The sequence below is a fragment of the Fontibacillus forbon genome (genome assembly GCF_046559655.1).
In the GTDB taxonomy this organism is placed as follows: Bacteria; Bacillota; Bacilli; order Paenibacillales; family Paenibacillaceae; genus Fontibacillus.
Map to the genome: position 1 here is coordinate 1 of NZ_JBKGFV010000008.1, position 92,416 is coordinate 92,416.

Genomic DNA, 92,416 nt, shown 5'->3' on the forward strand with positions numbered 1-92,416 from the left:
CCGTTCACCCTCTCAGGTCGGCTACGCATCGTCGCCTTGGTGAGCCGTTACCCCACCAACTAGCTAATGCGCCGCAGGCCCATCCGTAAGTGACAGATTGCTCCGCCTTTCATTATCCCGCCATGCGACAAGATAAATTATCCGGTATTAGCTACCGTTTCCGGTAGTTATCCCAGTCTTACGGGCAGGTTGCCTACGTGTTACTCACCCGTCCGCCGCTAACCAACGGATTCCCGAAGGAATCCATTGGTCCGCTCGACTTGCATGTATTAGGCACGCCGCCAGCGTTCGTCCTGAGCCAGGATCAAACTCTCCAATAAAGTGTTTGACTTGCTCATTTTGAAACTGACGAGAAAATTAATTCTCTATTAATACTCACTCGTTGTTCAGTTTTCAAAGATCAACTTCGTTTTTCATTACCGCCTCATCAGCGGCAACTTTTATAGTATACAACATCCAGCGCAGTTTAGCAAGTATTATTTTTTCGAGTCATTTCTGATCCGTCTTTAATAAAACTTGTTACTGGCGACCGGATTTATAATATATCACGTATGCTCATACAATGCAACCTTTATATTAAGTAAATTGAAATGAAAAACAGACCCCGCACATAGCAGGGTCTGCAATCAGTTAACTCACTCGACGGTATTACGCATATGCGGGAATAGCAGAACGTCCCGGATTGAAGCGGCATCGGTCAACAACATCACGAGACGGTCGATCCCGATACCCAAACCGCCGGTTGGCGGCATACCGTATTCCAAAGCGCGAATGAAGTCGTCGTCCATTTCATGCGCTTCATCATTACCATGCTCACGCTCAAGCAGTTGAGCCTCAAAACGCTGGCGTTGATCAATAGGGTCATTAAGCTCGGAAAATGCGTTCGCGTGCTCACGAGCTACAATAAACAACTCGAAGCGATCGGTGAAGCGCGGATCTTCCTCATTCTTTTTGGCCAGCGGTGAGATTTCTACCGGATGTCCGAATACAAAGGTCGGCTGAATCAGGGTTTCCTCAACAAACTGCTCGAAGAAAGCATTCAAAATATGTCCGAAGGTCATATGCGGTTCAACAGGTACTTTATGTTCCTTGGCCAACCGATGGGCTTCTTCATTACTCATTTGAACGCCGAAGTCCACGCCGGTTACTTCTTTAACCGCATCCACCATAGACACGCGGCGCCATTGCGGAGTCAGGTCGACCTCCTGCCCTTGGTAATGCAAGATTTGTGTGCCCAGCACTTCTTGGGCGATATGAGCGATCATATTTTCAGTCAAGGCCATAATGTCCTTGTAATCGGCATAAGCTTCGTACAATTCGATCATTGTAAATTCCGGGTTATGACGCGTGGAAATCCCTTCATTCCGGTATACCCGTCCGATCTCATAAACTTTCTCTAATCCGCCAACAATCAGGCGTTTCAGATGAAGTTCAATAGCGATCCGCATGTACAGTTCCATGTCCAGCGCATTATGATGCGTAACAAAAGGACGTGCGGCCGCGCCTCCTGCGATACTGTGCAAAGTCGGCGTTTCGACTTCCAGATAGCCGAGGGAATCCAAATAACGTCGCATGGATTGAATGATCCGGGAGCGTTTGATGAACGTTTGCTGTACTTCCGGATTTACGATCAAGTCGACGTAACGTTGACGATAGCGCAGTTCGACGTCCTTAAGGCCATGATACTTGTCGGGAAGCGGATATAGCGATTTGGACAAAACAACCAGGTTTTCGGCTTTAATCGTAGTTTCGCCGGTTTTGGTCTTAAACACTTCGCCGGTCACCCCAACGATGTCCCCGAGATCAAGCACGCCGAAGGCCGCGTATTCCACTTCAGGCACGCTGTCCTGACGCACGTAAATCTGGATTTTGCCCGACAGATCCTGAATATGAGCAAAGCTGGCTTTGCCCATGACCCGTTTGGCCATAATCCGGCCTGCGACCGAAACCTTCAACTGCTTCTCCTCAAGTTCTTCTTTGGTCAATCCGTCGTACTGCTTCAAAATGTCCCCCGCCATCGCGGTACGTTCATACTTGCCGCCAAAAGGGTCTACACCCAATCCGCGCAGCTCGTCCAATTTGTCGCGACGGACTTGCAGCAGTTCACTAATCTCAACGATTTCCTGGTTATTTTGTTCCTCGCTCAATTCGTTCCACTCCTTACAACTTGTATTTAAAACAGTGAAAGAAGCTTCCGCCGGGGAAGCTTCTTGGGACGCTAGTTCAGCCTTATTTCTTGATATCGATTATTTTATATTGAATGACGCCTGCCGGTACCGTCACATCGACTACAGCACCTTTTTTCTTACCGAGAATAGCTTTGCCGACAGGGCTTTCGTTCGATATTTTATTCTGCAGCGGATCGGATTCTGCCGTACCGACAATCGCATATTCCATCGTATCGCCATACTCCAAATCCTGAACCGTAACCGTTGAACCGATGCTTACCGTATCCGTATCGATCTCATCATTGTTGATGATCCGGGCATTGCGCAGCATTTTTTCCAGAGTGATAATACGCCCTTCGATAAATGCCTGTTCGTTCTTAGCGTCTTCATATTCAGAGTTCTCACTGATATCGCCGTATCCAATGGCGGTTTTAATCCGCTCGGCCACCTCGCGGCGTCTTACAGACTTCAGATTCTCCAATTCTTCTTCCAGTCTCTTAAGACCGTCCTGTGTAAGAATTACTTCTTTATCGCTCATCTCAACCGATTCTCCTGTCATGGAAATAATATTCGCACTGTGCGGCGGACTGCCGGGCAGCTTCAAACAAGGGCGCCTTCCCCAAAAAATGGAGGAAATGGGCTGTGATCTCCCTAAGAAGTTCCGTAATTTCCGCCTGACAACGGCCGTGAAAACTCACGCTTCATTGAGAATATCATATGCAATCGCATGGAGGTCAGACCATCCATGTTGTGGAAGTTATCTCCTGAGGCGAATTTATACTGTGAAATTATAGGATAACCGTTCTGAAATGTCAATGACACCCCAATCTGCAAATGAAAACGCTTCATAAGAGTTGGGTTCTCCCGAAGTGGAAAATCACTGGCTAAACAGCGCTACTTATGCGGACTCGGCCGTATCGCTTTCCGTACCCATCTCAGCGACAAAATTTTCGAGGATCCGTACCATTTCGTCGCGTTTGGTTTCCTCCATAATAACGTCTTTGACCCGGGAAGCGCCCTTGAGGCCTTTCAGATACCAGGCCATGTGCTTGCGCATTTCCCGAACGGCGACGCTCTCGCCCTTGAGGGCGGCCAAACGGTCCATATGCAAAATCGCGATCCGGATTTTCTCCGCGGCTTCCGGCTCAGGCAGCAGAATTCCCGTTTTAAGATACTCAACCGTACGGTATAACATCCATGGATTGCCCAATGCACCCCGGCCGATCATGACTCCGTCGCAGCCGGTTTGATCCAGCATGCGCTTGGCATCTTCCGGAGTAGCCACGTCCCCATTGCCGATAACCGGAATAGACACGGCTTCTTTGACCTGTCTTATAAATTCCCAGTCCGCCTTGCCGGTATACAATTGTTCCCGGGTACGGCCGTGAACGCTGACCGCTTTGCCGCCCGCCTGTTCGACGGCCTTGGCATTATCGATGACGTAAATATGCTCGGCATCCCAGCCGATCCGCATTTTTACCGTCACCGGCTTGCTTACGGCATCCACAACAGCGGATACCATTTCGAAAATCTTGTTCGGATCCAGCAGCCAACGCGCGCCGGCATCGCATTTCGTCACTTTGGGCACAGGGCAGCCCATATTGATGTCGATAATATCCGCGTTCGTCTCTTGATCGACCACTTTGGCCGCCTCGACGAGAGATTCGCGATCCCCGCCGAAAATTTGCAGACTTAGCGGTTTCTCCCGCTCATCTACGAACAGCATTTCTTTAGTCCGCTTGTTGCCGTGAAGGATGGCCTTATCGCTAACCATCTCTGCGCAGACAAGTCCGGTGCCGAACTCTTTGGCTATTAACCGAAAGGCCGGATTGCACACTCCCGCCATCGGGGCTAGCACAACCTGATTCTTCATTTCGATATCGCCGATCTTCAGCATGATGGTCCCTCCTAAAAGTTTTGTGAGCTATGCTTCCTGGATATCTTCGTACTAAACTAGCTTCGGAAGCTAAGACTTAGTTTTCCAGACTCCCCTACTCCGTCTGCTTCAACTCGGCTACAGTCACTCCGATAACATCTGCAATTTTATTTAAAATTTGATCTTCTGCACGGCGGTTTCCCCGTTCTATAGCCCCTAAGACAGCCAGCGATACGCCGGACTCGTCGGCAAGCTGCTGCTGCGTATATCCCTTCAGTTTTCGGAATGCGCGGATGCGCTGGGCCAGATGCCTGTTTTCCAAAACCGTACTCCTTCCTTTCCGTCCATGAGGTTCAGCGCCGTATGCGCCTGCTCGTAAAGTCCCGTAGAATCATCTTCGGGAACAATGTCGCAAAGCGGAACCAGCACAAAAGACCTCTCCAGCATTCGCGGATGGGGTAAGGTCAGGAATGGCGTATCGATGATTTGACCCTCCATCCATAACAGGTCCAAATCAACCGTCCGCGGGCCCCAGCGGATTTTTCGCTCCCGCCCGAGAGCAAGCTCGGTTTCCAGCATGACCTTCAACAGTGCCTCGGGAGTTAGCGTAGTCCGAAGCGCCAATGTCATATTGACAAAATTAGGCTGATCAACGTACCCGACAGGATCCGTCTCATATAAATTCGAACTGCGAAGCACCGTAATATCCGGGTGCCCGTCCAGCAAAGCTGCCGCTTGTATTAAAGTGGATTCGCGATCCCCCAAATTAGCCCCTAATGCAATATAAGCCTCTGATCCGTCAGAGGTGGAATGTTTAGTCATGAATCCTTCTCACTTTCTGGATCGGTGCAATTCGACCGTCACACCTTCGAAATGAATGTCAAAAGGCGGATGCGGCTTTGTCACGCCGACCGTTAAGGCATCTACCATAGTATAAGTGTCCAAAACCGAGGATGCAATATGCTCAGCAAGCGCCTCGATCAGTTTAAAGCTCTTTTGCTCGACAATTGCCTTCACAAGTTCATGAACTTCGGCATAATTTACCGTTTCGGCAAGATCATCGTTTTGCCCCGCCCGCCGCAAATCAAGTTCAAGCGTAAGGTCTACGTAGAAACGCTGGCCCAATTTCTGTTCTTCGTCAAAAACACCATGGTAGCCGAAATATTCCATCCGGCGAATGATCATTTTATCCATAATTTATATCCCCCTGCCTTGTAGATGATGCATATAAAATGGCGTCGCACATTTGCGCAGTACGCTTGATCTCCTTAACATCGTGAACGCGAACGATCTGGCACCCCTGCGCAATGCCGAAAGCGACGGTAGCCGCCGTTCCAAGCACGACCTCATCAGCCTCCAGGTCCAGCGCGGTGCGGATGAATTTTTTGCGGGAAGTCCCTAAAAGCATAGGAAATCCAAGCTCCATAAGCTGATCCAGCGACTTCATCACCTGCAAATTTTCATTATAATCTTTAGCAAACCCGATTCCCGGATCCAGAATAATCTGCTCATCCCTAACTCCGGCCTCCCTCGCAATACGGACGCATTCCATCAGATCGTCAGACACATCCTGTAGCAAATCCTTGTAATTCCGATCATGACGGTTATGCATCAAAATCGCGGGACATCCGAATTCGGCGGCCACACCCGCCATTTGTGGATCGCCCTTGAACCCCCAAATATCATTTATGATGTGGGCGCCCGCTTTGAGCGACTCCCGGGCCACCATCGCTTTATACGTATCCACGGATAAAGGAATTTGCGGCATTTCGCGGTGAAGGGCTTCCACCACCGGAATTACGCGTTCCAGCTCCTCCTGCTCGCTTACCGGCTTATGTCCGGGACGCGTTGATTCTCCTCCGAGGTCAATCAGGTCGGCCCCATCCTCAACCATCTGCATGGCATGGCGAACCGCCCGGTCAACATCATTATAACGCCCGCCGTCCGAGAATGAATCGGGAGTCACGTTCAGGATCCCCATAATGAGAGTCCGCTCCCCTAGCTTCAGCGTTGTTTCCCCGCAAGGATAACTTCTTTTGTACAACTTATTGCGCATGCTGTCTCCCCACACTCTCTCTGTAAAAATATAATAGTTGCCTGGTTATCATGCCGATTTCCCCGTCGCCTACAACCACACGCTTTCCGTCCGGTTCGGCTAGCAAGGTCACCGGTACCAGTTCCTGTACCGAGTTGGTCACAAACACTTCCTCCGCCCGCGTGAGCTTGTCCCAGGTATATTTTCCTTCTTCCACAACCAATCCGCACCGAGCGGCATGCTCCATCACAACCGTCCGGGTAATTCCCGGCAGGATGCCCGTTCCGATCTCTGGCGTATATAGTTTGCCTTTTTCCATAAAAAATAAATTGCTGGCTATCCCTTCGGCCAAATGCCCCTCGGCCGTGAGCAGCATTCCTTCGGCGAGAAGCGAGTGCGGGCTTAAAGATGGAGATGCGCCTAGCGCGACGTCCAAGTTCGGCGTTGCTGCCGCCTCTTGCGCCTCATAGACCGCCAATTCGCGCCTTGCCAGCAAATTGTTCATATAATGGAGCGACTTCAAGCGGACCTCGCTCTCCGGCGTGTTGCGCCGGGTGCAAAGCAGCCATAGTTGTTTACCGCGCGTATACAGAACAGGATTCAATGGAGGCAACGGCTTTGCGTATATAATAACTGAAGGTTTTGAGTACTTTTCCGTGGTCAGGCCGAGAGGCCCCTCTCCTGCCGAAACGGTCAGGCGGATGTAGGCTTCGCTTAGGCTGTTTAAGGCCATGAGTTCGCCGATCTCCGTCTGCATCTTCGTGGCATCAGCCTCATAGGGAATGCCGAGAACGCTACAGCCCTCGTTTAGCCTCTTCAGGTGCCGGTCCAACAGACAAGGCACTCCGTCATACGTCCTCAACGTCTCGAATAGCCCCATCCCGTACATGAAGCCGTGATCCATTACGGAAATCACGGCTTCGTCCGATGGGGTGGGTACTCCATTCACCCCGATGTATTTCATACTCTCGCTTCCGACTTCCGGTTCAGGAAGTTGCGGAGAATTTGATGCCCATGATCGGTGATGATCGATTCGGGATGAAACTGGACGCCTTCCACAGCATATTGCTTATGGCGCAGCCCCATAATCTCGCCTTCCTCCGTCTCTGCCGTAATTTCCAGGCAATCCGGGAGGCTCTCCCGCTCCACGATCAGGGAATGATAGCGCGTTGCCGTAAACGGCGACGGCAGTCCGGTAAATACAGCTTCGCCCTTGTGGTGAATCGGCGAGGTCTTCCCGTGCATCAGCCGCTCGGCACGGATCACGTTCCCGCCAAAAGCCTGGCCGATCGCCTGATGGCCGAGACACACGCCGAAGATCGGAATCGATTCTTTAAAACGTTCGATGACATCCAGCGTGACTCCCGCCTCGTTCGGCGTGCAGGGTCCCGGGGAAAGCAAAATGTGATCTGGCCGTAGTTCTTCAATCCCTTCCAGATCTATTTCGTCATTGCGCCGGACTGTTACCTCTTCTCCCAGTTCCCCCAAATACTGAACCAGGTTATACGTAAAAGAATCGTAGTTGTCGATGACCAGTATCATTCCTTCATCCCCTGTCCTTCGCCTGAGCGGCGGCGTTTATTTCGCTCTTTTGGAGCGCCACGGCAACAGCCTTGGCTTTATTGCGGCTTTCCCTGTACTCGCGGTAGGGTATGGAATCAATCACGATGCCCGCCCCCGCCTGAATATATCCAAATCCGTCCTTAACGACCAGCGTACGTATAATAATATTTAATTCCATATTCCCGTTATAGTCAATCCATCCCATGGAGCCGGTATAAGGCCCGCGGGTGACCGGTTCCAACTCCTCGATGATCTCCATCGTCCGGACTTTCGGCGCGCCGGTAATCGTTCCTCCGGGGAATATGGCGGCGATCGCATCAAATGCGGTTTTCCCGGGCGGCAGGGTCCCTTCCACCTCGGACACCAAATGCATCACATGCGAATAACGCTCGATGCAGAACAGTTCGCTCACGCCGACCGAGCCGTACTCGGCCACACGCCCCAAGTCGTTCCGCAACAGGTCGACCAGCATGATATGTTCCGCACGCTCTTTCTCGCTTTGAGTCAGCTCAGCCTCCATAAAAGCGTCCTCTTCCTCCGTCAGGCCGCGCCTCCGGGTCCCCGCAATCGGGCGGGTGCTCATCCGACCGTTCTCCAGCTTCACCAGCAGTTCCGGTGACGCGGAAACAAGCTGAAAATCCGGAAACCGCAGCAGGCCCATATAAGGAGAAGGATTGATCAACCGCAGCCACTCATAGACCGCTTCCGGCGAAGCGGACATTTTGAAGGCTTGTCTGAGCGATAAATTGACCTGAAACACATCGCCGGCCGCGATGTATTCCTGTATGCGGCTCACGGCAGCCTCGAATTCCTGCCTGGACATGGAGGCGGCTGTATTTTCAATGGCATCATAATCATTGATGTCCCCGGGTTCGAGTCCTCCCGACTCATTCGTATCGGTTGCTCCGGCGGCGCAAATCCTTTCCCATTGTCCGATCATGGAGATAGCCCGTTCCTCCGCTTGTCTGTACGTTTCCGGCAAGGCTGAGAATTCTTCCGCCCGGCGGTGGACTACCGCATATAGAGCCGCTTCTTCCCGATCCCACACCCAAAGCTCCTCAAACCGCATCCACACGTAGTCGTCGAGCTCCAAATCATCTTTGGCCAACCGGGGTAGCCGCTCCAGCGAACGAACGATATCGTAGCCCAGGAATCCGACCGCACCGCCGCAAAACTTCGGCAAATAGGAAACGGCCGGTGTTTTGAAGGGCTCCATCCATTGCTGCAATAACGCAAGCGGCTTCCCCTCCAATTCCACCGCATTGCCGCAATCACCATCCCGGGCTACAGCCGAGTTACCCTTTCCCCGAATTACCGACGCCGGATTCATTCCCAGAAAAGTATATCTGCCTCCCTTGCCGCTCTCCAGAACAAAAGAGTAAGGTTCAGCCTGTTCCCAGGCTCCCATCCAATTAAGAGGCAAATCCCCGGCAGGCCGGTATTTTACGGCACATGGCAGCAGTGTCCACGCTCCTTCTGATGCCCATGTCTCCCACTGCTTTTGCGTTATCACCGTTTCCATCTGCCGCCGCATCCTCCAGCTTCATTTTTTCGTCGTCTATATCCATGTTTGTCTATATCCATATTCAACTTCGCAAGCTTATTGCTTGCTAGTATACTAAAACGCCGGTACTTTGCAAACACAACAACCCCCGCGGTGTCCTTGAAGGATCAGCCGTGAGGGTCGCAGTCATAAGCCAGCCTGTAAGCATTCAATTCAACTATTTATGAGCGGAAAGAATCAAAAATTCCTTCACAAACGATTAGGCTTCGAAATTATAAAGCGGTGTGCTGAGGTAACGTTCGCCGTTACTTGGAATGACGGCAACAACCCGCTTGCCTTTACCCAATTCTTTAGCCACTTTAAGAGCAGCGAAAACGGCCGCCCCGGAGGAGATTCCGGAGAGAATTCCTTCTTCTTTAGCCACTTTGCGCGCTTGTTCAAAAGCGTCGTCATTTTCCACGTGAATAATTTCATCGTAAATTTCGCGATTCAAAATTTCCGGAATGAAGTTGGCGCCAAGACCTTGGATTTTATGCGGGCCTGGTTTGCCGCCCGCCAAAATCGGGGAAGCCGCCGGTTCAACCGCATAAATTTTCACATCCGGGAAACGGTTCTTGAGCACTTCGCCAGCACCCGAGATCGTTCCGCCTGTACCGATACCCGCTACAAACGCGTCCAGTTGGCCGTCGAGCGATTCGATCGCTTCCACGATTTCCGGTCCCGTCGTTTCACGGTGAATCTTCACGTTGGCCTGGTTTCTGAATTGATCGGCCAGGAAATAATCCGGATTGGCAGCCAGAATTTCTTCGGCTTTCTTCACCGCACCGTTCATGCCTTCCGATCCCGGAGTCAACACCAGCTCAGCACCGTAAGCACGAAGCAGGTTGCGACGCTCCAAGCTCATCGTTTCCGGCATGATAATAACCGCCTTGTAGCCTTTAGCTGCAGCTACGAGCGCCAACCCGATCCCTGTATTTCCGCTTGTGGCTTCTACGATGGTGCCGCCCGGTTTCAGCTTGCCCTCTTTTTCCGCTTCTTCAACAATGCTGATCGCGATCCGGTCCTTTACGCTGGACCCCGGATTTTGGTACTCCAGTTTTACGTAGATTTCCGCGCTGTCTTCCGGAACAATGCGGTTCAGGCGAACCAGCGGCGTACCGCCAATCAAATCCGTTACGTTGTTTACGACTTTTGCCATGATAAAACCCTCCTCATAATATAAAAAAACAATATTGTATAATCGCGTCGATTCTTGCTGTAGTAATCAAGCTCCTGATGTAAAAAACTAGTAGTGGAATTCATTCGCCTTAGAATAAAATCTTATTTCCGAGTAATTAAGTTGGTTTTACTATCTATTATCTTAACAACACCGATCGGAGTTGTCAATAAAGGGCACAAAAAAATACTTTGCTCCCCTAAGTTGAACTTCGGGTGAGCAAAGTATACGTTCGTTCTTTCTCTTCAGCCTATCTTAATTGGTCTTGGCAATTAAGTCGTCCAGCTCTTTTTGCCCAAAAGTATACACCTCATTGCAAAAGTCGCAAACCACTTCGGTTTCCTTGTCCTCGTCGCGGAGCTGGATCAATTCATCTTTGCCTAAACTGATCAGAGTTCGCTCGACGCGTTCCCACGAGCAGTTGCAGGAGAAAATGATATCCATTTCATCCAGCACTTTGACGTCCGGCAAGATCCAGCGCAGCATCTCTTCCAGCTCCAATCCCTGGTCAAGCAGCGAAGTCACCGGCGGAAGCTGGCTGACCGCCCGCTCAATGGCGTCGATCTCAGGATCGCTTAGTCCCGGCAGCAATTGAATGATGAATCCGCCCGCCACAATGACGCTGGAATCCGTATCCACCAGAACGCCAAGCCCCACCGCCGAAGGCGTCTGCTCGGACAAAGCAAAGTAATAAGTGAAGTCCTCTCCGAGTTCCCCCGAAATGATCGGCACGCTTCCGCGATACGGATCTTTAAGACCCAAATCCTTGGTCACATGGATGAAGCCGGTCGTTCCGACGGCTCCCGCTACGTCAAGTTTGCCTTTGCTGTTGCTCGGCAGTTGGACATGCGGATTGGTCACCGTGCCGCGAACCTCACCTTTGGCGTTGGCGTCCGCCACAATCTGGCCGATCGGTCCGTCCCCCTTGACCTGGATGGACAGCCGTTCTTCCCCTTTGAGCATCGCGCCCATCATGGCTGCTGCCGTCACGGTCCGGCCAAGCGCCGCCGTAGTCGTCGGGTAGGTGTCGTGCCGCCGGCGAAGCTCTTCTACCAATTGCGTCGTCCGCACCGCGAAGGCGCGGACTTTTCCGTTCATCGCCGTACCGCGAATCAGACGGTCTTTTTCAGTCTTGTTTTCCACAGATGAAGCCTCCTTTGTAGAGGTTGATAAACTTCCGCTACCTTCTTTATATAAACGTGTTATTGATTTCGCTCGTAAATAAGGCGCAGCCCTTCAAGCGTAAGCCAAGGATTCACTTCCTGGATGGAAGATGCTTCGCTCGCAATCAGCTCGGCGAGTCCGCCGGTGGCTACCACCTTCAGCTCGGTATTCATTTCGCGTCGGATTCGCCCCACAATGCCGTCAACCTGTCCGGCATAACCGAAAATAATCCCCGCCTGCATCGCATGAACGGTATTGCGGCCGATGACCTTCTTCGGTTTCTCCAGTTCGATCCGCGGCAATTTTGATGCCCTTTGGTACAACGCTTCAGTCGAAATCCCGATACCCGGTACAATGGCTCCGCCCAAATAATTACCCTGCGCATCGACGCAGTCAAACGTCGTGGCCGTTCCGAAATCAACCACCACCAGAGGTCCGCCGTATTGTTCGATCGCGGCGACCGCGTTGACGATCCGGTCCGCGCCAACCTCGCGCGGATTCTCGTAGCGCAGATTGAGCCCCGTTTTGATGCCCGGTCCGACGATCAACGGCTTATGATACAAATATTTTTCGCATAACTCTTCAAGCACATGCATTAACGGCGGAACAACCGAAGAAATGATAACCCCTTCGATCTCCTCTACATCAATTTTGGACATTTGAAACAAGTTGTAGATCAGAACCCCGTATTCGTCGACCGTCGATTGCCGGTTCGTGCCGATCCGAAAATGATGAAGCAGCTCACGCCCTCTGTAAACGCCGAGTACGATATTGGTGTTGCCGACATCTACCACAAGAAACATGGCATTTACCCCTCTTTCTTTTCGCCTAAGTCCAGACTGATATCCAGACTCTCAAAAGAATAAGTTAACCTTCCCACCGAAATGACATCCACGCCGCTCTCCGCGATTCCCCGCACCGTTTGCAGATTGACGTTGCCGGAAGCCTCCACCTTGACGTGAGGGGCCTTGGCTTTAATGCGTGCTACCGCTTCCTTCATCAATTCGGGACTCATATTGTCCAACATAATAATATCCGCTCCGGCTGCCAAAGCCTCTTCGACTTGCTCCAGGCTCTCCGTCTCTACCTCGATCGTCATCGTATGGGGAATGTTCGCCCGCGCCCGGCTGACCGCTTGCGCAATGCCGCCGGCCCCTTTGATGTGGTTGTCCTTAATCATAACGGCATCATACAGTCCGAAACGGTGATTGGCGCCGCCGCCGGTACGCACCGCGTATTTCTCCAGCATACGGTGGCCTGGCGTGGTTTTGCGCGTATCGACCAGCCTGACCGGCAGTCCTTCCAGCTCATCCACAAAGGTGCGGGTCCGTGTGGCAATTCCCGACAGCCGCTGCAAAAGATTGAGGGCAAGCCGTTCTCCCGTCAAAATACTGTGCGTGCTGCCTTCCACTTCGGCCAGAACGGTCCCTTTCGCGACGGATTGTCCGTCTTTCACCAACGGTGTGAAGGTGAGCAGGGGATCGACCACCTCGAAGACGAGCTGGGCTACCGGCATTCCGGCAATGACCCCGGATTCTTTGGCATGGATAATCCCTTTCGAAGCATGGCCGCCCGGAATCGTCACGCCGGTAGTCACATCGCCGGACCCTACATCTTCCTTGAGCCATAAGCGGATCGATTCAATCAGGCCTTCGTTATATCCGTTAAACATCATCGCTTAGTTCCTCCAACATTCCGTTTTCCCGGTGACGTAAAAGATGTCTGCGCCACCGTGCGTCGTTTCGTTCCGGGAAATCCTCCCGGTAATGTCCGCCGCGACTCTCTTCTCGCGCCAGAGCGGATTCGGCCAACAGCAGGGCGCAGGTCAACATATTCGCAAATTCAAACTGTTCCCGGGTGTGCAGGGCGGCCCCGAAAATCGGCAGTTGCCGCTGCAGTTCCTCCAGCCCCTTGAGCAAGCCTTCCTTGCTCCGGCGCAGGCCTACCTGACGTACCATGACCTTTTGCAGCTTGAGCCGCCGCTCGACGATCGGCTGCATGACCGCTTCATGGCGGTTCATTTGGCAGGCGATGCGCTGCGGCTCCGTTTGGGCAAGCGGCTCCATCCGCCGGATCTGCTCGACGATCCGCCGTCCGAATACGATCGCTTCCGACAGCGAATTGCTCGCCAGGCGATTCGCGCCATGCACGCCGGTGGACGACACCTCACCGCAAGCGAACAAGCGGTTTACGCTGGTCTCCCCGTAATGGCCCGTTTGCACGCCTCCCATCATATAGTGCGCAGCCGGGGCCACCGGAATCCAATCGGTGGTCATATCGAGGCCGTAGCCAATACAAGTTTCGTAAATCGTCGGAAAGCGATGCTTGATCGTTTCCGGCGTTTCATGGGTAATATCGAGATACACGATACTCGATTTGGTATTCTCCATTTCGCTGACGATCGCCCGGGCTACAATGTCCCGGGGAGCCAGCTCCAACAGTTCATGGTACTTCTCCATGAACCGTTCGCCGTGAATGTTGCGCAAGATGGCACCTTCCCCCCGCACCGCTTCCGAAATCAGGAAGCGCGGTGCGCCGGGGTAGCAGAGCGAAGTCGGATGGAATTGAATAAATTCCATATCCCGGATCACGGCGCCGGCCCGGTAAGCCATCGCCACGCCATCGCCGGTCGCCACTTCAGGATTCGTCGTATAGCGGTAAAGCTGTCCGGCTCCTCCGCTACAAAGAATCGTTGCCTGTCCCCGCAAGAATACCCGCTGCCCGTCGGGACGCTGAACCAAAGCGCCCAGACATACATTATCCTCCGTAATGAGGTCAATTACAAAGTGATCGTTCCAAATATCTATATTAGCATGGCCAGCAACCTGCTCGGATAACGCACGGACGATCTCATATCCGGTCGCATCGCCGTTCGCATGCAAAATCCGGCGATGGCTGTGCGCACCTTCCTTCGTCAAGGCCAGTTCGCCATTTTCCAAGTCAAATGCCGTCCCGAGCGTAATCAGGTCCTTTACACCGCTGGGGCCTTCATTCACTAAAATGTTTACCGATTCCGACGAACATAGTCCGGCTCCGGCAAGCAAGGTATCCTCCCGGTGCGAAGCCGGGGAGTCTTCATCGGAGATGACCGCCGCGATCCCGCCTTGGGCGTATCGCGTATTACTTTCCATCAGCGATTTTTTAGTGATCATGGTAACGCGGAGGTCTTCACTTGCTTTAATGGCCGTAAATAAACCCGCAATCCCCGACCCGATTACAATGACGTCCGTCTCGATCACGGGGAGCTCGCTCAAATCGAAATCAACCAAATATTGTGGAATCAAAGGTAATCGCCTGCCCTTGAACAGAGAGTAGCGCATGCTACTGAACTTGTAGCATGCGCTCTAGTGAGGTTCTGGCCTTATCGGCAATCGCAGGCGGCACGTAGATTTGCGGCTGCATCGTTTCCAGACATTTGACCAGTTTCTTCAGATTATTGACTTTCATATTCGGACAAACCAGAAACTTGGTAGCGAAATGGAACTCTTTCTCCGGGCTGTCTTTCCGGAGCTGGTAGCCGGTTCCGTCCTCCGTGCCGATGATAAACTGTTTAGCGGAGGAGTTCTTGCAGTAATCCAGAATCGCCGTCGTACTTCCTACAAAATCACCCATCGCCACCACTTCGGGCCGGCACTCCGGATGGACGACAAACTCGGCGTTAGGATATTTGGCCTTCATCTCGACCACGTCCTTTACCGTAAGCATATCGTGCGTATTGCAGTACCCTTCCCAAATAATCAGCTTCTTGTCCGTGTGCTGCTGGACGTAATGTCCCAGGTTTTTGTCAGGGACCCATATGATTTCGTCGGCATCCACCGAATTAATGACTTTTACCGCATTGGAGGATGTACAGCAAATATCCGTCTCCGCTTTGATTTCGGCCGAAGAATTGATATAAGTGACAACCTTGGCGTTAGGATGCTGCGCCTTCATTTTGCGTAAACCGTCCACATTGACCATGTCGGCCATCGGGCAACCAGCCCGTTCGTCCGGAATAAGCACCGTTTTATTCGGAGCTAGAATTTTCGCGCTTTCCCCCATAAAATGGACCCCGCAGAAAACGATCGTTTCCGCATCGGTCGAAGCCGCCTTTTGGGCAAGCAAAAACGAGTCGCCGCGAAAATCGGCCACCTCCTGAATTTCATCACGCTGATAATAATGAGCTAAAATAATGGCATTTCGTTCCTTCTTGAGCTGAACCAGCTTCTCCCGAAGTTCGCGGTTCATTTCCGCTTTCCGCTCCAGTGCTAGAGCTTCCACCTGACATCCTCCCCTGCATGCGCCCGCGGCCCGCCGCGCTCTTCTCTCTTGTCCGCATCCCGTTATATTGTGCAAAAATACGCATACTTCCCGGCAAAGTAACCAATTTCACACGGTGTGTTTAAGAACTAATTTACACAAGGGAATTGGGGCTGTCAATCGATCCCTGCCGGATAACTTCAAATTTGAACAAAAAAACCTCTGTCCGTGGCTCGAAAGCTTGCTCATATCCAATTGTACGGGCGCGACTCGATAACTTGATCACGATTAGCGCACGGCGCGATTCGGTAACTTGATCAAGATTAGCGCAAGGCGCGATTCGGTAACTTACTTACCTAGCTTTTCAGACGAAAATACTGCAAAAGTGCATCATTTAAACCTCAATATCAACCAAACGGGAAAAATTCCTGCAACTATACATCATTTTACGCTGTATAGATCATTCTCACTAAGAATAGGCAAAAGATAATGCATATTTGCAGCAATATCCTTATTCCAGCGAAAATTCCGGGGAAATACTGCATTTTTGCAGGATTTAAGCGTGAATGCATGGGGGCGGGGAGCGTCCAAAAAACAAAAAAATCCGGGAAACAAGTTTGTCTCCCGGATTTATATTGATTTCTTTACACTGTAGGCGTGTTGCCTCCGTGTCCGTTTCCTGGCCCGTTGCCATCCTTATCGCCTTGGTCCGGCGTTTGCGGCGCATCACTGACCGTACCTTCAGGTGAATCTACCGTAGGGTCGTTGGTGATGTCATTCGCGGAACTGCCAGGAACCTCGTTCGGGATATCCCCGGTAGGACCTGCAGGTGCCGGATCCTCGGTTTTCCCTTGGATGCGAACGCGTACGTCGCCGACGTTATCGACGATCGGCTCGCCTGGCTCGGAAGAGCTGCCACCGTCATTGCCGCTGTCATTTCCGGCTTCGCTCGGCTCAAGCAATTTACCGGTCTCAATCAATTGCTTGATTTGATCCAGCTCCAGTGTTTCCACCTCAAGCAGCGTTTCGGCGATGAGGCGTACTTCCGCAGCATGCTCGGTCAAGAGCTGCTTACAACGTTCATACGACTCGTTGATAAAGCGCTGCATTTCCTGATCGATCTCGTAAGCGATCTGGTCGCTGTAATTTTGTTCGTGTCCGATATCGCGGCCCAAGAACACTTGGCCTTGCGACGTGCCGAACTGCATCGGTCCGAGCTTCTCGCTCATCCCGTACTCGACGATCATGCTGCGCACGATGCTCGTCGCTTGCTGGAAGTCGCTGTACGCCCCGGTGCCGATTTCGCCGATGAACAGCTCCTCCGCCACGCGGCCGCCCAGCAATCCGGTCACCTTGTCGAGTAGTTCCTGCTTCGTCACCAGCATCCGGTCTTCCTTCGGCAGCATGATTACATATCCGCCGGCGCGGCCGCGCGGAATGATCGTAACCTTGTGCACCATATCGGCATGTTCCAGGAAGTAACCCACAATCGTATGGCCCGCTTCGTGGAATGCCACAATCCGCTTCTCGCGGTCGCTGATCACGCGGCTGCGTTTCTCAGTCCCGACGATTACGCGGTCAATCGCTTCATCTACCTCGCGCATGGAGATATCCTTGCGGTTACGGCGTGCGGCAAGGAGCGCCGCTTCGTTCAGCAGGTTTTCCAGATCGGCGCCGGTAAAGCCGGTCGTCCGTTTCGCGATGACGTCCAGGCGGACGTCTTTGGTCAGCGGCTTGTTGCGCGCATGCACTCTAAGTACCGCTTCGCGGCCCTTCACATCAGGACGGTCAACCGTGATTTGACGGTCAAAACGTCCCGGACGCAGCAAGGCCGGGTCAAGAATATCGGCACGGTTCGTCGCCGCGACGATAATGATTCCTTCATTGCCGCCGAAACCGTCCATCTCAACAAGCAACTGGTTGAGCGTCTGCTCGCGTTCGTCATGCCCGCCGCCGAGTCCGGCGCCGCGCTGACGGCCTACGGCATCGATTTCGTCAATGAAAATGATACATGGTGCGTTCTTCTTCGCATTCTCGAACAAATCCCGTACCCGGGAAGCACCGACACCGACGAACATTTCCACGAAGTCGGAACCCGAGATGCTGAAGAACGGTACGCCAGCTTCCCCGGCTACTGCACGGGCAAGCAATGTTTTACCGGTCCCCGGAGGACCCACGAGCAGAACCCCTTTAGGGATACGCGCTCCCACCGCGGCGAATTTCCGCGGGTCTTTCAGGAATTCAACGACTTCGACAAGCTCTTGCTTCTCTTCGTCCGCTCCGGCCACGTCCTCGAACGTAACCTTCTTCTTCTCCTCATTATAAAGGCGGGCCCGGCTCTTGCCGAAGTTCATCACTTTGCCGCCGCCGCCCTGGGCCTGATTAAACAGGAAGAAGAACAGAATGAACATGATCGCGAGCGGAACGATGGAGGTCAGGAAAGTCAGCCAGATGCTTTCTCCCTGCATCTTTTTCCAGGTCACGTCGAAATTGTTCTTTTCGCTGAGATCCGTAATTTCTTTGAGCACATTCTGGTCATAAGGGATATAGGCGGAGAAGTTCTTTGTTTTCGTCTTGCCGTCTCCAACTTCTACTCTATACTTACCGGTTACCAGATAGGCGTAACCGTCGAATTTCCCGGTTAATTCCTCGACGTTGTTCTCCTTCAATTGCTGCCGCAGTTCGGCATAACTTGGGTTGACGGTTGCCTCATTTCCGCTGTTGAGGAATTGGACGATGCCCACCACGACTAAGAAAAGTATCAAATAAAAACCAGAATTCCGGATGAACCGATTCATCCCCTACCTCCTCTCAAAACCTTAAGTTATTTTAACATAGCCGCTCACGCCTTTCAAAAAAACGGCGGAGTTGGCTCCGGTCTCTCAAGGACCGGCGAAATTAGCTTGTATATACTTCCGGTTTCAGCACTCCGACGAAGGGGAGGTTCCGGTACTTCTCGGCATAGTCCAGCCCGTAGCCGACAACGAATGCGTCGGGAATTACGAAGCCCGACAAATCCGCTTCCAGTTTAACGGTCCGGCGCGCCGGCTTGTCAAACAAGGTTACGATTTTGACGGAATTCACTTTCCGCCGTTCAAGCACATCAATCAGATAGCTCAAGGTAAGGCCGCTGTCGATAATATCTTCCACGATCAGGATGTCCCGGCCTTCGACAGAGGTGTCCAGATCCTTGATAATTTTCACTTCTCCCGAGGAACGGGTAGATGCCCCGTAGCTGGATACCGCCATGAAGTCGAGTTCCAGCGGTACGGTAATTTCTTTAACCAAATCCGCCATAAAAATAAAAGCGCCCTTCAGAATGCAAATGACCAAAGGATTACGGCCTTCATATTCAGCGCTCAACTGGCGGCCCAGTTCCGCAACTTTTTCCTGAATTTGTTCCCGGGTGATGAGAATTTCTTGAATGTCATTTAGCAAGATAAATAAACCTCCTACGTTATACTATGAATGCCTTCACTTGGTTAACCCCAAGGTCGGTTACTTACTTCCCGAATCCAGTGCCATGCGCACAACGGAAGACGTTTGTCGGCCAACCGCCGCAACCGATGAACGTCGAACTCCGGGAATCCATAATATCCGGTCTTTGGCGTCCGTCACCATTGGGATTTGGGAGCGAAGAGAGGGAGGTATTTTCTCATCGATGAAAATATCTTTCACCTTTTTGCTTCCATTTAGTCCCATAACTTTCATTCTGTCTCCCGGAAGCCGGGAACGCACAGTAAGCGGATAAACGAGCTCATCCGCATCAAACGCCGCCTCGTCGTTCCCGTCCGGCATAGACCCCGAAAGGCCGGCACCGGCTTCATAACGGGTAAAGCGCAAGGTTTGCCCCGTGTCCATAATAGACAGTTCCGCCGGAAAATGTTCCACAACATATGTATAATGAGGAATCTGACTTTCCGCTCGGGCAGGTAAAAACCGGATTGTATCGTATTCACGCAAGCAGCGGATTCCTCCGCCAAGATCGAGACTCCATGTGGTGGGCAGGTCCTGGACCACACCCTTCCGGATGGCTTCAATCTTGACAAAATCACTGTCATCCGTGCCCAAAGGCAGATAATTTAATATTAGTTTAATCAACCTCCGTTGTAAAGCGGCATGTAAAGAGGCGAAAGCTTGCGCACCAAAAACCGCTTCCCCGTCCTTCCATGTCACCATTTCAGCGTGAATCCGCCCGGTCTCCAGCGTCATATAATCGTCTTCTTCCCCGGCCACTTCGGCCAGGCGATTTAGCGAATCCGCCAACTGATCATTATATTGCCCCAAAAAAGGCAGTACATCCAGCCGGACAGCATTTCTTGCATACTTGGAGATTAAATTGGAGCTATCAACCACATATGGAATGCCGGATGCATCGCAAGCCGCTACCAGTTGATTCTTGTATATACGGAGTAACGGACGGATAAGTTCCACATTTTTTTCGTGCCGCTTCGGCTTCATGCCACCCAAACCCGTTAATCCGCTGCCGCGCATAATCCGCATCAGTACCGTCTCCGCTTGATCGTCGGCATGGTGAGCAAGGGCGATGGCGGATGCTCCGTGTTTGCCGGCTACGGCGTGCAGAAATTGATATCTTTTCTCCCGGGCGGCCAACTGCCCCCCTTTTCCGGATTCCTTCATATAACCGGGAATGTCAAAAACGCCGAGTTCAAACGGAATTTGAAGCTTATCTGCCAATTCCCGTACAAACTCGGCTTCCCCGTCGGATTCGATACCCCTGAACCCGTGATTGACATGAGCACATACCAGTTTCAAGCCCAGGTCTTGATCACGGGATATTTCATCTAATATATGCAGAAGCAGTACGGAGTCCGGGCCCCCGGAAACCGCCACTACGATACAATCTCCGGCTGACCACATCCCGTGATCGCGCGCGGTCCGGCGCACTTGTTCTAGCAAGCGGTGAAAATCCGGATTCATCATGCGCCTCTTCCTTTCCTTAATATAGAGGTTGTTCAGATATCGTCATTCAAAAGTCCATGTCAAAATCCGAGCGTCAAATAAAGAGCGCATCCCAGCAAGGTTAATGCCAGGGCGAATGCCCCCAGCATCCAGCGGGGAGTTTGGGATCTCGGCTTGCGCCGGCCCAGGGGAGCTATAACAAGCTCTTTCCAACATTGGCATGCCTCCGAGGTGTCGCGAAATTGCCCGGATACCGCCCGCTCCAGCCACCCCCGATAAGGCCCGAGAGCAGGCTCGCTCCGAATAATGGCCGTCAGGTCGCTAAAGCTCCGGGTCTGCGGCAATTGATTTGCCGCCCGCTTCAAGGGTTCTTCCGCAAGCAGGTGAACGCAGACAACCGCGAAAGAAAACCAGTCGTAGGACGGATCGGCCGTTCTTCCTCCGGCACCCCAAAATCCGCGGTCATACCATTCTGTAAACTGTTTTACGCTGCGTCCGATCCCGCTGACTCCCCCGTAATCGATTAGTTCCACTTCCCCATAAGGGGAGACCAATACATTTTCCGGCTTCAAATCGCCGAATACCCAGCCAGCCTCGTGAAGCTGTCGGAGTTGGCGCAATAAATGCAGGCCCGCGATGCTAAGCCATGCCCTGCCTCTCTTGGTAAGGAAAGAACGGAGCGGGTCCCCTTTAACATACCGCATGACATAGAAAGGAATCTCCCTTCCTTGGAGAGAGTAATCATCCACCTCCACCAGATAAGAAAGATCCCGTCCTGCCCCGCCGCGCCGGTGGCTCTGCCGCTGCAACGCCTTCAGCACATTGATTTCCGATTGTATATCCACCGTGTCGAAGCCCATTTTGAGCGCGTATAGCTTGGCGCTGTCCATCTGCTTCACCAAATATACGACCCCGTTCGCTCCCTGTCCGAGCAAGCGCTGAATCATATAGCGCCCGCCCCGCCAGCGGCCGTTCACGATCGTTCCCTGTGCCAGGGTCGATTTAGACGACGTAGTCACCGAGTATCCCTTCTCCTCTGCCTGTTTCCTCCGGCCAGTTCTTGGAATCATGTCCCTTCAGTGTACCATACTGGAAGAATTCCATCACCTTCAGGATCGCCGGACCGGTAGGAGTTGCCCCGCGCATGGTAAGCCTTTGAAAAATCGATCGCACGGTCCCAAGGTCCGTCGTCCAATCGAGATCAAGCACGGCATCCTCGCCGCTGTGCGGTCCGGGAAAATGAAAAACGGCCAACCGGCTGCTTCCCTTTCTGGCACCCAGGCTAAGCATCATATCGCGGATCGCCTCCTCAACGGCCGCCAGCTTCGGCTTCATGCTGGCACTCGCGTCGATTAACAGGGCAATTTCCAGAGAACTGGTCTCGCTTAACTCGTCGATCACCTCAACAACCTGGGAGCGCTTGTCCGGGGGTAAATCCTCCACGGAAGAATCACCCAAAATTTGTCTCAACTCTTTATTAACCGCGTGCTGAATCGTCTGAACCACGGTTTTCCGCGTCATCATCTGCATCGTCTGCGCCAGCTTCTGCGTTCCCGACAGGCGGCTCATTCCGCCTCCCGCCTTGGCGATTTCCGCGATCTCCAGACTGCCAAGCTCTCCGATCGTGCCGTAGTCGACGATCCCGACGACATTGATAATAATCCCTTCCTGCTTGGCCAAAGCCGCAGCCATCACCGGGTTCTCCCCTACATTGGAACAACCGTCCGTAATCAGCATGATTTGCTTCATATGAAATCCCCGCCTTCTTTCATCTATTTCCGCAAGACTCTCTTCTCTATCATTTCCAGTAAAGATAGGATTCAAACCTGAAACTTGGAAGAGTTGCTTGCTATAAATGAAGGGGAGCGATGAAAAATGGAGTGCTTTCCCCGAAGAGACGAGCACTCCATCCATACAGTCTTGCCTATATACAGGTCAATCCCCTTTTTGAAGCTCGATGCAGAATCCGATGTCCCCGGTAGACTCGTCTCTTTTCACATCGAAGAAACACCAATGCTCCGGGACTAAACTTCTAAGTAACTGATAATCCTGTGACATCAAGCTCAAGCCTTCAAAAGTGCTTCCGTCAAAACGATAATCCCGTACCAGTTGCAAAGAGAACCGGATCCGGAGCAAATTTTGAATCCCGCCCGCTGTAATAAAGTTGAATTGATAGCCTTCGAGAATGGCCGTCTTAAGCGTTCCGAAGTTTTCCCTCGCATACTCAAGAAAATCGCCCCAGTTCAGTTCCGGATCGACATGACTCTTTAATTCCTCGCCATTGCCCCGCTCGATGAACGAGACGACTTCAAGGTCGGAGTAACCTTTCGAGCGTATCAATTCCATCCGCAACGCAAACGGTTGCGGCAATTTGGCTTGTGCCAATTCTTCACCCCCATAAATCCGACGCTCACACTTCAAGATGGCAGGCCACGAAGTGGCCTCCGCCGACATCGCGGAATTCCGGCGTCTGCTCCTTGCACTGTGCCATGGCGAAGGGACACCGGGTATGAAATTTGCACCCGGAAGGCGGATTGGCCGGGCTCGGTATGTCTCCTTTCAAAATAATCCGCTCCCGTTTCAAACGGGGAATGGGCACCGGCACGGCCGATAACAGAGCCTTCGTATAAGGATGAAGCGGCCGGAGGAACATTTCATCGCGTGATGCCATTTCCACCATGCTTCCCAAATACATAACCCCAACCCGGGAACATAAATGTTCCACGACGCTTAAATCATGGGAAATGAACAGGTAAGTAAGTCCCGCGGTTTCCTGGAGCTTTCTGAACAGGTTGATGATTTGCGCCTGAATCGAAACGTCCAGCGCCGAAACCGGCTCATCGGCAATGATCAGGTCCGGATTCAGGATCAGCGCGCGGGCTATCCCGATTCGCTGCCGCTGGCCGCCGGAAAACTCATGCGGATACCGGTCGATATGATAGGAGGATAGCCCGCAGGAACCCAGCACCTCGGCCACCCGGTCACGGATTTCATCCTTTGGAACCAGGCCATGGTCCAGCAGGGCTTCGCCGATGGCGTCCCCCACCCGAATACGCGGGTTCAGCGAACTGTAGGGGTCTTGAAAGATCATTTGCATCTTCGGCCGCAGCTTCCGCAGTTCATGGTCATGAAGATCATACAGATTCGTGCCTTTAAATTTGATTTCTCCGTCGGTTTTGTCCGTCAGCCTGACGATCGTGCGGCCCACCGTACTTTTTCCGCTTCCCGACTCCCCGACGAGACCGAAGGTTTCGCCCGGCTGAATCGTAATGCTGATATCGTCCACGGCTTTGATTTGCCCGGTCGTCCGTTGCAACAATCCCGACTTGACCGGAAAATATTTCTTGAGATGGCTCACTTCAAGCAAAGGCTCAGACATGAATGGCGGCCTCCTTATACAACCAGCAAGCTACACTCTGGCCGCCCTCGATTTTGTCCAGACTCGGTTCCTTGGATCTGCAGACTTCCATGCAATGCTCGCAGCGTTCGTGAAAATAACAAGACGGCTGCAAATCAAGCAAGTTAGGCACTTGACCCGGGATCGAATACAGCGAATCCTGCCGCTGACCCAGCACGGGCTTCGATTTCAGCAAACCTTGGGTATAAGGATGCTTCGGGGATTCGAACAGCGCGGTCACTTCGCCTTGCTCCACGATTTTCCCGGCATACATCACGATGACGTAGTCGGCCATTTCGGCCACGACCCCGAGATCGTGCGTAATCAGCAGGATCGACATGCCGGATTCCGCTTTTATTTGCCTCATCGTATCCAGAATTTGTGCCTGGATCGTCACGTCCAGCGCCGTTGTCGGTTCGTCGGCGATAAGCAGCTTCGGATTGCAGGAGATCGCGATGGCGATCATCACCCTTTGCAGCATCCCCCCGCTAAGTTCATGGGGGTAGCTTTTTATAATTTGCTCCGGTCTTGAAATCCCCACCTGCTCTATCAGTTCTATCGCTCTTTTTCGCGCTTCCTTCTTGCTTAACTTCAAGTGTTCGACCAGCGGCTCCATCATTTGTTCGCCGATAGTGAGCACCGGGTTTAAGGAAGACATCGGTTCCTGAAAGATCATCGCGATCTCGTTTCCGCGAATGGCCCGAAGGTGATGGCGGTCCATCGACAGCAGGTCTTCTCCTTCAAAATGAATCTTTCCCCCGATTTCAATCCCGGTCGTTCCTTGAAGCAGGCCCATCACCGACAGGGCGGTCACGCTTTTTCCGCAACCCGATTCCCCGACGATGCAGACGGTTTCGCCCTGCAGCACGCGTAGGCTCACGTCGTCAACCGCCTTGATGGTCCCTTCTTCGGTATGAAAGTAAGTGTTAAGCTGATCTATTTCAAGTAAAGTCGACATATCCGTTGCCACCTATCTCTTCATTTTGGGATCCAAGACGTCGCGAAGACCGTCGCCGAATATATTGATCGCAATTACCGTCGCAAAAATAGAGACGCCCGGCGGAATCCACAACCAGGGATGCTGCTGGAAATCGATCATATTGTTCGCCGCATCGATCATATTCCCCCAAGTAGGCGTGGGAGGCATGACGCCCAACCCGAAAAAGCTGAGTACCGATTCGCTCAAAATGGCTCCGCCGATGTTCAGGGTAGCCATAACAATGATCAGGGGTACCAAATTGGGGATCAGGTGGTGAATCAGCTTGCGCCGGTCTCTTAGTCCAAGCACGACGGCAGCTTGCATAAACTCCCGCTCCCGGAGACTGAGCATTTGCCCGCGGACCATTCTGGCGAGACCCGGCCAATTGACCAGACTGAGCATCAGCATGACGATATACATCCGGTAATCCGTAGGCACTTTCCAGTCCGACAGCAAGGCTCCAAAAATAAACAACAGCGGCAAGCCCGGAATGGTTAGCAGCAGATCGGCGATCCGCATGATGACCTGATCCACGATCCCCCGGTAGTATCCGGCAACGGCACCCAGGAAAGTTCCGAGAAACACGGACAGCACCATGGAGGCAAGGCCGACGGTCAAGGAAATCCGACCGGCTTGCAACACCCGGGTCAGCACATCCCGTCCCAGCCTATCCGTCCCAAGCCAATGCTGCAGACTCGGAGCCCGGTTCATGGCGGCCATATTGATTTTATTGTCCGCGTAGGGAGAAAATACGGGGCCCAGGAAACAGATAACAAACATAAACACGACAACCACCAGTCCGGATACGGCCAGCTTGTTTTTTAACAAACGGCGAAAGGCCTGACTCCAAAGCGAAGGCTTTCGGGCCTTGCGCACCGATTTGCCCGCATCCGTTAGCGTTCTCTCGATAAATGCCATTTCGCGCCCCCCTAATGCAGCCTGACGCGAGGGTCGGCAATATGGTAAAGAAGATCGGATATCAAGGTGCCTATAACCGTTAAAATGGCGATAAGCATCGTAAAGCCCATCAACAAAGGATAATCACGAAGTGAAAAAGAGCTCATATAAAGCTGTCCGATGCCAGGCCAGTTAAAAATCTTCTCAATAATCAGAGATCCCCCGAACAAGGCGGGCAGTTCAAAGCCGACCAGCGTAATCGCCGGCAGCAACGCGTTCCGCAGCGCATGGGAGAATAACACTTTGCTTTCCTTCAGACCTTTGGCTCTCGCGGTGCGAATATAATCCTGTTTTATAACATCGATCATGTTCGTACGGAAGTATCGCGTAAGCGATCCGACTCCCAGAATCGTCATTACGATCACGGGCAAAGTCATATGATGGATGACTTCCTTCACGTAAGCCCAGCCTGTGGCATTGCTTCCCGTGGTTATCATTCCGCCCGGCGGCAGCCATTTCAAATCGACGGCCACGATTTTGATGAGAAATAAGCCGATGAAAAAGGAAGGCAGCGACATTGCGGCAAAAACAATCACCAGCACCAGCGTATCGAACCAGGAATACTGCTTGTAGGCGGAAACGACGCCGACGATGACCGCGATGAACCAGGTCAGAAACGTGGAGGCGGCCGCAAGCAGGAACGAATTCCATATGTAATCGTTAAACAAAGAAAGAACAGGCTTCTGTTGCGCAAGCGAATAACCGAAATCGCCTTGAAAGGCGTTTTTCATCCAGAGAGCATACCGTTCCAGCATCGGCTTGTTCAGACCGTAGATTTCCCTGAGTTCCGCTTTTCTTTCCGGTGTCAGCTTGATATTCCCGCTGATAAAATCCCCGGGAGTCAAAGCATACAAACAGAATATAAGCAGAGAGGCGGCCAGTAAGATCACCGCCATATAAATTAATCTTTTACTGATATATGTGCTCATGATCGGCTCCTTATAAAAGCCGTCCTCCGAGGAGGGACGGCTGTTTCTTTACTCCAAAGTCCAATTAGGCAAGCTGGAGGACAGTCCGTTGAACGGACTGACGGAGAGATTCTGAATCCGCCCGTTGTAGGCGTACACCGTCTTCTTGTAGCTCGTAAAAATAACGGGGAGTTCATCATTCAGCAATTGGAACAATTCCTTGTATACGGCTTTCCGCTGCTCTATGTCGCTGGTGGAGAGCGCCTTCTCATACAATTCCTTCACTTTCGGATTGTCGTATCCTTTAATTTCCCCGTCTACAAACTGGAGAACTCCGTCGGAAGGATCCGTCAGCATCGGTGTCGAGAACGAAGCAATATCATAGTCCCCGCCTTCTACCTTGGATACGAGTGCATTAAAATCCGCGAAAATTTCAGGTTGAAAATCGACGCCGATGGCATCGAAGTTTTCTTTGGCTACCGCGATGAAAATATCCGTTTGGGCGTTCTTGGAGCCCAGGAAGTGTATGGACAGCTTTTTGCCGTCTTTCTCGCGGATTCCGTCCGATCCCTTAGCCCAACCGGCGTCATCCAATAACTGATTCGCCTTCTCCGGGTCGTATTCGTAGGTGTTGATCCCGTCTTCCGTGTAAGCCCAAGAAATCGGCGACGATGGAACATTGGCCACCTGGCCGGCTCCCTGATTCGCATCCACGTAGATGCTTTGGCGATCCAGGCCGTAAGTCAGCGCCTGTCTTACTTCCTTCTCCTTCAACTGATCATGTTCGAGATTCAATTGCAGGTAACCGTAAGTGCTAGGCGTGTAAGGAAGAATGTTGACGAAGCCCATACTCTTTAACTTATCGATGTTTTCTGTCGTTGCACTGAAAGAGGCATAGTCTACTTCGCCGGTCTCCAGGTACTGCCAAACGTCGCCTTCGGAAGTCTTGTAAATAAAATGCTCGGTTTTCGGTTTGCCGGCGTAATAATTTTCGTTAGCCACATATCTTACTTCCTGGCCGGGGATAAACTTCTCCAGTACATAAGGGCCGTTGCCCACCGGCTTTTCATGCAATTTCTTGATATAGTCCAACTGGCCGAACTTGTAATCCTTGCCGTAATAAGCTTTGGACAAAATATCCCCGCCAAGAATAACAAGGGCCGTCGCATTCGGCTTTTCCAGCTTAGCCGTGATGGTCAGCGGGTCAACGACGGTAATTCCCGATATACTGTCGGCCTTGCCTTCTTTATAGGCTTCACCGCCTTCAATTTGGAGCGTCGGGAGCTGTCCGTCCCCGTCATAGGCCTTATCGTGCAGTAACGTCCAAGTAAACGCCACGTCATCGGCCGTCAGCGGAGAGCCGTCGCTGAATTTCAAATCTTTGCGCAGACGGAACGTATACGTAAGCTGATCCTCGGAGATCTCCCAGCTTTCCGCAAGCCCCGCAACCGGCAGGCCTTTATCGTCAACAGTTACCAGAGGAGTATATAACAAGGATGAGACATTGCCGTCATATCCGCTTTGATGAAAATAAGGGGTGAACGCTCCGCTCGGATCGGTCAATCCTACGATGATTGTATCCGTACGCTCTTTCGCCACATTCGGCAGCTTCGACAAATCGCTGGCCGTGATCAGTCCACCGGCATCTGCCGGGGTATTGCCGGCGTTTTCGGCCGCAGGCTGATTGCTCTCCGTAGGAGCGGCCTTCTCTCCGCCATTCTGGGCGGCGCCGTTCGTATTGCCGTTTCCGCAAGCGGACAACACCAGAGAACTAATTAATAACACTGCGGTTAGTACTGTGATCCCATTTTTTTTCAATTTCTTCACTCCAGTCTTTTTAATTCACATTAATTCCGATAAGATAACTATGTAATCCACATGACCATTATAGTTCCGTCATTCTGTTCTGTAAATAGAGAACTGTTTTATTTTTCTTTGTATGCAGAATTTATTATTGCAGAATAAAAAAGCCGGTTCCCGCATAACGCAATGCGTTGGAACCAGCCAGACGTATTTAGAACATTCCATTTTATTTTATTCCTGCAAAATATACTCCATCAGCTTAACATGCAAATGCTCCAGCATTTCCGGCCGCAAACTATACTCGGTCAACGTCTCGCCCTCGAAGTGGGCCCGGATAAACCCGCCGTTCCGAAGCTTGGAGATATGATCATGGGTAATCCCTTTGGATAATTTGAGATGGCGGACAATTTCGGTGAAGCTTCTCGGCCCTTGATGCAGATAACGCAAAATTTTCAACCTGCTGTTTTCCCCCAAAGCCCGTATCATATGATATTCATGCAGCGGAAAAGCCGCAGGATTCTCCGGATAGATTCTTGCGGAGTAATGGCAAAGCGTTAATTTACCAAAGTGCGAAATCACATTAATAGGCTGAAAATGATATTGAGGAACCAAGACTAGCCGCTCCAACCCTTCCTTGGGATTAAACACCAGCCCGTTCGTTGTGCGATCGATGAATTCCCCAAGCTCAAGCTTGCCGGAGGCCATCTCGTCCTTCCTCTGCTTCGTTTCCTCTAGCAGCGAGTCAAGGATCGGGGTATCCATCCGCTTAAAGTACTGGTCGTTCCATTGGGAAAGGACAGACAAGGTACGAGTGCGGAACTGTCCCATATCTTTTGGAAACAATTGACTGTACCCGGCAATCAGCTCATACAAGTCACCGGTCGATTTCCCCTCCAACCAAGCGAGAAAATTCTCCACTTCGGATCCGTCCCTGCACAAATAAACTAACAAATAAGTTAATTTCCAATCATTATCGACTTCCATCTCATCCAATATCGATGCAAATTCAGGCGTTAGGCTTCTCCTGGTTTCCTTAACCCATCCGGGGGCAAGAACAATCTTCTTATGCGACTTACGGCAGATATAGGCATGAAGACTGTTCATAAGTTCATATAGAGGTTTAAATTCGATGTCTACGTGGTATTCCAAAAATGCGCACGCCCCTTCCTGAGAACTATTATAACTGCAAACCAAAAAAAACGGCATCACCCTCCGAACATTCGGGAAGAAGGTGAAGCCGTTGCTTTCGGGCATTCCAATGCCGCAAAGGAAGAAACAGGGGTTATTACAGAATATTAACTTACTCGCGGTTTTTTAGTTCTATAATTTGGAAATGAAATGTGGACGATGTCATCCAACAAATCCCCGACACTCATTAGGAGGCTTTTTAGCATGAAAAAGGTATTAAGCTTATTTATTACGGTACTGATGTTAGTTACTATTCAATCCGTCGTAAGTGCGGATGATGCCACCGCGCAATATCCGGGTAGTTTCCTGGATGACAGCACCCGGATGTTTGCCCTTACTCAGGAGAAAACCCTATTTGTGGATACGATCAATCACCAATTGCAGGTCGTGGATCTTAACACGATGCAAAATGGATGGAGCAAGAAGTTCAAAATTATTTATGATTGCGATGTGTTGGCCAACCCTTCAAAAATCGTTGTTCTAACTAGGGAAAATAATAAGCTTCTAAAAATAACATTATCAAGTGAAGGTAATGTTCTGTCTAAGCAACTTCTCTCAAATTTAAAACTGAAAGACAACCAGAAATTGAGTTATTCCCCGGCTCAAAACCAAGTTAAAGAGCAGATTGCCATGTTGGATCAAGATAAAAACAATTTACAAGTTTATCAGTATCCATGGAAAAAGCCCAGCTATACAGCTTCATTCAGCTTACCCGGGGATGCCGGCTACGAAGCAACTTTAATCCATGACATTCAGTTTCAATACCCTTATGTAGTCATTAAGCTTGATGGGTCCAGTCTAATGCAATCACAAAACTTGTATAGAATCATCAACTTGGCGACTCGGGAAAAGAACACGATTCCAATGGAATGGAATGTGAACTCCGGCTTTACGATTGAGGGGAACGAATTAGTCGTAACTACATCAAGCGTGACCGGCAACCCGCTCGGGATCAATACAAATGCCGAACATAATATATATGCCAGATATAACCTGGAAACCCGCTTGCCTAAGATAAAAATTACGCGTAAATTCACAGCAGTCGATTCCAACTGGAAAGCAAGTTATGGCGACAATCATCTTATCGTATTTGATTCAGAACAAAATACACAGTCGTTGCTCGATATAAATGGCGAGTTGCTTCATGAATCACCTATGACGGCTACGGATTTACATAACAGATTCGTAAGTTATCGTGACGGAAAAATAATCTTCTTGGCTCCGACTGAGAACCATGGCGGGAAAATAATGATTACTCATCTAAACCAATAGAACACATTTGGCGCTAAAAATAAAACGGCATCACCCCACCCGAACATTCGGGAAGAAGGTGATGCCGTTTCTTTTCTACGCTGCTTATTTACTTAAGCACCGGTGCGGGAAAATAACCCACGGCGACGGCGTGACGGACCAGCCGCGCGATGTATTCCTGATCCGGCACCTGACAGGACACCGGGGTTCCCTGCAAATATTCCGTCGTTTGCGGGCAGGCGAACCGGTACGGCGAGTCCTTCGCCCCATCGCCTTCGAGTTGGGCCATGGCCAGTTCCATGCCCGTACGGTCCTTCGGCTCCCCGGCATTTAACAGCCAAGCCTCGTAGTCGGCCCAATCGAGCAAATCAATATGATAACCATACTCCCGGAGGTATTCCACCATCTGCGCATAGGATAGTTGAACCGGATTGCAAATATGGAACAGCCGGCCGGCGGTTTCCTCCTGAAGCGCCAGGGTGGCGATTGCCGCCCCCGCATAATTTACCGGGGTCATATCGACCTGCCAGCTAACACTCGGCGCCTTGCCCAACAATATCATCGCCTTCAGCATCCGGTAAAAGGCGTTATTATCGATATTCCGTTGGAAAGACCCGGTCTCCGAGTGACAGGACAAGTTGCCGACACGGTACACCGTGGCCGGAACGCCTTCCTCCTGACAAGTTTTAACGACAAGCCGTTCCGCATCCAACTTACTGTTGGTATAGACATTGTTAGTCGCAACCGTTGGATCGTAGCCTTCCCGGCTGACGAAACGGTCCCACTCCCCGGCAAACGCCAAATCCTCCGGAATGCCGAGCGTGGAAACATAATGGAAGCGGACATTCTTCCCGCGGGCGAATGCCAGCAACCGATCCGTACTCTCCACGTTTACCCGGTTAAAATACTCGGGATCGCCAAAATGCTTCACTTCGGCTCCGCAATGAACAATGGAATCGATTTTGTCGGAAAGCAAGGTCAGAACGCGATCATTCAGGCCCAGATTGGTTCGTTCCAGGTCGCCTTGAACCGCAAACACCCGCCCTTCCATCAGGGAGGTAATCTCCGAACCGAAATAACCGCGCATCACCTTGCTCAGCCGCTGATAGGGGTCTTCCCCTCCCACGGAACGAACTAAACAATAAATAACGGCTTCCGAAGACTGGAGCAACTCGTGCAGCAGCGAAGAACCGAGATAGCCGGTAGCACCGGTGAGCAAAATATGATTTTGCCGGCTTACGGATTTGCTGGCTGCGATGCCGCCGCCGAAGCTGCGCGGATATTCTTCTAAATCAACGATCTCTCCGTTAAGAACGGCAGGGCCTGCATTTTCGGCCAATGCCTCCGCACCCAGTTCGGTTACCCGATCCGCCAGCTTCGCCACCGTCGGATACGCAAAGAAGTCGTTAATCTTCAGCTTAGGAAAGCTCGGTTTCAGCAGCACGAGCGTCTCCAGTATTTTCAGCGAATGGCCGCCGATTTCAAAGAAGTCATCGTGGATTCCGATGGAACTGCGCCGCAGGACTTTTTCCCATGCAGCGGCTATCTCCTTCTGCAGTTTATTTTCCGGCGCCTCGAAATCCGGGTTATCCTCATCGATGACCGGAAGCTCCAATAATCCGAGACGCTTGCGGTCGATTTTGCCCGTCGGCGATACCGGCATGGCGTCCAGGCATACAAAGTAGCCAGGGACCATGTAGGCAGGCACCTTCGTCTTCAAAAAGGACGTAAGCTCTGCCTTGCCGATGGCAACGCCGGTTTTGGACGTATAGAAAGCGGCCAGCATCTTCTCGCCTGCAGCATCCTCCTTAACGATAATCGCCGTATCTCTGATCTGTTCGTGCTTGGCCAAGTTCTCTTCGATTTCACCGATTTCAATACGGTAACCTCTAATTTTGACCTGCAAATCCTTACGGCCCACATACTCGATCCCGTCTTCCTGCAAGCGAACGAGATCCCCGGAGCGGTAATACTTCTTACCTGAAGCCGGATCTACAGGATCCATAACAAATGCCTCATCGGTTTTCTCAGGCTGATTCAAGTACCCTTTAGCCAATCCGACAGAGTGAATCCATAACTCGCCGACCACGTTTAGCGGGCAGAGCTGCTGCTTCTCATTCACGATCAGCACTTCATAGTTGGCAAGAGGCTTGCCGATGCTGACCGTAGTCAGATCCTTCGATACGGGTCCGCCGATCAAATGCGTAGTCGTTGCCACGGTTGCCTCGGTAGGCCCATAGGCGTTTACGATAACCGGCTGATGCGGCAGTTTTTGTTGCAACAGCCTTACCGAAGCCCCCGGCAAGGCCTCCCCTCCAATCACAAAACTCGAGATCCCCTTATATTTATGACCGTCATCCGGACTTAAATAAGATGATAACTGGTTGAAGAAGACGGTCGGCAATATACCGATTCGCGTCGCCCCGGTTTCTTCGATGGCCAAAGTAAATGAATCTACCGAATAGCGCTGTTCATTGGATAACAAATGCAATCTAGCCCCGCAGCAAAGGGCACTGAAAATATCATAGACCGAAGCATCGAAGCTAAACGTGGAGTACTGAAGAATCACATCCCGTTCACTCATCTGCAGCTGATCTACCGTAGCCAGCGCCAGGTTAACGACCCCGGCATGAGGAATTAATACCCCTTTCGGTCTTCCGGTAGTCCCGGACGTATAAATGACATAAGCTATATCCCCGGAAGCGGCGACAATGCCGATTGGATCAGCGGAAATTCCGTTAAGCTGAGTATCCAGACAGAAGATGGACACGTTCTCCGAACCGGCTGACAACAGGTCGGAAAGCTTCGAAGTATACGATTCCTTCGTGATCACGATCCGGGAACGGGTATCCGCGATGATATAACCATTCCTGTCCTCCGGATGCTCCGGGTCAAGCGGTACATAAGCGCCGCCGGCTTTGACTACTCCGAGCATCCCTATGACGGCATCCAAACTGCGTTCCATAAAGATAGATACGAAATCGCCCTTATGAAGTCCGCGTTCCAGCAGCCCCTGGGCAACCTGGTCCGACAAAGCGTTCAGCTCCGCATAAGTCAGCTTTCGCTCTGCGGAAGACAGGGCAACCCGATCTCCGAAACGCTCCACGGTCCGTTGCAACATTTGCGGAATGCTCTCCGGCAGGTCAGGCCAATCCCGGACCGTATCATTGAGCAGTCTATAGGCTTCTTCATCATCTTCCGTAAGAATGGGAATGCTGCCGATAGACATATTACCATCGGTCATAACCGACTTAACGATGCATTCAAAATGGGATGCAAACTTACGGATAGTACTCTCTTTAAACAAGTTTTTGTCATATTGAATAAATACAAGAACTTCGCCGTCTTTTACGATCACTTGCCAATTCAAGCAGCTTGACTTGTAGGCCGAATCCTCCCCAAAAATGGTGTGTACCAGAGGCGATTGGCCGACCAAACGTTCAATTTCGGTCAGCGGCAGAGCGGCAAAATCCAAGGCGTTCGATTTTTCCGTCACCGCCCGGTACAGATCCAGGAACGAAATCTCCGCTTCACAGCGCATCCGTAACGGAAGTAACAATCCTTCGTGATCTTTTACGCCGATAATTTGGTCCTGTTCTCCGCTCATCCGATATAAAAAGGCGAAGTAGCAAGCCATCATCCAGCTATTCAAATCAAATTCTTTGGATATTTTAGAGATAGATTTCTGGTAGACATCCAACCTGTAGGCCGTATACCCCATATCCCGCTCGGAACCCAGCCTTGGAAAGTCTGTATAAATATCAAGGCCGGACAAGGGCGGCTGCAATTCATTCACCCAAAAATCCCTGATAATACGATCCATTAGTAAGGTACCCATTAAAACTCAACTCCCTGCTTCTCTCTCTATAATTTCAAACCTTCAACCACATGCTCCAGCTTTCCGGAGATTTGGTTCAGGCTCTCCGCCGAATTCACGATTTTCCCTGCTGACGAACGCTGCTCCAGTGCGCTGGACTTGATAGACTCCGAGATGTCGGCGTTTCTCTCCGCCAAAACGGCAATCTGTCTGATAGTAGTTGTGATCTGTTCCGTTTCTGCGGCCATTTCTTCGGTCGACGCGGAAACTTCTTGAATCTGGCTCGTGATCTCCTCGGTGGCATCCAAGATGTTATAGAACAGTTCTCCCGTTTCTTTCACGATATCGATGCCTGCCTCGACATTTCTTTGTCCATCGGTAATGGCATTCACGGCAGTCAATGTTTCCTTTTGAATGTAATGAACGAGATCTGCGATTTTCTCCGCCGATTTGCCGGACTCTTCAGCGAGTTTTTTCACCTGGTTGGCCACAACCGCAAATCCCCGACCTTCTTCGCCGGCTCTGGCCGCTTCAATGCTTGCGTTCAGGGACAGCAGATGCGTTTGCGCAGAGATCTGCGTAATGACTTGAACGATCTCCTCGATTTCGCCGGAGCGTTTCTGCAATTGCTCAATCGAAGACACGGAATTCTGTACCGACTGTTGGATCGAATCCATCTGTTTCATCACTTTGCCGATGTTATTTCCGCCCAGTTCGGACTGCTCCTTCATTTGCAGGGAGGCTTCCGATAGCGACGAGGTACTTCCGGCAATCGTCGATACCCCGGAATTGATCTCCTCCAGGGACGTTACGCTCTCCGCAATCGACTTGCTCTGCTGGGACACTTTATCCGAGATCTCTCCAATATGATTGGTAATGTTCGCAGTGGTCTGATGATTTTCCTCCGAAGCCGTGAACAGGACGCGCGCCTGCTCGGCCGATTGGGACGATACGTTCTTGATGGTAGTAACCAGTTCCTTAATATTCGTCACCGTGGAATTAAATTTCTCGTTGACCTTGCCCAGTTCGCTCTGGTTCGTTTTTAACTGCATGCTAAAATCACCCTGGCTAAGCTTCTCCAGCGCGTTCATCAGATCTTTGACGGGAGCGAAGGTCCGTCTCAGCGTAATATATTGGAATGTAAGAATTACCAGTAAAATGATAACCAAAGCTAAAGAAGTATATTTTAACAGATCCTGTTGCCCGCTCAAGATAACGCTGGCGTCAAAGTCCATCCCCATATAGGCAAATACTTCCCCGTTTGCATTCTGAAACGGATAAAGCACAGTCAGCCAGGTACCATAGTCATCCTTGTAAGGCTTAGTAAAGGTGATCTGTTTTGTTTTCAACATTTCCTGGACACCCTTTACATGGAAGGTAGGTTGTCCGAGCATATCTCCCAAATGGAGGCCTTCCCCATCGAACATATCCAAAACTGCCGTCGGGAATGCAATCATCTGCGTGCTATTATCCGTAACTTTCGAACCGAAAATATAGCCTTGCGCCACATCAGGGTGCGTTGCGGATAAATCGTCGAACACTTTCGTCAGTTTTTGCTGAACCGGGGAATTGCGGTCCGTACTCTTCATCGCCTCGGCGGCTTCAGCTGGCGTAACCTTGGTGCTCCAGGCTTCCATTACTTTCTGGGAATCCGATTCCAATTGATTGGTCAAAACCCCGCCCTGTATGTAATAGCTGGACGCGATCAGAATCACGCCGGTCATCAGGATGGAGGCACTGGTCAAAATCATATTCTTCGTTACAATACTCCAGCGGCGGAATCCGCCTAATCTTTGTGCCAACTTCATTTCCTAAGTCTCCTCTTTCCGTCTGTTAATATGAATAGGATGTATGTTTGGTATAGTCAACAAGTTCTGATGCTCTACCCCTTTCCGTAAAAATTAAGATTTGCCCGATTTTTGGGCAAAAAAAAGATAACCTAAAGTAAAGTAGAGATACTATAGGTTACCGTTTTTTTAGGCAACTGGCTGACATTTCCCGTAATAGGAATTAGTCCCTATAGCTTTGCGTCACTGCCTTTCGGCAGTTTTGCCAAAATTATATTTAAAATTTGAGAAATAGTGCCATATTTGGTGTATTTCAAGAATGACAGGGTATATTTTACTACAAACTTCAAAACATTCCCATGTAAAAACAACCAATATTTTGTCCAAATTATGACTAACGTCCTGATTTTTATAATTTGGCAACGCCCAATTCCTAGCTGACCGTCCGAGGTCGTTCCAGAGGAGTAATCCCCGGGATATGCAGCGTCGACCACTGCGGCAGGAAATGATCTACTTTTGCGACGGCGACCGTCATATCGTCCTGGATCACATTTTTCTGATACCGAATGACCGACTCAAGCAAACAGTCGGCAATTTCCTGAGGATCCTCCGAATCAATCTCCTGAATTAGCCGTTTGATCCACAGCTCCTTGTTTACTGCATATCCGGGTGCATCATAAATGCCGTCCGTCATCATGATTAGCGTATCGCCCGGGTATAATTGCACCGTGACCAAGTCGATTTCGATATCCTGAATGATCCCGATCGGCAAATTGCTGGCCGACACCTGAATGACTTCCTGGCCCCGTTTGATAAAGCTGGGAGAGGAGCCGATTTTCAAAAACGTGGTCCGGGCCGAGTATTCGTCAATCAGCGCCATATCTACGGTTGCGTAGATCTCATCCGGCGAACGCAGCATCAAAATCGAGTTCACCGACTTGATCGCCAGCGTCTCGTCCATGCCCGATTGCAGCAGCTGTTCCAAAATATTCAGCGCGGTGCTGCTCTCCAATCGGGCACGCTCCCCGTTGCCCATGCCATCGCTAATGGCCACCGCATACGTTCCGTTTCCCAGTTCCATGGCGCTGAAGCTGTCTCCCGACAGGAGGTCCCCTCCCTTGGCCGTTCCTGCTACTCCAGTCATAATCACATAAGTTTTAGCCGACCCAAAGGTCACTGTGGCCAGACCGTCGCGTCCCGCCGGCAACGAATCGCTGATCACCGCGATATGTTCGCCAAGGATGTCGGACAACAGCGGAGCGATAATTTTTCGACACTCATCGAAACCGCGGGTATAGGCATGAACGACTTCGATCTCCACGTTACCATGATCCAGATTGACGATATCGATGCTATGAATGGACAGCCCCATTTTTTCCAAAGCCTCACGAATCTGTTCTTCCTGCTTATACATGGCTTGTCCTTCGCGTTGAATCTCTTTCGCCAGATCCTCCATCACCTGCGACACCCCTGACAGTTGCTCCGCTACCAGCAGCCGGCTGTCGTATATTTGCCGTTTCCAGTGCATATCATGTTGATAGAGGTTGTATTCGTGCTTCATGACCGACAGGACCTGGTCGGTTTTCGCGCATATTTTGTTCCACTTGGCCGGCAGTTCTTCCTTGGACAGATCCGGGTTCTCTTCCACGGCCGTCATCATTTCAGTCATATATTTATAGGTCTGATAAAATTTCCCGTCCCAGCACGCATTCCGGCGGAAACAGGTCGAACAAGCGCCGGAGGTGACCGCATTCATGAAATGGTCCACTTCTTCACTCCGCTTGGCAATCTCCCCGGAACTGGCGATTTGGCCGAAACTGCGGGACAACTGTTTGAAGACCTGAGAAAATTGCGATACCCGGCCTGCGGTCACTTCGCGCATGCGTTTGGCGTATTCATGCTGCGTTTTGGTGTGATCCTGAGTGCCTGGGACATATTTGGCAATAGCGGAGACGACACTGCCCGGCGTCAATAAAAAGAGCAATACGGCAACGCAGCTTTCCCATGTCGATGACATTACTTCGGCGGAGCCTGTCAAGTAGATGGAAAGGATGGATGATCCGAGCAGCATTCCAAAGCCGACGGCCCATTTCCTTCCTTCCCGCAGCATTCCTGCCAGCATGCCCGAAAAGGCGAGCAGGCTCATTTGATAGAGCGCCGAGGTGTCGGCCAAGCTCAGGATCAGGCCGGTTACGACACCGACCGAAGCGCCGAGCGTTGCTCCCCCGACTAGAGCAAACAGAAGAATTAAATATCTCGTTAAAATATGTTCGATCGATAATCCGGAAATTTCCCAGCCGACCGAACCGGTCATGACCGAAGCAAGCAATATAACGAGACAGACGATTTCCTCGGTGCGCAGCTGATAATTCCGTTTCCGGTAAGTAAAGACCGGGACGGCTTGAATAAATACCAACGTCAGCACAAAACTCAGCACCGCATCCATAACGGTCATTACAAAAACATACCAGGTAAGCGACGGACCGATCACAGCCGCGAAAAGCAAGGCCAGAAAGGTACTCGTAAAAACCATTAGCGGCGCATAAGATACATCGGCGCGCTCGAACGATTCCAATCCCTTATGAATGAGGAAGAAAATGGTCAACTCCGCCGCAATCACGGCAGCGTGATGGCCGGAAATAAACATGGCCCCGGCAACCATAACCGCTCCCGTCACCACGGCGATATCACGCCGCATAAACATCATGACCGCAAAAAAAGCGGCCGCAAAAGGAGAAAGCTCGTCCAGAATAGTCGCCTTGCCGAGCAAAAAACTCATCAACAGGAACAAGCCTGTCCACTTGCTCGCCGCAAATAATCTGCTGACGTTGATAACGACCGGGAGCTCCCTCCATCCATTCCATCGAAATCTCTTAATCTGCCCCTTCGCCTTCTTCATCCCTGGGAATGGGATCACGTTCCACTTCTCCATTACCTGGCACCGCCTTTTCCATTTTTGTAAGGTATGTCCCATTATAGGAGCGGGTGGGCGGAAAGTTTGTCATATACCGGAGCCTGGGATAAAGAATTTTCCGACAAATTGAGAGCGCCTTACGAAACATCACGAACACAGGTCTCCCATGAGAATAAGACTCCCTATGCGTGCTTATGTTCGTACAAAACCGAGCAATACAAGTAAACATTTTCTGCCAATTCATCCAAAGTTGGGCGTAGATTGCGTAATAACCTGTCGCCTGAAGTGCTCAGACGACAAAAAAAGAATTTGCGGGGAAAATGTCCGCGAAAAACAAAAAACCGCAGGCAATAGGTTGCCTACGGTGGGTTTCATTATAAAATTAGGAAATTACATGCGTTTGGCTCCGCGTCCTCCGCGTTTGCCTTCCGTGTTCTTCTTCAACGAAGAAATGCGCTCTTCACTGTCCTTAAGGAAACGGGAAACTTTATCTTCAAATGAAGCTTTGTTCGGTTGCGGCTTAAAAGGACGTCCTCCCCGATCCCGGTTAAATCCGCCGCCAGGACGATCTCCGTCTCTACCTCCAGGACGATCGCTGCGTGGTGCGCGAGGCGGTCTTGTAGCCTCTACCGGTTTATCAACGGCTTGCTTAATGGAAAGTCCGATCTTGCCGTCCTTGTCGACATTGATTACTTTAACGGTAACCATATCGCCGATCTTCAGATGATCATTGACATCTTTAACATAATTGTCTGCGATCTCCGAGATGTGAACGAGACCCGTGACACCTCCTGACAGATCCACAAATGCTCCGAAATGCGTGATGCCTGTCACTTTTCCTTCTAACTTGGTGCCCACTTCAATTGACATAAAATAAAATGATCCTCCCTTAAAAATATACAGCCAGGCCTCGAAAACATGACTGCGGTGATTTGATTATACATAATGAGCCAAACAAGGTCAACAGCCGTATATCCCGCATGGGGTCAGTCATTTGCGGGTTCGGACTCCGATACGTGCACCGGAATTTCACCCGGTTTGTAAAGTCCGTATTTCTTCATGGCAATTTGACCGATATATTCAGGATCTTTAAGACGGTTCAATTCATATTTTAATTGGTTTAGAGTCTGCTCCGTTTGCTCCTTGGAAGCTTGCCGTTCCGCCAGTTGATGGGACTTAGCCCCGATCTCTCCGGATTGGGCGATGTAGGTATAACCTGCCCAGCCAACAAATAATACCATAAAGCTCATCCATAACCGAAGCCGTCGGCGTGCCCCGACCGATTTCGCGGCAGGCTGTTGATTCTTATTCGATTTTGCCGTTCCATCGCGCATCGAGACACCTCCCGTCCATTATTCTTTATTGAACCAGACTTTCCACAATCTTGCGAAATAATTCCATACAGGGCGAAGCCTGTCCGGTAAACGCAGAGACTTCCAAATAGGTCTTGTGACCCAGATCAGAAGTTTCCAAATCGGGGACAGTGTAACCCTCCCCATAAAAAATACTACGATCCAGACAAATCCCAGCAGCATTCGTATGCTTTTTAACAGCCATTTCAGCGGTGCAAGCACCACAAGTTGCAATATTCTAATGGTTATTCTGTAAATCTTTTGAACTACCTTAATTAAATTTACCACAAAACGCTCGGTTATAACACTGAGAAACAAAAAATGAATCCAAACGCCTATAAATAACCCGAGAAAGACATAAAACCGGAGTTCTCCCTGGTTGACCCGGTATAAAGTGCGGAACACGAAGAGCGAAGCGGCAATCCAGTACAGCACGTCCAGAATATGTACACTCCAGCGGGGAAACCGGAGCTGTCCCGATACGACACGGTAGCTGTCAAAGGCGATCCCCAGGATTCCCCCGCATGCGAACATCCACAGAAGAGTCACCCATTGCAAATGTAAATTCATCGGAACAGCTTTCCAAGCAGACCTTTACCGGAAGAGTGCGAACCCGGATCCAAATAAGACAAGGAATTCACGAGGCCCTCAATACTGACAAGTCCCTGCTCCAAATTGAGATTTTTGATATGTAAATTTTGGCCCCGGATCGTTAAATGCCCCAGTTCCGTCTGCAGCAGAAATTCCTCGTTGTCAAAGCTCTCCACGTTCAGGACACCCGAGATCTCCAACAGCTTTCTTTGCATCAAGTGCAGCTCCTGACGTTTCCCTTTTACTTGGTCGACCATGGCATGTACCCCTCCTTCTTACAACTAGCTTATGGAAGGCACATTCCCTTTAGAACCGAACTGCGCGTGAAAACGAAATAACTTCGTTCCAGTGATCAATTTTACTGTAGCGGAAACCGCATTCTTTTACCATAAAGGAAATACATTCCAATTACAGGATAGGGGCGCATCCTTTATGAGCAAAGGAAACGCATTGCATTCCGACCGGCAACAAAGCTACCGTATCGAAACCGACCCTTTAGGAGAAAAGGAAGTCCCCTCGGATGCTTATTACGGTATTCATACGACCCGGGCCTTGGAAAACTTCCCCGTTAGCGAAAGGGCCGCCAACCGCCACCTGTTCTCCTCCATTGTTATTATCAAGAAAGCCGCAGCGATGACGACCGGCAAGCTATCCCTGATTCCCGCGCCTGTCTCCCGGGCCATTGTTCTTGCATGTGACGAAATCATCGGCGGAGCCTTGCAGGACCAATTCGTTGTCGACGCGCTGCAAGGCGGTGCTGGCACCTCCACCCATATGAACGTAAACGAAGTGATTGCCAATAGGGCGATCGAATTATTGGGCGGGCAAAAAGGGGATTACTCCCTCGTCCATCCTCTGGACCACGTGAATTGCTGCCAATCCACGAATGATGTGTATCCTACCGCGCTGCGAATTGCCGCAATCTCATTGCTCCGGCCGCTAAGCGAAGCTTTTGCCGCTCTGCAGGAGGCGCTGCAGCGTAAAGAGCAGGAATATGCGGATATCTTGAAGCTCGGCCGAACGCAACTGATGGACGCCCTGCCTATGATGGCCGGGCAGGAGTTCGGCGCCTACGCCAAAGCCGTAGCCCGCGATCGTTGGCGGCTCTACAAGGCGGAAGAACGGTTGCGCGAGATCCATCTGGGCGGCACCGCGATCGGAACGGGGTTAGGAGCTCCCCGGGCCTATATTTACCAGGTGACGGAAGTGCTGCGGGATTTGACCGGTATGGGCTTATGCCGCAGCGAATTTCCGATCGACCCGACGCAAAATATGGATGTCTTCGTCGAAGTCTCCGGGCTGTTAAAGGCAGCGGCCGTAAACCTGCTCAAGATTGCTAACGATCTGCGGCTGCTGGCATCCGGTCCGGCCGGAGGCCTCGGCGAATACCGGCTGCCTCCCGTGCAGGCCGGCTCGTCGGTGATGGCGGGAAAGGTCAATCCGGTCATGGCCGAAATGACCGGACTCGTCGCCATGCGGGTTATCGCCAACGACTCCGCGATTACATGGGCCGCCGCAAGCGGACAGCTTGAGTTAAATGCGTTTTCTCCGCTGATCGCCGAGTCCCTGCTCGAATCCTTGGATATCCTTACTCGGGCCGTACAACTCTTCGAACAGCGCTGCATCCGCGGCATAACGGTAAACAATGAGCAGTGCGAGAAGCATTTGCAACAGTCCACCGTGCTGGCTACGGCGCTTGTCCCGCATCTGGGCTATGAACTGGCTTCGGAAATTGCCAAAACAGCTCAAAACGAGGGCAAAACGGTCGAAGCCATCGTCCTGGAACGCGGTCTGCTAACCGCCGAGCAGGTTCGCGGCATCTTGAGCCCGCTCCAAATCACCAAGCCGGGGATTCCCGGCAAATAAGGAGGAAGCCGCATATGAGCACATCCGCCACGCCGCGCGGCGAACGAATTCATATCGCGATTTACGGCCGGAGCAATGTGGGGAAATCGAGTGTCATCAACGCCCTGACGGGACAGGAGCTTGCCGTGGTTTCCCCGGTAAAGGGGACGACGACCGATCCGGTATACAAAGCAATGGAGCTGCTGCCGCTAGGTCCAGTCATCCTGATCGACACGGCCGGACTGGACGACGAGGGATTACTTGGCGAGCAGCGCATGCAAAAAACCCGGGAGATCCTAGGACGCACCGACCTGGCTCTGCTGGTCGCCGATGCCGGGGTGGGGGCGGACGCTTTTTACGTAGAGCTGCTTGCCGAACTTAGATCCAAGGGCATTCCTGTCATCAGCGTGATCAACAAAAGCGATACGGTAGAGGATATCCAAGGAGTCCAAAACGGGATCGAAGCAACGTACGGAGTTAAGTCCGTTCCTTTCAATGCGTTGTCGGGGGCCGGGGTGGCCGAGCTGAAACAAGCCATCATCGACGCCCTCCCTCATGATAACGAACGATTCCGCATCCTCGGCGATCTCATATCGCCCGGAGACTTTGTCGTCATGGTCGTTCCGATCGATAAGGCAGCGCCCAAAGGCAGGCTGATTCTGCCTCAGCAACAGTGCATCCGAGATGTGCTGGAGAGCGATGCCATCGCGATCGTGACCAAGGAACATGAACTAAAGGAAACCCTGAACCATCTGGGACGCAAACCGCGGCTCGTGATTACGGACTCCCAGGCTTTCCTCAAAGTAGCCGCCGACACCCCGAAGGAGGTTCCGCTCACTTCCTTCTCAATCCTGTTTGCCCGTCACAAAGGGGAGCTGAACGAACTCGTGAAGGGGGCCCGCACCATCGAAAATTTGCAGGACGGGGATTCTGTATTAATCGCCGAAGCCTGTACGCACCACCAGCAATCCGACGATATCGGCACGGTCAAAATCCCGCGCTGGCTAAGGCAGATAACGGGAAAGCAGCTTCATATCGAGCATGCCGCCGGATACAGTTATCCTCCGGATTTGAGCCGCTACGCTCTGATCGTCCACTGCGGAGCTTGCATGCTTAACCGAAAGGCCATGCTGCATCGCATCCAACAATCCAAGGCGGCCGAGGTGCCGATCGTCAACTACGGCGTTCTGATCGCATATGTGCACGGCATCTTCCCTCGCGCGATAGAGTTATTCCCATCGGCCATCATGGCATGGGAGGAGTCGGCGGAATCTCCCGTTTAACCAAGAAACCGTCCGGGGACGAATATCTTCATCCCTGGACGGTTTTTCTTTGAATCAAATAATAAGGGGTGTTCTTCATAGCCGGCGGATGGGTTAGAATCTTAAGTCGCGCTCCCCGGCTTCGATCCGTGCCAGCCGGTCCAGCGTAACCTTCCGCGCCGCGGCCTTCGGAATCCGATCGAGATTTTTTTCAATCACGGCCCGGCCGATATCCCTGGCCTCTTCGTCGCCATAGTCCAGCAGATATTCCTGCAAGGTCAGCAGCGAATTTGGATGGCAGACGTTGTGGATCTGGCCCGATTTGGCCAGGCGCATGAACCTGTCGCCGGTTCTGCCCTCGCGGTAACACGCCGTACAGTAGCTAGGAATATAGCCGTCCCGGCACAGCGCCTTGATCATCTCCAATGGAGAACGCTGATCCCCCACCTCGAATTGCGGAGTGTCCCCTGCCGTACCCTTCTCCTCGTACGTGTTCATATACCCGCCGACTCCGGTGCATGAGCCCGCGCTGATCTGCGAGATGCCGAGCTTAATGACTTCATCGCGGAATTCCGTATCCTCGCGGGTAGACAGAATCATCCCGGCGTAAGGGACGGAAAGGCGCAGCACGGCTACGATTTTTTTGAATTCGCCATCACTCACAAGATGGGGGAAACGTTCCAGATCGACCCCTTCCGCCGCCCTTAGGCGGGGCACAGAGACGGTATGCGGCCCGCATCCGAACGTCTCCTCCAAATGATTGGCATGAAGCAGCATGGCGATGGTTTCGTATTTATGCTCATACAAGCCGTATAGGACACCGACGCCCACATCATCGATGCCGGCCCGCATCGCCCGGTCCATCGCCGTCGTATGCCAATCGTAATCGCCCTTAGGCCCTTGAGCATGAAGCTTGCGGTAAGTGGGGCGATGATAGGTTTCCTGAAACAGGATGTACGTTCCGATTCCGACCTCGCCCAGCTTGCGGTAATTTTCCTCGGTAGTCGCGGCAATATTGACGTTGATCCGTCGGATGCTGCCATTGTCCACCTTGACCGAATAGATCGTCTCCATGCATTCGAGAATGTACTCGATCGAACAGTTGAGCGGGTCCTCTCCGGCTTCCAGAGCAAGGCGCTTGTGTCCCAGCCGCTGGAGCACTTCCACCTCCCGGATCAGCTCCTCCCGATTCAAACGCCGTCGGTGCAGCTCGCTGTTCGAGTGCTTGTATCCGCAGTACTCGCAGTTATTCACGCAATAGTTGCTGACATATAGGGGAGCGAACAGAACGATCCGGTTCCCGTAAATCCGCTCCTTCACTTCGCGGGCCGCGGTAAAGATTTCATCCAGGATTTGCTCCTCGTCCACATGGAGCAGCACGGCGGCTTCCATCGGGCTTAAACCTTTGGATGATCTCGCCTTCTCCAGAATGCACCGGACCAGATCCGGATCGCGGGCCGCCGAGTCGCCGAAAGCAAGACATGCCTCGATCTCTTCCTCCCGTATAAATTCGGCAAGTTCCTCGTGAGGTGCTGCTTTGCTCATCCCAATCCCTCCTGCTGATTAATAGAGTGAACCCGCAATTTATAGAGCGTGGCTCCCGTTAATAACGGGAGCGCACTTTGTAATGCGTATGCAGATAAGTGTGGCTCTTGGAACTGTTCGGCCGCTCCAGGAACTCCGAATAAACCCGAAGGATGTGCGGATTGCGGTGCGATTTGCGGATCGGCGACGCCTCGTCCTCGTCATAGATCGCCTTTGCCCGCTCGGCCTTTACATTGACCTTGCCCCTAAGATCGGCCTGAAGCAGTGGTTGGCCGCCGCCGCAGATACATCCGCCCGGGCAGGCCATGACCTCGATGAACTCGTAGTTCCGCTCGCCTTTGGCGATCATGTTCATGAGTTTTCTGGCGTTACCAAGGCCGTGTACGACGGCGGTGCGGACCATTTTCCCGTTAGGCAGCATAACCGCCGTTTCCTTGATCCCCTCCATGCCGCGCACGGCGGTATACTCCACGGTATCCAGCTCCTCTCCGGCAACCAGCTCAAACACCGTCCGCAAGGCGGCCTCAGCCACTCCGCCCGTTGCCCCAAAGATGACGCCGGCCCCGGACGCCTCACCAAACGGATTGTCGAAATCCTCCCCGCGCAAGCGAGCGAAGTCGATTCCCGCTTCTTTGATCATCCACGCCAGCTCCCGGGTCGTCAGGACATAGTCCACATCCTGCCGTTCCGCGTGGGACAATTCTTCACGCTGCCCTTCATATTTCTTCGCGGTACAAGGCATGATCGAAACGACCACGATCCGCTCGGGATCGATGTCCATCATCTGTGCAAAATAACTCTTGATGAGCGCCCCCTCCATCTCATGAGGGGATTTGCAGCTGGAGAGATTATCCATCATATCCGGGAAAAAATGCTCGACGAACTTCACCCAACCCGGACAACAGGAGGTCATGAGCGGCAGCCGTTCGCCGGTTTCCAACCGGTGCAGCAGCTCGCTGCCTTCCTCCATGATGGTCAGGTCGGCTCCGAAATCCGTGTCGAACACCTTGTCGAACCCGATCCGCCGGAGCGCGGCGACCATTTTGCCGGTCACCCGGGTGCCGACCGGCATGCCGAACTCTTCGCCAAGCGCGACCCGTACCGCCGGAGCGGCCTGAACCACGACGAACTTGTTAGGATCGGCGATGGCCTGCCAGACATCGTTCATATTTTCCCGCTCTTGCAGTGCACCAACCGGACAAGCCATAATGCACTGGCCGCAGTTTACGCAAACGCTTTCGCCAATCGATTTGCCCATCGCCGGGCCGATGGTCGTGTCAAAGCCGCGATTCATGAACCCGATGGCCCCGACGGACTGCAAATTGCATACCGCTACGCACCGTCCGCAAAGAATGCACTTTGATGTATCCCTCATAATGGAAGGGGAAGAAAAATCGACGTGGCTGTGCGATTTTTTCCCCGTATAACGTACGTGGCGAACGCCGACCTGCTTGGAGACATCCTGCAGCTCGCAAGTGCCGCTCCGCGAACAGGAAGGGCACTCTTGATTATGATCCGACAGGATCAGCTCCACCGTGGTCTTCCGCGCATCCCGCACCTTCTGGGTATTGGTCCGGATTTGCATGCCTTCTTCCGCCGCCAAGGTACAAGATGCAATCAGCCGGGGACCCGACTCTACCAGACATACACGGCAGCTGGACGAATGACTGACCCCCTGCATGTGGCAAAGGGTGGGAATGTACACGCCCAGCTCGCGGGCAGCCTGGAGAACCGTCGTTCCTTGGGGCACTTCCGTTTCGATATTGTCGATCCATAATTTTACGGTATCCATCTTGATCTCCTCACACCTTTAGCTTTTATAGATGGCGGCAAATTTACAGCTGTCGAAGCAAATCCCGCATTTAATGCACAGTTCCGGATCGATGAGATACGGCTCCTTGATCTTGCCCGTAATGGCGTTTACCGGACATTTGCGCGCGCATAGCCCGCAGCCTCTGCACTTCTCGGCCCGGATTACGAACGTGATCAGGGAGCGGCAAACGCCGGACGGGCATTTTTTGTCGACCACATGCGCCACATACTCATCCCGGAAATATTTGAGCGTGGACAGCACCGGATTCGGAGCGGTTTGCCCCAAACCGCAAAGGGAGGCCGCTTTGATCTGCACGGACAATTCATCCAGCACGTCAAGATCTTCCATCGTCCCTTTGCCTTCCGTAATTCGCTCCAGAATTTCGAGCAGCCGCTTGGTGCCGATCCGGCAAGGAACGCATTTGCCGCAGGACTCGTCGCGCGTAAAATCAAGATAATAGCGGGCTACGTCGACCATGCAGGTCTCCTCATCCATCACCAGCATGCCGCCCGAGCCCATCATCGAACCGAGGCTGAGCAAGGTATCATAATCGATCTTGCGATCCAGATGCTCGCTGGTAAGGCAGCCGCCGGACGGTCCTCCCGTCTGCACCGCCTTGAAGGCCTTGCCGCCGGGAATCCCGCCGCCGATCTCAAAAATCACCTCGCGCAGCGTGATCCCCATGGGCACCTCCACCAGCCCGGTGTTAACCACTTTGCCGCCAAGCGCAAACACCTTGGTCCCTTTGCTCTTGTCCGTGCCGATACCGGCATACCACGCGGACCCTTTGAGCATCACCTGCGGGATGTTGGCCAGCGTCTCCACGTTGTTAATGACCGTCGGCTTCTCCCACAGACCGCTGACCGCCGGAAACGGCGGCTTCGGATTCGGCATTCCCCGTTTGCCTTCCACCGAATTCATCAGCGCGGTTTCTTCCCCGCACACGAAAGCGCCGGCCCCGAGACGCAAGCTGACATCAAAAGAAAAGTCCGTGCCGAACAGGTTGGCTCCGAGCAAACCATACTCCCGCGCCTGCTTGATGGCGAGTTGAATCCGCCTTACCGCAATCGGATATTCGGCCCGCACATAAATGAAGCCTTGGTCCGCTCCGATCGCATAACCGGCAATCGCCATGCCCTCCAGCACCGAATGCGGGTCGCCTTCCAGAATGGAACGGTCCATAAATGCGCCGGGATCGCCTTCATCGGCGTTGCAGATTATATATTTTTGCGGATTGTTCTGTTTGCCCGCGGTTTCCCATTTTACCCCGGTCGGAAAGCCCCCGCCTCCCCGGCCCCGGAGCCCCGCCTCTTTCACCGTGCGGATGACTTCGCCCGGCTCCATCGTGGTTAACACCTTATGCAGCCCTTTGTATCCGCTCATGGCGATATACTCGTCGATCTCCTCCGGATCGATTGTTCCGCAGTTTCGGAGGGCAATCCGCATCTGCTTGCGGAAAAAATCAACCTGTTGCAGCGGCAAAATCTCCCCGTCCTCGATAGAAGCCTCATAAACCAGCCGCTCTACAATCTGCCCCTTCAATAAATGATCCTCGACGATTTCCGCTACATCCTCTACGGTGACACGGCTATAAAAGACCTCTTCCGGGTAAACGATGACCACGGGCCCCAATTCGCAAAGTCCAAAACAGCCGGTGCGCACGATGTCGATCTGATCTTCAATCCCCTGACTGGCTACTTCCTGTTGAAAAGCATCCACGATGATCATCGAATCCGATGAAACGCAGCCCGTACCGCCGCAAATCATGACGGACCGCTGAGCAACGCCGACGGTATCTTCCTCCACCTTGCCGAGCTGCCGCCTGACAAGCCGGCTTAACGCCGCAGTGCGGATGCTTTCCAGATCAACCAATGTTTTCATGTCGTTTCCTCCTTAATGCGTATGGGCGGGCGTACGCATCGATTTCAGGATCTTCGGAATTTCGTTCGGCGTTAAGCGGCCATACACTTTCTCGCCGATCGTCATGACCGGAGCGAGGCCGCAAGCCCCGAGACAGCGGGTCGCATCCAACGTGAATTTGCCGTCAGGCGTCGTGCCCTGCACCGGAATTTCAAGCTCTTGGGCCAGCCGGTCCAGAACAGCCTGCGCCCCCTTGATATAACAGGCGGTACCCATGCAAACGCGGATCACATACTCTCCTTTCGGTTCCAGCGAGAAAAAAGAGTAAAACGTCGCCACCCCGTAAATTTCCGCCATCGGCAACTCCAATTCTTCGGATACGATTTGGAGCGCTTCCTCCGGTAAATAACCGAATATATCCTGGATTTCATGCAGAACGGGAATCAGTGCCCCCTGAAGCATCCGAAACTGGGCGATGGCCTCCCGGACCTGATCCAGCCGTTCCTTGTTCACCTTTCCCTGACCGCAGCAAGTATCCTCCATGGATGAAATTCTCCCCTTTCAAAAATCCCTGATTCCCTTACAGGAGCGGGGATTCATGCTTCAGCTTGAGACGTTCCCAGCGCTTGTCGATCTCTTCCTCGAAAGCGCCCAGCAGTTCTTCATCGGCAAGCATGTGCTTCGTCTTGCCCATCATCTCCAGCCACTCCGCCACCGGGATCCGGTTGTTCTTTGCCTCCGGGTCGTACGTAATCGTGGTTACGCCATGCTCCACCTCATACAGCGGGAAGAAGCACGAGTCTACCGCCGCTTTCAGGATGGTACCGCCCAGGTGATCTTCGGAGCGCCAGTTCAGCGGACAGGTGCTCAGCACCTTGCCGTAAACCAGGCCCTCATTCTGCGCGTACCACTGCGCCTTTGCGGCCTTCATGATCAGATCCTGCGGCATGGACTCCACCGCCGTAAACACATACGGAATGTTCGTTGCCGCCATGATTTGCGGCGTATCCTTATGGTGGAACGCCTTCCCCTTCTGCTTCTTGCCTACGCCGGAGGTACTCGTCTGATGCCCGAGCGGCGTGGAATAGGACAGTTGGGAGCCGGTGTTCATATATCCCTCGTTGTCGTACTCCAAAATAATCATCCGATGGTTGCGCAGAGCCGCCCCGATGGACGGGCCCATCCCGATATCCATACCGCCGTCGCCTGTCACCATAATGAAGGTCACATCATCGGACACCTGTATTTCGCCGCGCCGTTTCCGCTCCCAAAAGGCTTCAACCATTCCCGACACCGTCGCCGCTCCGTTTTGGAACAGATTGTGTACGAAAGTTTGCTTATGAGAGGTGTACGGATAACCGGCGGTAACGACATAAGCGCAGCCGGTTTGCACGAGGGTAACGACATCCCCCTCGATCCCTTTATAGAACAGTTCCAGGGAAGAGATGGCGCTGCAGCCCGGGCAGGCGCCGTGCCCCGGAGCCAGCCGTTTCGGCTTGACCGTGAGGCTGCGCAACGGCGGCAGCTTCACCTTGAGCTTGCCCGTCGCCTCGTTCGGCGTGATCTGGATCAGACCGCTCTTATAGGCATCGCCATGGCGCGGAGTCAACACCGGCTGCAGCCGTTTGTCTTCATCCCCCGGCACCTGGCCGTAATAGTCAAAGGGCACCTCGGCATGACCTTTTTCTACGGCCTCCAAGGCCAAGCGGAAGAAAGCTTCCGCATCATCCGGATAAAAATCCTTGCCTCCCAGCCCAAACACCCGGGAGAGCACGATTGTGGAATTATCCGGGTCCAGCTTCAGCGCGGAACGCACCTCATGCGTCATATTGGCGCCCTGTCCGCCGTAAGAGTCGGCCCGCTCGCCGACAAGCAGCGCCTTGACGCCGCGCAGCGCATTCCGCAGCTCTTCAGCCGGGAACGGCCGGATAATATTCGGCCGGACAAGCCCCGCTTTAATCCCTTCCGCGCGCAGCTTGTCGACGGTATCCTTGGCCGATTCCGCCGCCGAATTCAAGAGGAACAGCGCGACTTCGGCATCGTCCATGCAGTACAGCTCCAACGTTTCATAGCTGCGTCCGGAAAATTGCTCATATTGGCTGGCAATCTGCTTATACACCCCGGCCGCCTGCTCCTGGGCAAGGTGCAGCTGGTAATGGTTATTCAGCAGATCGTCGCCGTTCATATGGGCGCCGATCGTAATGGGATTGGCCGGATCGGCCACATTATCGAATCCCGCCGGCGGCAGCTCTCCAACGAAGGCGCGAACGCTCCGGCCGTCCTGGAAATAATGGAGCTTCCGTTTTTGATGGGAGGTAAAAAAACCGTCGTAAGCGACGATGACCGGCAACCGCACATCCGCATGCTCAGACAGTTTGAGCGCGATAATGTTCATGTCATACACCGCCTGCGGCGTGCTGGCCGTCAAAATGAGCCAACCCGTGTTCAGCGCATAATACAAATCGGAGTGGTCTCCGCGGATATCCAGCGGGCCGCTGATGGCGCGCGTCACCAGGTTTAACACCATCGGGAACCGGGTGCCCGATTGTACGGGAATCTGTTCCAGCATGTACATAAATCCGTTGGCGCTCGTCGCATTGACCACCCGGGCTCCGCTGAGCGCCGCCCCGTAACAAATGCCGGCCGAGCCGTGCTCGCCGTCCGCGGCGATCAGTTGGATATCATGAAGGCCCTGCGCCTTCTTCTGATCGAGAATTTGGGCGATTTCCGTCGACGGCGTGATCGGAAAATAACCCATCACATGATAATTGATTTGCATCGCGGCCATCGCCGCGGCTTCGTTCCCCGATTCAAACGCAACTGTTTGTTCCGGCGTCGTTAATGCCGTTACTGCTTCTTCCATGATCGACATAGGAAAAGTCCTCCTTACGCTTTAGCTTTAATTAAAAACATGCGCTACACGATGGCTGTCGGCGTATCCGGCCTCTTCCCGGAGGGGAGCCAGCGACCCGGTCGGGCATACTTCCACACATTTCAGGCAGCCTTTGCAATATTGATAATCGATTCCCTGTAAAAACATCTGCATTCTCCCGCGCTTATCCTCCGCGGATTCCCATACGAAGCATAGGTCGGGGCAGGCTGCATCGCAGTTGGCACAATGAATGCAGGATTCCAGATCCAACTCGGGCACATAGCCCTGACGGGAGCCGCTTAAATCTTTAAGCAAGCTGTTTCCTTGGGTCCGGATAATTCCGCCCATCTCCTGCGTCTCGTAGCCAAGTTGCGGTTGTTGCCGTATAAAGGATAGCGCAGCCGCTTCGGCGGGAGATTCCACGGTTTCAAATTGCACCTCGTCATAGCCCCGGTCGAAGGTCCGCAGGTTGGGCTCGACGAGCTGCGGATATTTTTTTTCAAACGTACGCCGGATAACATCTCGCATGGAGTCGCGGTCCAGAAAATCGCAAATCCGGAACAAGGCTCCCAGCATCGAAGTATTCACCCTGGTACGCTCCTCCAAGGCGATGCCCAGGGCATCGACCACGGCCAGCGTTCCATGAGGATAGTTGAGATCGCTGCGGATTTCCTCAAAGCTGCGGGTCGAGTTAACCAGAACGACTCCGCCGGGCTTCAATCCGCTCAGAACCTGCACGGTCGTGTGCAGCGCTTCATGAAATACGCCGATGACATCCGGCTGTTCGATCGGACTGTGGTCGCGGATCTCCATGTCGGGACCGCAAAACCGGATAAAGCTTTTAACGGGCGATCCTTTCTTTTCCGAGCCATATGATGAAAAGCCGGCTCCATTCAGGCCAAGCCCCAGCACCCCGGATTCGGCCAGCATTTTCCCGGCCAGATTTGCGCCCAGCCCGCCGATGGATTCCAACCGGATTTCGAAAAATCCAGGCTGGTTACTTTTGGTCCATTTGCTCATTCGCCATTTCTCCTCTGTATAGGGTTTTGTGTTTAATTTCACAAACTATTGCGTTGACTGTGAAGCCGTAAGCCGCTTCACCTGGAATGATTTCAGGCTATCCCCCCTCCCCATATCCACGGAAAAGCCGGCCGCGTGAATCCGCAGCTCCAGGCAATGCCTGCAAGCCGCCGACTCGTCGCCGGTACAGATCTTGTTGTCATACAGGGCATATTTTGTGCGGACTGCAATAGGTGACAAGTTCGGCATCACGATGTTGGCTCCAGCCTTCAGAGCCTTCTCCCGCCCCTCTGAATCCAGCGAACCCAAGGCGGTCGTTGCGGGAATGAGCGCATCCGGCACCATCAAGCGCGCCAGTGCGACCATTGCCAATGTATCCTCAATCGTACCGGCCGCCGCCCCGCTTAAAGGCGTTCGGGAATGCGGAATAAACGGGCCAATACCGATCATGTCCGGGCGTAAAGCGTGCAAATACAGTAAATCATCCGCCAAATCCTCTGCGGTCTGCCCCGGCAAACCGACCATGAAACCGGCTCCCACCTGGTATCCGATTTCCTGGAGCACCTTGAGGCATCTTCGCCGATTGTCAAAAGACATCGAAGGATGGAGGGTCTGGTAGAGTTTTGGGGAAGCGGTTTCATGCCGCAATAAAAATCGGTCCGCTCCCGCATCGTACAACCTTTGGTAAGTCTGATCCTCCCGCTCGCCAATCGATAAAGTCAACGCCGTGTCGGGAAATTCGGCCTTAATCGCCCGGACAAGATTCACTAAAATCTCCTCCGTATACCAGGGGTCCTCACCGCTTTGGAGCACAAACGTCCGGTATCCCAGACCGTACCCTTCCCGGCAGCAGTCAAGAATTTCCGGGGGCATCAGCCGATATCTCTCCGCCGACCTGTTGCTGGCCCGCAGGCCGCAATAAAGACAATCCCTTCTGCAGTAGCTTGAGAATTCGATCAGACCGCGCAAAAAAACCTTGTCTCCATACTTTTCGCGCCGTTTCCGGTCGGCCAGGCCATACAGCTCTTTACGCCCCCCCGCATCCAGGTGGTCCAGCAAATAGACGATTTCGTCCCTGGACAGCCCCCCGCGGGAATAGAGCTTGTGGATTAATTGTTTCATCAGCAATCATCCTCTTGGACAAGGAATAAACTGAATGCGAAAAACTGTGAGTAGCGTGATACACGGTTCAGAAGGCACAGCCGTGAAGCACAGTTGTAAACATGGTTGTGAAAAAACGTTCTGAAAAACAGGGCTAGTAACAAAAACAAGAAATACAGCTAGAATAACTCCGTGAAGATTACAGCAGATATACAGCAGGACAATACATAGATGCGGCAAAATAGAGCAAAGAGGCAGCAAGTCAATACACAAATAGATCAATGATACAGAAAGCGCTCAAAGGCTCGGTGAACAAAGTACTCACTAATTTCGGCAACCCAGTAAACCCGGTAGCTCGGTAGACCCAGTAAACCTAGGAAACAGAGGAAACAGAGTAACTCAGTAAACTCAGTAAACTCAGCACCTCGATAATCCATAAACTCTGAAACTTGATGAACTTAATCAATACAATGGTTGTGAAAAAATTCACTAATGTGCACAAGCAAATAACATCTAGGACGGTTAGTGCGGCAAAGGGGCAACGTTAATTAAGAAGTGTGTGATACAGATGCTGATTATTGAAAAATCAGATCAGAGGTGTGTTGGTGCGACTGCGGATTGCAATCTTTAGATTGAGGTGTGTTCTAGGAGCAGTTTGTTAACTGAGAAGCTCCAGGTAGGAAGAATCTTGCTGCATGGGTGGAAGTACAGGCAGTACTTTTTAACAGCAAATGAGGTTAATTAATTAATATATTATCATCTTTCAATAATTTGGGTAGGGGTATTTTTGACTCCCCCCGTAAAAAACGGTATTCTCCGCGAGATCAGGGTAATGAATCGTCTTCTGCCTAGATCGTCGGGTTCAAAATCCCGGATATAACCAGCCCACCTTGGACCTGACCTCACCGGATGGGAGTACTGCTAACTCTAACGGACACAGGAGCCGTTAAACGGAACAATTCAGGCACTTTTGGCCGCTAACGGACACAGGGGACCTTATTCTTCGAAAATGAACCCAAATATGACGCATTAGGCCTAATTAAGGTCTCTGGTGTCCGTTAGATTTTAAAAACACCGATTTCTAAGCAAATAAGGTCCCTGGTGTCCGTTAGCAAGGTGGATTAGTTTAGGGGGCGTTGGAGCGTTGAGCATGTTGGGCGTGTTGGGACGATGGAAGATCGCGTTCAGGGGAGGGGTACGTTGTTTCCGATTCTACGTTTTTGACGATCCCCTATTTCGATAACCTATAAACAATAAAAAGCACGCCCCGTTTCAACAACGGAGCGTGCTTCGTCTCACGCCTTAGTTCCAGTCGAAGCCGGAGTCTTTGGCGATCGGTTCTTCCTTGACCAAGGTATACAGGGTGGCAGCCTCTTCCTTGCGAGTCGTCTCCGCAAGACGTTCGACGCGAACCGTCACCAGCTTTTGGCCGAATTGAACGGTAATTTCGTCGCCCACCTTAACGGTGCTGCTCGGTTTGGATTCGCGCCCGTTGATCAGAACTCTCCCTTGTTCGGAGACGTCCTTCGCCACCGTGCGCCGCTTAATCAACCGGGACACCTTTAGGAATTTATCAAGACGCATTATTTTACGGCTTCTTTAAGTTTGTTGCCCGCTTTGAAAGCTGGAACGTTGGATGCAGGAATTTCGATCGTTTTGCCGGTTTGCGGGTTGCGGCCGGTACGACCGGAACGTTTGCGGGTTTCGAACGTGCCGAAGCCGATCAATTGTACTTTGTCGCCGCCAGCAAGGGCATCGGTGATTTCGCCGAGTACGCCGTTCAATACGGTCTCAACGTCTTTTTTAGTCAAACCGCTTTTGCTGGAAATGTTGTTGATAAGATCTGTTTTGTTCATTAATAATGCCTCCCAATAATAAAAGAAATAGATGGATACTAACGGCTCCAGCCCATATGGCTGTAAGCCGCATGGATATCTTTGTATGAGTAATTCTGTCTAAAAACCCAAATTCCTGCCCGGGGACCAACTTTTTTTTGCTTTTTCGCAAAAAAAACCGTTTTTTAGTGAAAATTCGAGTTATCTGGATTCCCGTTCAAGGCTTTTGGCCTCGTCCCAGAGACCGTCCATCTCCGTGAGATCGCTGTCTCCAGGCGTTTTTCCGGCTTCGCGAAGCTTCTCTTCCACATATCCGAAGCGTCTGACAAATTTCGCGATCGTCAAGGATAACGCCTCCTCCGGATCGGCTCCGATGTAGCGGGCGGCATTCACGATCGAGAACAGCACGTCGCCCAGCTCCAGCGCCTGATCCTCCGCCGGGTGACCTGCAGTCACCGCTTCCTTGAATTCGGCCAGTTCCTCCTCGATCTTCGCCCAGACGCCGTCGATGGAATCCCAGTCAAAGCCGACCTTCGCCGCTTTCTTCTGGAGCTTATAGGCCTTCATCAGCGCCGGCAAATCCCGAGGCACCCCACTCAAAGCGGATAGTTTCTCCGGTTCGATCCCTTTACGCCGCTTCTCCTCCGCCTTCATCGCTTCCCAGTTCTGGAGCGCGGCCTCGGCATCCTCGGCGCTCAGATTGCCGAATACATGAGGATGACGGTACAGCAGCTTTTCATTAAGCTCCTGGATCACGTCGTAAGCGGTAAACATGCCGGTTTCCTCTTCCATTTGCGAATGCAGCATAATTTGCAGCAGGAGGTCACCCAGCTCTTCGCGCATGTGCTCCGGATCGTCATCGTCAATCGTCTCCAGCACCTCATAGGTTTCTTCAATGAGATTTTTGCGAATCGACTCATGAGTCTGTTCTCGGTCCCAAGGACACCCTTCCGGACTGCGGAGAATCGCCACGATCTCATGCAATCGCTCAAAACTGCGAATACGCAGGCTTTCGTCGTTGCTCGCCGGTACGTAGACAAGCGACAAGTTGCCGTAACCCTGGACGCGGTCCAGTTCATAAAGCGGAATGCGCAGCACCTGCTCCGCCCCGGATACCCCAAGGGCATGTCCGACAACGACGGGGTAATCGTCCGGGTAGGTCTCCATCAGGCTCAGCTTCACGTCCGAGGCGGTAAATTCATCGTAAACCTGGCCGATCAGCGTATGCCTCCGGGGATCCATCCGCGCCTGAGACAATTCAGACGAGTCCAGCAGTTGGAATCCCTCGATCGGATCAAAGCCAAGCCGGACAAAAGCTTCATCCAAGAAGCTCTCGCCTCCGGTGATGCGTAAGTCAATTCCCTCTTCCGGACAGCGTTCGCGCAACAGCTTTACAGTTGCCTCCGCAACCATCGGATGACCGGGTACGGCATACAGTACCGTTTTTTCTCCCGAAGACGGCTTAGCGGCGGAAATCAACCGCTCCACAATCTCTTTGTAGACCGAAGGAAAATCATCTTTGGACTCGTACACCTCATCAAACGAGGTAAAAGTCACTCCGCTTTCCTCCAGCCAGGCCACCACCGGATGGTCTTTGGTACGCACGTATCTCTCCTGCGCTTCCTGAAGCAATTTCAAGCTTCCCAGCGTCAGACGGTCGGGATCGCCCGAACCCAATCCAACAACGGTAATCACTGCTCCCATTTGAAGTCACGCTCCTGTCTCGTTACCGGCAAAATAGAACAATCCATTCCTTACTATACCACTTCACGCACTGAAGACAAAAATGTTCCCGTTTCAAGGAGACCCCTGAAACGGGATCCAGGCCGGCGGCGGCGTAAAAATTGCGTACGGCGAAAAGGTGCCGGGCGCCGGCGTTAAGCTAAGGCGCCTAGCCGTCAAGCCGGCGCGCTAGCGCAGCAGCCGCAGCTTCCGAAGCAGTCGCAGCAGCTTCGGGCCGACCCGCGGCAGGGCGCCAAGCTCCGCCGCGCTGATCAGGCGCGCCCGCACCGCGGCGGCCGCAAACACGGCTGCGCCGAGCGCTACGCCGAGCAGGCTCTCTGCCAGGGCCGCCAGTCGGCCCGGCGGCAGCACGGCGGCTGCGGCAAGGCGCAGCAGCAGCACGGCGGCCGCCATCGCCAGGGCGGCCGTTGCGGGGCGCAGCAGCGCGTCCCGCAGGCGCGGGCGCAGCCCCGCGCGCCGGAGCAGCAGCGCAAGGTTCAGCGCTGCGGCGGCGGTGTAAGCGGCGATGCCGGCGATCGCCGCGCCGGTAATGCCGAGCTGCGGCACGAGCAGCGCGTTCAGCGCCGCCTTGAGCACGGCGGCCGCCAGCAGGTGCACCGCGGGGGCGCGCACGGCGCCAAGCCCCTGCAGCAGCGCGGCGGTGATCGTTACCATCGCGCCGGGCGCGGCTGTCCAGGCTACCCAGGCGAACGTGCCGGTGCCGGTGCCGTCTTCGTACAGCATTACGTTAATCGGCCCTGCCAGCAGCGCCAACCCTGCCGACGAAGCCAGGCCGATCAACCAGAACCAACGCAATGCGATTCCGGTTTGGCGAGTAATGCCTTCCCGGTCGCCGCGCAAATTCATTTCCGCCAAGAGCGGGATGAACAGCACCGACAAAGAAGAAGCGAGCATCGTTACGAGTTGGACAAGCGGGATGCCCCGGTTATATATGCCCACTTCCGTCATAACGCGGAGTCCGTCCCGCGTCGAGGATAACAACCTCGGCAGCGTGAAAGTATCGACCAGGCTAAGCAGTGGAATAGCCAGCGAAGCCAGGCAGATAGGGATGGCATAACGCAGCATTTCCTTGAGGAGCCCTACGCCGCGGCGCGAGTTTCCTGCCAAATGCACGGCGGCGTCCATGCCAGGCTTGTACCCCTTCAGCCCAGCAGCCGATTCATCGCCAGGATGGCGGTCCGACTCTCCCTTCTCTCGATGGCCGCTTCTTCCCGCCTTCCGCAACCTCTCCTGTTTACGATGGCTTCTCCAATACAGCAGCATGACCGCCAGGCCCGCAGCCCCTCCGGTCGCCGATCCGGCGAGCGCTCCGCCCGCAATGACCGCTTCCGTCCCCCCGGTGCCCGTAAAATAAAACAGCAGAACAATCATGACCGCCACGCGGACTCCCTGCTCTGTTACCTGGGATACCGCGGTCGGTATCATATTTTGCAGTCCTTGGAAATATCCCCGCAGGGACGCGCTAAGCGGGATAAACAACAAAGCCGGGGCCGCGCTCCGCAAAGCGGGAATCAGATGGCTGTTGCCGATCCATGCCGCAAGCTGCCGAGCTCCAAAGTACATGAGGGCACACCCGATGATCCCCAGTACGGCCATGACGATCGATGCCATCTGCAGCACGGCCCGTTTACCGCGTTCCTCCCCCAAGGCCTGCTGTTCCGCCACAAATTTGGACACCACGGTCGGAAAGCCTGCCGTGGCCAGCGTGATCACTATCGTATAAAAAGGATATACGGTGTTATAAATTCCAAAAACGCCGTCTCCGCCGATGTTTTGCAGCGGAATTTTTTGCAGCGTGCCGAGCAGCTTGCTTACGATTGCAGCCAGGCTAAGAACAGCCGCACCCTTAAGCAGTCCGGACGCTGCACTTTTATTGTCTTTCATAGTTTACCTACTTTGCGGGTTCATATTGGTCCTGCATTCAGGTTCCATTATATGACGAAACCTGCGCCCCCCGCCATGCCACCGCAAAATCCGGGAAACCGGATCAAAAAAATACACTCCCTGCCCGGACGGCTCCGCCGTCCCGCTGCAGCGGGAGTGTGTTTGTTAAATCAGGTTTACTGCTACTATTGCTCCATCTGCTTGCCCAAAAATCCGGCGGCGGTTTCCGCCATTTTAGACTCGAGCTCCGACATTTTTACGGATTCATCCTTATTCAACAGAACCACAGTACCGATCGGGTCCCCACCCGAGATGATCGGAGCGATTACGAAGGAAGAGATCGTCTCGGAATGATCCTTAATAACCTCATACGTACCTGTACTCGACTCCAGTATAATTTTACGGTTGTCCATACTATTTTCCAAGAGAGCGCTGATTTGCTTGTCCAAGTATTCCTTTTTCGATGCACCCGCAATCGCAATAATCGTGTCACGGTCAGAGATCAAAGTAATATGGCCTGTGCTCTCGTAAAGCGATTCCGCATACTCTTTCGCGAAGTCACCCAACTCCCCGATCGGGGAATATTTTTTCAGAATAACCTCGCCGTCGCGATCCACAAAAATCTCAAGCGGATCCCCTTCACGGATCCGAAGTGTCCGTCGGATCTCCTTCGGAATGACCACCCGGCCCAAATCATCAATACGGCGTACAATTCCAGTAGCTTTCATATCACATGTTGCCCCGCTTTCTAAAGAAGTATTGAACTACTGTCAGTTGGATATTCATTTACCCTTCGGTATGTTAATACACCGCTACCGGTAAAAAAGTTGCGCGGCCTTCGGTTTTTCCTGACCAACCGGCGGCTTATTTTGTATACAATGGAGGGATTCGGCTCTTGTGATTCTGACCATAGTATTCATCCCTTCCCAGCAGCTTATTCATTCAATTTATCAGTTCCGCAGATCACCTTTCTCGAGATGAATGCGGACAAAATAACCCCACGGAACGTGGGGCTTCTCTTCGGTTCTTCAGACAGTTTCTGCAGGTAATCGGGAATTTTAATTTAGATCAGCAAAACAGCGCGAATCGCTCCGCGCTGCTTCTGCAAAGCCAAATGAAACGGGTTGTCCCGTTATTTGCTGTTGCTTGTACCGCTGTTGGCGCCCGAACCGTTCTCGGAGGTTCCGGCATCCGTGCCGCCCGCATCGGTTCCGCTCTTGCCTTCGTCCCCGCTTGTCCCGGAATTGGTCGAGCCGGAATTCGTCGTTCCGCCTTCCTCTTCCTTCTGCTCAACCTTAGGCAATTCGATCTTCTTGATAATTTTCTTCTCCAGATCGCCCACCATGAACTCGTCCAGCTTTTGGGAAGCGGCCGACATTTTGATCAGATCCTTCTCCTCTTGCGTCAGATCCTCGAATTTCTTCTCGGTCCGTTTTTCCACACGCATGATATGGTATCCATACGTAGTTTCCACGGGTTCGCTAATCGTATTAAGCGGCAGTGTCATCGCTTTTTCCTTAAACTCGGTTACCCAGTTGCTTACAGGAGTGTCCGCGTAGAGCCCGCCGTTGTCGATGTTGGTTTGTCCGTCGGAGGAATACTGTTTCACCAGCGCCGCAAAGTCCTCGCCTTTGTCCAATTTGGCCTTAACTTCATTGGCGAGCTTCAACGCGTCCTCTTTGCTGCGTTCTTTGCCTTCCTTGTCGGTGAACCCGATCAGGATATGGCGAACCGAAGCGGTGATGTAATCCTCTTTGGTCGCTTCAAATTCTTTCTTCACGTCATCGTCGCTGATCTTGGCTTTTTCGCTTTCCATGACGGTATAAATCCGAATCATGTAGTTTTTGAATTCCTTTTCGGAAATCTTTTGCCCATCCAGCAAACTCTTGAATGCTTCCTCGCCCATCGATTCCTTCATCGCGGCGAATTGTTCCTCGGCCTTTTTCTTGCCTTCTTCTTTCATCTTGTCGTCGGCCTTGGCTTCCAGATATTCATATGCAATCTCTTGCTTGATCAGATAATCGCGAAAATCGTCCATTTGCATGAACTGTTCAACGTTCGGCTGAAGCGCAAGCACGATCCGCTGTTCGCGGTCGAATTCGTTCTCCGTAATTTCGCCGCCTTCATAGGTTGCAATCACTTTGCTCTTGTCTTCGCCGCCTGAAGCATTCTTATCCTCTTTCTTGCCGCAACCCGCCATAACGGAAAATGCCATTACTGCAACGAGGGCAATGAGCAGCGTCTTCCAAGAACGCCCTTTACTTCGAAACATCTTGTAGTTCCCCTTTCGCTTTGAACGAGTCCTTCAGGGCTCCCAGGAACTGCTCCAATAAGCCCATCATTTCTTTATCGTCCATTCCCTTGGTTTTGATCCGGATCAGCATGACCGACCCCTGATTAAATTGTACACGTCTTCCAAACAGATTTCCAACTTCCGCAATCTTGGCCGGGAGAACATCCCGTTCCCGCCCGTCGTAAAACTTCACGGTCACTTCTTCCCCGCGCAAAGCGATGGATTCGATGCCGTATTGTCTGCCATACAGCTTCACCCTTGCAACCGATAACAGATTTTGGACGGCTTCCGGCAGTTCTCCAAACCGGTCCAGCAGCTCGTCCTCCAGTTCGGCTACATCTTCAAACGTAGCGGCGGAAGCTGTCTTTTTGTAAATCTCAATCTTCTGAATACTATCATAAATGTAATCCGACGGTAAATAGGCGTCGATGCCAAGGTCGATTGTGGTATTCCATTTCGACTCGTCCGGTACAGTCTCCCCAAGCATGGTCACCTTGCGCTTCTGAATTTCTTCGGCCAGCATCTGAGAATACAGGTCAAAGCCGACGGAAGCGATAAAGCCGTGCTGCTCCGCCCCGAGCAGATTCCCGGCTCCGCGGATGGAGAGGTCGCGCATCGCGATTTTAAAGCCCGACCCGAGCTCGGTGAACTCCTTGATCGACTGAAGGCGCTTCTCGGCTACCTCCGTAAGCGATTTATCGCGCTGATACGTAAAATAGGCGTAAGCGATCCGATTGGACCGGCCTACACGGCCGCGCAGCTGATAGAGCTGGGAAAGCCCCATTTTGTCCGCATCGTGCACGATTAAGGTATTGACGTTCGGAATATCCACGCCCGTCTCGATGATGCTGGTGCTGACGAGCACATCGTATTCCCCGTCAAGGAAATCAAGGATTGTCTTTTCCAATTCCTGCTCCGACATTTGCCCATGGCCGATGCCGACTCTGGCGTCGGGAACGAGCATCGAAATTTGCGCGGCCATCTCCTGTATCCCTTGTACGCGATTGTACAGATAGTAGATCTGCCCGCCGCGCGCCATTTCCCGTTCCACGGCTTCCCGCACCAGCGCCTGGCTATGTTCCACCACGTAGGTTTGCACCGGGAAACGGTTCTCCGGCGGCGTTTCAATGACGGACAAGTCTCTGACGCCAAGCATGGACATATGCAGGGTCCGCGGGATCGGAGTCGCCGTCAGGGTCAGCACGTCCACATTCGTTTTCAGCTTCTTCAGCTTTTCTTTATGAGTTACGCCGAACCGCTGCTCCTCGTCCACGATCAACAGTCCCAAATCTTTAAAAACGAGATCCTGCGATAGCAGGCGATGGGTACCGATCACGATATCCACCGTTCCCTGGCGTACGCCCTTGATCGTCTCATTCTGCTCCTTGCGGCTGCGAAACCGGCTCAGCGTCTGGATATTAATCGGATATCCGGCAAAGCGCTCGCGGAATGTCTCATAGTGCTGCTGAGCCAGAATCGTCGTAGGTACCAGAACGGCAACCTGCTTGCCTTCGATGGCCGACTTGAATGCGGCGCGAATCGCCACTTCGGTTTTGCCGTAGCCGACATCGCCGCAGAGCAGCCGGTCCATCGGCTGGGATTGTTCCATATCTGTTTTGATTTCTTCGATGGCGCGAAGCTGATCCCTAGTTTCTTCATAAGGGAACATCGCTTCGAATTCCTGCTGTTCCGGCGTGTCCTTCTCGAATGCATAGCCCGGTGAAGCCTGGCGGTCTGCATACAGCTTGATAAGGTCGTCCGCAATGTCCTGCACGGAAGTGCGCACTTTATTTTTGACCCGGGTCCATTCGTTGCCCCCGAGCTTGTAAATCTTCGGCTCTTTTTCTTCCGAACCGACGTACTTCTGGATCATGTCGATCTGCTCGATCGGCACGGACAATTTATCGCCGCCGGCATACAGGATGTGCATGTAATCCTTGTGTATGCCCCCGACTTCCAGCGTACCTATGCCTAAATATTTCCCGATCCCGTGATTCTGGTGAACGACATAATCGCCCACTTTCAGCTCGGTATAGCTCTTGATCCGCTCCGCATTGTCCATGCTTTTGCCGACCTTGCGCGCTTTCCGCTGTTTCTGGGAGAACATTTCTCCTTCGGTAATCACGACGAGATGGACGGAAGGGAGCTCAAAACCCGACTGCAGATTGCCCTGCAGGAGCGTCGGCTCATCGATTCCGTAATCCTGGAGCACCCTGCGCATCCGGTCCATCCGCTCTTCCGTGCTGGCCAGCATGATTACATTAGCCCCGCTCTTTTTCCACCGTTCCATTTCCGCCTTCAGCACGTTCATCTGACCGTGAAAATCCTGCATCGCCCGGCTGACGAAGTTAATGATGTTTTGCGGCTGCGTATGCGGAACCTGACGCAAAAACAGCGACAAGAACAACGTCTGGAACGGACGGTGATACAGTACGCGGTCGCCTTCCATAGCTAATGGCAGCTCCGGCAAGCTCTTGCCGTTCTGAAACAGATGCAGATTCCACTCGGACTCATCCCGCTCCAATTGACGCGACGTTTCCAAAAGGCGGGCGGGTTCGTCGAGAACAAGCAGCGTATCTTTCGGCATATAGTCGTACAACGTTTTATTTTCAGGATAGATCAGAGAAATATATTTATAGATTTCCGGAAAATAGACATGCTCCCGTAGCAGCTCAATTTCCCGGGAGACCTCTTCGCGCAGTTTGTTCTTCGCCTGACGATCGCTCATTTTTTCAAGCTGTTGTTCCAGCTTCTCCGTCGCAACCTGGGCCGCTTGCTCCAACCGGTCCCGGGTAGCGATCATCTCTTTGCACGGCGTCACTAATACCTGCTTGATCTGATCCACGGAACGCTGGTCGGCAGGGTCGAAGGTGCGGATGGAATCCACTTCATCGTCAAAAAGCTCTACACGGTATGCCAAAGCCGACGTCAGCGGATAAAAATCGATAATGCCTCCGCGGATACTCATCTCTCCCCGGGATTCCACTCGTTCCACTCTTTCATAACCGAGCTCGATCATCCGGGTCAGGAAGTTATCCAGTTGAAGCGTGCCTCCTAGTTCTATCGTCAATCCGGCACTGGACATCGCTTCAGGCGTCGGGATAAACCGGCGCACGCCCGAATAAGGCACCACCACAATTCCCCGGAATTCCTGGGAACATTGCAGAAGCACCTCAATCCGCTGGGCAAGCGTCTCGGGACTTGAGACGGCCGCTTCGGCAGCGACCAGTTCGTTTGCAGGATACAGCAGCACCTGATCCGCTGATAGCGCTTCCTGCAAATCTTCGAATATTTTTTGCGCAGAGAACATGTTATGCGTAACGACCAGTAATGGCCGCTTGGTTTCCTGATACAGCGCTGCGAGCGCCACCTGCCGGGAAGATCCCGATAAACCGGAAATCAATTGCTCCTTCATTCCGGCGCCTACCCCCGCAATCATGGAGGTGAAATCCGAATCCCGGGAGAATGCTTGTATGAGTGCTTGTAACAAGTGAGGCACCTCTCTTATTTCTTATTACGAATTTCTTGCAAATTCCTAAACCATCATATTATCAACCCGCGGGGCCGGTTCCTTCTTCGTCTCATTCGGCTTGCCGCGTTTTGCTGCCCCGGGCGGCGTTATATCGTGATGTTAACGTAAACAGCAATTTTCCTTCTCTCTGTCCGCACGCTATAAGCCTAGTATTACTGCCTGCTCCAAGCGGCGAAGGTCAACCAAAAAGGAGCCTCAGCAACCGTGCCAAGGCTCTGTATCCCGTTATCCGGTGATATCGTCGTCGTTTCCGCTGCGATCATTGCAGGGGATTCGTGAGCAGCGTCAGCTCAGGGTTATGCTCCAGAGCCTCCCTACAGTAATCGCAAGTCACTTTAACCGTAGTCTCGCCGTTCGAATCATACGCTATTATATCCCGCCGCTCCTCGGGGGTCAAGAAATGGAAACCTAGCTGGGCCTCGGACACATAAGGGTCTTCTATCCTACCAATAGGCGTGCGGCAGTGCCGGCAAACGTAATTTATTGCCATCTATATGCCTCCTGAAGATTCATTATAACCTTCAGTATGTCCAGCTTCCTCTTCTTTTAGCCCGGCAGTTTACGGCTTCCGTCGATATGGTGGATGAGCTCTTCAACGATAGGCTATCCGTTAAACTTGGCCATCGTCTGCTCAAAGGTATGATCGAGACTATACTCCAATGCGTCGCAGGCGGCCTCAATCGACTGCTGCAAAAGCGGCGCCTCCTTCTTGGCAAACCCCGAAAGCACATAATCGACAACCGCAAAACCCGGTTCAGGACGTGAAATCCCCATCCGAATCCGGTTGAACGTTTGCGTTCCCGTATGCTGGATGATCGATTTGATGCCGTTATGGCCTCCCGCACTGCCCTGATACCGCAATCGATTGCGCCCGATCTCCGTATCGAGGTCGTCATAAACGACGATCATGTCCTCCAGCGGGACTTTATAATAATCCATAAAGGCGCGTACCGCTTCGCCCGATAAATTCATAAACGTCATCGGCTTAATGAGCGCCACCTTGCCGCCCGGCAGCACGCCTTCCCCGATCAACGCCTTGCATTTGCTCTGCTTGATCGCGATGCCGTGTCTGCGCGCCAGCTCGTCCAGCGCCATGAACCCGATATTGTGCCTTGTCTTCTCATACTTGGCCCCCGGATTGCCGAGGCCTACGATCCATTTCATTTTAAATCCTCCAATAGTGTTAATAGGTGAAAAAGGGGACTGCGAGAAATTTGGGCTTCCGATCGCTGTTGCAAATTTTCTCTCCGTCCAACCTTCACCCAAAATAAAACAACTTGTCCATGGCAAAGCCCGAACACTATAGTCTTGCACCGCCCTTTGCGCATCCCGTAGGGACAGCCCGCCTCCGCACAAACCTAGCGCATCCTGAAGGGACAGCCACTTCGCACAAACCCAAGCGCATTCCGAAGGAACAGCGCCTCCTTGCACAAAGCACCTTTCCCCCACCAGAAGCTCCTCTCCCGACCCCGCAGGCGCGCCAAAGTAAAGCGTGCCCCGAAGGGGCGACAAGCGGCTCCTTCCAGCTCCGCCGCCCGGGTGCGTCCGAAAACAGCAGTGCCTCCACCAACCAGGTAGCTCAGGTCCGCCAAAAGTAAGACGTACCCGAAGGGGGAAAAGCGTGCCTCGCACCAAACCAAGCGCATCCCCGAAGGGGACAGCGGCAAAGGAGCGCCTCTCCATCTCCCACGTTCCCACAGTTTGCGGGTGATCCCCTAGGGCAGCAGGCCCTCGGGGGGCCCTCCCTTACGGTAAGGGAGGGTTTGGGAGGGTTGAGCCGCCGAGATACGAACTTAGGGGTTGCCCTCCTTTGAAGAAGGTGCAACCCCTGTTATGCAGTAGGACGAATTCTTTATTCGATCTCAAACAGCTTGCTGATCGACAGTTCTTCGTGAACACGGATAATGGCCTCGCCCATCAACGGGGCGACGGACAACACCTTCAGCTTGCTGGTCGGATTAGGATGCGTAATCGGAATAGTATCCGTGACAATAACTTCCTTCAGCGGAGAGTTTTCCAGACGTTCCATCGCCGGGCCAGACAGCACCGGGTGGGTACAGCAGGCATAGACCTCTTCGACTCCGCCCTCTTTGAGAGCATTGGCGCCAAGAACGATCGTTCCGGCCGTATCGATGATATCATCGACGAGAATCGCGGTTTTCCCTTCGATATTTCCGATGATGTTCATCACTTCACTGACGTTCGGCTCCGGACGGCGCTTGTCGATAATCGCCAGCGGCGCATTCAAGAAGTCGGCCAGCTTGCGGGCACGGACTACCCCGCCATGGTCCGGAGATACGACGACCGGATTCGGGATGTGCTTCGAACGGAAATATTGGGCAAGGATCGGTACGCCGAGCATATGGTCCACCGGAATATCGAAAAATCCTTGGATCTGCATGGCATGCAAGTCCATGGTAATGACACGGTGTGCGCCAGCCTTCTCGATCAGGTTGGCAACCAGTTTGGCTGTAATCGGATCGCGGGAGCGAGCCTTCCGGTCCTGGCGAGCATAGCCATAGTAAGGAATAACGACATTAATGCTCTTGGCCGAAGCCCGTTTCAAAGCATCCACCATCACGAGGAGTTCCATCAGATTGTCGTTAACCGGAGCACAAGTGGACTGCACGATATATACATGACAACCGCGTACGCTCTCGGACAGCTTGACTTGAATCTCGCCGTCACTGAAGCTCATGGTCTCCGAGTCTCCCATCGGAATTCCGATATAATCGGCGATTTGATGCGCCAGCTTGGGATTTGAGTTACAGGTGAATATCTTCAGTTTAGAATCACAATAAGTCATAAATTTTAATACCCTCCGTGCTGTGTAGATAGATTAACTATCTCGTCATTGAAATGGTCGCTGCATCCTGAATCCGTTAAAAGTCATTCCTACGGTGCAAAACTATCCAACTTATGATTCCTGTTCTTTTTGCTTCTTGGCCTTCGCGCGGGCGCGAAGCTTGTCTGCATATCCTGGCTTATTCTCCTGACGGGTTCGGGCGATCGCCACATCGTTGTCGGATACGGTGTGCGTAATGGTTGATCCCGCGACGACATAAGCGCCCTTGCCGATCTTCAACGGTGCAATCAAATTGACATTGCTGCCGATAAACGAGTCATCTCCGATTTCGGTAATGGACTTATTATATCCATCATAGTTGACGGTTATCGCACCGCAGCCAATATTAACGTTCTTACCCACTTTCGCGTCTCCGATATAGCTTAGGTGCGAAACTTTGGAGCCATCGTCCAGCGAAGCGTTCTTGATTTCCACAAAATCGCCCACTTTCACATGCTCACCCAGTTTCGAGCCCGGACGCAAATAGGCGAACGGTCCGACCGTCGTTTCTTTGCCGACTTCCGCCTGGCAGATCACCGACTGTTTTACCTTCGCGCCATCATAAATACGGCTATCTTCAATTTCCGCAGCTGGACCGATGACACAATCTTCCCCGATCGAAGTGTTCCCCGAAAGAATGGAACCCGGATAAATAATCGTATCCGCTCCAATCGTAACGTCCGCTCCGATATAGGTGGAGCTAGGGTCAATAATCGTAACCCCGCCCAGCATATGCTTCCGGTTGATTCGCTCGCGCATGAATCCTTCGGCTTCGGATAACGCTAACCGGTCATTTACGCCGATCGATTCCGCGTAATCTTCAGTCAAGTATCCTTCGACGATCTCGCCTTCCCGGACCAGAATACCAATGACATCGGTCAAATAGTATTCTTGCTGTGCATTGCTGTTAGTCACTTTCTCCAGCGCTGCGAATAATTTCGCATTATCAAAACAATAAGTGCCCGTATTGATCTCTTTCACGGCATCCTCTTCCGGCGAGCAGTCCTTCTGCTCGACGATCCTTACGACGGAACCGTTTTCGGTGTCCCGAATAACCCGTCCATATCCTTGAGGATGATCCATGGAAGCCGTTAATACGGTGGCTGCCGCTCCTTGCCTGTCATGAAGGTCGAGCATCGATTGCAGCGTCTCCTCAGTCACCAGAGGCGTATCCCCGCAAATAACGATCGTCGTTCCTTCTTCCTGACCCAAAAGCGGTCCGGCTTGCTTTACAGCGTGACCGGTTCCCAATTGCTGCTCTTGCAGCACATACTCGGCATTCGTTCCCAGATAAGACTTGACCGCTTCGGCACCGTGTCCTACAACCACGATACTGCGCTCACATTGGACTTTCTTAACCGTGTCCAGGACGTGCCCGACCATCGGTTTGCCGCAAACAGGATGGAGCACTTTATAGAGCTTGGACTTCATGCGCTTCCCCTGACCTGCGGCAAGAACAATCGCAAATCTTTTCAAGGCCCCGGCCTCCTTCTCTTGAACTCATTACTGAATATATCTCATTTAGGACAAAAAGAAAAGAGAGCCATGTTACATGGCTCCCTTTTCTCGAACCCCAATTGGTTGAGACAAAACTGAGACTTAAGCCCCTTCTTCAATAACTTCCTCTTGCTCGGCAGCACGTTCATACTCCGCCAGGACTGCGGCTTGGATCTTCTCGCGTGTACCCGAAGAGATCGGATGCGCAATGTCCCGGAATTCCCCGTCAGGAGTACGCTTACTCGGCATAGCCACGAACATTCCATTATTTCCGTCGATTACGCGAATGTCATGAACAACAAATTCGTTATCGATGGTAATGGATGCGATCGCTTTCATTCTGCCCTCAGAGCTGACTCGGCGGAGTCTTACATCCGTAATTTGCATATGTGTTCACCACCTTTTTCCATCAGAGACTTGGTGTAATATTCCACATAGCTTACGGAAATCCTTTTTTTTTCATGAACAAAATGACCTAAAATCAGGAATTTTTTTGAACAGATAGGCTTTTCGACACGTTTCGTCGTAAACTCCGCTCGTTTTACAGATAATCGACAAGGTCTAGGGTTCTACTTCCTGGTAAAATAATTACCCGGTTCTACCGAAATCTCTTTTCCCTTGGCATCTACCGCTCTTAACGTGGCTAACGATACATAATCCTGAAGCAGCCGCTGCTCCGATTCCACCTCGCCCGATTCCACCAATACGCCAACTCCGGCGACCACGGCGTTAAACTCGGCGAGCAGATCGACCATGCCTTGAATCGTCCCTCCTGCCTTCATGAAGTCGTCCACGATCAGTACCTTTGACTTCTCCTTCAGCGCCCGACGTGACAAAGTCATGGTGTGCAGGCTTTTATGCGAACCGGAAACATAATTAATGCTGACCGCGGAGCCTTCTGTAACCTGATGGTCCCTGCGCACAAGAACAACCGGCAAATTCAGTTCCGCCCCGGTCGCATAGGCTAACGGAATCCCTTTCGTCTCTACCGTCATGACGCAATCGATATCCACTCCAGCGAAAGCCGTCGCAAACAGCTTGCCGGCCTCGTTCATCAAACCAGGTAAGCCGAGCAGGTCGGACATGTACAAATACCCGCCGGGCAAAATCCGGTTCGGTTCCGCCAACTTCTCACACAACTGCCCTATGAAATGAAGCGCCTGCTCCTGGCCCATCATAGGGATGTACTTCACCCCGCCAGCCGCGCCGGCCAGGGTTTGCAGCTCCCCGGTTCCCTCGTCTTCAAACACTTCTTTTATAATCGCCAAATCCTCGCTGATGGAAGACTTTGCGGCTCCGTATCGCTGTGCAAATGTGGTGAGCGGTATCAACTGATGCGGACGAGCCAACAGAAACTGCGTCATTTCCACTAAACGAGCGCTTCTCTTTAGTTTTTTCACGAAGTACCCCTCGCTAAATCCGAATATTTTATACAAAATATATCATTTTTGTACGTCTCTGTTCAAGCTTGTCTATTATAAACGCCATAATTACGAAATAATCCAATCCTAAGATCAGGTCAATAACCGGACCGCATACACTTCTTTGCAGAATCCGCGCAGCCCGTTATAAATCCGGGGCACCTTGGATTCCTTGGATACCAGTCCGAATACGGTAGGCCCGCTGCCCGACATAAGAACGCCATCGGCACCTAACCGGATCATTGTTTCTTTCAGATGTGCGACATCGGGATAGAGCTGAAGCGTAACGTCCTCCAGTACATTCCCCAGCCCCGAACAAACGTCCGCAAAGGATCCCTGTTCCAGAGCCTCTTGCATTTGGGCCGCGGAAGGGTGCTTTTGGATATCTTCGCTTCTAAGCCGTCCGTAGATTTCAGCGGTAGACACGTTAATCGGCAGTTTAGCAAGGATCACCCAGCACTGGGGCGGATTTTTGAGCGGAGTCAGCAATTCGCCGCGGCCCGTTGCCAGCGCCGTTCCCCCCGTAACGCAAAACGGCACATCCGACCCCAGTTCCGCGCCAAGCTCCATCAGTTCCTCGTCCGAGATGCCAAGGCCCCAAAGCCGGTTCAATCCGCGGAGCGTAGCCGCCGCGTCGCTGCTGCCCCCGGCCAGTCCGGCGGCAACGGGAATCTTCTTGTCCAAATGAATATATACGCCGCTTCGGACGTCGTAACGTTCCTTAATCAGCTTGGCGGCCTGGAAAGCCAGGTTCTTCTCATCAAGCGGAATATATCCGGCCTGACTTGAGATGATAATCGTATCCCGCGGGAGAGCGCTCATTTCCAGCCGGTCAGCCAGATCAACCATCGTCATGACCATTTCCACTTCATGATAGCCGTCGGGCCTTTTATGTAAAACATCGAGCATCAGATTAATTTTCGCCGGCGCTTTTTCGTAAATTTTCAAGACGCTCACCCACCTTCAAGTATCGCTAAATTCAACCCGTCTTAACTTACATATTATAAAAAAAACTCCGGGCTTCGTCTATGCACGGAAGACATTCCATGTTCCGCTTCCCTTTATCTTACTTGATCTTCATACAAAAACAAACAGACTCCCCTCAAAGGGGGGGAGTCTGTTTGTTTTCGTCTCAGCCTAGGGTTCCTTCGATGCGGCCCGCTCGGCAAGCTCGATGGCTCTTTTGACCATGTTTCCCGCATCCTTCGCTCTGATGCCGCCCCAGCCTTCCTTACGGACGGTATCATAAAACCCCAGATCCTTCGCCAGCTCGACTTTCAAATCTTCGGACATGACGCTGCGTCTTCTGCGTGACATGTGCCATTCCTCCTTTAGGAAGTCATGGATGAAGAACAAGGATAGTATGCGTCTTCCCATCGGCATTCATACGCCGAACCGTGTCCACGCTACGCGCACGCCTGTATAAATAAAAACCGGCCCTTGCGCTTTAGCGCAAGAGCCGTTTACTGCAACGTCATGATGTTCACGGTTTAATATACGACAGCCGCATTTCGTTGTTATCGTCGCACACCATGACTTCAACGGATTCGGTAAGTATATCGGCATAACTGTAAGACACACGCTTAAAGGTTTGCTGCTCTTCATCCAACTTCACGATAAAGACCGAAGGATAGGTTTCCTCCAATACACCGGTACGTTCGACGGTCTTTCGGCGACCTCCGTTTGCACGCAGCGTAATTTTCTGTCCAACGTGAGCGTCGAGACTGTGTTTAATTTCTGACAGCGCATTTTTAGCCATTGCCTGTGACCACCTTCCTTCTTTGTCATTATACAAGAAAGGGAGTCACTTGTCAAGTCGAAACAGATTATTATATCAGCAGCAAAAAACGGTTGTCAACGATTTTTTTTCGACACTTTTCTCAAGCGGCCTGAATTGTGAAATTACATGGACGGAACCACTTTCAAAGCGGACAAATCCACCAGCTTCGGCAGACCGATCCGGTAGCTGCCCCGCGTCTCAATCCCGCCCACTCCTTGCGTCCCGCTTATCGTATGGCCCAGGACGTCCGTAATGTGTATCGTCTCCCGGATGGACGTCAAAGAAGCCTTGGCGGCGATGTAGACCGGGTCCAGAGCGTGTATCAGCACCCTGGCAGGTGAACTCGCGAAATTGGCACCCGCCTGGAGCAAAGCTTCAAAATGGGACTGGCATGCGCCGGCAACGATGGTAAGCGCATCGAAATTGCGTTCGTACTTCCGCGCAGCCTGTACGGCCTCCACGAAGTGTTTGGAATTTTTATAACTGGATAAATTGTACAAATCGCTCGTCGGGCGATTCTTTAGTACGCCGTCATGGCCGGTCAGTACGACAATATCCGGCTGAATGCTTGGCAGTAATCGATACAAGGCGTTCGCCATCGCAGATTCGTTTACGTAATAGCCATGGGCAGGTACGCGCAGCTTCTCGTACAGGCTGAGGCTTTTCTGTAAATATCGCTCATCCCCGTCCAGATGAAGCACCTTCCCCGGAACTTCGAAAAAGGATGTCTCCCCCGGATTATAAAACTCCCGCCCCAAAGCGGACTGGGCCCGTTCCGCCAGTTCAACCCGATCCTTCTCTAGCCTCTGCAGCGATTCGGTAGCCTTGATTCGTGCTCGCTGCGTTTTTTCGCCCGGGGCGTTCGGACTTACCTTAACCAGATCGGTCAAAGGCGCATCAGCCAGCAGCCGGAATTCCGTTCCTTTGATGATGGCCTGTTCCCGCACAATGTTCTCGACCCGGAAGGTAACATCCCCTCCGTAAGATTTGCGGACGACCAAGTCTCCCAAATTACTCAAATCAATCACCTCTAACCCATCGTATGGGCGAATAGTGGGATTGGTTACAAGCGTCTATTTAGTAATTCCTGCGGCCAGCAGCGTATTGCTCAGCTCCGCGAATTCCTGCAGGCTTAACGTTTCCGCGCGCCGGGAGGGTGCAATGCCGGCATCGCCGAGCAAGGACTCCAGCCGTTCCCGGCCTTCTCCCGGGAAAAACCGGCTCTTGAGATTATTTGAAATCGTCTTGCGTCTTTGAGCAAAAGAAGCCTGTACCACTTCGAAGAAAAAGGCTTCATTCTCCACCGAAACAGGAGGCGTGCTGCGTACCTTCAGACGGATGACAGCCGATTCCACATTGGGCTGCGGGATAAAAACGCTATGAGGCACGGTACAGACCAGCTCCGGCTCACTGTAATACTGAACGGCGATGCTCAGGCTTCCGTATTCCTTTCCTCCCGGGGAGGCCGCCATGCGCTCTGCGACTTCCTTCTGGATCATCACGACGATGTTCTCCAGCGGGAGGCCCGCCTCCAGCAGGTTCATCAAAATCGGTGTCGTGACGTAGTAAGGCAAATTGGCTACCACGCTAACGCCGCTGCATCCGCTGAATTCGGACGCAAACAGCGCCCGCAGGTCGAGCTTAAGCACATCTCCGTGAATGACATGGACATGCGGATAAGGCTCCAACACCTCTTCCAGAATGGGCAGAAGGCGCTGGTCGATTTCCACGGCGGCCACACGGCCGGCCGTTTGTGCCAGCTTCTCCGTCAAGGCTCCGATTCCGGGTCCGATCTCCAGCGCCCCTTTGGATGGATCCAAACCGGCTGCGCCGACGATTTTGCCAAGGATGTTCTGGTCGATCAGAAAGTTCTGACCGAGGCTTTTTTTAAATGAAAATCCGTGCCGTTGGATAATCTCTTTCGTTCGGCGCGGTGTAGACACATCTTCTCTCATGGTCATCGGTTATTTCCCTCTTTCGTTCTCCAATTGAGCTAGTGCGGCCGCAAACTCTTCACGGCTGATCCGGAAGATGGCTAACCGCTTATGAAACTGTTTGCCATTACAATACCCTATTCCAAGCCGTTCACCCATGAACCGCCTACGTGCGGACGCGTCCGGATGAACGATCAATCCCGCCGCGATCAGGTCCTCCCAGTCGATCAGGTCCTGATGACTTCCGTCGGCTTCAGAAGGGACCTCGCTGCGGACGCGGGAGAGGGCCTCCCGGATCGCCTCCGGCGATGCGTTCTCCACCCCGATGTCATCGCCCTTCGTCGCGTCGGCCTCGTTCAGGAAAGCATGCTTACACCCGGGAACCCGGTTCGCGACGATTTTACGGATGCGTTCTCCGGCATGGTCGGGATCGGTGAAAATAATGACTCCCCGCCGCTCCATCGCGAGCGCGATTTTCCGCAAAGTCGTCTCATTGATCGCCGATCCTCCGGTCTCAATGGTGTCGGCGTCCACCGCCCGTTTCACCGCCACGGTGTCGTCACGGCCCTCCACCACAATGACCTCCTTGATCATGTACCCCATACCCTTCAAAATAAAATGGTCGTATCACAACAAAAAGAAGAGGAATTCTCCTCTTCTTATCCGTGTCTTATTCATCATCCTAATAGTATATCATTCCCTGCGCAAAGTAAACGCAGCCGGTTAGTTCAACTCCGGTTTGGTCGGGCCGATGACGTATACGGTACGCCCTTTCTTCCGGCCGAAATTTTTGGCGGATTTCAGGGTGTCGTAATAGACGTCCATCTTGTTGCCCTTGATGGCACCGCCGGTATCTTCCGCCTTGCGGAAGCCGATGCCCTCGATATAGACCCACCAGCCCAACGGAACGACGCTCTTGTCGACCGCGATCGTTCTGCCTTCCGTCACTCGGGTGCCGGATGCCGTTCGCGTGCCAATCCCGTCTTCTTCCGCGGAGTATGCGGTCAGGGTCACGTTCTTAAGTACTTTTTTATATTTAAACGAGACGCCGCCTTTCGTCGTAAGTCCGCTGATATTTACCGCGTTTGCGCTGCGGGATATGCTTGCGGATGCAACAACCGTCGGTTTCTTCGTTCCTACGGCGATCACTTTGGGAGAGGCTTTCTTTTCAACCTCTTTACCGAGCCAGCGCTTCGAAACGAAGTTTCCGTCTTCATACACTTTTTCGATGTTATGGACTACTACCCCTTCATTTCCTTGCGATAAGACCTTGGTTTTTCCCTTGAGCAGGTTATTGTCCGAGGTTTTCACAACCGTGAAAGGTACGCTCTCTTTGGTCTGGACATTATGCTTGGTGACGCGGACAACCTTGATATTCAGGTTCGCTGCCACTTTGCTGTCCAAAGCCGGAGTAATTTTATCTTCCTTGCCCAAAGTAACGCCAAGCTCTTCGATCGCTTCATGTACGCGGTCTTGAGTCGTAAAATGTGTTTTCGTTGTACCGTCCACGCTAACCTTTACAGGAACCGCGCGCACAATGACAATCCCGTCTTTGATGGAACCGGCGAGCGACTGAGCTACCGCATGCTCAGATCCCAAAGCCATTGCCTTTCCTTCCAGACCTTGATTGACCAGCGAATGACGGGTTTCGATCTTTTGACTCTGCCCGTCAACAACCAAGTAAATCTTTTTATTGTTTTGGTAAAACCAAATCAGGATGATGAGAACTACCGCTATGGCCAAAAATCCGATGACCGCTATTTGACGTAAATGTTCTTGTTTCCACCGCATTGCGTAAGACATGCTGGATGAGCGTGATTCATGGGATTCCTTTTTGCGGAAAATGCCCATTTCTTCCGTCCTCCTTACATAGTCCCGCCGTCTAGGTCGATTCGTGATACGTATGACGTGACTACATTTCATTTTTACGAAATGCACTATAATTGAGCTGCACTTCGCATCCTGCCCCAGTCTGCCCGGCTAGTCACCTCCTGTTTAACACAGTATGATGACCCTATTACGTTTATTCAAAACAAAAGAAGCCTAAAGAAAGAGTAAGAGGCTCTCTTTCGTGGCTTCCGAATTTCTTGATGTAATAGGATGCACGAGTTTGCCCTCTCTTTGTACGCTTACGGAGTTAGCTGTCGGGTTAGGACGCAGAGAGCCGCCCTTTCTCAATCATTCGCTCATGGCGCAATGACCTTCGAATTCACCCCAATGACCCAAAAAGAAATCAATTACGCCTAAACCGGTATTTCCGGTTCGCGTATTTGGTTCCCCCGTTCTCCAGATTCGGAGATTAAGCGAGACTGGTTCATGGAACCATGTAACCGGAATCGTCATCTACACATGAACGACCCCAAATCGATTACTGAAAAGATTCTATCCTGTTTCGATGCATGTTGTAAAGGACGAATCAACAACGTTTATTTTAATAAATGGTTAAAAAAATGTAATAAACTCGGTGTAGTTGGTTAAAAAGCATTAATCTTTCGCGAATGCTCTTTTTTTCACCGCTTTTTCTCCCGATTTCATCGAATTCCAAATCGTTCCAGCGCATTTCGGGTAGTAATTTCGGCGATTTCTTCGACCGAAACCCCCTTTAGTTCGGCTGCCGCTTGTGCGACCAAAGTAACATGTCCCGTCTCGTTCCGTTTTCCACGAAATGGATGAGGAGTTAAATATGGGGAGTCCGTTTCGATCAATAATCGGTCCATGGGCGTCTTGATTAACACTTCTTTGGGTTGTTTTGCATTTTTAAACGTAATCGGTCCGCCAAACGACAAATGGAATCCCAAATCCAGACACATTTTGGCAATTTCCCAGCTCCCCGAATAGGAGTGCATGACGCCTCCAATTTCGTTAGCCTTTTCCTCCCGGAGAATGCGAACGACATCTTCATGCGCCTCCCGGTTATGAATGGAAATCGGCATTCCCAGCTTTCGTGCAAGACGGATTTGCTGTCTGAACACTTCATGCTGGACCTCTTTTGGCGACGTATCCCAATAGTAGTCCAGGCCAATTTCACCGATGGCGACTACCTTCTCATGCTTGCAAAGCTCTGCAATCCAGTCCAAATCCTCTTCCTTCATCGTGATCGCATCCTGGGGATGCCATCCCACCGCCGCGTAAATGAAGTCATGCGACTCCGCCAGCTTCATGGTGGTCGGGATCGTCTCGCGGTTAAATCCGATGTTGATCATCCGCGTTACCCCTTGATCCAATGCGCGCTGAATCGCTTCCTCCCGGTCGTCGTCAAACTGCGGCGCATCCATATGCGTGTGCGTATCAAAAAGCTCCATGACTGTACCTCCTTGGGTGTCCGTTTATTGTCCCTGTTCAAATAGTTCAGCAATATTTGCCGGCAGCCGGTGAATCACCGATGCCAATTTATTGTCGGGATAGTACAAATGAAATTTTCCGCGGTGCAATCCGCTGATCGAGCGGACAATGTCCGAAACTTCGGAAATTTCCCGCAGATGTTCCTGACGGTCCAGCAGAAGGATCTGCTTGTCCTGGAATTCCCCATCCGAACGAAACACATCATAAGGCAGATCGGTTGGAAAATCAATTTCCAGATCATATTCCGGATGAAGTCCCGCTGCCCCGAAAGCGCGGCGAATGTCGTCGATCATTTCCAAATCCAACGCTTCTACTTCTACATATTTATACAACTTTCTGTCTAAAAATCGGATACAAAGGTCACTCAACAGCTCATCAGGTTCTTTTCTCCATTGCATGAAGGCCGTTTGTACCAACGCCTCATCAAGGAGCAGATACTCCTCTACCGTCAAATCCCGATTAAACAGCCCGGGCAGCGGATCAGGCAGAAAAGCGAAACGGTGTCCGCCCGCATGGAGCTCCTTCGCCCGGCGGAAAATTTGCCGCAAAATAATTTCCGAACTCCGGGTCACCGGATGAAAATAGACTTGCCAGTACATTTGATATCTGGACATCAAATAGTCTTCCACCGCATGCATACCCGATTCCTTCACCACGATCCGTCCCTGGAACGGTCTCAGCATTCGTAAAATGCGATCCATATCGATGGTTCCGTAATTCACGCCGGTAAAATAGGCGTCCCGCAGCAAATAATCCATCCGATCCGCATCGAGCGGACTGGAGACCAAACTTACTACGATAGGATGTTCATAATCCTTGCGAATGACAGCCGCCACTTTTTCCGGGAAATCTTCTCCCAGCCGCCGCAGCACGGCGCCTACTTCCGTATTCCCAAGCACAATTTTGCAGGTCCAATCCTCATGGTGCATTTGGAACGCTTGTTCTATCGAATGGGAAAACGGACCGTGTCCCAAATCGTGAAGCAAGGCAGCACAAAGAGCAACCAGTCTCTCCTCCTGCGGCCAGTCGGCATAATCGGCACGTTCAAACTGAGAAATAATTCGCCTCGTAATTTCATATACACCGAGTGAATGGGAAAAACGGCTGTGTTCGGCTCCATGAAAAGTCAAATAAGAAGTCCCAAGCTGGCGGATTCGCCGCAACCGTTGGAATTCGGGCGTATTGATCAGAGACCAGATAATTTCATCCTGCACATGAACATAATTATGAACCGGATCCTTAAAAACTTTTTCCTCCCGCAGTTGAAGATGCATGGCGATGTCTCCTTTCCTTTATCACAAAAAGTTTTTTTTGCAAAATAGAGAGAGATTGTGACCGATATAGTAGGATATTGTCGAATAATGTCGAAGCCTGTCGTTGTAGGTACTTCCAACATGTCGAAAGGTAAAAATGGGAGAAAAGTGAGCAAATCTACCGTTGTATCGTGCCCCACCAATATTTAAAATTAGAAATAATAATGAACTCTACCATAAATAGGTTGACTGTTTTGGCAATGGTTGGTATTATAAATATCATAAAAGATAGAAGTTTGTCGAATAATGACATTTTTAAATTATAGCGAGAGGGGCTATCATCGGTTATGATGAAATCAACAGGTATTGTAAGAAAAGTAGACGAATTAGGACGTGTAGTAATTCCTATCGAATTGCGCCGCACTCTCGGCATTGGTGAGAAGGATGCCCTCGAAATTTATGTCGATGGTGAACGCATCATGCTGAAAAAATATGAGCCTGCTTGCATCTTCTGTGGCAATGCGGAGAACGTTACTTATTTCAAAGGCAAAATTGTTTGCCACGAATGTCTCACGGAGCTTCCTACCCCTGTGACAAATTAAGAAATATAGTATATAATAGTTTTATTGAAAACTGTTAATTCTAACCTTTTTCATATCTCCTTGGTGCCTTCCAGGCTTGAACCCAGCCTGAGAAGGCCCCTTTTTTTGTCTTTTTCCGCTAAGTAATGGGTTTATTTTTATTTTCTTTCTTCCTTTTCATCGACAGCAACCACTTTATATATGTCCCGTTTTGACACGCCCCGGTCTCCGGCGGTTTTTTTCATTGCCTCTTTACGGGAGATCCCCTCTTGTTCTTCATAATGAAGCACATGCTCCTCCACGGATAAGGATTGCCACCAGGCATCTTTTCTCTCCTTGACGTCCTCCGGATTCGCCCCGGCAACCACCAGACAATACTCACCCAGCGGCGGATGTTCTTGAAGCCATTCCAGACACTCGCTTAACGTTCCTCTGGCCATTTCCTCATATCGTTTGGTCAATTCCCTCGCAAGCACGACCTTACGGTCTCCCCAGGCCTGCTGTAAAGATTCCAGCGTTTTGATTAACCGGTGCGGAGATTCGTACATAAGCAGCGTATTTTCTTCATCTTGCAGCGAGGTAAGCAAATGATCCCTGTCTTTATTATCTCTTGGCAAAAAACCAACGAATTGAAACCGCTCGGTAGGCAGCCCTGACACGATGAGCGCCGACAGTGCAGCATTAGCTCCGGGGATCGGAATGACCGAAATTCCCGCCTCAACCGCCAGTTTTACAAGATCGCTGCCGGGGTCGGAAATGGCCGGCAAACCGGCATCGCTGACCAGGGCCAAATTTTTTCCTTCTATTATAAGTCGTATTAATTCGGGCCCGCTCGCGCTCTTATTATGTTCATGATAACTGAGCAATTGGCCCGGGGAAATTTCGAAATGCGTCAATAGCTTACGCGTCTGCCGTGTGTCCTCTGCCGCAATAATGTCCGCTTCCTGCAGCGTGCGGACCGCCCGGTACGTCATATCCTCCAGATTGCCGATCGGAGTTGCCACAAGATACAGTTTGCCGGGAGTTCCGTTCGGCCGTTCCTCAAAACTTTTTTGAATGGTTAGACTCATGCTCTTCCCTCTTTTGGTCCATAATAGATGTTCATGATTTCCGGACAATAGTTTCCTTGACCGTCATACACGATCAGCGGGGGCAAGACCCGCACATCCGGCTTACCGTCACGCAGCGTCTCAATCAGCACCATATTGGCTTCGGCTCCCGCCCGCGGATGGACAAAGCGAATCACTTTGGGCTCCAGCCGATATTGGCGAAACACGGTCAGGATTTCCCCAAGCCGTTGCGGTTTATGCACCATGGACACTTTCCCCCCCGGCCGCACCAGCCGCATCGAGGCTGCAATAACTTCTTCCAGGCTACAGTGGATTTCATGACGTGCAATCGCTTGGTGCTCATTTATTTTCAAATCCCCGCCGGTTAGCGGCATGTAGGGAGGATTTACCGTGATCGCATCGTAAATGCCATGGCCCGTCTCCTTGACCAACTCTCGAAGATCTCCCTCTAAAATCCTGATTTGCTCTTGCAGTCCATTCATCTCCACACTTCGGCGAGCCATATCGGCTAAACGGGACTGTATTTCTATGCCATCAATTTTTGCCTTTGTCCGGGTAGAAAGCAGCAGCGGAATGACGCCGTTGCCGGTACATAAATCGAGAATTTTACCATGCTTCGGAACAAACGCGAAACGCGCCAGCAAAACCGCATCCATCGAGAAGCTAAATACTTCATCGCTCTGGATAATCCCCAGTTCATGGGTTAGCAGGTCATCCACCCGCTCTTGTTCTTGGATCCTTACTTGATTTTTCAAATTCAATCTTCCGTTCTGTGAAAGGATAGGCATTGATCCATGTATCATTTCTTAAAAAAAACCGTAGGAAATATCCCTACGGTTTGTTATTTATTCAAAAAAGACAAGCAGAACAAACAGTCGCCTTCCGTTCGCAAATGCCCGTAATAGACATTGCAAATATGGAAACCTTCATGATACAAGCGCGCCAGATTATCGTAACCTTCCCCAACGATATCGATGGCTTCGTTCCCTTCAAGCAGCAAAGGAGCGGGCTGAACCGGAGATCTCAAAGGCGGCTTGCCTTCAGTGTTCTCCCCCTTCAGAATTTTGCGCATCTTCTCGTTTTCCAGGCGAAGCTGTTGATTTTCCTCAAGCAGCCTCTTGACCTCCAGCATAAGCGTGCTAAATTGGCCGTGAACCTTACCCATTTGTGTTTCCAGCGCTTGCATATGGTTGAATATATCTTTATTCTCCAAGTTCCCACCCCAGAGTCATCTCTAAAGTCTTTCTTGAACAACTTTTATTTTACAACGACATCGTCGAGCGGAAGCTCCTTGACTTTGCCGACTTCAAACAATTGCACATGAACCGTTCGCGCTCCGGCGTTCAGACCAACGACTTTCCCGTCTCCAAGCGAAGTGACAACCATCTTGCCTACCGAAGGAAGCTCCTCCTTCACGCTTTCGTAGTTATCATGCTCAAATTTCAAGCAGCACATTAATCGGCCGCACAGTCCCGAAATTTTGGTCGGATTCAGCGATAAGCTCTGGTCCTTCGCCATCTTGATCGACACCGGCTCAAAATCGCCGAGCCAGGAAGAGCAGCAAAGCACCCGTCCGCAGGGACCGATCCCGCCAAGCATCTTGGCTTCATCTCTGACGCCGATTTGCCGAAGCTCGATCCGTGTCCGGAAAATACTGGCCAAATCCTTAACCAGTTCGCGAAAATCGACTCGACCCTCTGCCGTGAAATAAAAAATGATTTTGTTACGGTCAAACGTGAACTCCACGTCAACCAGCTTCATTTTTAGATCATGGTCTTTAATTTTATTTAAACATGTGGCAAAAGCGTTTTTTGCCGCAAACTTGTTCTCCTCCACAACACGGGCATCGGACTCGTCGGCAATACGGATTACCTTTTTCAGCGGGAGCACAACGTCATTCTCCCCGACCTGCTTCTTGCCAACGACTACTTTCCCGTACTCAATCCCTCGCGCTGTTTCCACAATAACGCTTTGGTCCTTCTCGACAGGAAGCTCCAGCGGATCGAAGTAATATATTTTGCCCGCTTTTTTAAAACGGACGCCTACTACAGTGTACAAAAACTTACCCCCTTGTATACCTATAAAAACCTGGTAACTCCTTAAAAACCCATGTTCTTGCACGGGAGAAGTTCATCTGTCCGAAGCCTTGGCTCCGGCCTGAAGCATCACGGTTACCCGCCGATGCCGATCAGGAACTGTTCGAGACAGAGTTGGCCGTTCATATGCTGACGAAGTTTCTTCTTGCTCTCTGCCGCAAGCGCCATAGCGTCAATCCACTGCTCCACGCTGCGGGAAAAAGCATGTTTAACGATAAAATCCAGCTCATCTATGAAAACGATGTGATCATGTCTATGATAGAGCGCATGGATCATGTCTTTGAACCACAAATGGAAAAGGTCAAACAGCATGTCCAAATGCTCGCCTAAACCTGCTTTGAATACACTTTGCTGCGCTGTAACGATAGGAGAGCCGCCACGGCCAGCGGTTTCCTTCCCTAATTGTAACACTACGTTTCTAATTTCTGCAAACCAATTCTGACGCAACAGTTCGCGGCATGCCTCAAGTCCGGCGGCCACTTGAACGGCAGGTCGGGACAAGGCGACCGGAAATCCTTCGCCGGTTAACATCTGCAGCATCAAATCCGGATCCAAAGGCAAGAACGGTACCCACTGGGACCTTGATTGAATAGTAGGCAATAAAGCCCGTCCATTGTCGGAAAGTAAAATGGCGACTGCGGGAGATGGCGGTTCTTCCAGAAATTTCAGCAAACTATTCGCCGCCTGCACCGTCATTTTATCCGCATGTTCAATAATATACGCCTTGGGGTTCCCGCTCTCCGAACGGTACGAAAAAATCCGCTGCAAATCACGGATTTGGTCAATTTTGATTGTAGCCCCGTCAGGAGATATTTGATGCAGGTCCGGGTGATTGCCGTGCAACACTTTCCTGCACTCCAGGCATTCGCCGCAGGCATCTTCGCCTTCAGCGGTACAAAACAAGGCCTGGACAAAGGCCATGGCCATCTCCTTCTGTCCGCTTCCCGGTGGTCCGCTAAATATATAGGCATGGGATATGCGATGTTGGCGGAGGCCGCTTTGCAACAGCTGCTTCGCTGCCTCCTGCCCTATAATTTCCTTAAAAGACATAGTTGATTTCTACCTTTCTTCCAAGACATTTCCGGAAGATGCCTGTATACGGATTGATAGACGGCTCGGCGCTAGAAGCAAATATTGATCAGCATGCCCCGAATCTCGCCGATTTTTTGCAACAGCTCGATCTTTCCCTGCTCCGTCTCCAACAACTCATCCGCCATGGCGAGCAGGGCGGCATCTACCTCGTCCAGCAGCTTATAGCGCTTGCCGCGTCCCCGGCGGTCCCAACCGCGGGATTCCTTGATGGTAACCCCGCGGCGAACGGTATCTTCCAGAAATCTTTTGACCAACAGGCGGTATGCCTTCAATTCCCGGACGGTCATGGAATGGGCCAACCGGTCACCCTGAAGCTGAATCTCCTTGAATCTCCGATTCAATTCCTCTTTGGTAGCCTGTTCGCCTTGGTGCTGCATAACATCGGAAAAGCTTTTGGCCTGCACCGGCTTGGCCGCATTTTCATTCACTCCCAAACCGCTTTTCAGCGGTCTGTACCCCGGATCTATTTTCACAGCTATCACCGCCGTTCTTTCATTTATCTTGTTATATACATATCTTAAAAATGTTCAAACCGATCAACCGGCAGGACGAATACGGTGGCTCCGCCTACCTGAACCTCCACCGGAAGCGGTAAATACGAATCGGTAGTGCCGCTCATCGGCGTCACCGGGGTGACCAGCTGTTCACGCACTTTACAACTGTTACGGATAACAGTCAGGAGCGGTTCAACCTGGTTGTCGTCAACCCCGATCATAAACGTCGTGTTCCCAGCCCGCAAAAAGCCTCCGGTACTGGCCAATTTGGTCGCCCGGAAGTTTTCCTTTACCAATGCGGTCGACAACCGGTTGCTGTCTTTATCCTGAACAATCGCAACGATCAGTTTCATTTGCAGCCCCTCCTCGATTTTTTAAATGAGCGTTACTCAGTGGAATCCAAGATAACCTTTTGAGTTACCTTATAAATTCTTAACCACTTCTATATTATTTGACATTCATAGCCCAAAATCCTTTAATGCCGCGGCCAGCCGGTTTCTGATGTCGGCAGCTACCTCTTGCATTGTTCTGGAGGCGTCCACCGTATGGATTCGCTCGGGGTACATGTTTGTGACGATCCCATAGCCTTCCCTTACTTTATGGTGAAAAGAGAGATCTTCCAGATCGAGACGGTTTATTTCCCTGCCCTGCCCGGCCGCTATGCGCGAGAGCCCGATTTCCGGTTCAATATCCATATAAAAAGTCAGGTCAGGAAATCGACCGGCGGTGGCGAACAAATTAATCGACAGCACTTCATCGATGCCCAGTCCCCGGGCATATCCCTGATAAGCCAAACTACTGTCGACAAAACGGTCGCAAAGCACGGTAATTCCTTCGGCCAATGCAGGTTCCACCTTCTCCGCAATATGTTGTCTCCGTGCGGCTGCATATAACAGTGCCTCCGTCCGCCCGTCCATTTCGGTATTCGCCGGATTCAGTATGATCTCGCGGATACTTTCGGCAATCTGGATGCCTCCCGGCTCGCGTGTTGAGATATAACGGATCCCGCGCGCCTCCAGCTCTCGTCCTAATTCGTTGATAACCGAAGTCTTTCCCGATCCGTCTCCACCTTCTAATGTAATGAATAATGCTCGTTTTTTAGCGCTCAACACATTCCCTGCTTTCTTTCCTCTGTTTTATAACTTGTATGGTATTTAAGTTGGGATCGGAAGCCCCTTGGCATTTCGCCTTGGCCTGACGAAGCGCTATGAACTGTGCCGTCATGCGCCCGCTGATCTCTTCACCCGGATATACTAGCGGAATACCCGGCGGATAAGGGATGATCATCTCCGCCGCCAAGCGGCCTGTGCTGTTCTCTAGAGAGACGGACTCTCGATCCTCCGGCAGGATAGGACGGAGACCAAAGGCCACGGGAGCCGAAATGGGATCGATGTTCCACGTGGAAAATTCACTTTGCGGGTTTTGCGGGTTGCCCGGGCCCGGGGCAACCTCGCTATTCGAATCCATTTGCCTCAGCGCTTGCAATAAGCGGCCGATATCTTCTTCGCTTGTTCCCGGACTCAGCGCCAACACCACATGGCGGTCGTCGCTCATCTCCGGAACGCAGCCGGCGGCTTCCAGCCTTTCCTGCAGCTCGAAGCCGCTCCAGCGGCCTGTCGCGTCAAATAGCACGGCTTTAAAGGGATCTTGTATAGCATATGCAGATCCTTCTCCGCGTGCGCCCGGTACCAGCAGGCCGAAGCGCGGGATCTGTTTCACGCCGAAACGCAGTTGCTCGGCGTTAGCCAGCGCGCTTTCAAAGAATTCGGGCCCGCTGGACTGCAGCTGGCTGCGGCTCAAATCAAGCGAAGCCATGATCGGGTACGACGGGCTGGAGCTTTGCACCATCGCCAGCCGCTGCCGCAGCAGGCCGCGGTCAAGCAGTCCGCCCTGCACATGCAGCATCGCGCCCATCGTGAGCGCGGTCAGCATCTTGTGCGTGGACTGCACGACGCCGTCGGCGCCGGCCTGCAGCGCGCTCTCCGGCAGCACCGGGTGCAGCCCGAAGTGGGCGCCGTGCGCCTCGTCCACGAGCAGCGGCACGCCGCTCGCGCGGCAGAGCGCGGCCAGCGGCCGCAGCGAGGCTCCCATCCCGTAGTAATTCGGGTGCGTGACGAGCAGCCCCTTGGCGCCGGGATACCGGCGCAGGGCTTCGCGCACCGTCTCCTCCGACGGGATGGTCGCCAGGCCGCTGCCGGGGTCGTGCTGCGGCGCCAGGAACACCGCGTGCGCGTGCGCCAGCATTAATCCGTGGATGACGGATTTATGCACGTTCCGCTGCACGAGCAATACATCCCCTGGAGCGGTGCACACGCTCAGGATCAGCGCCAGGTTGCCGGCGGTACTGCCGCCAACCAAAAAGAACGACTCCTCCGCGCCGAAGACATCCGCTGCGAGCTGCTGCGCCTCGCGGATGACGCCCTCCGGATGATGCAAATCGTCCGTGCCGGTAATTTCCGTCACGTCGATCTTCATGACCTGGGCCAATTCACCGCCCAGGTCCCCCTCTCCCCCATAGGACATGCCGTTCTTATGTCCCGGCACATGAAAGGAGGCATCTCCCCGCTCCTTATACTGCAGTAAAGCTTCATATAAGGGGGCTTGTGATTTCCCCTCCGCTCCTTTTTCATTACTCAATCTATATCCTGATCCTTCCGGCATGTTTAGATAACTTGTCTTTCGCTTCATTGTAACGCTATCCAACTAAGGAGGGCAACATAAAAGGACCCGCCAATTTATAGATCAGGTCCCTCACCATTCGTGCTTATGCATTTTTTTCTACCCAAATCTGTCTCATACGATGAATGAAAAAATGATATTTATCTTCCTGAACATCCGTGTGTACCATTTCCGACTCGCAAGCGTCGCATATGAATTCCGATACGATATGAATGCCTTCAGACTTCGGTTCCCCGCAGATAATACATGTGTTCTCGGTAAGTTCATCCATTTACGATCCCACCTCGTGTGTTTTACTACCAGTATGGCACAGATTCTATTATTTTAAACCTTTTCATAGTGACTTTCCTACTTTATATATATGCCGCTTCCAAGCTCTCCGTGTTTGTACGGCGGATATCTTAAAAAATCTTTCTTTTATCCGATATATTAATCATGGTGTTCTTTCAATAATGCATTTCATGCCAACGTTAGCCAAGGAGGATTACAGTCTCATATGCCTGCCGAATCCGGAAATAATGCGACGTTTTACCACTATAAACTGCTTAAAAAAATCGTCTTGCCGAAGCCACTGATCCACAGCTTTTTAGTGCTTCCCTTTATTTGGCTCATCGCGGAGATGGTGTTTATTTCTTGGACCAGCATTTTCTTTTTTCTGCTCGCGATTCCGCTCGTGTTGTGGATCCATTTCGTCATCTCCCGGTCCGTACTTATTATCATCAGCCACTCTTACCGCAAGCGCTGGCGTTTTACCCGCCGGGTCCCTTGGGTCGGCTATTTGCCGGATCAATTCGTCAGCTACAGTACGTTTCGAAGCGTACATCTACATGCCGCCTGGATCGGCTGCTGCATTATTGCTATCCTGATTCCCTGGTCGCCCGTATCCTTCATCATTTCATTGATACTGTGGCATTTGTGGTTCCTTACTCCAAGATTTTTTATTCTTGCCGGATTAAGAAAACAACCCAAAAACGGCATGATCAAGTTTAATGAACAAGATACCTCTTATTACATGCCTTAACACAACGCAACTTACTCTACATATAAATTTAATAGCCCTGCATGGCGCTAAAAAAGCCTGTTACCTGCAAAGATTGCAAGTGACAGGCTGCTTTGATTCCTTACTCAAAAGGATTCATTGGCTTACGCAGTTTTTTACATGTGCTTGTGCTTGTCTTACAGAGGCATTGCTGTAGTATCCTATGAACCTACGGACTCTCCAAACCTTGAATCACGGCCTTCTCGTCCATTTTGGGAACTAACACGGTAAAGGCATTATCATGGATCGTAAGCAGTACGACCAATTTGTCCTTATTGTAAACCCGGGTTGTCCCCGCGCTTTCCTCTACCTTCTCCGTCCAGCCCCATTCCGTAATCGCTTTCTGATAGGCCTCGGGCACACTATCGCTCTCGCGGAGACCGGACAAGGAATAATGCACGTAATCCAGTTTTGAATTGTTCATCGCCGTTTCCGTTCGCTTTGCTTCTTTAGGAACAGGGAAACTCTTCTCTACCGCTGAACCGACAAATGTCGTCCAGGAAGGCTCGGAAGCAGCACAGCCTACAATGACGAACAACATCATGAAGACTACCCCCATGAAGCACAAGGAATATCCTATTCCTCTTGGCCGCATGCTGTATTCCTCCTTACCCAACCTATATTCTGACCGTTTATTATCCCTGGATGTCAATTCCTGATATAGAACGCGGATAGGTCTTAAAACCTATGTGAAGATACCACACTTAATTATAACGGTAGTCTTGAGCCTGTCGGTAACAAAAAGGTTACATTCCTTTTAGTAGCTCCTTAATCTTTTATACTCCTAATGCAGTGTTCTTCAATTATTTAATCGCGTCGAATGGGTTGCTGCCTTTAGGCAACAATTCGTTGAACCCGATCGTAAACTCAGGAAAACCCGCGGCATAAGGCGTATATTCGTACAGCTGAAAAAATAACCGCACCCCTCCGGGCTGCACATAGAAATCAGGCTGGTCACCCAAACCGTTAAATCCGCCAAAATATCCCGGCAAAGCATTCAGCTTGCTGTTTAGCTTTTTATTCAGTAGGTTGAGATAATCCTTATTTTCGCCGAATAAATCTCCAAGGCTCAGTAATTTTCCGTCTTTCAATGAAAAAGAATAGCCTTTTCGCACATTCATGCCATGAGCGCCGCCCAAATATTCGTAATGCTCCGTAAGTAGGCTAAGCACCCCGTTTTGATTATACGTCACAAGATAAGATCCCTTAAACTCATAAGGTACCGTACTCTCTTCCGTGGTTCCGAGCTCTTTCAAGCGTTTATCGATGCTATCCTGAAACAACTTGGCGTCCTTCTTCAATATCTCATTCATAGCTTTTTCAGCTTCCACATTTCCCGTTCCGCTCAGCTTCGGATAATTGATGTGAATCGAGACTTGATTCGTATCCTTATCATACCCTTCGGTGCTGATGGTAAGTTTGTTTTCTTTGCTCTTCACTACATTTAGGGCTTTAGGCGAAGAGTTCCATTCCCCTTCATATCCCAAATAATTCTTTACCCATTGAAAAGGAATGTAGATGCGTCCATTTATGTTCTTTGCCTGCTGCTCCCCTAGAAAATAATCGTTCACATAAGAAGTAATGCCACCTTGATAAATAGATACATTCAATGTTTGATATCCTTGGCCAATGGAATAGGTCTTGCTCAGTTCATTGTAATGAAACGGCAGCTTTAAATTATCCCTTAAAAAAGCAATAGGAATCCAGGTGTTCCCCTCCATGAGCAAACCCTTCAATTCTGCAGTTTTCCCGTTAAATCGCAAAGCTACCGAATTGCATACTGCATTTTGCGTCTTCCCACTTGCCGCATATCCTGATTCCGCCGGCAGCCATCCCCCGCCAAACAACAGTCCTGCTGCTAAAATTCCCGCACCGAGTCGCATCTTCCGGTTCATATCGTTTCCTCCAATGATTGTTCTATCTTGATAAGATCTGCAGATCAATTCAGTATCGATAAGCTGTCTCGTGACAAACCCTATTGTAGCCAATCCAGGACAGAAATGGTTTACATTTACCCTTACAATTTATTCTTTATTTTCCTTTAAACTTGACGTTTCCTTAACCACTTTTTAACCAATTCTGCGACGCAGGACCCTATAACCTCTCTTCTCATTCATAAGCAATAGACGAGATTTGCTAAAAATGTGCTTTACCACCATCCGTATGCTCATACATTATAGTGACCTCCCGGACCCTTTTGGGACACCTGCGACACCTACTGTGCCTTGACGCCCGTCAAGGCGAGTGATAAAACTCTGTCTACTTGGCATAGTTCTGTCTGAGACGCATAGCTCCGTCTAATCTCGTGGTCCTGCCTAACACACTTTGGGCTTGCCTAATTAACTGGATTTCCTACAGTTAATTTTGTCTTTATAGGTCGCTGGCGTAAATTAGATGGAAAACCTCCAGCTAATTTCACGCTTTTCCGCTAAAATGGCTCAAACCCTCCGAATTAGCTGTACCTTTTCCAGTTAATTGTCCCCAAGAGGGGATCTACGCCAAAATTAACTGTAGGTTTTCCAGTTATTTTGTTGATTTGAAGTTCCAGAATAGCAAAAGAGCACCGCCGAGATTATTCGCAGTATTGATACTACTGCTATCCTCCAGCCCCTATATACCAGCTCTATACTCCCCGGTTACCGCCTAATTCCCATACTCCGTCTAACTCTCGTGGTCCTGCCTAACACACTTTGGGTTTACCTAATTAACTGGAATTTCTACAGTTAGTTTTGTCTTTATAGGTCGCTGGCGTAAATTAGATGGAAAACCTCCAGCTAATTTCACGCTTTTCCGCTAAAATGGCTCGAACCCTCCGAATTAGCTGCAGGTTTTACAGTTAATTGTCTCGAAGAGGGGATTTATTCAAAATTAACTGTAGGTTTTCCAGTTAATTTGTTGATTTGAAGTTCCAGAATAGCAAAAGAGCACTACCGAGGTTATCGGCAGTGCTCTTCTTCGTTGCTTGGCGGCGTCCTACTCTCCCAGGACCCTTCGGTCCAAGTACCATCGGCGCTGGAGGGCTTAACGGTCGTGTTCGGGATGGGTACGCGTGGAAC

Annotated in this window: 81 protein-coding genes, 2 rRNA genes and 2 riboswitches; of the genes, 5 read left to right on the forward strand and 78 right to left on the reverse strand. The window is 51.7% G+C overall.

Going from position 1 to position 92,416, the window contains the following annotated elements:
- From ACLB09_RS23720 to ACLB09_RS23860, 29 genes are all read right to left on the reverse strand, one after another.
- Positions 1-320 (reverse strand): 16S ribosomal RNA (locus ACLB09_RS23720); the annotation flags it as partial.
- 315 nt (positions 321-635) lie between these two features.
- Positions 636-2,147, reverse strand: a complete 1,512-nt coding sequence (gene lysS / locus ACLB09_RS23725; RefSeq protein ID WP_410772310.1) for a lysine--tRNA ligase — start codon at positions 2,145-2,147, stop codon at positions 636-638.
- A gap of 82 nt (positions 2,148-2,229) precedes the next feature.
- Entirely contained in the window at positions 2,230-2,706 is a 477-nt protein-coding gene (gene greA, locus ACLB09_RS23730; protein WP_410772311.1) for a transcription elongation factor GreA, read from the reverse strand.
- A 360-nt stretch (positions 2,707-3,066) separates the two neighbouring features.
- Positions 3,067-4,065 (reverse strand): tRNA dihydrouridine synthase DusB, encoded by a 999-nt coding sequence (gene dusB / locus ACLB09_RS23735; protein ID WP_410772312.1) that lies wholly within the window; start codon positions 4,063-4,065, stop codon positions 3,067-3,069.
- Positions 4,066-4,159: 94 nt separating this feature from the next.
- On the reverse strand, positions 4,160-4,366 hold the full coding sequence (locus tag ACLB09_RS23740) for a helix-turn-helix domain-containing protein (RefSeq protein ID WP_410772313.1): 207 nt from the start codon (positions 4,364-4,366) through the stop codon (positions 4,160-4,162).
- The gene (gene folK / locus ACLB09_RS23745) at positions 4,318-4,866 is read right to left on the reverse strand and encodes a 2-amino-4-hydroxy-6-hydroxymethyldihydropteridine diphosphokinase (RefSeq protein ID WP_410772314.1); all 549 of its coding nucleotides are present in this window, start codon (positions 4,864-4,866) and stop codon (positions 4,318-4,320) included. Before folK ends, ACLB09_RS23740 begins: the two co-directional genes overlap by 49 nt.
- Positions 4,867-4,875: 9 nt before the next feature.
- Positions 4,876-5,238: a dihydroneopterin aldolase gene (folB, locus tag ACLB09_RS23750; RefSeq protein WP_410772315.1), complete on the reverse strand. Its 363-nt coding sequence runs from the start codon at positions 5,236-5,238 to the stop codon at positions 4,876-4,878.
- Positions 5,231-6,100, reverse strand: a complete 870-nt coding sequence (gene folP, locus ACLB09_RS23755; protein WP_410772316.1) for a dihydropteroate synthase — start codon at positions 6,098-6,100, stop codon at positions 5,231-5,233. Before folP ends, folB begins: the two co-directional genes overlap by 8 nt.
- Positions 6,090-7,043: an aminotransferase class IV gene (locus tag ACLB09_RS23760; RefSeq protein ID WP_410772317.1), complete on the reverse strand. Its 954-nt coding sequence runs from the start codon at positions 7,041-7,043 to the stop codon at positions 6,090-6,092. The genes folP and ACLB09_RS23760 overlap by 11 nt, the downstream gene beginning before the upstream one ends.
- Positions 7,040-7,621 (reverse strand): aminodeoxychorismate/anthranilate synthase component II, encoded by a 582-nt coding sequence (pabA, locus tag ACLB09_RS23765; protein ID WP_410772318.1) that lies wholly within the window; start codon positions 7,619-7,621, stop codon positions 7,040-7,042. The genes ACLB09_RS23760 and pabA overlap by 4 nt, the downstream gene beginning before the upstream one ends.
- 4 nt (positions 7,622-7,625) lie before the next feature.
- The gene (locus ACLB09_RS23770) at positions 7,626-9,164 is read right to left on the reverse strand and encodes an anthranilate synthase component I family protein (RefSeq protein ID WP_410772319.1); all 1,539 of its coding nucleotides are present in this window, start codon (positions 9,162-9,164) and stop codon (positions 7,626-7,628) included.
- Between the two features lie 241 nt (positions 9,165-9,405).
- Positions 9,406-10,344 (reverse strand): cysteine synthase A, encoded by a 939-nt coding sequence (gene cysK, locus ACLB09_RS23775; protein ID WP_410772320.1) that lies wholly within the window; start codon positions 10,342-10,344, stop codon positions 9,406-9,408.
- Positions 10,345-10,617: 273 nt separating this feature from the next.
- Positions 10,618-11,505: an Hsp33 family molecular chaperone HslO gene (hslO, locus tag ACLB09_RS23780; RefSeq protein WP_410772321.1), complete on the reverse strand. Its 888-nt coding sequence runs from the start codon at positions 11,503-11,505 to the stop codon at positions 10,618-10,620.
- A 59-nt stretch (positions 11,506-11,564) separates the two neighbouring features.
- Positions 11,565-12,329, reverse strand: a complete 765-nt coding sequence (locus ACLB09_RS23785; protein ID WP_410772322.1) for a type III pantothenate kinase — start codon at positions 12,327-12,329, stop codon at positions 11,565-11,567.
- A 5-nt stretch (positions 12,330-12,334) separates the two neighbouring features.
- Positions 12,335-13,201 (reverse strand): carboxylating nicotinate-nucleotide diphosphorylase, encoded by an 867-nt coding sequence (nadC, locus tag ACLB09_RS23790; protein ID WP_410772323.1) that lies wholly within the window; start codon positions 13,199-13,201, stop codon positions 12,335-12,337.
- Positions 13,191-14,810, reverse strand: coding sequence for an L-aspartate oxidase (gene nadB / locus ACLB09_RS23795; protein WP_410772324.1), 1,620 nt, complete (start codon positions 14,808-14,810; stop codon positions 13,191-13,193). Before nadB ends, nadC begins: the two co-directional genes overlap by 11 nt.
- Positions 14,811-14,847: 37 nt before the next feature.
- Complete coding sequence (gene nadA, locus ACLB09_RS23800) at positions 14,848-15,786, reverse strand: quinolinate synthase NadA (RefSeq protein WP_410772325.1); 939 nt, start codon at positions 15,784-15,786, stop codon at positions 14,848-14,850.
- Between the two features lie 623 nt (positions 15,787-16,409).
- Positions 16,410-18,563, reverse strand: a complete 2,154-nt coding sequence (gene ftsH, locus ACLB09_RS23805; RefSeq protein ID WP_410772326.1) for an ATP-dependent zinc metalloprotease FtsH — start codon at positions 18,561-18,563, stop codon at positions 16,410-16,412.
- Positions 18,564-18,663: 100 nt separating this feature from the next.
- Positions 18,664-19,203, reverse strand: coding sequence for a hypoxanthine phosphoribosyltransferase (gene hpt, locus ACLB09_RS23810; RefSeq protein WP_410772327.1), 540 nt, complete (start codon positions 19,201-19,203; stop codon positions 18,664-18,666).
- A gap of 60 nt (positions 19,204-19,263) precedes the next feature.
- Positions 19,264-20,706, reverse strand: coding sequence for a tRNA lysidine(34) synthetase TilS (tilS, locus tag ACLB09_RS23815; protein WP_410772381.1), 1,443 nt, complete (start codon positions 20,704-20,706; stop codon positions 19,264-19,266).
- A gap of 62 nt (positions 20,707-20,768) precedes the next feature.
- Positions 20,769-21,707, reverse strand: coding sequence for a protein kinase domain-containing protein (locus ACLB09_RS23820; protein WP_410772329.1), 939 nt, complete (start codon positions 21,705-21,707; stop codon positions 20,769-20,771).
- Complete coding sequence (locus ACLB09_RS23825) at positions 21,691-22,437, reverse strand: vWA domain-containing protein (protein ID WP_410772330.1); 747 nt, start codon at positions 22,435-22,437, stop codon at positions 21,691-21,693. Before ACLB09_RS23825 ends, ACLB09_RS23820 begins: the two co-directional genes overlap by 17 nt.
- Positions 22,438-22,623: 186 nt before the next feature.
- Positions 22,624-23,073: a hypothetical protein gene (locus ACLB09_RS23830; protein ID WP_410772331.1), complete on the reverse strand. Its 450-nt coding sequence runs from the start codon at positions 23,071-23,073 to the stop codon at positions 22,624-22,626.
- A gap of 25 nt (positions 23,074-23,098) precedes the next feature.
- Positions 23,099-24,067, reverse strand: a complete 969-nt coding sequence (locus tag ACLB09_RS23835) for an ABC transporter ATP-binding protein (protein WP_410772332.1) — start codon at positions 24,065-24,067, stop codon at positions 23,099-23,101.
- Entirely contained in the window at positions 24,060-25,043 is a 984-nt protein-coding gene (locus ACLB09_RS23840; RefSeq protein WP_410772333.1) for an ABC transporter ATP-binding protein, read from the reverse strand. The genes ACLB09_RS23835 and ACLB09_RS23840 overlap by 8 nt, the downstream gene beginning before the upstream one ends.
- Positions 25,044-25,055: 12 nt before the next feature.
- Positions 25,056-25,982, reverse strand: a complete 927-nt coding sequence (gene opp4C / locus ACLB09_RS23845) for an oligopeptide ABC transporter permease (RefSeq protein WP_410772334.1) — start codon at positions 25,980-25,982, stop codon at positions 25,056-25,058.
- 11 nt (positions 25,983-25,993) lie between these two features.
- Positions 25,994-26,950, reverse strand: a complete 957-nt coding sequence (locus tag ACLB09_RS23850; protein WP_410772335.1) for an ABC transporter permease — start codon at positions 26,948-26,950, stop codon at positions 25,994-25,996.
- 48 nt (positions 26,951-26,998) lie between these two features.
- On the reverse strand, positions 26,999-28,747 hold the full coding sequence (locus tag ACLB09_RS23855) for an ABC transporter substrate-binding protein (protein ID WP_410772336.1): 1,749 nt from the start codon (positions 28,745-28,747) through the stop codon (positions 26,999-27,001).
- Between the two features lie 216 nt (positions 28,748-28,963).
- Complete coding sequence (locus ACLB09_RS23860; protein ID WP_410772337.1) at positions 28,964-29,881, reverse strand: ArsR/SmtB family transcription factor; 918 nt, start codon at positions 29,879-29,881, stop codon at positions 28,964-28,966.
- A gap of 243 nt (positions 29,882-30,124) precedes the next feature.
- On the opposite strand from ACLB09_RS23860, the gene ACLB09_RS23865 reads away from it, so the two are divergent.
- Positions 30,125-31,192, forward strand: a complete 1,068-nt coding sequence (locus tag ACLB09_RS23865) for a hypothetical protein (protein WP_410772338.1) — start codon at positions 30,125-30,127, stop codon at positions 31,190-31,192.
- 88 nt (positions 31,193-31,280) lie between these two features.
- Here the strand turns inward: ACLB09_RS23865 and ACLB09_RS23870 are convergent, their stop codons facing one another.
- From ACLB09_RS23870 to yabP, 7 genes are all read right to left on the reverse strand, one after another.
- Positions 31,281-35,009: a non-ribosomal peptide synthetase family protein gene (locus ACLB09_RS23870; protein WP_410772339.1), complete on the reverse strand. Its 3,729-nt coding sequence runs from the start codon at positions 35,007-35,009 to the stop codon at positions 31,281-31,283.
- Between the two features lie 26 nt (positions 35,010-35,035).
- Complete coding sequence (locus ACLB09_RS23875; RefSeq protein WP_410772340.1) at positions 35,036-36,796, reverse strand: methyl-accepting chemotaxis protein; 1,761 nt, start codon at positions 36,794-36,796, stop codon at positions 35,036-35,038.
- 168 nt (positions 36,797-36,964) lie between these two features.
- A riboswitch (cyclic di-GMP riboswitch) is annotated at positions 36,965-37,052 on the reverse strand.
- Positions 37,053-37,208: 156 nt separating this feature from the next.
- Entirely contained in the window at positions 37,209-39,707 is a 2,499-nt protein-coding gene (gene spoIIE / locus ACLB09_RS23880) for a stage II sporulation protein E (RefSeq protein ID WP_410772341.1), read from the reverse strand.
- Positions 39,708-40,079: 372 nt separating this feature from the next.
- Positions 40,080-40,559, reverse strand: a complete 480-nt coding sequence (locus ACLB09_RS23885; RefSeq protein ID WP_410772342.1) for a S1 domain-containing RNA-binding protein — start codon at positions 40,557-40,559, stop codon at positions 40,080-40,082.
- A gap of 116 nt (positions 40,560-40,675) precedes the next feature.
- On the reverse strand, positions 40,676-41,023 hold the full coding sequence (locus tag ACLB09_RS23890) for an FtsB family cell division protein (RefSeq protein WP_410772343.1): 348 nt from the start codon (positions 41,021-41,023) through the stop codon (positions 40,676-40,678).
- Between the two features lie 18 nt (positions 41,024-41,041).
- Positions 41,042-41,611, reverse strand: a complete 570-nt coding sequence (gene yabQ / locus ACLB09_RS23895; protein ID WP_410772344.1) for a spore cortex biosynthesis protein YabQ — start codon at positions 41,609-41,611, stop codon at positions 41,042-41,044.
- Positions 41,608-41,889 (reverse strand): sporulation protein YabP, encoded by a 282-nt coding sequence (yabP, locus tag ACLB09_RS23900; protein ID WP_410772345.1) that lies wholly within the window; start codon positions 41,887-41,889, stop codon positions 41,608-41,610. The genes yabQ and yabP overlap by 4 nt, the downstream gene beginning before the upstream one ends.
- A gap of 175 nt (positions 41,890-42,064) precedes the next feature.
- Here yabP and ACLB09_RS23905 point away from each other — a divergent pair, with 175 nt between their 5' ends.
- The gene (locus ACLB09_RS23905; RefSeq protein ID WP_410772346.1) at positions 42,065-43,498 is read left to right on the forward strand and encodes an aspartate ammonia-lyase; all 1,434 of its coding nucleotides are present in this window, start codon (positions 42,065-42,067) and stop codon (positions 43,496-43,498) included.
- A gap of 14 nt (positions 43,499-43,512) precedes the next feature.
- Complete coding sequence (gene hydF, locus ACLB09_RS23910) at positions 43,513-44,760, forward strand: [FeFe] hydrogenase H-cluster maturation GTPase HydF (protein WP_410772347.1); 1,248 nt, start codon at positions 43,513-43,515, stop codon at positions 44,758-44,760.
- A gap of 93 nt (positions 44,761-44,853) precedes the next feature.
- Here hydF and hydG read toward each other — a convergent pair whose 3' ends face one another.
- From hydG to ACLB09_RS24055, 29 genes are all read right to left on the reverse strand, one after another.
- Entirely contained in the window at positions 44,854-46,284 is a 1,431-nt protein-coding gene (gene hydG / locus ACLB09_RS23915) for a [FeFe] hydrogenase H-cluster radical SAM maturase HydG (protein WP_410772348.1), read from the reverse strand.
- Positions 46,285-46,342: 58 nt separating this feature from the next.
- Complete coding sequence (locus tag ACLB09_RS23920) at positions 46,343-48,076, reverse strand: NADH-dependent [FeFe] hydrogenase, group A6 (RefSeq protein ID WP_410772349.1); 1,734 nt, start codon at positions 48,074-48,076, stop codon at positions 46,343-46,345.
- An 18-nt stretch (positions 48,077-48,094) separates the two neighbouring features.
- Positions 48,095-49,978 (reverse strand): NADH-ubiquinone oxidoreductase-F iron-sulfur binding region domain-containing protein, encoded by a 1,884-nt coding sequence (locus tag ACLB09_RS23925; RefSeq protein ID WP_461729003.1) that lies wholly within the window; start codon positions 49,976-49,978, stop codon positions 48,095-48,097.
- 12 nt (positions 49,979-49,990) lie between these two features.
- The gene (nuoE, locus tag ACLB09_RS23930; RefSeq protein ID WP_410772350.1) at positions 49,991-50,500 is read right to left on the reverse strand and encodes an NADH-quinone oxidoreductase subunit NuoE; all 510 of its coding nucleotides are present in this window, start codon (positions 50,498-50,500) and stop codon (positions 49,991-49,993) included.
- A gap of 37 nt (positions 50,501-50,537) precedes the next feature.
- The gene (locus tag ACLB09_RS23935; protein WP_410772351.1) at positions 50,538-52,829 is read right to left on the reverse strand and encodes a thiamine pyrophosphate-dependent enzyme; all 2,292 of its coding nucleotides are present in this window, start codon (positions 52,827-52,829) and stop codon (positions 50,538-50,540) included.
- A 27-nt stretch (positions 52,830-52,856) separates the two neighbouring features.
- Positions 52,857-53,849 carry a 2-oxoacid:acceptor oxidoreductase family protein gene (locus tag ACLB09_RS23940; protein WP_410772352.1) on the reverse strand — a complete coding sequence of 331 codons (993 nt, stop codon included), beginning with the start codon at positions 53,847-53,849 and terminating at the stop codon, positions 52,857-52,859.
- 45 nt (positions 53,850-53,894) lie between these two features.
- Entirely contained in the window at positions 53,895-54,971 is a 1,077-nt protein-coding gene (gene hydE, locus ACLB09_RS23945) for a [FeFe] hydrogenase H-cluster radical SAM maturase HydE (protein WP_410772353.1), read from the reverse strand.
- A 1,281-nt stretch (positions 54,972-56,252) separates the two neighbouring features.
- Positions 56,253-56,534 carry an RNA-binding S4 domain-containing protein gene (locus ACLB09_RS23950; protein ID WP_331848917.1) on the reverse strand — a complete coding sequence of 94 codons (282 nt, stop codon included), beginning with the start codon at positions 56,532-56,534 and terminating at the stop codon, positions 56,253-56,255.
- Positions 56,534-56,806: an HU family DNA-binding protein gene (locus ACLB09_RS23955; protein WP_044482598.1), complete on the reverse strand. Its 273-nt coding sequence runs from the start codon at positions 56,804-56,806 to the stop codon at positions 56,534-56,536. The genes ACLB09_RS23950 and ACLB09_RS23955 overlap by 1 nt, the downstream gene beginning before the upstream one ends.
- A gap of 180 nt (positions 56,807-56,986) precedes the next feature.
- Positions 56,987-58,489: a bifunctional methyltransferase/pyrophosphohydrolase YabN gene (gene yabN / locus ACLB09_RS23960; RefSeq protein WP_410772354.1), complete on the reverse strand. Its 1,503-nt coding sequence runs from the start codon at positions 58,487-58,489 to the stop codon at positions 56,987-56,989.
- A gap of 207 nt (positions 58,490-58,696) precedes the next feature.
- Complete coding sequence (locus ACLB09_RS23965) at positions 58,697-60,412, reverse strand: putative polysaccharide biosynthesis protein (protein WP_410772355.1); 1,716 nt, start codon at positions 60,410-60,412, stop codon at positions 58,697-58,699.
- 185 nt (positions 60,413-60,597) lie between these two features.
- The gene (gene spoVT / locus ACLB09_RS23970) at positions 60,598-61,140 is read right to left on the reverse strand and encodes a stage V sporulation protein T (RefSeq protein WP_410772356.1); all 543 of its coding nucleotides are present in this window, start codon (positions 61,138-61,140) and stop codon (positions 60,598-60,600) included.
- 404 nt (positions 61,141-61,544) lie between these two features.
- Positions 61,545-62,684, reverse strand: coding sequence for a peptidylprolyl isomerase (locus tag ACLB09_RS23975; protein WP_410772357.1), 1,140 nt, complete (start codon positions 62,682-62,684; stop codon positions 61,545-61,547).
- Positions 62,671-66,195: a transcription-repair coupling factor gene (gene mfd, locus ACLB09_RS23980; RefSeq protein ID WP_410772358.1), complete on the reverse strand. Its 3,525-nt coding sequence runs from the start codon at positions 66,193-66,195 to the stop codon at positions 62,671-62,673. Before mfd ends, ACLB09_RS23975 begins: the two co-directional genes overlap by 14 nt.
- Before the next feature lie 301 nt (positions 66,196-66,496).
- Positions 66,497-66,727 (reverse strand): anti-sigma-F factor Fin, encoded by a 231-nt coding sequence (locus ACLB09_RS23985; protein WP_410772359.1) that lies wholly within the window; start codon positions 66,725-66,727, stop codon positions 66,497-66,499.
- A gap of 113 nt (positions 66,728-66,840) precedes the next feature.
- Complete coding sequence (gene pth, locus ACLB09_RS23990; RefSeq protein WP_114498810.1) at positions 66,841-67,401, reverse strand: aminoacyl-tRNA hydrolase; 561 nt, start codon at positions 67,399-67,401, stop codon at positions 66,841-66,843.
- A 688-nt stretch (positions 67,402-68,089) separates the two neighbouring features.
- Positions 68,090-69,043, reverse strand: a complete 954-nt coding sequence (locus ACLB09_RS23995) for a ribose-phosphate diphosphokinase (RefSeq protein ID WP_410772360.1) — start codon at positions 69,041-69,043, stop codon at positions 68,090-68,092.
- A gap of 111 nt (positions 69,044-69,154) precedes the next feature.
- A complete protein-coding gene (glmU, locus tag ACLB09_RS24000; RefSeq protein WP_410772361.1) occupies positions 69,155-70,558 on the reverse strand; it encodes a bifunctional UDP-N-acetylglucosamine diphosphorylase/glucosamine-1-phosphate N-acetyltransferase GlmU in 1,404 nt (467 codons plus the stop codon).
- Positions 70,559-70,681: 123 nt separating this feature from the next.
- Positions 70,682-70,966 (reverse strand): septation regulator SpoVG, encoded by a 285-nt coding sequence (gene spoVG / locus ACLB09_RS24005; protein ID WP_055105386.1) that lies wholly within the window; start codon positions 70,964-70,966, stop codon positions 70,682-70,684.
- 182 nt (positions 70,967-71,148) lie between these two features.
- A complete protein-coding gene (gene purR, locus ACLB09_RS24010) occupies positions 71,149-71,979 on the reverse strand; it encodes a pur operon repressor (RefSeq protein ID WP_410772362.1) in 831 nt (276 codons plus the stop codon).
- 114 nt (positions 71,980-72,093) lie between these two features.
- Positions 72,094-72,948, reverse strand: coding sequence for a 4-(cytidine 5'-diphospho)-2-C-methyl-D-erythritol kinase (ispE, locus tag ACLB09_RS24015; protein ID WP_410772363.1), 855 nt, complete (start codon positions 72,946-72,948; stop codon positions 72,094-72,096).
- A gap of 189 nt (positions 72,949-73,137) precedes the next feature.
- A complete protein-coding gene (locus ACLB09_RS24020; RefSeq protein ID WP_410772364.1) occupies positions 73,138-73,317 on the reverse strand; it encodes a protein sspF in 180 nt (59 codons plus the stop codon).
- 166 nt (positions 73,318-73,483) lie between these two features.
- On the reverse strand, positions 73,484-73,759 hold the full coding sequence (gene veg / locus ACLB09_RS24025; protein WP_410772365.1) for a biofilm formation stimulator Veg: 276 nt from the start codon (positions 73,757-73,759) through the stop codon (positions 73,484-73,486).
- A 143-nt stretch (positions 73,760-73,902) separates the two neighbouring features.
- Positions 73,903-74,799 (reverse strand): sporulation peptidase YabG, encoded by an 897-nt coding sequence (yabG, locus tag ACLB09_RS24030; protein ID WP_410772366.1) that lies wholly within the window; start codon positions 74,797-74,799, stop codon positions 73,903-73,905.
- A 54-nt stretch (positions 74,800-74,853) separates the two neighbouring features.
- Positions 74,854-75,741: a 16S rRNA (adenine(1518)-N(6)/adenine(1519)-N(6))-dimethyltransferase RsmA gene (rsmA, locus tag ACLB09_RS24035; protein WP_410772367.1), complete on the reverse strand. Its 888-nt coding sequence runs from the start codon at positions 75,739-75,741 to the stop codon at positions 74,854-74,856.
- A gap of 3 nt (positions 75,742-75,744) precedes the next feature.
- Complete coding sequence (gene rnmV, locus ACLB09_RS24040; protein WP_410772368.1) at positions 75,745-76,308, reverse strand: ribonuclease M5; 564 nt, start codon at positions 76,306-76,308, stop codon at positions 75,745-75,747.
- Positions 76,309-76,437: 129 nt separating this feature from the next.
- A complete protein-coding gene (locus ACLB09_RS24045) occupies positions 76,438-77,565 on the reverse strand; it encodes a G5 domain-containing protein (protein WP_410772369.1) in 1,128 nt (375 codons plus the stop codon).
- Between the two features lie 259 nt (positions 77,566-77,824).
- Positions 77,825-78,030, reverse strand: a riboswitch (cyclic di-AMP (ydaO/yuaA leader).
- 215 nt (positions 78,031-78,245) lie between these two features.
- Positions 78,246-79,016 (reverse strand): TatD family hydrolase, encoded by a 771-nt coding sequence (locus ACLB09_RS24050; protein ID WP_410772370.1) that lies wholly within the window; start codon positions 79,014-79,016, stop codon positions 78,246-78,248.
- 24 nt (positions 79,017-79,040) lie between these two features.
- Complete coding sequence (locus tag ACLB09_RS24055; RefSeq protein WP_410772371.1) at positions 79,041-80,330, reverse strand: HD domain-containing protein; 1,290 nt, start codon at positions 80,328-80,330, stop codon at positions 79,041-79,043.
- A gap of 326 nt (positions 80,331-80,656) precedes the next feature.
- On the opposite strand from ACLB09_RS24055, the gene ACLB09_RS24060 reads away from it, so the two are divergent.
- Positions 80,657-80,911, forward strand: coding sequence for an AbrB/MazE/SpoVT family DNA-binding domain-containing protein (locus ACLB09_RS24060; RefSeq protein WP_028560748.1), 255 nt, complete (start codon positions 80,657-80,659; stop codon positions 80,909-80,911).
- Positions 80,912-81,048: 137 nt separating this feature from the next.
- On the opposite strand, the gene rsmI is transcribed toward ACLB09_RS24060, so the two are convergent.
- The 10 genes from rsmI to ACLB09_RS24110 all read right to left on the reverse strand — a co-directional run bounded on the left by rsmI (position 81,049) and on the right by ACLB09_RS24110 (position 88,592).
- Positions 81,049-81,960 (reverse strand): 16S rRNA (cytidine(1402)-2'-O)-methyltransferase, encoded by a 912-nt coding sequence (gene rsmI / locus ACLB09_RS24065; protein ID WP_410772372.1) that lies wholly within the window; start codon positions 81,958-81,960, stop codon positions 81,049-81,051.
- Positions 81,957-82,721: a tRNA1(Val) (adenine(37)-N6)-methyltransferase gene (locus tag ACLB09_RS24070; protein WP_410772383.1), complete on the reverse strand. Its 765-nt coding sequence runs from the start codon at positions 82,719-82,721 to the stop codon at positions 81,957-81,959. Before ACLB09_RS24070 ends, rsmI begins: the two co-directional genes overlap by 4 nt.
- Positions 82,722-82,801: 80 nt before the next feature.
- Positions 82,802-83,173 (reverse strand): initiation-control protein YabA, encoded by a 372-nt coding sequence (locus ACLB09_RS24075; protein WP_410772373.1) that lies wholly within the window; start codon positions 83,171-83,173, stop codon positions 82,802-82,804.
- A gap of 44 nt (positions 83,174-83,217) precedes the next feature.
- Entirely contained in the window at positions 83,218-84,018 is an 801-nt protein-coding gene (locus tag ACLB09_RS24080) for a PSP1 domain-containing protein (protein ID WP_410772374.1), read from the reverse strand.
- 113 nt (positions 84,019-84,131) lie between these two features.
- Positions 84,132-85,106 carry a DNA polymerase III subunit delta' gene (gene holB, locus ACLB09_RS24085; protein ID WP_410772375.1) on the reverse strand — a complete coding sequence of 325 codons (975 nt, stop codon included), beginning with the start codon at positions 85,104-85,106 and terminating at the stop codon, positions 84,132-84,134.
- Positions 85,107-85,177: 71 nt separating this feature from the next.
- Positions 85,178-85,621, reverse strand: a complete 444-nt coding sequence (locus tag ACLB09_RS24090; RefSeq protein WP_410772376.1) for a YaaR family protein — start codon at positions 85,619-85,621, stop codon at positions 85,178-85,180.
- Positions 85,622-85,665: 44 nt separating this feature from the next.
- Positions 85,666-85,995: a cyclic-di-AMP receptor gene (locus ACLB09_RS24095; protein ID WP_114498791.1), complete on the reverse strand. Its 330-nt coding sequence runs from the start codon at positions 85,993-85,995 to the stop codon at positions 85,666-85,668.
- A gap of 105 nt (positions 85,996-86,100) precedes the next feature.
- Positions 86,101-86,751 carry a dTMP kinase gene (gene tmk, locus ACLB09_RS24100; protein WP_410772377.1) on the reverse strand — a complete coding sequence of 217 codons (651 nt, stop codon included), beginning with the start codon at positions 86,749-86,751 and terminating at the stop codon, positions 86,101-86,103.
- The gene (locus tag ACLB09_RS24105; protein ID WP_410772384.1) at positions 86,741-88,303 is read right to left on the reverse strand and encodes an aminotransferase class I/II-fold pyridoxal phosphate-dependent enzyme; all 1,563 of its coding nucleotides are present in this window, start codon (positions 88,301-88,303) and stop codon (positions 86,741-86,743) included. Before ACLB09_RS24105 ends, tmk begins: the two co-directional genes overlap by 11 nt.
- Before the next feature lie 103 nt (positions 88,304-88,406).
- Positions 88,407-88,592, reverse strand: coding sequence for a sigma factor G inhibitor Gin (locus ACLB09_RS24110; protein ID WP_114498788.1), 186 nt, complete (start codon positions 88,590-88,592; stop codon positions 88,407-88,409).
- Between the two features lie 225 nt (positions 88,593-88,817).
- On the opposite strand from ACLB09_RS24110, the gene ACLB09_RS24115 reads away from it, so the two are divergent.
- Positions 88,818-89,342, forward strand: a complete 525-nt coding sequence (locus tag ACLB09_RS24115; RefSeq protein WP_410772378.1) for a hypothetical protein — start codon at positions 88,818-88,820, stop codon at positions 89,340-89,342.
- A 187-nt stretch (positions 89,343-89,529) separates the two neighbouring features.
- Here ACLB09_RS24115 and ACLB09_RS24120 read toward each other — a convergent pair whose 3' ends face one another.
- The 3 genes from ACLB09_RS24120 to rrf all read right to left on the reverse strand — a co-directional run.
- Positions 89,530-89,955, reverse strand: coding sequence for a hypothetical protein (locus ACLB09_RS24120; protein WP_410772379.1), 426 nt, complete (start codon positions 89,953-89,955; stop codon positions 89,530-89,532).
- Between the two features lie 208 nt (positions 89,956-90,163).
- Entirely contained in the window at positions 90,164-91,255 is a 1,092-nt protein-coding gene (locus ACLB09_RS24125) for a PdaC/SigV domain-containing protein (RefSeq protein ID WP_410772380.1), read from the reverse strand.
- Between the two features lie 1,065 nt (positions 91,256-92,320).
- Positions 92,321-92,416, reverse strand: a 5S ribosomal RNA gene (rrf, locus tag ACLB09_RS24130); the annotation flags it as partial.

Bases quoted from the DNA above. Each gene is read 5' to 3' on its own strand.
- ACLB09_RS23950 (WP_331848917.1), bottom strand. From the start codon at position 56,534: ATGCGTCTTGATAAATTCCTAAAGGTGTCCCGGTTGATTAAGCGGCGC.
- nuoE (WP_410772350.1), bottom strand. From the start codon at position 50,500: ATGGAGGATACTTGCTGCGGTCAGGGAAAGGTGAACAAGGAACGGCTG.
- ACLB09_RS23840 (WP_410772333.1), bottom strand. From the start codon at position 25,043: ATGTCGACTTTACTTGAAATAGATCAGCTTAACACTTACTTTCATACC.
- greA (WP_410772311.1), bottom strand. From the start codon at position 2,706: ATGAGCGATAAAGAAGTAATTCTTACACAGGACGGTCTTAAGAGACTG.
- hydE (WP_410772353.1), bottom strand. From the start codon at position 54,971: ATGAAACAATTAATCCACAAGCTCTATTCCCGCGGGGGGCTGTCCAGG.
- ACLB09_RS23825 (WP_410772330.1), bottom strand. From the start codon at position 22,437: ATGAAGCAAATCATGCTGATTACGGACGGTTGTTCCAATGTAGGGGAG.
- ACLB09_RS23975 (WP_410772357.1), bottom strand. From the start codon at position 62,684: ATGTTTCGAAGTAAAGGGCGTTCTTGGAAGACGCTGCTCATTGCCCTC.
- hydF (WP_410772347.1), top strand. From the start codon at position 43,513: ATGAGCACATCCGCCACGCCGCGCGGCGAACGAATTCATATCGCGATT.
- pth (WP_114498810.1), bottom strand. From the start codon at position 67,401: ATGAAATGGATCGTAGGCCTCGGCAATCCGGGGGCCAAGTATGAGAAG.
- tilS (WP_410772381.1), bottom strand. From the start codon at position 20,706: ATGAATCCGGATTTTCACCGCTTGCTAGAACAAGTGCGCCGGACCGCG.
- ACLB09_RS24045 (WP_410772369.1), bottom strand. From the start codon at position 77,565: ATGGGCATTTTCCGCAAAAAGGAATCCCATGAATCACGCTCATCCAGC.
- ACLB09_RS24120 (WP_410772379.1), bottom strand. From the start codon at position 89,955: ATGCGGCCAAGAGGAATAGGATATTCCTTGTGCTTCATGGGGGTAGTC.
- ACLB09_RS23850 (WP_410772335.1), bottom strand. From the start codon at position 26,950: ATGAGCACATATATCAGTAAAAGATTAATTTATATGGCGGTGATCTTA.
- spoVG (WP_055105386.1), bottom strand. From the start codon at position 70,966: ATGCAAATTACGGATGTAAGACTCCGCCGAGTCAGCTCTGAGGGCAGA.
- cysK (WP_410772320.1), bottom strand. From the start codon at position 10,344: ATGGCAAAAGTCGTAAACAACGTAACGGATTTGATTGGCGGTACGCCG.
- opp4C (WP_410772334.1), bottom strand. From the start codon at position 25,982: ATGGCATTTATCGAGAGAACGCTAACGGATGCGGGCAAATCGGTGCGC.
- spoVT (WP_410772356.1), bottom strand. From the start codon at position 61,140: ATGAAAGCTACTGGAATTGTACGCCGTATTGATGATTTGGGCCGGGTG.
- ACLB09_RS23925 (WP_461729003.1), bottom strand. From the start codon at position 49,978: ATGAAAACATTGGTTGATCTGGAAAGCATCCGCACTGCGGCGTTAAGC.
- ftsH (WP_410772326.1), bottom strand. From the start codon at position 18,563: ATGAATCGGTTCATCCGGAATTCTGGTTTTTATTTGATACTTTTCTTA.
- folB (WP_410772315.1), bottom strand. From the start codon at position 5,238: ATGGATAAAATGATCATTCGCCGGATGGAATATTTCGGCTACCATGGT.
- ACLB09_RS23870 (WP_410772339.1), bottom strand. From the start codon at position 35,009: ATGGGTACCTTACTAATGGATCGTATTATCAGGGATTTTTGGGTGAAT.
- ACLB09_RS23835 (WP_410772332.1), bottom strand. From the start codon at position 24,067: ATGTCTGAGCCTTTGCTTGAAGTGAGCCATCTCAAGAAATATTTTCCG.
- ACLB09_RS23890 (WP_410772343.1), bottom strand. From the start codon at position 41,023: ATGCGCGATGGAACGGCAAAATCGAATAAGAATCAACAGCCTGCCGCG.
- ACLB09_RS23940 (WP_410772352.1), bottom strand. From the start codon at position 53,849: ATGAGCAAATGGACCAAAAGTAACCAGCCTGGATTTTTCGAAATCCGG.
- ACLB09_RS24060 (WP_028560748.1), top strand. From the start codon at position 80,657: ATGATGAAATCAACAGGTATTGTAAGAAAAGTAGACGAATTAGGACGT.
- ACLB09_RS24110 (WP_114498788.1), bottom strand. From the start codon at position 88,592: ATGGATGAACTTACCGAGAACACATGTATTATCTGCGGGGAACCGAAG.
- folK (WP_410772314.1), bottom strand. From the start codon at position 4,866: ATGACTAAACATTCCACCTCTGACGGATCAGAGGCTTATATTGCATTA.
- veg (WP_410772365.1), bottom strand. From the start codon at position 73,759: ATGGCTAAAAATGCGCTGTCAGAAATTAAACACAGTCTCGACGCTCAC.
- ACLB09_RS23995 (WP_410772360.1), bottom strand. From the start codon at position 69,043: ATGACTTATTGTGATTCTAAACTGAAGATATTCACCTGTAACTCAAAT.
- ACLB09_RS23875 (WP_410772340.1), bottom strand. From the start codon at position 36,796: ATGAAGTTGGCACAAAGATTAGGCGGATTCCGCCGCTGGAGTATTGTA.
- ACLB09_RS23885 (WP_410772342.1), bottom strand. From the start codon at position 40,559: ATGTCAATTGAAGTGGGCACCAAGTTAGAAGGAAAAGTGACAGGCATC.
- rnmV (WP_410772368.1), bottom strand. From the start codon at position 76,308: ATGATCAAGGAGGTCATTGTGGTGGAGGGCCGTGACGACACCGTGGCG.
- ACLB09_RS23905 (WP_410772346.1), top strand. From the start codon at position 42,065: ATGAGCAAAGGAAACGCATTGCATTCCGACCGGCAACAAAGCTACCGT.
- ACLB09_RS24055 (WP_410772371.1), bottom strand. From the start codon at position 80,330: ATGCATCTTCAACTGCGGGAGGAAAAAGTTTTTAAGGATCCGGTTCAT.
- ACLB09_RS23935 (WP_410772351.1), bottom strand. From the start codon at position 52,829: ATGTCGATCATGGAAGAAGCAGTAACGGCATTAACGACGCCGGAACAA.
- ACLB09_RS23985 (WP_410772359.1), bottom strand. From the start codon at position 66,727: ATGGCAATAAATTACGTTTGCCGGCACTGCCGCACGCCTATTGGTAGG.
- ACLB09_RS23760 (WP_410772317.1), bottom strand. From the start codon at position 7,043: ATGAAATACATCGGGGTGAATGGAGTACCCACCCCATCGGACGAAGCC.
- yabN (WP_410772354.1), bottom strand. From the start codon at position 58,489: ATGGGAGCAGTGATTACCGTTGTTGGATTGGGTTCGGGCGATCCCGAC.
- ACLB09_RS24050 (WP_410772370.1), bottom strand. From the start codon at position 79,016: ATGGAGCTTTTTGATACGCACACGCATATGGATGCGCCGCAGTTTGAC.
- ACLB09_RS23865 (WP_410772338.1), top strand. From the start codon at position 30,125: ATGAAAAAGGTATTAAGCTTATTTATTACGGTACTGATGTTAGTTACT.
- ACLB09_RS24115 (WP_410772378.1), top strand. From the start codon at position 88,818: ATGCCTGCCGAATCCGGAAATAATGCGACGTTTTACCACTATAAACTG.
- ACLB09_RS23770 (WP_410772319.1), bottom strand. From the start codon at position 9,164: ATGGAAACGGTGATAACGCAAAAGCAGTGGGAGACATGGGCATCAGAA.
- ACLB09_RS23785 (WP_410772322.1), bottom strand. From the start codon at position 12,329: ATGTTTCTTGTGGTAGATGTCGGCAACACCAATATCGTACTCGGCGTT.
- rsmA (WP_410772367.1), bottom strand. From the start codon at position 75,741: ATGACCATGAGAGAAGATGTGTCTACACCGCGCCGAACGAAAGAGATT.
- ACLB09_RS24125 (WP_410772380.1), bottom strand. From the start codon at position 91,255: ATGAACCGGAAGATGCGACTCGGTGCGGGAATTTTAGCAGCAGGACTG.
- rsmI (WP_410772372.1), bottom strand. From the start codon at position 81,960: ATGAGTCTAACCATTCAAAAAAGTTTTGAGGAACGGCCGAACGGAACT.
- spoIIE (WP_410772341.1), bottom strand. From the start codon at position 39,707: ATGGAGAAGTGGAACGTGATCCCATTCCCAGGGATGAAGAAGGCGAAG.
- yabQ (WP_410772344.1), bottom strand. From the start codon at position 41,611: ATGAATTTACATTTGCAATGGGTGACTCTTCTGTGGATGTTCGCATGC.
- nadC (WP_410772323.1), bottom strand. From the start codon at position 13,201: ATGATGTTTAACGGATATAACGAAGGCCTGATTGAATCGATCCGCTTA.
- hydG (WP_410772348.1), bottom strand. From the start codon at position 46,284: ATGAGCAAAGCAGCACCTCACGAGGAACTTGCCGAATTTATACGGGAG.
- ACLB09_RS23965 (WP_410772355.1), bottom strand. From the start codon at position 60,412: ATGAAAGACAATAAAAGTGCAGCGTCCGGACTGCTTAAGGGTGCGGCT.
- ACLB09_RS24105 (WP_410772384.1), bottom strand. From the start codon at position 88,303: ATGCCGGAAGGATCAGGATATAGATTGAGTAATGAAAAAGGAGCGGAG.
- ACLB09_RS23955 (WP_044482598.1), bottom strand. From the start codon at position 56,806: ATGAACAAAACAGATCTTATCAACAACATTTCCAGCAAAAGCGGTTTG.
- ACLB09_RS24095 (WP_114498791.1), bottom strand. From the start codon at position 85,995: ATGAAACTGATCGTTGCGATTGTTCAGGATAAAGACAGCAACCGGTTG.
- folP (WP_410772316.1), bottom strand. From the start codon at position 6,100: ATGCGCAATAAGTTGTACAAAAGAAGTTATCCTTGCGGGGAAACAACG.
- ACLB09_RS24020 (WP_410772364.1), bottom strand. From the start codon at position 73,317: ATGTCACGCAGAAGACGCAGCGTCATGTCCGAAGATTTGAAAGTCGAG.
- yabP (WP_410772345.1), bottom strand. From the start codon at position 41,889: ATGGTCGACCAAGTAAAAGGGAAACGTCAGGAGCTGCACTTGATGCAA.
- holB (WP_410772375.1), bottom strand. From the start codon at position 85,106: ATGTCTTTTAAGGAAATTATAGGGCAGGAGGCAGCGAAGCAGCTGTTG.
- dusB (WP_410772312.1), bottom strand. From the start codon at position 4,065: ATGCTGAAGATCGGCGATATCGAAATGAAGAATCAGGTTGTGCTAGCC.
- pabA (WP_410772318.1), bottom strand. From the start codon at position 7,621: ATGATACTGGTCATCGACAACTACGATTCTTTTACGTATAACCTGGTT.
- ACLB09_RS23920 (WP_410772349.1), bottom strand. From the start codon at position 48,076: ATGGATACCGTAAAATTATGGATCGACAATATCGAAACGGAAGTGCCC.